The following is a 115,343-nucleotide window of genomic DNA, read 5'->3' on the forward strand; positions in this document are numbered from 1 at the left end:
CCGGTTAGCTACTAAGTATCTTAAAGAGAACGCTGAGTTCAAAGGAATCTGGCTGTCTGACTTCGAACCATCATCAAGATCTCCGGCAATGTTTAAGACACGTGAAGTGGTTGGATAAGTCTGTCGTAGTGGCAACAACGCTTTGTAATTCTTTTCCATGATGGACGGTTTGCCTTCACGATTTAACGTCGTCTTCTTGTCATAACCAAAGCCCAGTCCGCCATCAAAGTGACCAGCGATCGCCACATGATGTTCCAAAGTTGGTAGATTCTGGTTATCCGCATTCTGAAGCAGATAAAACATGATCGCTAAATTTCCCATCGAGTGACCAACCAGGTTCATTTTAGTAATGCCAAAGCGCTTTTGAACCGCCTTGATTGCTGATTCAGCAAACTCACCATCACGCCGGTAATTATCATTCTTGTTATCAGCAAAGTTAACTTCCACAATGGGGTTTCGCGACTTTTTCGTGATTTTCCCTTGAATTGTCGTCTTTCCCCGTCGATCAACGTTGGCCCGAATAATGGTATTCGTCGCGCCAGCCGACTTAGCTGCGTTCGCCATTTGACGTTCAGCTCGATAGCTACTTCCCCAACCATGGAAGAAAAACGTGGCAGTCCGATTATCCACGTATTTAGCTGCTTGCGCATGTCGTTGGTGCGCCTGAACCCCCAGCAAGGCGACCACGATGACTGCCATCACTGCCAGGATAAGTGAAAACTTCTTCGTTTTTACCATATAATCACCCACTTTTCTTACTTTTCATATGCTAATATTATAACCAAATCGACTCTTAATTGTGAAATACTCATTAAGTATCTTGAACCATTCGTTTTAATTATGGAAGGAGAATTTTCGTGATTATTAAAATCTCTGATGCCGCTAGCCAATGGTTAATTCAAGAGTTAAACCTTCAGTCAGGTGATGGCGTTAAGTTTTTTGCCGCTTCTGATAAAATCCCTGCCGAACACGGTCCCAAGCAGGGATTTGCCAAAGATAACCATCCTGATCGGCCCATTTATGAAATTAAAAAAGATGGGATTAACTACCACGTCAATTTTGATGACGATTGGTTCTTTTCGAATCTCGAAACTCACATCGATTATTCAGCCACAGATGGTCTGACCTTTAAATTTCAGGGTGGTCCAGATACCGTCGCTGGGGCCTCCATCAATTATGAAAAATACTTAATGTAAAATTTACGGTTGACTTTCTCATTATTTTCTAATATTATGGTCACAATTTAAATCCTAAATTTTTCCAGAAGAGTAATTGATGGTCTGATTGCCCAGCGAGCTGCGGTTGATGAAAAGCGGCCTATCAGCCTTAACGAAGATGGTCTGGTAATCGTGAACTGGCGAACTATTAGTCAGCTCCGGGTCCGCCCGTTAACGCGGCCGAGTCTCCAATTTGGGCACTCAGTAAGGAGGTTACTGTGAAGTAATCTTAAATTCGGGTGGTAACACGTGTTAACTAAACGTCCCGCAAATTGCAATTTGCAGTTTGCGGGATTTTTTTATTTGAAGGAGGAATTGACAATGACAGAATCATTAAAAGAATATCTCTTAAACCATTGGCAGGACTTTAGCGACCTCTTACGTTTTAAAACCATTGCAGCCCAAAATATTGGCATTCATGCTACCAGTGACTGGTTGGTTCAACAATTTCAGCAACTAGGGGCTGACCAGGTTGAAAAGTGGACTGACCAGGGCGGTAATCCCGTGGTCTTCGCGAATTTTCAAGGCAAGCACGATCAGACAGTGCTTTTCTATAACCACTACGATACGCAACCAGCAGAACCACTAGACCAATGGGATACTGATCCATTTGAGCCAACCGTTCACGATGGTACACTATTTGCCCGCGGGGTGGCTGATGACAAAGGTGAACTAATTTTTCGTTTAACCCTGCTAAAGTATTATCAAGAACACGGCGGTCTACCAGTGAACATTAAATTCTACGTTGAAGGTGAAGAAGAAATCGGTAGCAGTCACGTCATTAAGTACACTACCGCACACCAAAAAGAGCTCCAAGCGGACGCCGTCATTTGGGAAGGTGGCGCGAAAAATGCCGCAGGCCAGCTCGCAATTACTGGTGGTCTGAAGGGCATTGCCTGCGTCGAGCTTACTGTCACCACCGCAAATGCCGACCTGCACTCTTCCAAAGCCGCTTACGCCGAATCAGCACCGTGGCGCCTCACGAAAGCGTTAGCTAGCCTACGCGATGACTCGACCGGGGAAATCAAAATCGCCGGCATCTATGATGATGTCACAGCGCTGACCCCCAAAGAATCATCTTTCGTGGAAAAACTTAATTTTAACGCGGCTAAAACCGCTCAAGCCGAGGGCTTAAGTTGCCCATTGTTAACTAAGACTCCTAAACAAGCCCTAGCTAATGAACCCACCATCAATATCGAAGGGCTGACTGCCGGTTATCAAGAAGCGGGCGTTAAAACCGTCCTCCCGCGTTTAGCCACGGCAAAACTAGACTTTCGGCTTGCCCCTAGTCAAGAACCAACACGAATCCCCAAGTTGGTTCGTCAGCAATTAGTGAAGAATGGCTTTCCTGATGTCAAAGTTAAATACCTCGTTGGTCAACCAGGCTTTCGGAGTGATATTAAGCACCCATTTGTCCAACTCGTTAATAAAACTGCCAAGCAAGTTTATGGTAACAATGGCGTTGAATATGTTTTAAATAGCGCCGGGGCTGGCCCAGCATATGCGTTCGGTCGGCTATTAAAACTGCCAGTTCTGGGCTTTGGGATCGGTAATGCCAATTCACGGGCCCACGGTGCAAACGAAAACGTCAAGTTAAGCGATGCTGTCCAAGCGGTAACACTGCTTGACCAAGTTTTACAGCAACTTTAAAAGGGATGGGCACATTGCCTATCCCTTTTAAAATACTCCCAACGTTAATTTAGCATAGTCAGTCATCCGGTCTCTGGTCCAGCGTGGTGAAGTGATAAATTCAACATCCACGTTTGTAACTTCGGAAACACGCATAACAGCTTCTTTTATCCGTTTGGCTAGGACACCAGTCAACGGGCATCCCAAAATTTCCAAGGTTAATTCGACTAAACAAATCCCGTTGGCATCAAGATCAATCCTTTCAACAAATCCCATATTCACAATATCCATGCCTAGCTCCGGATCAACCACCGTCGCTAATTCAGCAATAATATCATTTTTAATAATTTCTGGCGTTCTTGTTGTCGTCATCGCTATGCATCCTTACCAAAAATTTTCGCCTTGATTGCTTGTCCAGTCGGTGTCCCGGCCAAGCCGCCAATCCCCGTTTCCCGTAAGGAAGCTGGTAACTGCTTGCCAACCTTATCCAAGGCCATGATACATTCATCTGCCGGAATTTTACTAATACAACCGGCTAATGCGAGGTCCGCAGCTACTAAGGCGTTCGCGGTTCCAATCGCATTCCGTTTGACACAAGGAATTTCGACGAGGCCCGCAATTGGATCACACACCAGACCCAGGAGGTTACTAATGGCAATTGAAAGGGCCTCCGCACTTTGCTGCGGAGTTCCGCCAGCCGCTTCCACCGCTGCAGCTGCCCCCATCGCTGAGGCACTACCAACTTCAGCTTGGCAACCACCAGTGGCCCCGGCAATTCCGGCATGGTTAGCAATGATTAAGCCTAAGCCACCAGCGGTAAATAAGAACCGGATCAATGCATTTTCATCTAGATTCAGTCGCTCCTGCAGTGCTTCAATCACCCCAGGAAGCGTCCCTGCTGAACCGGCCGTTGGGGTTGCACAAATTACCCCGAGCGAGGCATTGACTTCGCTCGTGGCCATCGCGGCTTGCACCGCCCCCATCATCGTGTCCCCCGCCAGTGATTGGTGGTGCTTACGATATTCACGAATTTTAACGGCCTCACCGCCAGTTAACCCGGTTGGCGAGTGAACACCGTCGCCAGTCTCACCTTTGGTAACGGCCTGACGCATGGTGTCTAAATTGTGCTTCATTTTGGCCCACACTTCTTCACGTGGAACCCCAGAACTTTCAACTTCCGCTTCGATAATTAAGTCAGCGAGCGGCTTATCACGATCGTTCGCGGCTTGAACGATTTCTTTAATACTATCAAACATCGTAGTTCCCCTATTTTAGACAAACGATTCCCTTAAACTTTTCCTTCAGTTCAGCGATTTGTTGCGGTTTCAAATATTTCAGCATATCGAATTCGTATAAATTACCATCGTGCACTAATTTGGTTTGTTGTTTTTTCAATTTAGCACTTTGGTCCAACATCTTCGCTAACAGATTAACGAGTCGCCGGTTCTTATCCCGATCAAGGTACAACACAATCGGTAATGGTCCCGTTGGATGAATTTCAACCCCTTGCACCTGAATCGACCGAATTTCAATTGCGCCACCACCAACGGAACAACCGCCCACCTGAGTATTATGTTTTCCACCATCGGACAGGTCCAAAATTGCTGTATTCGGATGGTGAATCGGGCTCGGTCCATCCTCTTCCACGAAGCGGATATCAATGCCTGCTTGTTTCGCTAACTCGGGCGCCAGTGGCACCCGAGCATCATCAGGCGGAAATCCCATAATCCCAGCCGCTAGGGCAAAATCAGTCCCATGTCCACGGTGGGTCTGGGCGAATGATTCATAATAATGAACCGTGACTTTCTTGGGTACTTCTTGAAAAATTGAGCGGGCGGCTTTACCAATGGCCACCGCGCCAGCAGTATGCGAACTAGAGGGCCCGACCATAATCGGTCCAATAATGTCAAATACGCTCCGGTAGTTGCCGCTCATGATTTGATTACTCCTTCAATGATTTAATACTTTAATTATAAAGCGTTTACGAACAAAAATGGACCATGATTTTAAATAATCATGATCCATTTATTTATTGAGTTACCAAATAGTCAAGAATCCGGAACATCACTTGTTGATTTTGGGCCGGCACCCCATGAGCAATAATCTCTGCCGGGGTCTGATGCAAATCATTATGGTCAAGTGCATATTCACCATCATTAACTACAATCTCTCGAACGTTATCCGCTAATGGTTCAAAGTGAAACTGCAGTCCCACCATGTTATCGAGCACAAAGCCCTGATTTTTGACTAAATCACTCGAGAACAACAGCTGGGCACCATTCGGGATGGAAAACATTTCCTGGTGCCAATGCAGCGCCGTTAACTTATCCGGAATATCTTTAATTACATCCGTTTGTCGGTAGACCGGCGCCCAACCTACTTCTTTGTGCGGAGCAGCACCCACTTTACCACCGAATGCCTTGGCAATTTGTTGGGCGCCAAAACACGCTCCGAAAATTGGCTTACGCTGACCATGCAGTTCACGAATCAAAGCCCGTTCTTGATGAATCCAATCGTCATTATCGTTAGGGCTCATCGGGCCACCCAAAATTACGAGCAAATCAGTTTCCGCTGCCGTTGGCAACTTATGAAACTGGGCCGGATGATAAATGTATAACTCATGGTCACGGGCGTGTGACCACTCTTTAATTGATCCAGGACCTTCATTCGGGGTGTGCTGCAGTACATTAATTCGCATAATTATCCTTTCCAGCAACGGCAAAGTTGAGTTAGGTTTCGCCTGCACAGACCTAAGATTGACGTTATTTTACTACAAATTCAGTAATTGTAAATAGTTAATGACTGTCAGCAATTCTGGTAAAATTACTGGAAACATCAACATTCGCTGTTGGATGACAACGGGGATCGCCATCACGACTTTGGTCAACTAAGGCCACCGGTTTGCCGTGGTGAAAAGCAAAGAAATAAGTAATCCGGTTAGGCAGTGGCGGTTCAGTTCCATCATAATTGTAAATTGCGACCACGTTGTAGTCATATGGTCCCTTGCCGGATGGTGCCCACCCAATTGAGCCACCATCTGGGGTAATTTCGCGTTTGAGATCATTCGGGTAGTTACCGCCAACCGACACATGCAGTTGATTGCTCCCATCATACTTTTGATAGGATTGGTGCATTGTTGGGGCCCACGAGCTAATAAAGGCTTCTAATTGCCGATCCTTTGTCCCATTCCATAATGCATCAGCTTGACGGTTACTCTGTTGTTTTTCGTCAGTAGTTTGATTGCTCGTTGAGGCCCCCGTAGCTGGTTCCGATGAGCTGCTTTCCGTCGCCGGATTCCGATGATTCGTCGGTGAACTTTGCTGACCACAGCCCACTAGCAAAATTACCATCCCCAAAATTGATAAACCGACACCAATTCTTTTCATTTATTCAAACTCCTCTTCAATTTTCTGTGTCTATTATTAACGATTTTATATAATTTGCCAAGGGTTATTTAGCCTTTAAAAACGTTAAGACCGTCGCATTCGACCATTTCTCGCAATAGCGGTAGCCCAGATTAAACTGCTTAACCTGTTCTAAGGTTGTTGCCTGTTGACGAGCTAAAAATCGGACCATATTACCACGGGCCATTTTTGCTAACGTAGCTTTTTGTTTGGGTCGACCATCAATGATTTCCACAAACCGACATGTGATAAATTGTCGATTTTCATCGGCGTAAGGCTGAATCGCCTTGCTGTATTCCTGTGAAGCCAAGTTCAGGACTAAGCGATCATTCTGATACAAATCGTTTGCTAACCGGTCGCCCCAAAACTGGTACAGGTTTTGGGTGCCGTTGACATGCGCCCGATCACCCATCCCAAGACGGTATTGAACAATCCCATCAAACGGGCGAAGCATTCCATAAAATCCTGACATAATCTTGAGGTGGTGTTGCACATATTTAAGTTCTTCATCAGAGAAGACATCCGGGGCCATATACTGATATTGCAATCCCGTAAAGGCGATGATTGCCGGCGTCAAACGATCCCGCAGGTTCATTTGGTGAACCCATTCATAATTTGGTCGTGCCAGTCGCTCACTGCAGTTCCACCATAACCGATGAATTTCCTGATACGAAAGTTGTCTTAAGTAATTAAGAATTTGGGCCGTTGCCTTTAAATACTGTGGTAATGCTGCCACCGGAAATGCATCTAAATCAGTTTGCATTCGACGGGCAGGTGAAATAATAATTTGCATTTTTCTCCTATTTCCGAACAATAAACGAATAATTAATTTTAAAAATTTGTGAAATAATTAATTATATTAAAAAACCATTGCATAATGTTTGCATATAAGCTATATTACGGGTGTTGGGGTAGGAACTTCTGGGTTACTGTCCACCGGAACGGAATGTGAACGGTGGAAGAAGGCGCAAGCTGCCTTGAAGTTCCGCATTCACCACTCGACTAATCGTCAATGTGTTCCCTAACAAATTAAAAATCAGGGAGGATGATTGACTATGTCAATTCTATCATTTTCAGGTCCTCGATGGACCACACGTTATTTAACCCTTGCTGCTATGTTAACGGCCCTTGAAGTCATCTTAGGTAAAATTTCAATTGGTGACCCCGCCGTGCTCAAGATCGGTCTGGGTTTTATCGCTACCGCACTGGTTGGTTACTGTCTTGGCCCATGGATGGGCGGAATGGTCATGATCGTTACTGACATCATCAGTAATACCGTCTTGAACACCGGAAATTTGTTTTTCCCCGGCTTTACGCTTTCTGCCTTTATCTCAGGTGTCATTGCCGGCATGTTCCTTTACAATCAGCAGTTGACCTGGCAACGGGTATTGATCTACGAATTTTGCCAAATCCTCATTACCAACGTTATTTTTACGACCCTTTGGATCTACATCATGAGTTTAAATGCTAATTCAACTGGACGGACTTTTACTGCGCTGCTAGCAATCCGTCTGCCCAAGGAGATCATTTCATGGCCCATTCAAAGTTTGATTATCTTGGTGGTCCTCCGCGCCTTCAGTCGAACGCGTCTGAATAAATTCTCGAAATAAATGAAAAGCTTGAAATTGAGTGGTTGACAACTCGATTTCAAGCTTTTTTATTACTTCTGCCAAAGAAAGTTATTAATTAATTTAAAGATCCGCTGATTTTCATGGAGGCTGCTATGGTTGTACTGCTTTCCATTGAACATTTGGATCCGGAAGGAAGCCGGTCGCTCTCCCAACATTGCCCGAATTGAACGGGTCGCGGCGTTAGGAACCCGACCATCAGAGCCATGTCCGGTGTTGCCGGCAATTACTAAAACGTGGGCGTGTGGATAAACCTGCTTGAGGTTATCCATGTGTTGGCGCATCTTTTCCACGTTGGACCGATCACGCGTCCAGCCGGAAAGGCCACCACCAGCAATGACCACTTGTTTTTGCAATTTTGGCATTCCGGATTGTGAACCATAATCATTCAAATAACTAAATGCGTCCATATTCCCCATTGAGTGGGCAACAAAGTTATACTTAGTCAGCTGATCACGCTTTTGTAAAGCCAGAATCACATTACGGATATATTTAGCTCCTTCTGCCATATCGGTTTGTTTATTATTGACTAAATTAACTTCCACAATTGGGTTCCGCTTACCGGCCAGTCGATCACCAGAAATTGTTACCTGGCCATCTTTGGCAACCGTCGCTCGGGCAACGGTCTTGGTTACTCCAGCTTGCTTGGCCGCTTTAACCATTGATTCTTCAGCATGGTAACTGCTCCCGTATCCATGAATAAAGATGGTGGGCGTCGTGGAATGAACCCACTGCTGGGTTGAGCGTTGTTTTGCTAATGCCAAACCGCTACTAACCACAACTACCATTGCAGCCACTAGCCACATTAATGACCAATTTTTCATTCAACAACCTCCTTATTAATGCGAATGTTGGAATTCTTGACGATTGGTGTGGAAGAACTGGGCAATCACTAATGCAAAGCATAAAATAGCAAAACATGTAATAAAGCCAACCTGGATCCCAACCGCTGAAGTACCAACATGATAGTACCGATCCGTCAGGTTTACCATTGCGACCACAAAGGCCATCCCAAAACTAGCCGCAATCTGCCGGGTCGTGTTAAACATGGCGACCCCATCCGGCAACTGGTCTTGTGGTAATAGTGCCAACGCCTCCGTCTGCAACGGAATTAACAGCATCACAATTCCAAATTGCCGAACAAATTGCCAAAAGGCCGCAAAAACCGCGCCACTGTGAACACCAATAAACGCCTGCATCGCAGTTCCAAAGAGATCCACTACCAGTCCATACGTAACCATCCAGCGAATTGGGTAGCGATCAAAGAGCTTCCCGCTAATTGGCGACAGTAAACCGGTTGATAGCGCCCCTGGTAAAATCACTAGTCCTGAAATAAATGCACTTTGGTGCATAACATTTTGGACCAGAAGCGGCAGTAAGATTGTATTGCCATACATTGTTGAAACCAAAAGGCAATTAACCATTACTGCTAACGTAAACTGAGTATGGCGAAAGATGCGCAGATTCACAAATGGATGCGTACTATGCCACTGGGAACCAATGAATAAGATTAATGATAATAAGCCAATAAACAGCGCTCCGGCCACCCCGAAGCTCAAGAATGGTTCACTGCCGAAATTAGAAAAGCTATTTAACAAGAACCATAAACTGATACTACACGTCACTAAGCCGGTGACATTAAATTGCGGATTTTCCTTTGTGGATAACTTCGGCATCTCCACCCATGACAAGATGAGCGTCACGATAATGAACGGCAAAATCAGGATGAATAGGTACCGCCAACTAAAGAAATCGAGGATCAATCCTGCGACCGAAGGCCCGATAATCGGTGAAAAATTAAATGCTAAGCCGACAATGCCCATAACGGCACCTTGGTGACCATCCGCAGCATACTTCATCGCCATCACATTGACGAGGGGCATCATAATCCCGGAACCAATGGCCTGGATCATCCGCCCGGCCACAATGATATTAAAGGTTGGTGCGGTTGCCCCAATGATTGTCCCAATTCCAAAAATGGCGGTAAAAATCAGGAAGAGGTTCCGATAACAATACTTCTTAATCAAGTAAGCACTGACCGGGATCATTAAAGCATTGACCAGCATATAGCCATTACTAACCCACTGCACCCTGGCAGATGATAAGCCAAACGTCCGCATCAACGTTGGCAGGGCAATGTTCATCATCGTGGAACACATAATTCCAAAGAAAGTGCCCAGGATCATGATTGATAATACAAATTTTTGTTTTCGACTCACAATTGACTCCTCTGAATTTGAATGCTTATTCAGCATACACGCGATCGGAGCAAAACACAATCAAAAACGGCAGAACCCTTGCAAAGTTCCACCGGTTAATAACTAATCACTGACTTTAATATAAGATTTAATAACCTTGCGATCCGCCATGGCTTGATAGGCATCATTGATCTGATCCAACGTAAAGGTCTTCGTAAAGACTTTCCCTGGATTAATCTTGCCATCCAAAACTGCCTTTAAAAGAACTTGTTTATCATATGTCGTCACTGAGGCGGGACCGCCAGCAATCGCGGTGTTGGTATAGAACGGCGCGGTCATATCCATTGCTGGGGTATGTGGCAAACCAACTCGGCCAACAACTGCCCCAGGACGAGCAACCTTTAAAGCGGTGTTCGTGGATTGCTCTGTTCCCACACATTCAAGGACGGCATCAGCACCGCTCCCGTGCGTAAGATCCATGATTGCTTTGATTGCCTCATCACCACGGGCCGCGACGTTATCCGTTGCGCCAAATTCAATTGCCAATTGGTGACGATCTTCATGTCGACTAGTTGAAATAATTCGACTGGCCCCCCGTAACTTAGCCGCAATAATGGCAGAAAGACCAACGGCACCATCACCCATGACGACTACCGTATCACCAGGTTTAACGTTGGCTACGCGGGCTGCGTGATAACCAGTGGCCATCACATCAGCTAAGGTCAAAAGCGACTTCAGCATTCCTTCACTGTAATCACTTGGTTGACCCGGAATTTTAACGAGTGCCCATTGACCATGTTGGAACCTGATGTATTCTGCTTGAGTACCTACAGAGAAATTATCATTATGGTCCTGACAAACACCATCGAAGCCCGCTAAACAAGCAGCGCAATGACCGCAGCCATGGGTAAACGGGGCAATCACAAAATCCCCCGGCTTGACTGTTGTAATATCACTGCCAACTGCCTCGACAATGCCCAGGGCTTCATGGCCAGAATTTTCCGAATTCGGTTCCACCGGATTAATTCCCCGAAAGTTCCATAAGTCTGATCCGCAAACGCATGCCCTGACGACCTTTAAAATCACATCATCAGGCTGCTGAATTCCCGGCTTTGGCGAATCAATAATCTTAACTTCGCCGGATTTAGCAAAAATGGCATTCTTCATCATTATGACTTCCCTTCACGATACAAAGTTTAACGCTACCACTTTTATTGTAATTCTTCTGCCGATCATTATGAAATACTAATTATTAATGATCATTAATAACTAAAATGTATCAAACGGCACTACCTATTGGCGAGATCGCCGCCCTTGGCAGTGATAATTAATTAGCGACAGGAGCAATGTTAAGAACGTTAAAGTCACTGTCATCATAAAGTCGAGACGTCCCCCAGCATACGTCCGCATGGCCATCGTTCCGGCTCCATGGTTTTGAAAAATTGCCATTAAAGACGCGAGAAAGACAACTCCAGTGGCTCCAGCAAATTGTTGAATCATGTTAAATAATGAACTGACGTCCGCCGCATTGTTGGCCGATACATTCACCGTGGCATTTGAAATCGTGTTTGAAAACGCAAAATTAAACCCCGACCGTAAGATGATAAAGAAAATCATCATCCAAAATGGTGTTAAGTAATCCTGACCCAGCCAAAATAGCAATCCGCCAATTACAAACAAAGTATTCCCCAAAAGCACCGGCAATTTAAAACCATACCGGTCAGCTAGATGACCCGCAAAAGGAGAAATCATCGCACCACAAATGGCTCCTGGTAGCAAGATCAGTCCCGAAATAAAGGCAGAAGCATGTAACGTATATTGTGCATAAACCGGAATCACTAGTGAAATCCCAATATTAATAAATTGTAAGTTGAAATAATTCCAGCCGTTCAGCGCGACTGCCAAGTGTTTAAAGATTCCGAGATCAACCAGCTCTGTCGGTCCTGTTGTATTGACTTTGATAAATCCAGCAAAGAGCAGTAGTGACAAACCTAGGAACAACCAAAATTTTCCGTCAAATCCAGTCTTGCCAATCATTGATAAGGCATAGATCCACACCACCATCGCGGACGCCAGCAACATAAAGCTAGTGGTACTAAATGGCTTAGTTTCAGTTAATTCAATATTTGTAATCAACCATTGACCCAGTAATAGAGAAACAATCGCAAGCGGCAAAATGAGCCAAAAAATCATCCGCCAAGACATACTCGTGGCTACCAAACCACCATACGTCGGTCCCAACGCCGGGGCAAAAGAAATCACCATCGCCGCAATTCCCGTCATTGAGCCCAACTTTTCTCGAGGAATTTTCGTAAAAATCAATTGGAACATCATTGGGGTCGAGAGTCCAGTCGCCGCCGCTTGAATAAACCGTCCCAACAACAAGATCGGAAAATTACCTGCCACCGCGCAAATCACGTCACCAATCATAAAAGCCGCGACCGCAATCAAGTGCAAATGCTTAATTAAAACCCGCTTCAGTAAAAAGGAAGTGGTCCCCATCACAATCGTCACCATCAATAAGTACCCAGCGGTAATCCATTGCGTCGTATCCAGTGAAATGCCAAAGACCCGCGATAATTCAGGATAGGTTACGTTAGTTGCCGTTTCCGTTAAAATTCCAATAAAACTTAGCAGTGCCACCGAAAAGATTGCACCATACGTTCGACCACTCACTCTGTCATTCTTCGCCAAATCATTTCCTCCTCAAAATAAAAAGCTACGGCAGTCTGCTCTGCCATAGCCATCATGTTTTCTTATATTTTACTTGAATCCCGTGGCAAAAAGCAAAGGGGGAAATTAATTAATTGCAGATAAATTTAGCTGACCGCTGGAATATAACACTGCCTGGCCAGCTAACTTAGTCACCGGACCGGCGTACGTACAGTATAAAATGCCGCTCCGTGGGGAAGCTTGATAAGCCACAAGTTGCTTTTTGCCTAAACGACGTGCCCAATATGGAATAATGTGGCAATGACCACTTCCGCAAACCGGATCTTCTGGAACCGCAAGCTTTGGAGCAAATGATCGCGATACACAATCATATTGCTGACCGGGGGCCGTCACATTTTGCAAAAGACCATCCAGCTGGGCCAGCTTAGCTTGATCGGGTTGCATGTTGATGATGGTTTGGGGATCATCAAAGACACACAGCAAATCCCGACCCAAGTAGGCCTTTTGAGGCGTGGCCCTAAATGCCGCCGTCATGGCAGCCGTTACTGGCACTGCTTTAAGATCGTAAGATGGAAATTCCATCTCATATTGATCGTCCTGCTTTGTCACCAGGAGTTTTCCGCTTTGCTGGGTCTGAAAAGTAATGGTGGTAGTCTCCAATGGGGCAGCTGTTTGGAAAATTACAAACGCCGTTGCCAAAGTCGCGTGCCCACACAAGTCGATTTCACCACCCGGGGTAAACCACCGCAGATCATAATGACTATCATCACGGCGAATCGAAAACGCCGTTTCAGAAAACCGATTCTCTTGTGCAATTTTCTTCATTAACGTTGCACTTGGCCATTCATTAACAAAACAAACCGCAGCTGGATTGCCTTTAAATAATTCATCGGTAAAGGCATCCACAATATACATTTTGATCATGGTTATTCCTCCTTAGCAGCGACACAGCGCCGGTAAATATTCATCATAAAAGGTCACTACCCGCCGTTGCGCTAATAGCCCAATCACGGTCCCAACGTGGACGGCATAGAGTGTCTGGTTGTGTAAAACACAAACTATGATAATGATCACTGGTAATAGCAAATTAAAGCCCATCGTAAAGCGGACACTGAAATGACGTTTTAAGGTCATCGATAGATCATCCTGCGGATGACAACAATTTGCTTGTTGATAGCTGGCCACCCCAGCAAAAGCAACTAATAATCCTGCCAGATCACACACCAGTCGCCAGCCAATGGCGAGCCGATCCACACCGAAAAATCGCCACCCATCCGCAAACCATTGCATCAAGAAGCTGTACGGAATTAAAAAAGCAAATTCCTTACCTAAACCGCCCCAATTCAGCCACCCGCTAATCGCCGCATTTAACACGATCACAACCAAGCCTTCCGTAAAAATCGTGGCCGTCATCGTCCAATGTAGAGCATGCATCATGTTCACAATGGAAGCCGGCCAAGGCATACTTCCCATGTTTGTAACAATCGTAAGTGATTGCCCAAAGGCATTTAGGATGATTGCTAATGCAACCGTCAATCCACGTCGCATTCTTCCTCCTTAACAAAAAACAATTTCCCGGGAAATACCCAGAAAATTGTGCGATCGATTAATCTGATTTTTTGGCATTATTTAATGACTTCATAATTGAAGGGTTCTTAGAATGACAGTCCTTCAACATTTGTAAGTCTTCGGCACTCAATTCAACAACATACTTACTCATCGTAATCCCTCGCTCTTCGTTTTAGATTAACTATTAATATACCACGATTAAGCGGAACTGCAATGTTGACCACGATCATTTTTTGATCATTCCGTGAGAAGCATCTAACCAGCTAATCAACAATTTAATACAGTCTAAGTTTAATCATTTGCTGAATGCTTACGTTTTGCTAGTCCTAACGTTGCCATTAGTGAAATAATCCCTAGGCCCAGCATAGCTTCCTGTTGATTAGTCCCCGTTTGCGGCAACTGCTTGGCTACTCGTTTAATGGTCGGCCGGTCCACTACCGACTTTTCGCTATCATCAACCGTCGATTGTCCTTGCACTATCGTCATAACAGGTACCGATTGCTGCTTAGCAGGAGTCTCAGTTTGATGATGAACCACCGGTTGTTTTGGCAGTGTAGGCTGTTGCACTGTGCCCGGTTCATCATGATGGGTTGGCTGCTTCGGTGCAGTTGGTTGAACATCAGCAGCATAGGTTACAATAATTTTTACATCCGGTGACGTATGGTTAATTTGTCCCTGCGTTTTGACTTGATTAGTAACTGCGTTCCAGACATTGGTACCTTGTTCATCAACTGCCGACACAACATGGTAACCATTGATGACTGGGTTCTTCACACTGCCAAAATTGCCATGATCAGCATGACCATTTGCAATCTGCCACCCAGTTACAATGTCTTGGCCAGTAACAAGGTCTCGATAACCGACACCATTAAAGGTCAAAGTCTGAATCAGCGGGTCTGCTAATGAGTGGCCAGCCTGAGTCTGGTAATGTATAGTTTCCGTCACTGTGCGTTGATGTTGTTCAGTTAACTGACCATGCCCATGAGTAAAGTGAATTGTAAAGCTCCGTGCACCTTGCCCAAAGTTGCCAAACCTGCTTTGCCAATTTGTCGTCGCGGAGTCAGCAATTGACCGGTTGTTCATTAATACCGTCATTATGGATTTCGCCGGCGTATCATCAGTAATTCCTTTCAGCACATAAGATTTAGCAGTGAGCTGATCCACAATGGACTGAACATTACCAAAGTTAATCGGTTGCCCATCACGACCTTGAACTGTGATCACCGGATGGATCGGAACACCCGTTTCATCATCAATAAAGTTTAAACTAGCGCTTTGTTGCTGAGCATAACGAACCGTAATTACTTCATCGGCCATCGTTGGAGCTGTCGTCATTGCTTGGACATTCTGGCCAGCAAGTTGGCCATGAAGATCACTTTGCACATTGATAATCTGGTAACCAGTAGGAACTGGAGAAGAAACCGCTGCAAAATTGCGACTCCCGTCCGTGACTTGCCATTGATAATCCCCTGTCGTATCAGCCACTTGATCATGGAGCGCCGTTCCAGTAAAGGTAACCGTCTGGATCACTTGTGGTGCTACTGAATGGTCACCTGCCAGGTACTTAATGGTTCGGGTGATCGTAACTAACTTCGTCCGTTTATCCGTGGCGTGCTTCAAATGAACGACAAATACGTTGTTCTGATTATCTGCTTGATATTGAGCATTGGTAGTAAAATTGTTGCTGACTAAGATATAATGTTGCTTTTCATAATTCTTTATTTTTTGTGCTGGATCAACGAAAAATTGAATTTTAGAGCCATAATTACCCTCGGTGGTGTCCGTGTTTAAAGTAATCCCACCAAGCGTATCGTCAACGTAACTAATCTTCGCCGTTTGTTTATTAACCTGATAGACAACATCATACTCTTCTTTCAGCTGACCGCCATTATGGAGGTCAGTCTGAGCAATATTTGGCACGTCAACTTGCGTCAGATTTGGAGTATAACCATCGATTTGTGGTGATGGAATTACCTTAAAACTCCCATCTGCTTGCCACTCGCCATTACCAGTCCGCTTGTACGTTACAGTTTTGGTATATTGCGGAGCCGCTGGGGTTTCATCTTCGAACCGATAATTGATGATTTCTGTCACATGAGCGGTTTGCTGGACCGGTTGATTCTTTTGAACGTAGATAATAAATTCGTGCGGTTGGCTCTTACCAGCAGTGCCAAAGCTAAATGATGCTAACTTAGTTGGATCAAAATTTTGGAGAACCGTTTCTCGGCCATTTTGGACACTCACTGCTTTGACAAAGTGATAGTTCGACAAGTTATTATAAATTGCTTGGCCATCTGAAAAATGAACATTGGAGCCGGTTGCCCCTTGATAGGTCACATCATCAGCTACTGACTGACCAGAATCAAGATCTTCAAAGTGTAAAGTATTGGTAACGAGGTCGGCTGCTGAACCGCCACCTTCAACCGCATTATTACCGTTATAACTAATTGCCGCATTCCAAGGGCCACCAAAAGTACTGGAAGTCTTCGCTGGTTGACCATTTTGATAGGTCACAAATTTAGTCAACGCAACCGGTAACGATTGGAGAACCTTCATTAAAGCCGTATTACTGGTTTTAGCTCCTTGGTACGTGTCAGTTGCAATTGATTTGGCAGCCGCCTGGTCCTGATCATATGAGGTAATTCCATCAGGCATCGTAAAATTATTGGCCGTGGCGGTAACCAGCGGTACTGAATTTGCAAAAATAATCCGTGGATTTCTCGTCGGATCGAGATTAGCTAATTGAACATGCCAGACAGCCGTTTTCTGATTAGGATTGTGTTGATCAGCAGTCACGGTTAATGTCACGGTTGCTTTGATCCGTGGTCGTTCACCCTTTTGACTAGTCATGGTGACATACGTATGACCATCACTAACGACGCTGTTAGTTAATGATTGTTGATTATTCGATGCCACTGCCTTTTCAATTGCTCGTGCTAAATCTTGGGCACTAGTAAAAGTAAAGTTAACTTGCCCGGTCGGATCTTTAGTCACCGTCGTGCTAATATCAAATTCATTTCCCAACTCTTTGATTGCCAATCCCGCTGTTTGAACATTATCCCAGTGAGTATTTACTGATACATCCCCCTGTTGGTTCCAAGTTCGGTTTGTCGAGTAAGTATTGCCTACCCCTAGAGAATTGATCCCAACACCAATGGGCTGTGCAGTATAAATATACTGACCATGCGCGATTAGCCCGCTTGCCATGGTTTGGCCGTTAATTGTTACGTCATCTGTCGGCATGTAATCAAATTGTGTATGGTCTTGAAGAGGATCTGTTGTTGAACGGTAGACATAGTCACTACTATTGATCGAAGCCTGCTGATTTTCGGCACCCCAACGTAAATTCAACGTGAATGTTGGATTGTTTAAAGTTCCTGCCTGATTATCAAAAACTAACCGATAGTAATCACCCATGTTATAAACGGTGCCAATATTAGCCACGCTAAACTGCTTAGCTAAGTTGTGATCATATAAGATGTATTTGGTTGTCCCGGTTTGACCATCACGGTACGGAATCCCCAAATGGAAATCAAGATAGTCCCCATTTTGTACCGTTCCAGTAATTTGAATCTTAGGCGTGATTTCCTCATAACCAGCTTGCCCAATTTGAGTCGCATCAGCCTTAGCAGCCTTCACACTGATAATCTTATAATTATTATTCGCTAAAGCTTGTGCACCTGGAATAATGGTATACGCCGGCTGTGAATTTTTATCATACCATTGGACATTATTAAAACTCGTTAAATCGCGAACGTAATGATATGTCGTACCATTTTTCAGGGTGATGGTTCCCATTCCGCCACCCGTACCATTATCACCATCAGCATGGAGGTACTCAGCCAACGGCATTAACAAGGGTGACCACTGACTATACAGATCGTTATAAGCGCCACCAGCGGTTGCCATTGGAGTAATTGTCGCTGCGATTTGTAATGGCTGACGGTAACTTGGGGTTTGCGCAAGGGTCAACATAAAACTCCGTTCACCATTTGGACCGACCATCCCCAAATCTTGTAACTGATATCCCAATGCAGCATCGGTTCGGTTGGGTGTTAAGCCGGTTGTATTAAAGCCGGCCGGGATCATAATTAAGTACTTAGTCGTACCTTGAAAATCTTGAGAGTTGGCAACATCGGTTCCACCATAACTTTGAATAATATAGTTAATTTGTGATTGATCGCCAACTCGATACTGGGCATCAGTGGCCTTGCCAGTCCACTGCTTGGTAGCATTATTCGGTTTCCAGTTGGTCATTCCTGAAAAGGTCGGCGTAGCAACTTCATCCGCTTGTTGGTCATCCGTAACTTGAGACGTGACATTTGGAGACGTAGTCGGCCGCAACGTCGTTTGTTGTGAATTCGTCGCTTGCGTAGCAGGACCGTTATTAATCAGCTGATCAGTTTCTGGAGCATGGCTGCTAGTGGTTGTTTTTAATACGGAGGTTGTTTGATTTGTTTGAAAATCAGTGGACGCATAAGCAGCACCAACCATAAAAGTCGTCCCTAATAATACCGAAGCGACCCCGATTGTCAATTTTCGTAAGCTAAAATGTTGCTGGTGTGGCGTATTTCTTTCACTCAATAAACGTAAGTTATTTTTCGAAAGCATCTGAAATTTCCTCCCTTGGAATGGACAATTACTTATTCAATGATAATTATAGTTCTATAAATTTAATTGTAAAGGAATCCTTACAAAATAAAAAAGCAGTTGGGCCTTTCCCAACCGCTTGCTTTAATTCTCGATCGTAACTTTGGTGCCTACTGGTAAGTGTTCCATCATCCATCGGGCATCTGACACCGACAGACGAACACAGCCGTGTGAACCCGTCGATTTTCCTAACTTTCGAGCTTCCTGGCGATCATATGAACCATCCGCCTTGGTCGGCACGCTATGGAATAAATACTCACCATTATTCAACCATGATACGTAATAATTAGCCCCCTCATTCAAACGCTGGTTGAAAAAGTTCATCCCTCGTGCTTGCTGAATATAAAACGTCCCCACCGGGGTATAGCTTACATTCTTACCCCGCTTTCCTTGACGATGATATTGACCGGCCGAGCTATACATAGTGTAAATCACATGCTGACCATCTCGTAAATAGGTACGATTTTTACGAATACTGACCAACACATTCAGATCTTTAACCTTGGCAAGATCAGGGTAAGGTTTCGTTTCTGATGACTTTCGCCAATCAATTGGGGTGCGCATGAATTGTTCAGTTGCATCCACCGGCCGTTTCTTGGCTGGCTGTCGCTTGCCAGGATTCGTGGTGAGGGGCTGATTAGTCATGTGTGAGCGATGGTTCAGTACTGGCCGAACGGCGCCCGCATAAATCACGAACAGACAAAAACAAATATAAATTACATTTTTCTTGTAGCTATTCATTCAATAAACATCTTTCTTAATAATTCTAAATATGTGATAATCGAAGTACGTTAATAATTTTATTGAAGATCGTCAAAATGTCAATTGGAGCTATCAAAGATGCGTGAAAACTTAAAAATTTTCTATCTGACTGCGTTTATTTTCTTTATTGTGACTGTCGTATTAGCTAACTTAAGTTAGGATTTAACTACATGAAAAATTATTTAATTCAAATTTGGGACTACATTGTTAACCACTACTGGTCAAAAGACCTTTTACGGGCTAATATCCTATTTTTAATCCTGGTGATTTTGTTCAACCTTTGCCACTTCAATCTGCACATCATCAGTTGGTCACTTGGCTGGCGAATGTTCCTGCTGCTCAACCTTTGTCTAGTTTTTAAAATCCTCCTCGACCGCTTAAAAATTTGAATAATGAAAAACGACTGTTAGTGTTCATCAACGAACATTAACAGTCGCCTTTTTATTTAGCATGTAATTAGAAATATACTAATCATGCTTTTTCTTTTTGTTAATTCCACTTAGACCAATAATACTTACCAAGCCAGCAAAGATGAAGCCAACGGTGGCCGTCGCTTCGTTATCCTGGTTACCAGTCTGTGGTAACCGCTTGGCACCGTTCTTGGTATGCTGAGCGAGCTGATTAGTAATTGAATGATCATTAGTAATCTGGTCAGCAGTGTCGTATCCAGTTGCTGAACCATTGCCATTGGTTCCAGGTTGGCCGTCATGTCCGCCATGCGTACCTGGTTGATCAGGAATCACTGGGTTCTTGGTGTAGGTAACCGTCAACGAACAATCTGGATCATCGCTCGTAACGTTCATTGCAGGAACCATTGCTGGATGAGCTGCGTAACCCGCAAACTCATGCGGGGTGAAGCCAGCAAATTCGTGACCGTCCACTGCCATCCATGGTCCTTCACTGCCAGCAATCAATTGACCTGTAACTAAGTCATATCTAGCCTTCCGCACAAACTCAACGGTTTGCTGCTTTTGTTCAGCTGGAATTTGGCCAAGTTGTTCTGGATTTAAGCCTTGGTAATTGATGGTTCTGGTAATGTCCTTAACCAAGTGATGTTCCTTAAACCAATCTGGGTTACTTGGTTCAGGGTTGGTTGTTGGATCCGTTGGGTTAACCCCTTGGATCTTATGAACCAGCTTAATGTACAAGAATTGTTCTAACTGCGTACCGAATTGGTAATGCTTCGGCAGCGTTTGCCCAGGTGCTAAATCATAATTAGCTGGAATGATTAAGCCAAGATCATCAATTGACGAACCAGCAACCCCGGTCTTGGTAATGACCGAACCCACTTGTTGATTGTCCGCATCAGTATCCTGGAACTCAATCTTCAGCGTCGCATCTAATTCAAACTGAGCCGTTGAAGAAATCTCCAAGTCGTAGTTTGGATTGGCATCCTTTAACTTTTGCAGCGAAGCTGGTGTTAACGTGATGTTATAAGTACCAGAATGGTTTGGTGTCTCCGTAAATTCATATTCTAAACCAGTTGGAACTGTAATCCCTGCCGGAACATTAACCTGATATTTATTCGGGTTAATCGTGGCCTTCGTGCTCTTTTCAAAACCAGTAATCGTGACGGCAGCTTTAGCTGGACTGATGACGTACTTAATTCGGCCACTTTCACTAATGCGATAGTTTGGATTGGCTGCTTGGAGCTTCTTCACCCCAGCTGGGGTTAATTGAATGTAGTAAGTCCCTACATTAATCGGCGCGCCATTGGCATCAACCCATTCATAATCACTAGCTGTTAAACCTGAAGTATTCAATTTATCACCAGCGACAAGCCCTTGATCATTCCAGCTTCCCTTAGCTGGATTAATGACTGCCGGATGGCCATCATAAATCTTGCCATCATTACCACTTAACGCTACTGTGGCCGCCTTTGGATTAATCGTAAACTGAGCCGTTCCGCTAAGGTCTTTGGCGACAATTGTGACATTACTTTGATTGTCTTGACCAGTGCCGGCTAAGTCATTCAAACGAGCTTGCAAGTGACTCAAAATCTTGTCCGTATTCAAGTTAATGGTGTAGGTGCCGGCCTTAGTTGGCGCACTACCATCAGCCCAGGTGTAATCACCATCTTGTAGAGTATACTTACCAAGCTCAATCGTCTCAATTAATTGTGGCTCTTGACCAGGTTCAGATGGTTGACTGTATACGGGTAGTGTTAAGTCAACAGTAATCTGGCCGTCTTTATTAACTTCGGCCGTCGTGACTTGTGAACCATCAAATTCTTTCTGGTTTTGACCAGTTAGTTTAGCCTGCCCAGTTGCTTGGTCAATTGTGTAAAGAGCAGTTGGTTCGTAGTCCCAGTCGTAATTATTACCGTTATTACCATCTAAGTCCTGAATCCGTTGCTTACCACTTGCGGATAAGACAACATCATAGGTACCAACATTCTTTGGATTAGTGCCATCCGCAAAGGCAAGATCACCTGGCTGCAATTCAAATGAGGCTGGTGTGCCGTCTGGTTTGTAAATGACTAAGTCACCTAAATTGTACTTGTTAGTTAGGCTTTGCGGTAATCTTGTTTTACCATCGTAAGTTGTTTCCCAACTACCATTGAGGCCGACGTGCGCATAACCTTTTTCAACTACTAACTTAGCATCACTCGTTACATTTTGAACAGTCTGTGGATATGCATAGTTACCACCCAAAGTCTTCTCAATGTTAGCCAAACCAGTTGCTGATAGAACAACCCTGTAATCGCCTACATTGCCTGGTGTGTCAACGTATTGTAAGTCACCAGCTTGAAGTTGATAGTAAATCATGTTAGTTGGATCTGATTCAGGAGCAATCGTAATCCCATAACCAGTTGGAACAGCCGTAATTGCGTCCCGCCATTCTCGTTCACCATAAGTTACAGTCGATTCACCAGTAACTGTAATCGTTACCGGCATTTGATTAACCCTAAAGTTGGCTCGAGCCGCCGATGCTTGCGACCAATTATAGTTAGTAGCACCAGTCAAAGCTTGGAGCTTTTGCAAGCCTTGAGCTGACAGCTTAACTTGGTAAGTCCCAACTCCATCAGGAGTCGTCACAAATTCAAGATCACCAGCACTTAACTTAACGCTAGTGTAAATTGGGGTCTTTTCATTGGTTTCAGTTGCCCCTTCTGGCTTAGTTGGTGCAGTGATGGAAAGCGTGTAGCCATTTTCACCACCGTAGTTAATTGTTGGCGTCTGATCAGCAACGTACTTCACATGTTCGGTACCGTTAATCTTCACTGTAACGTCGGCTGGGTTAATAACATAACTAGCCGGATCATGACTGGCTTCTACTACTTGTTCACCACTCGGTTGCCCAGTAACTGCGAATAACATCACCGCGTGCTCCAGGTTACCGGAGAAGTCATAGTCTGGGAATAACTGACGTAATTCATCCAGTAGGTGTTTGGAAACTTTAACTCGGTAATTACCAACCTCAGTTGGCAAACTGCCATCGGGATGACCGTCCACATAGAGGTCACCAACTTGCCACTTAAAGCCCTTGGTATTTGCTTGACCATTGACGTAGAGAACACCATTTTGCCAAGCAATCGTTGGCTTAGTATCCGTTGCCAGCCAATTACTAAAATTCAATGTATAGGCATTCGGATCCAATGGTAAGTAACTGCCATAAACGGTCGTTTGATTACCCGTTAAAGTCAGTTCAGCCTTGTGTTCATAGATGTAGTAATCACCATGATCTTGAGACTGACTAATCGTGTAGTTACCAGCCCCAGATAGCATCTTAATCTTTGCTAATGCAGCGGTAGTTAATCGAACTTTATATGGCGTCCCTTTAATTGCAGTACCATCATCGTTATAACCAGCATTTGCGTGAATAACTGAGTGCCCCTGTTCATCAACAACTTCGAAATCAGCTGGCGTCAAATCAAAGTGACCTAAACCAACTGGTTCATTCTCTGAATTACCCCAAACTAGTTTAATATCACCCTTATTAATCTGATCTTGAGTAATCTGTGCTGACTGATTATCGAAAACCTTTGAAGCACTACCAGTAACAGTAATGACTAATTCAGCCGGATTAATGATGTAGTTAATCTGACCAGTAATGGTGCTCTTCCCGTCCTTAACGAAGGTGTGGTTCGGGTTGGCATTCGCCAAAGCTGCTTCACCTCGCTGGTTCAGTTTCAAGTTGTAGTGACCAGCATTCGTTGGTGCGTCAATCCGATGTCCAGCCGCATCGTACCAATCGAAGTCCGCACTTGTAAAGTTCGGAATCGTTAAGCCGGTTGCATTGTTAAAGCCAAAGTTATTCTTCACCTCGGCATTGGTTGGATCGAAGGTAACTGGATGACCGTTATAAATTGACTTTTCGTCACCATGTAACTGAACATTGGAAACCGCGGCCTTTTGAATGGCAAAATCGGCCGTTCCTGCATCGTTAGCTGTTGAAGTCAAGACAACATTACCGTCACCAACAGCTTCATTAATTTGTGCTTGAATCTTATTAATTCCAGCCGCCGTCAATGTGATCTGATAGTTACCAACGTCTTTTGGTGCTTTACCATCAGTGGTATTCCAAGTGTAGTCACCGTCTTTTAATTCAAAGGTCTGTGGCAAATTAGCAATGCCAGCACCGTTGATTGTGACCTTAATCGTGGAACCATCAGTATACAGGTCATCCGTTGTTACAGCTGCACCGTTGTAAACCATGGAATTCTTACCACTCAGTGTCGTGGTTACCTGTGCCTGTTGAATCTGCAGGATACCGTGAGCAGTTTGATCAAGGCTAATCTCATAGTTATTACCAAGGGCTTGCTGAATCTTAGCCAAACCAGTATCAGTTAAGACAATCTGGTAACTACCAACCTTCTCCGCTGGACCACCTACGATTTGGAAATCGTTAGCATCAAGATGAACATTAGCAAGATTTGCTAAAGCACCGTCGTTATTACCAGTTGCCTTAGCAACTGAAACAGTAACACTATTAGTCCCAGCTGTATTGTAGACGACATCGTATGGCGAACCCTGGTAAGTTTCAGTTTGGGTACCGCTAACACTGACGACATTCTTCGAAGCCGTAATTGTAAATTTAGCATTACCTGAAATCGCGTTATTCGTAAATTTCACATTGCTTTGGCCATTTTGACCAGTACCAGCTAATGACTTGATGTAATTTTCAACATTTGTCACACCAGCATCAGTCAAAGTAATGGTGTACTCACCAGCATCGGTGGCATTACCACTGATCTTGTAATCATTTTGCTTCAGAGTGTAAGTTTGACCGTTCACACCTGGGAAGTTCAGGCTAACCTTAATCTCGCCATTACGATTTAGCTGTTCAATTGAGATAGCACTACCATCATAAACCTTGCTGCTAGAACCACTTAACGTTGCCGTTGCATTAGCTTGCGTAATCGTGTAAACACCTAAACCAGTATTCGTTAACTTCAGATTTGGATTAGCCGCCTGCAATTGAGCAAACGCGGCCTCCGTTAACTTCACGTAGTAAGTACCAACGTTCTTCGGCTTCTCAGTCAAAGGATGTCCTTGAGCGTCAACCCATTCATAAAGATTTCCAGTGAGGTCCGCCTGATTAAGCGTGACACCATTAGCAATAATTTGGAACTTGCTTGCGTCAATCTCATTCGTGGCTTGGGCATCATAAACCTTGGTGTAATTACCGGCAGTAATATTTGATAATTGAACGTCAGTTGATCGTGGCGTAATGGTGTAGTTAGCCGTCCCCGTGATCGTTGACTTACCATCTTGCGTCCAAACAATACTATTATTGCCAAATTGCTGTTTAATGCCGTTTGCTCCTTGGGTAGTTAAACGAACTTGGTACTTGGCAGCATCGGTTGGCATGGTCGTTGACCAATGAGTACCATCCTTGGAAAATTCAACATCTCCAGATTGGATCCTGTAAGTCCCAGCATTGGCAGTTGGACCGGTTACCGTTACATGAATCCCTTGATTCAAATCATTAAGGGTAATTTGGCGACCATTGTAAATGCTTGAACCGTTACCAGCTAATTGCGCGGTTGCCGTTGCTGCATAAGTAATGTTAATCGCTGTATCTTGGGAATCACTATTAACGGCTTCCGCCGGAATCTGTCCATTATTCAAGTCAATGGTAGTCGTGTGACCAGCGACCGTTTGCTGGGCCACAATTTGGTAGCCTTCATGGACTGGTACCGACCAAACTGGCCAGCTATCAGTACTCCAGCCACTACCATCAAACCCTGAGTAGACAACACCTGTATCGTCAGCATTGATCCTGACCTGGCGACTTAAGTTAGCGGTTTGGTTAATTGTCTGTGGCTCCTTACCAGGTTCATTCAGCGTAATCGTCCTGGTAATGGTCTTATTAACCATGCTCTTTGGAACGTAGTAAGTAGTTAATTCATTTCGTACATACCACTCGTCTGCTGTAGAGTTTGTAAAGACTGTATTTGGTTTGTAGTTTGGATTAGCAAACGTCACGGTTGTCATATTGTTGCCAATCCGCATGCTGACTGTTTCATAGTCATTGCCAGCATCAGGTGGTGTGATCCCCCAAGAAGTAGCATTGCCCTTTGGTAATGACCATAAGGAATTACCGGAAATGATATGGAAACCAGGGGTTGCCTTATCACCAGCTGATGGATCCCAACTCCAATCACCATAAGTAATCTTATTGGTATTAACATTTAAGGTTCCTGTACGACCATAGAAAATTTGTACTTGCGCATCAGGAGCAAAGACTTGACCATCACGATCACCACCAGCAATCTTAAAGTGCGCCGTAATCGTCCGTGGTTGGCTTTCAACAGGGATGTACAAAATAGTGTGGACCGGTTGAGCTTCATAAACTGAAGCATCGGTAGTATATGCTTGTGAAGCCTTAGTGGGATCAGTCTGCCCGCCATTCCAAGTTGGGTAAACGAACTGGTTGGCTGGTTGTCCTGACTTATCAGTTACAATCGCCGCAGTATAACCATCTAGAGTTGGTACGTCAGCAACTACAGCTCCCCATTCTTGTGGAAGTTTAGTCCAGTTACCTGAAACGACATGATAACCATGTTGACCACTATTGGTATCCCAAAGCCATGGACCATACGTAACTTCACCAGTTACTAAGTCCTTAGTAGCTTGGCGAACGTAGTAAACATCAAGCTTAGCAGAATCAAATGCCTGACCATCTGTCGTATAGGTACCATCAGCATTAACCTTGGCCTTAACGTAATTTACAACTGCTTGCCGAGTTTCATGGGTTTTCTTGTCGGTAGCTGTAACATCTTCAGTCTTATGCTTCAAATTAATGACAATGTTAGCACCGCATAATTTAGATTCAGTCGCAATGTTGGTTTCCCACTTGTAGTTAGGAATCCACCACCAAGCATTCGGATCACTAAAAGAAGCCCACCATGAAGCACCAATAGTAACGCCTTTAGGAACACCACTCACTGAAGTCGACTGATAATCTCCAACATTTACACCATTGGGAAGATGAAGTATAGATCTAGCATCAGTATAAAAACCATTAGCAGGATTCTTTAAATCAAGCGTACCAAGATTGGTATTAGACTCTTCATCATGGAAAGTAATCGAAAAGTGCAGAATCTCATGAATTGGCACCTTCACAGTAATCGGATTCTTAGAAAATGCAGCTAAAGTATATTGTGCCGATTTCGTAGGAATTGACGTTCCAGTAGCTGGTTCATAACCGTCTGGCAACTTCATATCAAAAGTGTAATTAGTTGCTTTCCCTGGAATAAACTCCTGTGAATAAGCTTTGCCAACTGGTGCATCGTCATGATATTGATCGACAAACTGGAAGGTAACCTTCTGGGCCACGTTAACAGTCGGCTTTAATTCATAGTAATAGCGGACTTTACCATCCTTATCCGTTTCAGCTGAAAGCCCAACAATGTCTTTGCCATTTGGTACATAAACCTTAATAATAGGGCTTTGCTGACCACTAACCAAACTACCATCAGCGTTGGTTTGTAAGCCTGATAAGTCGAAAGTTGGCGTGTAGCTCATCGCCTCATTGGTAATGGTGGAAGGTCGACCAGCTACGCCACTTTCCTGATAGCCGTTGTAATTAATTGGATCACCATTAGCGTCATTGGTTAAAATACCACCTTGGTTTTCGCCATTCGCAATGGTTCCTTCACTACCGTCATAATGATGACCATTTGTGAAGAAATTTTGGGGATCAGTTGTCGTTACCTTGGGAATCACGTTAAGGTAAACCTTAACCTTTTGATCAAGACCACTTGATGGATAATGAACGGTAATTTCACCTTCGGTATTTTTACCTAATTCGATTTTCTTGCCAGGTGTCCAATCAGCATCATGGTTTGCCCAGGTGGCCGGCAAATTCAGGATATCCTTTACACTAGGTATATGAGTGCCTTCCATGACGTTCACAATTCGTGAATCATTAATCGCCACCGCTACAGTGGTTGGACCCGTGGTAATATCTTTTTCCTTTTGTCCATTCGCATTTTTGAGTGGATACGTTGCCGTAATTTGTACCGTGTCATATGAACCGGCCTTCTTCCAGTCTGGTTCAGTCCCGTTAGCAAATTGGAAAGTTGTGCCATCAGGGAAGGCGCTCTTGTTAGTTACTAATTCGTCTGCAGTTAAAGATGTCCCATAATTAACCGTTTCACTCTTCGCTTTTACATTAGCCCGTGAAACCACTTTAATTGACACATCACTGCTTGAACCACTTGGCAAAGTAATCCTGATCTTACCAACTTTAGTTTCACCAGCGGTCTTAAAGGTCAGCGGGGTGACCGTTCCATTTTCGTTAACCCATTCAAACTTGGTCCCTTGTTGCCACTTATTGCCATCTGGCAACTCATATGGATCTTTAGTATAGTCTTGTTGCTTTTCTGTCGCGTTCTTAACTAAAGCAGCTAAAATATCGTCATTTGTAGAACTTTTGGGGCCATCAGTGACGTCCACTTCTGGATGAGCACTTGTTGGTACTGATGGCTGTAGCGGTGTAACATCTGTTGCCTTGGCACCAACCCAGATTGACTGCATTGTTCCGATTGCAAGTGATGAAAGTAACATGGTATTAGAATTATTTACCGCCTTCATCTGTTTTGCAATATTGTCAACGAAGTCTTTTGTAACAGGTATTTGATTGCTTAGCGAAGCACCATTAATATTTTCGTAATTACCAGCAGTATTAAAAATAAGTGGAGCGTTGCCATTATAGACGACATTAAAGGTCATACTAGCTTTACCACTCTGTATATTTGGCGCAGTAACATTGCCACTAGTGAATCCCGTTGGCGCTATTTCGGTTCCATCTGATAGGACCAAATGAACAGAATCTTTCATCGCGCCATCTTTAATTAAATTCTCAAGTTCTGTTTTATTCTTATTTCGATTAGGAAATTTCGTCCAGTCTCCTTTTGAATAATAGTACATTGGATCAACTTTTACTTGCGTAACATAGTTAACCTTTACTTGCTGGACGGGAGCATTCTTCAGCCCAGTTAAATTGATTGAGAAGCTTGATTCAGGTAAATTATGGATATTAACGATTCCAGTTGGCTGGGTCCAGCCAGTAACCTGAGTAATAATACCTAAGGCACAAGCCAAGTCATAATTTTGATAAAGATATTCTCCCCAAACTGTTGGATTAGCAGTAGGAATAAAGCCATTACTTGTTCCCAAATTTATATTGCCATTAGAATCTGGTAAAGCTTGTGAAAGCTGGGCATTAATCGTCATCTCGCCATCTGCATCAACCGGACTATCCTCACGTGGCTTCAAAGTTTTAACAACATATGGCACCTTAACCACGTACGGACTACCAATGACTTTATGAATTGGGTTATTATTGGCGTCAGTAAACATTGAATCATCAGTTACCTGCACCTCAGCCCACTTAATTCCAATTGAACTTGTGTCCAGTGGCTGAACTAGCTTCAAGTGAAGGCCAGTAGCATCCCCAGTAACACCTGCTGTTAATTGAAGAAGACTTTTAGTTGCATCATCAGAATTAGCAGCATCAAGAATTACGCGGCCATTCGCATCCGGTGTCGTCAGCGGATCGACTTGGTCGCCAACATTATTAACATAATAGTAATTAGCATTAAGCTGCGCCTGAGGTTCAGAATAGAAACTAACTTGGACATCTTTAGTCGTTCCGTTAGCATAAGTTACACGGACTGTCCCCGTAAGAACATCACTAGTGCCAGCGGTAGAATTAGCCTGCGTTGGCTTTGGAACTTCCCCAACCCACGAGAATTTAGCGCCGGCCTTGGCAAGAGCATCACCATTTTGCAATAATTGCCCTGCCATGTTGGTCAAGTCAGTCCCGGCAACTACTGCTGGTGAAGCTCCAGTTTCAGTTGACCATGGCACTGGTGCAATTTCTTCACTACTTTCAGCATGTGGCGTAACAGGCGTCTGCTGACGTTTTTCTGTCAACTTTGGCTGTTCAATTTGATGAGTTGGCTCAGCAGATTTACTTGGTGCATTAACAGCTTTCGATTGGTCTCCAGCAGTGGTCGCCGTCTTTGATAGCTCACCTTGATTTTCCACAGCGGTTTGATCAGCCGCACCCGAGGCATTGGTGTTCGGTTCATGTTGATTCAAGGTTACTTGGTGGGCCTGTTCACGATTATTAAGTGCCTCCTTTACGGATGGTACTTAAATTGCAGGTTGGTCATCTGCGGTATTATTCGTAGTATCAGCGTGGGCGCTGACGTTCATGACCGCAGTTGTCCCAAAAGCCAGTAAAGCAGTTGCACATGCCGTTACCCATTGCTTTTTAGCCTTATATAATTTAAAATCTTTCCGTTCAGGAATCATTCTGCGTTGTTGATTGTTCTTACCCAAATTAAACATCCTCTCTATCTCAGGATTAAGTCCCTTGTTTTTGCTAAAAGTTTAATTGGACTTAACTTTTAAAATAAGTTGTGATTGCGAAGTTACTAATGTTAATGATTGAGTGATTATGGTGCCCTTCATTTTTGTCACTGGCAAACTTACCGAAGCTTGATAACTCTGTTAGCTTTTACTTATACATATTCTATTGTATCATTATTTTGATAACACTTGGCATAGGTTGATAACTTCTTAAAATAGTCTTTATGTCAAGATGCAAAGTAAAGTTGCTTTCAAATAATACGATTAAATCGGGTGAATTTCCAGTATGCATAATCTAATTTTTCTTTCAAACCTGAATGACCATAACCTAGATCCTTACGTCCGGCTAAATGAAGCCCAGCTTTTCCACGCCCGAGAACCTCAACCCGGATTATTTATTGCCGAAAGTCCCAAGGTCATCGAACGAGCATTGCGGGCAGGCTACCAACCGGTCTCCCTTTTAGTAGAAAATGGCGTCCTGGAACGTGATTTAGCGGATCTGGATCACGAAATGGCTGCTCACCAAACCAGTGGCCTTCAGCAGACCCCTATCTATGTTATTAACCATGATTTAATCCGTCAATTACATGGTTATAATTTACTTCGTGGGGCGTTAGCGGTGGTAAACCGCATCAAGCGTCCAAGCCTCGCAACTTTTCTATCATCAATCCCTAGTCGTCACCCCCGGATTGCGGTTTTGGAAAATGTCGTCAATCCGACTAATATCGGGGCCATCTTTCGCTCGGCAGCTGCTCTTGGGATCGATGGGATCATCGTCACCAGTGATTCTGCGGATCCATTGTATCGCCGTGCTTCACGAGTAGCAATGGGGACGGTCTTTCAAGTCCCTTGGACCTATATTGATGCGCAGCTTTGGCAAACCGGAGGGATTCAATTGCTCCACCAGGCTGGTTACCAAACTGCCGCCATGGCGCTCCGTCACAACACCATCAACATTGATAATCCCCAGTTAGATCAAGTCGATAAATTAGCAATCATTCTAGGATCAGAAGGACCAGGTCTGCGACCCCAAACGATTGCGGAAAGTGACTTTACCATTAAAATTCCCATGACAACCGAAGTTGATTCTTTAAATGTTGCCGCAGCTTCGGCGTTAGCTTTCTGGGAATTAGGCAACCGTAACCATTAACTTCATTCCAAATAAAGCCGGATCATGAACCCATTAGATTCATGATCCGGCTTTTATGTAACTTCATTATTCGTTTAGAGTAAGAGATGTTTCTTTCATATTAATTATTGAGCTTTCTTTTTACCACTTTAGCAGACTTTTGTCAGACCAATAATTGCATCACCACTCATATGTTGATTACCATTGAATGCTATCCCTGATTTTTGTGCAGGAGTGATCTTCATACTACCTTCCATTTTAGAAGCAAGTACAATGTCATTACTACTAAATTTAAGAGTTGTTAAGGGACTGCTGAGACCTAAACGATGGCTTACCATTAAATTCTGCAATTAGATCGTTCATCAATTCCATGAACGCCAGCAAACCTAGAATAGCGATTAATAATTTTGCGCAAAAAATAAATTTAAATCATCAAATGACTATCAAACCTTACAATCATTCTTTATTTACCCTCGGATTCCGCTTATAATCGGTGTTCTTATGATTTCACTTTTTTACGTAATTTACAAATTATGCGTAAACAATTTGTACTATTCTACTGTAAGAATTAATGCTAAAATAACAAAAGTGCACTAGCTACCACTAATGCACAAGTCCAATTTAAGGAGCTGATCTCTTTTGGAGACGTTCTTTGTTGCGCTTGGCTGGTGGTGTATTGCAGTACACCAGAACAAGAGCGTTACCGTTAAGCTATCAGCCTAATTGTTGAATATAGTATATTCTCATTTACGGTTATATTATAGCATGGTTTGACGACCTTGGCGACCGCTTGGCTTTCGGGCCGAGCGGTTTTTCTGTTCAATATACTATAATTTCAGCAGGATTAGTTGAATGAGCTAGCTACTTAGACAACTTATCCAGGTGAATATAAATCAGATGATACGTAACCCCCATTTACGAAGGTGAGTAAGAGCTAAAAAATGATTAGATGAATAAGAACAGTCCAATTGACTACGGCTATTTGGACTTTAGCTCGTGTGCCTTTATTGTTCTAAAGTGCTTACTAATATAGTAAAAGAGACTAACCTCAAAGGGCTAATCTCTTTTCAAACCATAAAGTCTTTCAAATTCACGATCGAGCGTGGTGAACTGCAGCTCCCTGCTCTCTTTTTGTATGCTATGATACGAAAAAATTCAAATCAAAACTTTAAGTCGTTTTCTTGATGAAGTGACGACTTTTTATTTACTATTCGCTTTTTAGTCATTCCGCCAATGCTTAGCCAATCTAAGCATAGCTGGGTTGTACTTAACAGTTAATGTCACTTGCTTAGTAACGGTTGAACCATCTGGGAAGGTGATCAAAACATCTTCCGTGTAAGTTCCGGCATGTTGTGCATCAGCGTTGGCATAGTAATCTAAAATGCTGTTATACCGGTATTCCTGTTCCTAGCGCAAAAGTCGAATTATTCGTATTCAATCGTCGAAGGCGGCTTACTCGTGACATCGTAAAGGATTCGGTTAACGTGGTCGACTTCATTAACGATCCGCACGGAAATCTTTTGCAAGACATCCCATGGAATCTTCGCAAAGTCAGCCGTCATTCCATCAATGGAAGTCACTGCCCGAATGGCAACGGCATAGTCGTACGTCCGACCATCACCCATGACACCAACGGAACGAATTCCTGGTAACACTGTAAAGTATTGCCAGATCTTTTCGTCTAATCCAGCCTTTGCAATTTCTTCACGCAAAATGGCGTCGCTTTCGCGGACAATTGCTAATTTGGCAGGCGTAATTTCGCCAATGACCCGGATCCCTAACCCAGGACCAGGGAACGGTTGTCGCCAGACTAACTCGTGCGGAATCCCCAATTTTTCACCGAGGGCCCGCGTTTCGTCCTTAAATAAGCTCCGTAATGGTTCAATCAGCTTGAAACCGAGCTTCTTGGGTAAGCCTCCCACATTGTGGTGGGATTTAATGGTTTGTGCGGTGTCCGTTCCGGATTCAATCACGTCGGTATAAAGCGTCCCTTGGGCCAAGAATTCTGCATCATCCATCTTTTTGGCTTCTTCATTGAAGACTTCCACGAACTCTTTCCCGATAATCTTCCGCTTTTGTTCAGGATCAGTGACACCCTTTAATTTACCTAAGAATCGATCACTAGCATCGACTTTAATAATGTTGACTCCAAGGTCACGGTTCAAAGCATTCATTACTTGATCCGCTTCGTTCTTCCGCAAGAGACCGTGATCAACAAAGATACACGTTAATTGGTCACCGATCGCCTTATGGATCAAAACCGCTGTAACACTGGAGTCGACTCCACCAGATAACCCCAGAATGACTTTTTTATCGCCAACTTCTTCGCGAATTTTGTCGACTTGCATGTCAATAAAGTCATCCATTGACCAATTGGCCTTGGCACCACAAACATTAAAGGCAAAATTCTTCAAAATATCTAAGCCATACTCTGTGTTGCGGACTTCCGTATGGAATTGTAGACCATATAATTTCCGCTCATCATCTGCCATCGCTGCAATCGGGCAGTTCTTACTGGTAGCGGTCACTGCAAAACCATCAGGCACTTTGGTAACCCGATCGCCGTGACTCATCCAGACATATTGCTTCTCCGGCAAGCCTTTGAACATCACTGCTTGACTATCCGTCACTTTGATGTCGGCCCGACCATATTCAGAATCATCAGCTGATTCAACCTTGCCACCTAAATCATAGGCCATCAATTGCATTCCATAACAAATTCCTAAAATTGGAATCCCCAATTGATAAATCTCAGGATCAACTTTGAAAGCATCCTTTGCATACACGGAATTTGGTCCACCAGAGAAAATGATTCCCTTTGGATGCAATCTTTTGATTTCTGCAGCACTGACTTTATGTGACATTAACTCTGAGTAAATCCCAAAGTCCCGAATCCGACGGGTAATCAATTGGTTGTATTGACTACCAAAATCCAGTACCAAGATCTTGTCAAAAGCATCTAAATCGATGTTCGCCACTTCGCCCACTCCTTTATTTTGAATTCAAACTTAAAACTATTGTAAGGTGTTTACCTAAACGGGTCAATATAGTTCGTCACGGTTACTGTCAATTACCGAAGATTTTCTAAAATTCGTTATCGCTGACTGACCACCACTAAATTCTTGTTATAATGAATCCAATTTGATAAGGGAATGATTTGCATGAATATTTATCAGCAATATGAACCAACTTTGCACCAAGTAATGGACGATTTACTTGTCAGAATTGAACAATTAAATCAGACCGAACTTCAGCATCACCAACCGAAGCTCTATGAACATTTAATTAGTCGAATCAAAACACCATCCAGCATGGTAGAAAAATGCCAACGGAAAGGTTACCCGGTAACCACCAAAGCAGCCTTACGCCAATGCAAAGATGCCATTGGCATTCGAATTGTCTGCAATTTTATTGATGACATTGATCGGTGTCTAACCCGCTTGCATCAAGCTGATTGGTGCCAAATTGTCAACGAAAAGGACTACATTACGAACGCCAAACCGAATGGTTACCGTAGCTATCACGTCATTCTTGACGTCACGACTCCCTATCGCGATATTGACGGTCACCTTCCAGGCCATTACTTTGCTGAACTTCAGCTCCGGACCATTGCTATGGACTCGTGGGCGAGTCTGGAACACGAAATGAAATACAAACACCACATTCATAATTCGGAACGCATTGGTAAAGAACTCAAACGGTGTGCTGATCAGCTCGCCTCTTGCGATGTTCAAATGCAAACCATTCGACAATTGATTAACGAAAGTGATTAGGTGATAATGATGCAAATTTTACTAGCAGAAGATGAAGCACAGCTAGCGCGGGTCTTAATCATGGCCATGCAAAACGCTGGCTATACTGTGGATCATGCCCATAATGGTCAGGAAGCCGTTGACCTGGCCAAGGCGAATGCCTATGACGTAATTATTTTGGATATTATGATGCCGGTTAAAACCGGATTAGAAGCTTTGCAAGAGATTCGTCAAACTGGTGACCGCACCTACGTCATGATGCTGACCGCCATGGCCGAAGTGGACGATAAAGTCGCTGGCTTGGACGCAGGGGCCGATGATTATATGACGAAACCATTTTCACTTAAAGAACTCCTGGCCCGCTTACGGTCATTAGAGCGACGCAACGAGGGACTCGATCAAGACGTCCTTAAATTTGGTGACTTCACCGTCGATACGAATCAGCAAACCCTCACCAGTCATAATTCAATTAGTCTCTCCAGTAAGGAAGCACGTCTCTTGCAGTATTTAATTTTAAATGCTCATAAAAAGCTATCGGTTGATGACTTGCTTAATCATACCTGGGACGACGATGATGAAAGTGCTGATCATGAAGACGTGTGGTTTACCATTTCCTACCTGCGTCAAAAACTCCAATCAGTTGGTTCCCGAGTTAGCATTACTGGTGAAAAGGCCGGCCCCTTTACAATTATCGAGCCAAGCTAAAGGAGGGGTTTCATGATTCGCCATTTTCAAAGAAAATTTATTGTCGTTTCGACTTGTGCCCTCGTCCTCGTCTTAGTTACCATCATTGGCAGCATTACTTCAATTGCTTTCTACCGTTCACAAAACGAAGTCAACACCGTTCTAACAATGTTAATTCAAAATGACGGCCAGTTGCCAAGCAAAAATATTCAGCAACCAACTAATGGCTTCCTGGGCTCCCGCTTTTCCCGAGAGGGACTGTATCAGTATCGCTATTTTAGTGCTGAATTACCAACTAATCACGATCCGATCAAGATTAACAGTCAGCATATTTTAACGGTCTCTCCAAAAGCAATTCAGCAACTTGCCAAACAAGTAATTAAACGGTCAAGTAATCATGGCACCGTCCGTTATCAAGGCATTCGCTATGCCTACCAAATCAAGCGACGTTCTCAAGCCACCCAAGTGGTATTCCTCGACGAAACCCTATTAATGTCAGAAACGCGTGAAATTCTCCACGTTAGTATCATGCTTGGGTTAATTTGTCTCATCTTGTATACCGTGATTCTCATTGCTTTTTCCAAGCGCGCGATCAAGCCCATTATAGAAGCTGAACAACGGCAACGGGAATTCATCACGAATGCCGGACATGAATTAAAAACTCCCCTCACCGTGATTTCTGCTAACACCGAAATGCAAGAACTAACCACTGGTGAAGATGAATGGACTAAAAGCAATCAGGAACAAGTTACTAGATTAACTAAATTAATTAACAATTTAATCTCGCTAGCGCGCTTAGAAGAACAGCCAACGTTTGAAATTACCGCTCTCAACGCTAGTAAAATCGTCCAGCAGGTCGCGGAAAGTTTCAAGAGTGTGACGATGAAGGATGGACATCAACTACAAATTCACGTTCAATCTGGACTAATGATTCAAGGCGAAATGACCAGATTTGAAGAACTAATCAACATCTTGCTTGATAATGCCAATAAATATTGTGACCCCAATGGAACCATCAAATTACGCCTCCGTAAAAGCAAACGGGCCAAGGATGTCACCCTAACCGTTGCCAATTCCTATGCTCACGGTCAAAATATCAACTATCGAAAGTTTTTCGACCGTTTCTACCGCGCCGATACCGCTCACCATATCACTCAGCAAAGCGGTTTTGGGATTGGATTGTCAATGGCGCAGCGAATTGTAACTCTCTTTCACGGTAAGATCAAAGCGCAATATCAGAATGGCATGATTAGCTTTCAAATCACATTACGAAGCGCAAATTAAAAAATTGGCTGGCGATAACGCCAGCCTGTTTTAGTCTTCCCGTAAGTAAATCCGATCAATTTTATGATGATGGGTCTTATGCAAGATGATGTCCGCTCGATTACGCGTTGGTAAAATATAATCACGTAGATTAGGAAGGTCCACGTCATCCCATACTTGACGCGCCATTGCAAACGCCTCTTCATGGGGACGCTTTGTGTATGGATAATAATAGTTATCCGGATTTTGAAACGCCGTCGACAATAAAAGGCCAAATCGTTCTAAATACCATTGCTTCACTAGTTCAGCATCCGCATCAACGTAAATCGAGCAGTCAAAAAAGTCACTGACGTACAGTCGTTGCGTCGTCGGCAACTGCAGGACATTAATCCCCTCCACAATCAAAATATCCGGTTCCCGAATGATTTGAGGCCGATCCGGCATAATATCATACGTATTATGCGAATAGGTTGGAGCAACCACTTCATCCGCTCCCGCTTTCACGTCATTGAGAAAGGTTAACAACCGTTCCATATCGTACGATTCTGGAAAACCTTTGCGCGCCATTAACCCGCGCTTTTTTAATTCAGCATTGGAATATAAAAAACCATCCGTAGTAATCAACTCAACTCGCTGGTCAGGCATTAAACGGTTCAGCAAGATTTGCAGCAAACGCGCGGTCGTACTTTTACCAACCGCTACTGATCCAGCAATGCCGATAATATACGGAATCCGCCGTGACGGCTTCTTCAAAAACGTGAGCCGCTGCAACTGCATCTGAATATAATTTTGGTATTGGAGTTGTAATAATTTAATCAAAGGCAGGTAAACTTCCTGAACATCATTAATGGAAATTTGGTCGTTTAGTGACTTAATTGCATCCAAATTTTCCTGTGTGAGCATGACACGTTCGCTTGGAAAAAAGCTATGCCAAGTTTTCCGATCGAATTGATCATAATTGAGCCATTCATCCATGCTATTATTTCCTCGAATCATTAAATTAATAGGTCTATTTTACCATTAATCTGCTTTTTAAGGCGAGATTTGCTTTTTGGGCGGGTTTTCGTTAGAATGTGAGCAATTTAGGAGGGATATTGTGACACTTACTGCCCAAACCGTCAGTCGCCACTTGACTGACTACGAGCAAATCAAACAACTCTATCATGATGCTTTTCCAGTCGATGAACAAGTCAAATGGTCATGGCTCGTGCATAAAGCCAATTCTAAGCACGGTGAATTTTTAGCTTACTATGACCACAATCAGCTGGTTGGCTTTAGCTACTTAATTCACCATCAGCAACTCGACTTCCTGTTCTTTTTAGCGGTGGACCCGAAGCTTCACTCGCAAGGGTATGGTGGCCAAATTTTAGATTGGCTGAATGCTAAACGGCCAGCAATCCCACTGGTCTTGGATGCCGAACCGCTTAATGATGATGCCACAAACGCAGAGCAACGGCGACGGCGGTTAAAATTCTACCAAAAACACGGTTTCCAAGATAGTCATTATCAAGTGACCGAAGATGGTTTAACCTACACCATTTTAGCCAACCAGCCCTTCCAATTGAAAGATCTTGAAGCAGCCTATCGGTGGTTTTTCCGTCCATTTAACTATCGCCACCAACTAGCTTTTCATCAACTATAAACTAATTAACCCTCGTGATGATTGTCATCACGAGGGTTAATTGATTTATTGCGGAAATTTACGGTGCGAACTATTTTCTAGTTCAGGCGCATCGGTGGAGTAGTCATCCAGAGTGGCTTTCCCGCCATTTTGTGAACGAACACTATTTTTCCGTTTCTTATCGGTCTTTAACTTCTTCAAGGCCTTCTTCATGTTGTAAGAATATTCTTTCTTGTTGACTTTCTTAAAGCCAGGTAAATTGTAGAACCGGAGTAAATCACCGTTCATGACCTTATCAGACAATCCAAGATCCGTGGTAACCCACTTTTGAATTTTATCAACGGTGCTTTGCTGACGAGCAGATAAATGCTTAATCTGCTTACCACTCTTGGTATTGTAGTAATCGCCATTGTATTTCGTATACTTTGGCGTGACCCAATCACCATTCCGGAATGGCACAATCTGCTTATTTTGCTTAGAAAGCAGGTCTTGACCAAATTGGATATACTTATTTGAACTAATGCCAAGCAAGTCTTCCAAGGTTGGCAAAACATCAATTTCCCCGCCATAGGTGTGATTAATGCCCCCTTGTAAACCATCCATATTAATCATAAATGGTACCTTTTGGAACATTGCCAAGTCATAATTATTCACCGAACTCTTGCCAGAAAGCTTGGCAATCGCTGGCTGGTGATTATTGGAAATTCCGTAGTGGTCTCCATATAAAACCAAAACACTATTTTTCCGTAAACCGGTCTTATCAAGATAATTAAGCAGTTCACCAACTGACTGGTCTAAGTAGTGAGCCGTTTGAACATACGGATCAACCGTATCATCACCCGTCTTAAGAGCATCAATGGACTTGTTCTTCTTATCTAATAAGTATGGATAATGGTTTGTAACCGTAATTAATTTCGCATAGAACGGTTGTGGCAACTGATCTAGGTAGTTAACTGAATCCTTTAAGAAGATCTTATCCTTCATACCATACCCGATTTCACCATTCTTAGTCTTTGGATAATACTCTTTGCTGAAGAAATAATCATAACCAAAGGACTTATAAGCATTATCACGATTCCAAAAGCTCGGCACGTCACCGTGGAAAGAGGCGGTCGTATAGCCCAGTTTTTGATGGAGTAAGGCGGGTGCTGACTGAAACGTGTTAGTTGTTCCATCAGTAACCATTGCTGACCCTTCAGGCAGACCAAATAATGAATTTTCCAACATCATTTCAGCATCCGCCGTTTTTCCTTGACCAACCTGATGGAAGAAGTTGTCAAAGGATAGGGTATTATTAGCATGATAGAGCTTATTCAGGTTCGGGGTAACTTCTTGTCCGTTGACCTTATAATCAATTAAAAACTGCTGGAAACTTTCCAGGTGAATAATAATAATGTTTTTGCCCTTGGCCTTACCGTAATATTGCATATTCGGTGCCGCATAGTTTTTCTTAATCCACCGTTGAACGGGTGCCATGTCTTTTTGGTTAGCTTGGGCCTTAATTGCGCTATTATGCGTGGTTTTAACCCCATCATAAATCGTATATGCTTCCAGGCCCAGGTACTTTACGATGTAATTGTTATCGAACGTCCGCGTTAATAATTGACTGCGGTTGCCTTCTGCCATCCCCAGGTTGGCACCAAAAAGCGCCAAACCAATCACTGTAATGGTGGCCGCATAGCGGATTTTAAAATATCGCATATCCACACGAATCACGTGAAAAAGCAGGATCAAAACGATGACTAACACATCCAGGTAAACGCAAAAGTCACTTGGCCGCATAATACCCAGCAAACTTTTGCCGAGATTATTGGAAGTCGCTCCGCTCCCCTTAATGACGTTAAAGGTAATAAAGTCAGAAAACTCTCGATAATATAAAATGTTTGCAAATAGCCAGGTTGAAAGTAAAAAGTTAATGATGCTCATTAACCAATAGGAAAGTCGCCCCTTGAAATAAAGCGCAATGCCTAGAAAAACAATGGCTGTTGGCAGGGTGTTAAAAGCTAGTAAAAACTCTTGGACGCCACCCTTAACCCCGAGGTTAAACTTAGTCTGGTACGCCCAGTAACTTTTGACTGCAAATAACAGTACTGAAAATATAAAGAAGCCTAATTTAGTATTCAGGCCGCGTCTTATCTTTGCCAACGCAGTGTTCATTGATGCTCTTCCTCCATCATCTTTTTCAACATTTACCATCATACCCTAAAATGATGGATGCGCAACGCCCATTATTTGGTCTTTGCGAAAAGTTTAAGAATTATCATCGATTGTATATAAAGCTGGATTCACCCGTTTTAATAATGGTGTAAGATGCTGAACTGCCGTAATGGTCAACGCATGCATGGCACGTGAAGCGATTGTGTACAATAGCTGCCGTTCATCATCGGCCACGTACTTCTGGTCATTGGCGTCCCAAACAACGACCGCGTCAAACTCCAACCCCTTGGCGAGGTAGGATGGCACCACAATCACCCCATCAACCAGTCGTTGGTTTTCGGTTCGAATCAGCGTATTATCAACACCCTGCTCTTTAAGCGCGCTGGCAATTTGTTCACTGTCCGCCAGTGTTTTACCAATCACCGCGATTTTATCATGCGCAGTTTGGTACTTTTGCAAAGTCGTAATCACATCTTGAACCGCAGCATCACGATCCTTACTAATCATAACCTGTGGTAGTTCACCAGGACGGTCAAACGCTTCAATTGCTTCACCATCAAGTAAGATTTCCCGAGTAAAATCGGTAATTTGCTTGGTCGAACGGTACGACTTGGTCAGCTGGACCACTTTTGTTTTTTCAGGATCAAACATTGTCCCCAGTTCTTTTAGCAGATTTTTACTATTTTCGTGAGTGAAAATCGCCTGGTTCAGATCCCCTAATAATGTGAACTTTGCCCGTGGGAAAGTAAACTTTAAGTATGCTAGTTGAAAGGCATCGTAATCCTGTACTTCGTCTACAAAGACGTAACGAATTTCCCGTTCACCGCGTTTCCCCGTCAAAAGATCGTAGAGGTACAAATAGGCTGAAATGCCATTGGCACTAATTTGTCGGTTCTTTAAGGCAGTCACTTGCTGGTCGACATAATGCTGCCATTCTTCAGCCGTAATCTTAAACTTCGCTAGATCAATAATTTTAGGTGTCACCCTTAAGAGATGAATATATTGTGCGTTAATATTTAACCACCGGTTATGATCAATGGCCCGTTTGATGGGCTTGAAAGCATTAATCACAATCATCCGGGCTAGAAAACGATATTCTTCATTATCATTGGCAAAGGCTTGTGGATGCTGGGCATACAGGACGTTTAATTCTTCCTTACTCATACTTTGAATTTGTTCTTCTACCCATTTGGCGCGCATTTCAGAACTGATCCGCCGGTTAAGATACTTCGTTAGCTCTTCTTTCGTTCCATCTAAACGGTTGCCGAGGTTGTACGTATGATTAAAGGAATAGTAAATATCTTTAATTTTGTCTTTAGCCACAAAAACCTGCTTGCCAAACTTCAAATTGCGAAAGCGGAGATGGCAATCCGTCCCGAGTCGTTTGGCATAGCTGGTCACTGCCCGAAAGTAATCGAGACTACTCAGCAGTCGCACGACGCGGTCATTGACGTCATGGTCACTTTGTTCAAACCGTTCTTTCAAGGTGGCCACTTGCAAGCGTGGTACCCGCCGGTTCACATACTGATAGTAGGTCAATTGGACCATATTTTGTTCACCGAGTTCAGGTAAGACCTGATCAATATAATCATTAAAGAGTTGGTTGGGACTAAACAGGACTACCTGAGAAGCTGATAGATTGCCTCGGTAACGATATAACAACCAGGCAACCCGCTGCAGCACCGCGGCCGTCTTACCAGAACCGGCCGCTCCTTGAACAAATAGTAAGTCGTCTTTGGTATTTCTAATAATGGCATTTTGTGCCTTTTGAATCGTCGACACAATACTCTTCATCTTGGTACTGGAATGATTGCTCAAAGCGGACAGCAGCATTTGGTCGGTCACCGCTTCATCCGTATCATACAGGGTGACAATTGTCCCGTCTTCAATTTGAAATTGGCGTTTTAATTTGACATTGACCGTTTCCTGACCATCTGGCGTCGCATAAGAAACCCTCCCGAGTTCACCATCATAATAAATGGAAGAAATCGGTGCCCGCCAATCATAAACTAAAAAGTGATCCGGCTGATCAGAAAACGATGCTAAGCCAATGTAAATTGTTTCAGGGTGACTACCATTTGTTTCCTGAAAATCAATCCGCGCAAAATACGGTTTAGCTTCCAGTCGTTGCAAGGTTGATAAGTGATCGGCAGCATGCTGCCAGCTATTTTCCCGTTCATCGAGCATTTGCTGCTGGGTTCGTACTGACATAGCCGTGTCCATCATGCCTGAATATGTCGTTGTATTCATGTGGATTGTGTCAAACTGCTTACTTAGATTATGAATATCTTTTTTGGCTGTGGAAATATTTTTCGTCGCCTTCTTCTCAGCAAGCTTAATCTCCTGAATAACATGATCAAGATGGGCTTGTTCTTTTTTGATGATTTCTTCTGTCACAATCCGTACTCCCTTACGTATTTTTAATTTATCTATTATATCATTTTGTCAACTAATTCCACCGCTAAAAGCGTAAAAAAGTTATAAAGCACAACCTGTTTTGACCTTTCTTGACAAAAGAAGTTTACAATGGCATTAGAACGACTGTTTAAAGGAGGCCCCGCGCATGGAACAACTAATTTATGGCTTAACCCACCTTCCGGAAGTGATCATTCCAATCTTTAATGCTACTGGTGCATGGGGCTACCTGATTTTGTTTTTGATCACTTTTATGGAAACCGGGTTAGTTATTTTTCCGTGGTTACCAGGTGAATCTTTGATTTTTGTGGCCTCCTCATTAGCTGCCCTCAATACGAATTCCATTAAAATTAGCGTTCTGATTAGCGGCTTTTTCGTGGCCGCCTTCATTGGCGATATTGTGAATTACACCATTGGCACTCACCTGATTAAGTGGCCTTGGTTACGAAAAAAAGTGATGGGCCCTAATTGGCAACTAGCTCATGATTTTTTTGAACAGCATGGCATTATTGCGGTGATCTTCGGACGGTTTGTCCCATTGATTCGGACATTTGTCCCGCTCATCTCTGGCTCGGCCGGTTTTAAATTTTCCCATTTCATCGTGGCTAATTTTTGTGGCACCCTCCTCTGGGTCCTCATTGCTGCCCTCTCAGGCTATTACTTAGGAACGATTCCGTTTGTCAAAGCTCACTTTTCATTATTATTGTTGATCCTAATCATGATTCTAATGTTGCCGGCATTGATTTTAACGATTAACCGGCTGATCCGTCGACGACTAATTAAGAAAAATAATCTAATGAAATAACCATTCCGAACTATGGTAGAATATTAATAATATTACGGTTTAACAGGAGGCGCTTTATGGCAAATACGGTTTATTTCATCCGTCATGGCGAAACTTTCTTTAATAAGTATCGTCGGATGCAAGGGTGGTCAGACACCCCGCTCACAAACAAGGGGTGGGAAGACGCCGCTCAAGCAGGTCAAGCGCTTGCTCATCTCGACTTTGACTATTTGTTCAGCAGTGATTTAAAACGGGCTGTTGATACCGCTAAAACAATTTTACAAAATCATCCCACAAACAAAATTCAGAAACCCATCCAAGAACCCGCTTTTCGGGAAGAGTTCTTCGGCTACTTTGAAGGTGCCGACGATGATCAAAGTGCCATCATGGTTGGTGCACCGGAACAATTTATTAATTTTCGTGAAATCATTGCTAAGTACGGCCTGCCGAAAATGCAAGATTTGATTGCTGAGCGTGATCCTTTCCATGACGCCGAAAATCACGACCAGTTTTGGCAACGGCTTGACCCTGGCTTTGATCGGCTGCGGGCCTTACCAGATGGCAGTGTCAGCGTCGTTGTTTCTCATGGCATGACCATTTCAGCGATTGTTAATCGATTTGGCAATGGCGACTACTCTGCGGCGCCACTAAATGGTTCAATTACCAAATTGACGTTAACGAATAATTCCACCACTGTTGACTTTTACAACCAATTAAAAATTCCAGATAAGTAAGGGGGACTATACACATCCATGGATACCACCATACAAGCTGATGAAAAAGTGATTGTGACCGGATTAAATACCGGCCAAGAAGATTATGACTATTCCATGATTGAACTCAAAGAGCTTGCCCAAGCCAACCAAATGGATGTGGTTGACCGGATTGATCAAGTTCTTGATCGGCCCAACGCAGCCACCTATTTTGGTGCCGGTAAAATTGAAGAAATCAAAAATACTGCGGTCGCTGAACAAGTTACCACTGTCATTACGAATGATGAGTTGTCACCAAGTCAGCTCAGTAATTTAAACGATGAAGTGGGGGTCCGGGTCATCGATCGCACGGCTTTGATCTTAGAAATCTTCGCCAAGCGAGCCCAAACGAAAGAAGCTAAAATCCAGGTTCAAATTGCCCAACTGGAATATCGGCTCCCTAGATTGCACACCGCCGCTAACCAGCGATTAGACCAGCAAACTGGTGGTGGCGCCGGCTTTACCAACCGTGGTGCCGGGGAAACTAAAATCGAAATGGACCGGCGAGTGATCCAAAAACACATTAGCCACCTCCGTCACGAGTTAAAAGAAATCAATAAATCGGAAGCCACTAAACGGGCCCTGCGGGATAAGAGTGCTATTCCAACCGCCGCTTTGGTTGGTTACACTAACGCGGGTAAGTCAACCTTAATGAATAAGATGATTGAACGCTATGGGATTTCCCGGGAAAAGGAAGTGCTGGAAAAGGATATGCTTTTCGCCACCTTGGACACCAGTGTCCGACAATTAACGCTTCCGGATCAAAAACGGTTTATTTTAAGTGATACTGTCGGCTTTGTTTCGAAGCTGCCCACCCACTTGATTGAAGCCTTTAAGTCGACCCTGACCGAAGCTGCGAAGGCCGACTTATTAATCCAGGTCGTGGATTATTCCGATCCGCATCGTGACGAAATGATTAAAACTACGGAGAAGACCCTTCACCAGATTGGCATCGATAATCTGCCAATGATTTACGTCTTTAATAAAGCCGACAAAACTGATCTGGAATTCCCAACTATGGAGGGTGATGATCACCTGGTAATTTCCGCTAAGGATGAAAAATCATTGGATTTATTCATTAGAGCGATCAAGGATCATCTGTTTGACGATTACGTGGATGCTGAACTTCTGATTCCGTTCACTGATGGTCATGTCGTTTCATACCTCAACGAACACGCCAACATTACTAATACTGACTACCAAAATGATGGAACACTGTTGCAAGTGGAAATTAGTCCGCGTGACTTGCAACGCTTTAATCAGTATGTCGTTGAATAACAAAATGGGATTGCTGAAATATCAGCAATCCCATTTTTGAATTAGCTTACTAAATTAACGAACCATGTTCCGGGTTTTACCGCCTTTAACTAGCGTCACGGTATCATTCAGCGCAATTTCTACCATATTGCGGACTGATGTCTTCGTAAAGAAGGCAACGTGTGGCGTAACCACAACGTTTGGCATGGCTGCCAGCGTCTTGTAGTCGTCAGGAACTTGATCAGCACTGACTTGCTTGCCAAAGTAAGTTGTTTCATCTGCTAAAGTATCCAACCCGGCACCGGCAATTTCACCGTCTTGAAGTGCCTTAATCAAAGCTTGGGTATCAACTAAGCCACCCCGTGCCATATTAATCAAGTAGGCAGACTTCTTCATCTTCTTTAAGGCGTCTGCATTAATGATGTTCTTCGTACTTGGGAACAATGGTGTATGGAGACTAATAATGTCAGATTCACGAAGCACAGTCTCTAAATCAGTGTAATCTACAAAGGCTTCTTGTTCTGGGTCATAGAATGGATCATAAGCAATCACCTTCGCACCCAGGGCCTTATAAATTTGTGCAGTCGCACCGCCAATGTGTCCTAATCCAATAATACCGACCGTCAGATTAAAGATTTCGTTAGATACCAAATCTGGCGCCCAACTGAAATCATGATCGTTGGTCATCCGTTGGTTGAATAATCCAATCTTCCGATTGAGGTACATTGCCTGAGTGACCCCCATTTCGGCAATTGCCCGTGGGGAATAGATTGAAACCCGTGTAATGGCAATGTTGTTAGCCTTAGCAGCGTCTAAGTCCACCATGTCATAGCCAGCCGTCCGTAAACCAACTTGCTTGATCCCAAAACTAGCCAGTTGCTGATAGACTTTGCTACTACCCAGGGACTGGGTTTGTTGAGTAACGACACCATCATACCCCTTAGCTAGATCGACAGTTTCGTCATTAAGAATGTCAGCGACCATTTTAACCTCATGGCCCGTCTTCTTTTCCCAAGCTTCAACAAACGATTTTTCAATTGGCTTCGTGCCAAACATAATAATCTTCATAAATGTGTCCCCTTTCAGAAAAATACTAGCTCTACACCGTCTAGTATACACGATTTTAACGACAAAAAAACGAATCAGGTCGCAGTAACTGATTCGTTTAGTAAAGTCTTAAATCGCAGCTTATGCAAAGAACGCTTGCGCAAAATCTTGGTAATAGTGGATGGCATTGTAATAAGCATCCAGGGTCACGTATTCATTCGGCATGTGGGAGACATTTCCTCCGGGGCCAATAATGATACTAGTAAAGTCCTTCTTGGCCTGAGTAAATTCCTGACCATCATTAGCACCAGTGCTCCCAATCGGTTGTGGCGTAATCCCGAGTGATTGCTGGGCCACCTTTTGTGCCAACTTAATCAATGGAGCATCTGCATTCCCGCCCATCGGCTCTTCGGGGAAGGTGTACTTAATCTTTAAATTAACCCCAGGTTGTTGATTTAAGTCTGTAATAATTTTTTCGAGTTCATCATAAACCACCTGGTTAGGATATTCAGGAATGGTCCGAATATTACCACCGAGGGTGGCTGCTGAGGGGACGTTATTAATCTGTTCACCACCATTAATCAACGAAATCACGTGGGTTAGTTTGCCCAGGACTGGATCAGTATGATCAAACTTTGCCAGCGCCGCCTTCGCTTGGTGAGCAAATTCCAGCAAATTATCAATTGCGTTAATCCCCATTTCCGGACGTGAACTATGTGCCGCTTTGCCAACTGAAGTAACATGATAGTCAATTACCCCTTTGCAGGTATACGTAATGGCTTGCAAGTCATCCTGTGGCTCTGCAATAACCAAGCCATCAAGATCATCCGCATAGCCTTCCTTCGTCAGCTGACCAGCACCATAGTTACCTGTCTCTTCGCCGACGGTTGCTAATAGTTTGATGGTACCTGCTGGTTGCTGACCTTTTGCTAGCATCTCTAATAATGCCACTACCAATGCCGCAAGCCCGCTCTTCATATCACAAGCACCACGACCGTATAACTTGCCATCTTTAACCACCGGATTAAACGGATCCGTATCCCAGGCAGCTAAATCACCTGGATCAACGACATCCAGATGTCCTGAATAGCCCAGTACCTTACCGCCATTACCAATGGTGACCACGAGGTTATCACGACCAGGAGCATAGTTGACCTTTTCAATCTTGACACCATTGCCCACATATGGTGCAAACAAACTAGCAATGTAATCTGCTAATTCTGCCTCATTTTGATTGACGGTTTGAATACTAATGATCTTTTTTAAAATCGCTAATTGCTCTGTTTTAGTCATGATCAATCCCTCTTTACTTATTATTAGCTACTTGAATGTCTTGTGCTTGATGATAAAGCTTATTCAGCATGCCATTCTTTTTATCTTTACTGATCGTGGCATTTACTTTCTTCAGCAGTGCTTTATCATTCTTCCGAACAGCCACCCGGGTTGCGGATTCTTTCTTGTTGTACTTAAAACTAATATGGTTAGCAACCGCGTACTTATCAGGGTGTTCCTTGGCGTACGCTTCGGCCGTATCATCACCAGTGATTAATCCATCAATAGAACCATTTTGCAATTCTTGAGTTAAAGTATTGTTTGAACTTTCGGTAACTAGTTTAACACCCTTGAGCTTCTTACCAATCTTTTCTTGTTCAGAGGACTGTTGAGCTCCTAGCGTTGCTCCCTTCAGTGCAGCAATATTAGCATATTTATCTTTATTCTTCGGTGAAACTAAGAGGACCTGCCCGCCATCATGGTACCCTTCGGAAAAAGAAACTACTTTGGCCCGTTGCGGTGTATAAGCCATTCCGGCCATGACAAGATCAACTTTCTTGTTCTGTAACTCGTTAATTAATGATGGAAAGGCCATGTTAACAAACTTAACCTTCTTGACACCAATCTCTTTGGCAATTTGATGAGCTAATAACACATCGTAACCAACAATTTGCTGCTTGCCATTTTTCATAATTTGAAAATCATATGGTGCAAAATCTGCTGAAGTTCCGACTACCAATTCTTTTTTATCTTTAATCGCTTGAACACTGTTATCTTTTTTTGCGCCACAGCCCGCAAGGACCGTGCTCAAACCAATCATGACAGTTAACGCTGCTAATACTAACTTTTTAAAATGCTGACCTTTCATCTGAATCTTCCTCCTATTTATGCATTACATTGCGCTCAACTCAATCTCAATATTTATACGTCGTCGCATCGTTTATACCCCCATATACGTATTAATATTCAATTTATGCGTATATAATAACTTCACATTTGAATAAATGCAAGCATTTTTTGAAAAAATATTCAAATACTATTCAAGAAAACGTTTTATTTGTATTTCCTTTCCAGAGCCCATTAAAATTAAGCTAACATCGTGCGATTAGCAAAGGAGGGGTCATGATGAAACTTGTGTCATGGAATGTTGATAGCTTTCATGCAATTATGGAAAATGGTTTTTTGGGAGTAATGCAAGAATTAAACGCAGATATTTTTAGTATCCAAAACTTGCGTCTTTCCGCTGGAGAACGGCTCCAATCTCTTCCTCAGTACCATCAATATTGGAATTATGCTCAACAAGCTGGTAATGCCGGAACGGCGATTTTTGCTAAGCAAAAACCTCAAATGGTGATTAAAGGGCTCGGCCTTGCCCAATTTGATAATGAGGGGCGAACCATCACCTTAGAATATCCAGAATTCTTCTTTGTGAATGTTTATTCACCATTCAGCGGTCACCATCTAGTTAATTTAAAGCAGCGCCAACAATGGGACCAAATCTTCCAAGCCTTTATCAAAGCCCTTACTGCCACCAAACCCGTAATTATCGGTGGTGACTTTAATGTTGCTTACCAGCCATCTGACATCTTCGATCCCACCGTTAATCACCAATCTGCGAACTTCACTGATACGGAGCGACGTAACTTTGGCGATTTATTAACTGAAGGCTTAACCGATTCATTTCGGTACTGTCATCCCTACCAACCAGAAGCCTATACCCGCTGGCAATGTCCGGCTGACCGTCAAATCAACCACGGTACCCGAGTTGATTACTTTCTGATTTCTCATCGGTTACGCGCCAACGTTCAATACGCGCGAATTCTTGATCAAATTCATGGATCTAACCATTGCCCCATTGAATTAGGCTTGGCACCAAGCGCTAGTTAACCATCAAAAAAGACCTTCAATGTGCAAAACCACATTGAAGATCTTTTCATCAATCATAATTAAATTGTTTGGTCACGGTCTTGCAAATGCATCCCGTCATCATCTTTTTCTTCACCTAACAATTCTTGGTTATTATCTAATTCGGACTTACCCGCGAAATGATGATGTTGCAACCAAATCATTGCAACTAATAACAATAAGAAGAAGGCGATTGTAATGCCCAAAAGGACACTGTTGCAGAAGGCAACATAGTGTTCACCAAGGCCACCGCTGATGCCATCCCGCAATCCAAGGATGGAGTATGTCATTGGTAAGGCAAAGTGAATGACGTTGTAGAACTTCATGGTAACTTGCATTGGGAAGGTCCCACCAGAACCACCAAGTTGGAGCATTAATAGAACCATGGCGATGAAACGACCTGGATTATCAAAGGTCATTGATAGGAACATCACGACTGCCATCGACGCTAAGCCAAAGAGAATCAGCGTGCCAAAGAAGGATGGAACATGAATGACCGTTAAACCAAGGGCCATCATAATGCCACCTTCAGCAATTGCCATTAATGTAATAATCAGGCTTCCCAGCACAACTTTACTTGCCCACCAAGCAAGTGGTGAACGACCTTGAATGGCCACCCGACGAATTGGATAAACAAAATTGAAAATCAAGGCACCAACATACAAGGCCACTGACAATACGTATGGTGCTAAAGCGTGTCCGTAGTTTGGCACGTAGCTGTAGCTCTTGTGCTTAACCCGTGTTGGTTCAGCAAACATTTTGGCCGTCTTCTTGGTTGGCTTAATGCCGTTAACAGTCTTGGCACCCTTGCCAAGCGCTGAAGCTAATTGACCAGCACCGGCATTGAGCTTCGTTATCCCTTGTACAAGGGCTGGTGAATTGTTAACCAACTGTTGAGTCCCATTAGCTAACTGATTGACACCACCAACTAGAGTTGGGATCTGACCATTTAATTGACCGAGCGCACCAGCTAACTGACCAGCGCCGGCATTCAGCTTGCCAGAGTTAGCAGTTAATTGACCAGCCCCAGCGCCAGCTTGGGCAACGCCAGCCGTATATTGACTAACCCCGTTCGCTAGGGTTTTCGAACCAGCAGCTGCCGTGTCAACGCCGTTCGTGTATTGTTGGACACCGCCATTCAGAGTGTTGGCACCAGCAGCAATCTTGTTCGTAGCTCCCTTCAACTCATTCAAGGCACCAGGCATTTGCGTCAGCATTGGCTTATAACCATTTAACGTGTTTAATAAACTGTTAGCTTGATTAATGGTCGTATCGGCGTTATTGAGCAACGTGTTCATAGACGACAGTTGTCCTAGTTGCGCTTGCATTTCTTGCAGTGCAGAACCAAGGCTATTGAGCTTACCAAGCGCAGTGCCAACTCCTTTCAATGTTTGAGCGTTGCCACCTGCCGTGGCTGCTAAGCCACCTAACTTTTGCTTGATGGAGTTGTCACTGGTGGTTCGAGCAATTTCACCTAATTGTGCAGCAATTTGCGCGTCGCTTCGTGCAACGCTCCCCAACTGTTGGCCTGCCTGGCTGACCCCATTCAATGAGCCAGCAGCTGCTTCTAACTTACCAGCACTTTCTTGGACCCCGCTTAGGGCCGTCTTGGCCTGCGCTAAACCGCTTTGTAGTTGGGTCATGCTTTGTTGCAAGGCCTGAGCCTTATCCATTGCGCCCATCAAGTCATTAATCGGTAAGTTACCTAACTGACTATTAACAGTATTGTTTAATTGCGTCGTTCCGGCAGCTAATTGATCAGAACCATTCCGCAGGCTCTGCGAATTACCGCTTAGCGTATTCAAACCACTCGTTAATTGACCAGCACCTGAATTAAGTTGACCGGAATTAGCCATCAGCAAGTTTAAGCCACCTGCCAACTGGCCAACCCCACCGGTGTATTGAGCAATCCCGCTAGCTAGAGTAGCGCTCCCGTTAGCTAATTGCTGCGCCCCGGCGGCTAATGGAGCGACACCCATCCGTAAGGTTTGAACCCCATTATTAACTTGGGAGACTCCCGCAACATATTGGTTCACACCGCTCTGCAATGTCACCAAACCATTATCTAATTGATTAGCACCATCAGCAGCTTTAGTCATCCCCTTGCCAAGCACCTTCAGTTCCTTAAACATCGCCGTTGCGTAAGCGTTCGTGACATTTGCCCGCACTCGTTCGTTCAGCTTGCTCATGGCCACTTGGCTCATGACATAACCAATGTAATTTAATGAGTCATTGGTGGAATACTTCAAATTCATTGGCTTGGGATTCTTATCTAAGACCGTCGTCGCATTCTTAGAAAAGTTTTTTGGAATGGTAATTACCGTATAGTATTTACGATGCGACATTCCATACTTCGCCTCACTAGGCGATACAAAATTCCAATCAAGTTGTTTATTATGCTTTAGCTCCTTGACCATCTGGTCACCGACAGCCATCTCTTTACCCTGATAATCAACGGGAACATCCTTGTTGACAACCGCCACAGGTAAGTCCTGCGTGCTGCCGTACGGATCCCAAACTGATTTCAGAAAGAAAATACTATATAGAAACGGAATAAAGCAAATAACAATTGATGATAATAATAGCAGGTGGTTTCGCCGAATATGACGAAATTCTGCTTTAATCATTTCCCACATTGTTTTTCCCCCATTATGCTTTTGTTATCGATACAGTAGAGAATGGTAAAACAGATTGCTTAATAAAATCAACCACATCATTCACCGGAACGTCATAATTTTTCGATTGCCACCAGTAAAAGGCTCCCATCACTGCTCCGGCTAAGGCACAGGCTTGCAGCTCTGGATTATCAGAATGACGAACCGCTTGAATGACGTGTCCCTGACTTGTTTGATCTTCGCTCTGCTTAATTAGAACTTCACTAATAATCCTAAGCATCTCAGTATACAAAGTACTGTTAGCATTATCAGCAGCCAAATGCCGAAAAATTGCTTTATTATCATTTAAATAATTCACCGCTGCTTCAATAAAGGCATTTTCATCCGCCGTTCCATTGGATAATTGATCCAACCGGTTATTAATTAACTGTTCCAGTAAATCATATTTATCATGGAAATATCGATAAAAACTACTTCGATGTAATAAAGCTTCCCCGCAGATTTGATCAACCGTGATTTTTTCGAAAGGCTTCGTGCGCAGCAACGTTTCCAAAGCATTTTGAAAATCACGGACCGTCCGATTCATTTTCAACCGATTCCACCTCCTTATCTACTTTTCAAAGCAAAATTATAATTAGTTCCTCATTAAGACTGTATGGCTATTTTAACACTGATATTTCTATTTAAGACGTTTGCTGTTCTTTATTCCATTTGCCTTAGTATAACCAATCGACCATCAAATATGGTAAAATAACAAATGCAAGCGTTTGCATAAGGAGGCAATCAATCATGAACATTACAGAAGCAAACTTTGGTCAAGTCAATAACCATGACGTTACTAAATACACTGTCACCAATGATCATGGCGTCAAAATGAGTGTGCTTAACTTTGGTGGAATCTGGCAAGAATACTCGGTTCCAACCGTTAATGGACAACTCAACCTGCTCCTCGCTGCTAATTCGATGGCTGATTATTTAGATGCTGGATACAGCATTTGTCAATTAATTGGTCCGGTGGCGAACCGGATTGGTAAGGCTCGTTTTCAAATTGACGAGCAGCAGTATTCACTCCAAGCTAATGAAGGGGCTAACTCTCTCCATAGCGGTGACCACGGCTGGCAAAACCATTTCTGGCATGTTCAGACCGTCAGTTCAGCAACCAAGGGACAGGTCATCCTCAGTAATCATTACCGCCCTGAAGATGATGGAATGCCGGCAGACACCGATATTCACGTGATTTATACCCTTCATAGTGACGATAGCGTCACGATCGATCTGTTTGGCGAATCTGATGCGCCAACCTTGTTTAACCCAACTAACCACGCTTATTGGAACTTGGCCGATGCTGGCGTGGACACAATTGAAGGTCAAGAATTAACCATTAATTCCCGTTATCACTTAGCCGTGAATGATGAAAAGATTCCAACAGGGGCGCTGGTTGAAAATCTGGGTTCGGCTTACGACTTCAAAAATGGCCAGGTGCTCGGCCACGCCCTCAATGAAATGTTAAAGACCCCCGAACAGGGCTTTGATGATTTCTTTGTCGTCAGGCCAAGTACCACATTTGCTAATGACCCCATTGCGCAATTGAAGGATCCGCAATCCGGTCGAGAGCTAAAAATCTATTCTGATCGTAACGCCCTCGTAATTTTCTCAGCCAATGGCTTGCCAGCATCCGTCAAGTTAAATCGCCCCGGCAAATCCTGGGCAGCGTTAGCTCTAGAAGCACAGGCATTGCCTGATGCTCCCCACCATCCTGAATTTGGCGATATCACCTTACGACCGCTAGCGCCCGTCCATCACCAAATTCGTTACGAAATTAAATATTAAACCATTCAAAAAAGGGGTGAAGGAAGTTTTTTATTTATGACTTCCTTCACCCCCGCAAGCCCAAATAGGTCTTTAGCGTTCGGCTTTGCCAGGCGTTAGAGACCCCTATTTGTGTACTGTGCTGTTGGTACTTCATCTCAGTTATCGAGCTTATGCCTCCTTTTGCGTCATCCTAATAATGTTTGTCGACGCAGCTTCACAACATAGTTTAGGTTCACGATCCCCAGTAAGATGATGGCCAGCCAAATGGTTCGAATTCCCATCAGGTGTTGTAACATGGCTGAACAAATTGCCCCGCCAGCAAACGCTAAAACTAATAACAAGTAGTTCACCGCAGCGGTATATTGCTGATCATCAGCCCCAAAAAAGTAAGCACTCCATGCGACCACTGACTTTTTTAGATTGCCAGTGGTAAAAGTATTATTGTACCCCATCCCTTGAATTTTACTGAACGACCCGTTTTGCATTGCAAGGCCAAACGCAATGGTCGGCACAATATAATAATTAGGTATTGACCGCGGTAAAAAACCAACGACCCCGCAAATTAGTAAAATGGGAAACAAGCAAATCACTCGCCAGTATTGAGTTTTCAACCGAGCATGCAAAAAGCCGACCACGGCTAAGCCCAATGAGAATGCTAAAAAGGTGCTTAACCGATTTAACATCCCCAAAAAGTTATGGTCCGCCATCGCTGAGGCCAAGAAAATTACATTCCCCGTTTGACCTGCCGATAACGTATGGCCACGTTGAATATATGTATAAGCGTCTACGAAGCCACCGCTAAAGGTCAATGCCACAGCCAGGCTGCGGGCTTCCGCTGGTTTCCAATTCATTTATTATCCCCCATCCCCATTAAACATAAATAAGACTCCAGAGGCGGCGTTGCCGGACACTGGAGCCATTTTTTTGCTACGCTGTAAATCAATCATGTTACTTAGTCTTTGACTGTTGGTAATTGGCCATCGCTAAGAAATTATCAACATCCAAACTGGCTCGGCCAATTAACACCCCGTCAATATCTGGTTTAGCCATGATTTCTTGAATGTTTTTCGGGTTCACACTGCCCCCGTAAAGGATTCGAATCTTATCGGCAATCTCATAGGTATAGATATCCGCAATCATTCGGCGAATCTGCCGACACCCTTCTTCAGCTAACGCCGTGTTCGCGCGCTGGCCAACCCCCACGGCCCAGCTCGGTTCATAGGAAATAATAATATCTCTAATCTGATCTAAAGATACCCCATGCAAGACACTTTGCAGTTGTTTTAATACATAGTGAATCTCACCATTCATTTCCCGCTGCACCATGGTTTCATCTGTACAAACAATTGGGGTCAAGCCGGTCATGATCGCTGTTTCAACCTTTTGGTGAACGGCTTCGTTGGTTTCATTAAATAACCGTCGCCGTTCAATATGACCAAGCATCACGTGACTCACACCAGCTTGGCTGAGCCCACGCATACTGATTTCACCGGTAAACGGACCGGACAATTGCGGTGCACCGTTTTGTGCAATTATCCGCAAGCCCGAATTACCGGCTGCTGCTTGCATGCTATAAAGGGCAAATGCCTGCCCAGCAATGCCAACTTCTACTTTTTGCGGATCTGGCAAGTGATCCTTGATGGCTTTGACAAAGTCAACTGACTCCTGAACCGTTTTGTGCATCTTCCAGTTTGCAACGATAAATGGCTTTCGCATGATCTTTCCTCCGCTTGTTTCGTCATCATGTTGGGTCTATTTTACTATTTCGTTTCGCTAAACAAAACTAATTTGCTTCAACCTGATCAAAGAACTGATATAAATATTCGCGATACACAAAGGCCATAATGACGTTGCGCAACATTTGCTTTTGCTTCGTGTGCTCTTGACCAACGTGTTCGAGGGTTGTTTGCTGACCAAAAACGTAACGGGCCACGTTCCCCAACTCCTGGACAAAGTAATTATAAGCCACTTCCGTTTGATAGCTTGCTTGCTGAATTCGGATGGCTTTTCGTAAATTATTTTGTTCGAGAACATTTTTAGCCACCACAATAAATAATAATTGCGCCAGTTGATCGCGACTGTATTGCCGGTTTTGTGGACGGCTTATTAATCGATGTTTGACGTAGTTACTGACCATTGAATCGGTAATCGTGACGCTTTCAAACGGGGCAACACTTTGTTGTAAATACGTTACAACCTGTTTAAGATACAGTCCCATGGCCGGTAGTTCCTGATACATTGGCAAATCAAACCATTCTCTGGATTTTTGTAGAGTCATTCCGTATTCCTCCCAATGCATATTTTATCGACAGCAGCCACGGAGTGTCAATTAAATCCGACGATAAGTTTTTGGAAAACCGTTGACAAGGATATTAAAAACGAATATGCTTTAACAAAATCATTTGCGGAGGTAATTATAATGACCGCTAAAATTATTACAGACTCGGGAGCAAATTGCTTTGCACCAGTAATCGGTGGCATTCCCCATGCCAATGTTCCCTTGACCATCATGGTGAATGGACATGCATGGTTAGACAATGAGCAATTAGATCTTGCCAATTTTCTATTGGCGTTAAAAAACACCAAAACACCCACGTCAACCGCCTGCCCGAGTGTTGGCGAATGGTTAAAAGCCTTTGCTGGGGCCGACGAGATCTTCGTACTGACGATCACCAGTGCACTTTCCGGTAGTTATAATGCTGCTGTACAGGCGGCCGAATTGTTCATGAATGACCGTCCAGGTGTCCGTATTCACGTCTTCGATACTAAGTCGGCAGGCCCGCAAATTCGTTTATTAGCCTCCCAACTGGCGGTGACCATTAACCATGGCTACTCGTTCGATGAAATCATCGAGATTACGAATACCCAGATTCATCAAACTGACCTCTTATTTGCCCTCACTGAATTAAATAATTTAGCCAATAACGGACGAGTCAGCCCGGCGATTGCTAAATTAACACGGTTATTGCACCTCTCTATTTATGGCACCACGAGCACAACTGGCGAATTTCAAATGTTAGGTAAAATGCGTGGTGGTAAGCGCCTGTTGCCCAAGCTAGCGCAAGTTATGGAAAAACAAGGGTATGTTGGGGGGCGCGTGTTCATTGACCACGTCAATTGCCGCCCGCAAGCTGATCAGCTCGCTTCCACAATTGCTCAAGTCTTTCCCGGTGCCATCATTAACGTTTCCGCATGCGGGGCGCTTTGTTCTTACTACGCCGAAAATGGTGGTTTAATGATTGGCTTTGAAAAGTAATGGAGTTTCATTAAAATTGAATGAGAATTTTTAATAATTTACTTGCGTTTTATAATTTGCAGTGATATATTTACAACAATCAAAAAATACAAGTAACCAAATTAGTAGATTACCTACCTCAATGTTCAGAAAACTGGTGGTTGCTGCAAACCAGGCAGGGTAGGTAATCGAATTACCGCTTGTACGGATTCATTGGTACCGTTAGCAACCAATACAAGGTGGAAAGTTATTGCGCACTTTCTAGCTAGGTGGTACCGCGGTCAAACGTCCTGGTTGAGTCATTGTACTCAATCGGGACGTTTTTTATTTGGAGGGTTTAATTATGAAACAACATCGATATAGTCAGCACTCATTCTCTTTCTAATAATCTTTAATAATCTATTTCACGAATGAGGTGCTTATTATGAAAAAAATCAACTTTCAAGAATCAATCATTATTTTAATTGTGATGTTAGTCATTTTAGGAAGCGGCGTGATCGGGTTCGGCCTTTCGCCACAAGTTCCCGTCCTCACCGTCATCGGCTTACTATTAGCTTGGCTGTCCTTCCGGAAAACTTCCTGGAAAGAAATTACTGATGGCATTACCGAGGGAATTTCAACCGCCATTGTCCCGATTTTTATTTTCTTACTCATCGGGAGTCTGATTGCCGTTTGGATTCAAGCCGGGATTATTCCTTCATTGATGGTCCTTGGTTTCCATTTAATCAGTGCTAAATTCTTCGTCCCATCAGTCTTCATTGTCTGTTCCTTAGTTGGGCTCGCCATCGGGAGTGGCTTTACTACTGTCTCAACCGTTGGTCTAGCATTGTTTGGGATGGGCGCTACCTTGGGCATTAATCCAGCCCTAACGGCTGGAGCCATCATTTCTGGCGCCGTCTTCGGTGATAAAATGTCACCACTTTCCGACTCTACTAATCTTGCATCCGCGGTTGCCGGTTCTGACCTGTTCGCCCATATTCAAAATATGATGTGGACGACGATCCCAGCCTTCGTTGTTTCTCTCGTTGTCTTTACCATCTTAGGACTAACGAATAAGGGCACTTCCATGGCCACCATTGCAAAAACCTCATCCATTCTGACCGCAAACTTTAGCGTGTCATGGTGGGCAGCCTTACCAATCATTTTGATGTTCGTCTGCGCTTGGCGAAAAGTCCCAGCCATTCCGACCTTATTCTTAAACATCTTTGTTTCCATTGTGATGATTTTTATTGAAACGCCGCACTTTGCCATTAGTAAACTAGCCACCCTAATTGAATCCGGTTTTGTTGCTAAAACAGGGAATAAGGCTGTTGATGCACTGTTAAGTCGGGGCGGTATTGCTAGTATGATGGGCACCGTTTCTCTGATCGTCATGACATTAGCTCTTGGGGGAATTTTAATGCATGAAGGGATTATCGAAAGTGCAATGAAGCCATTGATTGAACGGCTTAAAAAGCCTGGTCGCCTGGTCACCACCACCATCTTTGCCGGCATTGGCGTCAACCTCTTTGTTGGTGAACAATACCTCTCAGTCATCCTGCCTGGAAATGCCTTCCGCAGGGCTTTCAAACAGATTGGCTTATCCCCGCTCGCCCTTAGTCGGGTTCTTGAAGACGGTGGGAGCGTGATTAATTACTTGATTCCATGGGGTGTCGCCGGTTCGTTCGTTGCTTCGACCTTAGGGGTTCCGGTTTTACACTTCCTGCCATTTACCCTCTTTAGTTTACTTTCTCCAGTGTTCTCCATTTTAAGTGGTTTCACTGGGCTCGGCTTAAAATGGGCCCCAGGCAAGCAACCCGTTACTAACCATCATCAAGCAGAAGAAAAGGCCACAGTTTTAGATTAATGCCTAACCGTATAACAATGTAACGTTGTCACAAATCAACAGGCATCAGCTAGTTGCTTATCAGAAAGCGGACTAGCTGATGCCTGTTTGAAATTTAATTAACTTGACGATCAATACTAAAATTACTCTTCGTAATTTCAATCCTAATTAGTGATAAAATCAATTTAACGAATCAAAAATTGAGGTGACCACCATGGATTACGAAGCATTAATTTCAAAAATTTACCAATGGGCCCATGAGCGCAAAATCGATCAAGCGGACCCTCGGGTTGAATTCATGAAAATTGCCGAGGAAGTCGGTGAGCTTTCGGCAGCTTACAATAAGCAAAATCATGCTCAACTCGTTGACAGTATTGGCGACTTGCAAATTGCCCTCTTAATTTTTTGTAAATTAGTTGGTGTCGACCACCAAGCAGCGTTAACTGAAGCTTATCAAACCATCGCCCAGCGGACTGGCAAGACCACTCCTGATGGCGTCTTTATTAAGCAAAGTGATCTTGAGAAAGAAAATTAAACTAGCGGCGTTCGCCAGTCATTGTGAATGATGATTGGGGAACGCCGTTTTCCGTTCTAAATAGTGTTTAATTCCATAGTTAGTTAACTTGTACGTTTGCAAATCACGCACAAAGTGCTGATAAATAACCGCACGTTGATCTACAGGAATGAGCTGCCAAGCTTGTACATCCCACTGACCACCATCCTTAACAATGTCTGCATAACTGCCACCACGCTGATAATCTTGTGGGAACTGCCAATATTGCTTAGCCTGCTGACGAATCGCACTATTGAACGGTTGCTGAACATCCAACCGCTGGTGAGTGCTTCGATAACGTGCTGGTACATGGTAAGTACCATACGGGATTCCATAATTAAATGATTCTGTATCCGCTACTGCCCGTAATTCCGTCAGTGAATAATGTGTTGGCTTGGCGTCAATTTGACCATCTGCTGTTGCTCGATAAACATTCCATTCAGAAACAAATTGTCCCGTTTCAATGTTCACTACCAACTCCACCATGCGGGCGTCATTATAACGACGGGCTGTGGAGTTCTTCATCAACTGAACCTTCATGTTCCGCGGATAAGTAAAGTGATCATGAAACCGGTTGTGATAATTCGCTCCGGTTTGATAATCAAGTGCCAAATGATGATCGTGACAATAAAGTAAAAGTTGCTCATAATCGTTCTGTGTATATATGCCCGTCGCTGATTGATAGTGGCGTAGATACTGGATCACCAGCCGATCTAAATAGCTGCGGAACAAATGCACTTTAGTCCCTAACTCATCGGTTTTGAGCCCTTGCTGAGTTGGATAAGCCCGCACCACTAACTCTCGTAAATAAGGGAAAAAGCAGCTGTGCGGCGCGAGCTGATTCACTAGTCGGTACCGTGTCCCCGTGATCTGTAGAAAGCGATCTGCATCAATCGTGGTCTGTAAATGCTGGTTTAACATCAACGCTAATTGTGCATGGGCTGACAAATGCGATTTTTGTAAAAAGCGAACGTAGGTTGGCGACCCAACTTGTCTTAATTTCTTCAGCAATTGTTGACTATTTTGACCATGCATCACTTGCCATAAGAAAACTGTTCCTGCAATGGGGCCCCATCCATCAGTCATGAGTTGTTGATAGGACTGTGCGATTTGCGGAACCTTAATCAAATACCGAATCAGCAACCGATTGATTGAATCAACCATTCGCTTGAGCAGTCTGGTCATTCAGCCACCTCCTATTTTGTATGGGAAGTTTGGACTAGCCAGTGCATATTTTGGTGGTTATGGTGGCGCCAAACACCCTCGACCACGAAACTAATCACCAGCAGGAAAATAACGGATAACCACGTTAAAAGTTCACCGTTCATAATGGTTTGGGCAAATAACAAAATAAACAAAGCAAAATTGAGCACAATTGCGCCAACTAAGACCCAGCGTTTAGCACCCGTTTGTTTTGCCAACCGCAGGTGGCCGGCGTTCACCATCGCATAAACCAGCAAGAAGGCTAAACTGGCCATTTGACCAACTGAAGCTAGCGGAAAAATCACGATAAAAATGCATACCAAAAATGAGGTAAAGAAGAGCCCCCACGTGCCGCCAATGCAAGTCATCGCACCAAACTTTGGTGGAATTTCATCAATTTTAGCAATTCGAATTGCTAAGTTTTCATCGCCGAACATCGTCGAATTGACGGCCGAAGCAGTAGCCACCAAAGCAGCTACACTAATTAAAACCATTCCGACCTTACCAAAGACAACCTTGCCGGTGGTGGCTAAGACGTGTCCTTGATTAGCCACTGCCCCGTGAATTCCCAAGGTGGTCAAGACGACTAAACTAGCGATGATATAAATAAACATTACAATCCCTAAAGAAATGAATAATGCAAGCGGTAATTGTTTGCGCGGATTTTTCATGTTACCAGCCGTATTCGTCACTACGCCAAAACCTTCGTAAGTAACATATAACAGTCCAGCCGCAGATAAAACGCCCAGTGGGCCATCACCGCTATGAATTACTGCCACTGTTGGCAGATGAGCCTGCATAAACCCAATAATAATAAAGCCAATTAATATGATTAATTCAAAACCAATAATCGCTGTTTGGGCGCGAGCCACCTGTTTGGAACCTAAGATATTCACAAAGACCACTAGTAGCACAATCACAATACTAATGCCTTTTCCCAGCCAACCAGAGCTATCTTTCCCCAAAAGTTGACAAGCATATTCAGCGAACCCAGTCGCATACAGGGCCATTGCGATAATCCAGCCTAAGTACTGGAATACATTCAAGCCACCAGCCAATAAACCATCGCCAAAACCTTTGACAAGGAATTGGGCAGCCCCACCCCGATCTGGATACTTCATCCCTAATTTGGAGTAGGAATAAACTGAGAAGGCCGCTACTAGCCCGCCAATTAAAAATGATAGTGGCAAATAAGCGCCAGCGGACTTCGTTGCTAAACCGAGTAACGTATATAAGCCGGCTCCCATCATTCCACCAACCCCAATGGCGGTCGCCCCCACGACGCCAATGGAACCATGCTGATTTGTTGTTTGTTTCATAATGAATGCCTCGATTTGCTTTGATTTATCAACTTAATTATATCGCTTTTTTAGTTTCGATGATTGAAGGGAGGATAACTCGCTTCGGGCGGATAAAAAAAGAGATTAGCGTTTTTTGTCAAATCGCTAATCTCTTCAGTGAGGTTATCAAATAATAATCTTATTTTTTAGTCATGGTCACGCTTTTTACCAGCAAGTCCTAACAATGCCGTGAAACCAGCTAATCCTAATCCAGCAATTGCGGCTGCATTACTCTGATTACCAGTTTGTGGCAAAGTGGTCTTACTATGGTTACCATTGGAAGTGCTTTGTTGAACATTTCCGTGGTCATTTAAGCCATTATTGCCTTGACCATTACCATTGCCACTGCCGTTGCCGTGATCTGGGTTGGTTGGCTTAGTTGGTTGATCACCACCACCTGGATGGTTTGGTTGGCCGCCATTATCCTTCGTGTAAGTGATCGTTACCTGAGCATCTGCAGTTTCAGCAGTTACATTTTCTGCAGCAACCTTAGCTTGTGATGGCGTATAGCCGGCAAAGGTTGGCGCATTAAATGCGTCCCACTTAGCAGTACCGTCTGGTGTGGCAACAAACTTACCATTTTCAACCTTACCTAATTGCCACTCGCCATAAGTTGGGGCAACGTTTGGATCAGTTGAAGTCGTCATCGTCCGACCGAACCATACCGTTTGCGTGGTTGTATTAGTTTCACCAGTTAATGGGTTCTTAACGTTAATGGTCCGCGTTGGGTGAGCAAACATCCCCTTGTACTTGTCACCAGGCTTGTTCGGGTTGATGGATGGATTCGTTGGATCCGTCGTCTTCGTGTAGGCAACCACAACATTAGCATTTGCCGTGTCAGCCGTTACAGGCTGTTGGTTAACTTGCGTTGCCTCATGACCATCAACCGTTGACTTGTAACCATCGACTTGATCAACTGGATATTCAGCCCAGGTTCCTGTTGAGGCACCAGTTGACTGCCAAGTATTATCATGCTTAGTGGCAACAGTCCATGGTGTCCAAGTGATGTGTCCATCCTGATCTTTGGTTCCGGCATTTTGACCTTCACCGCCACGAACAAAGTGAACAGTTTGCGTCTTAGTTTCAGTGGTACCATCCGTCTTGTAAATCGTGATCGTCCGCGTAACATCCTTGTTCATGTTCTTGTCATTTGGATCGTATTTCACTGGAGTAGAGTCCTTAGCCACATACTTAACATCGACAGTCTTGTTAGTATTTGGCTGAACATCGTTGACCGCTACAACTTTCTTATCGGTCGTCTTCGTCCCATCAATCAAGTATTCATAACCTTCTGGGGCATCAGCAATGCTAGTGTATGCTGCCCAAGTTCCAGTCTTGTCCTTTGTCAACTTATTAGTTGTGGTGTTGTAAACGTACCAATCGCCTTCTGAATCTGCAATGATCTTGCCAGTGTATTGATCCAGCACACCCGTCCGACCAAAGGTGATCTTTTGCTCTTCAGTGTGATCAATCGCTGAGTTATCAGTCTTGTAAACATTGATCGTCCGCGTTGAGGTCGTAAACAAGTCTTTGTAGTTAGGATTATCTGGCGTTACACCTGGTTGACCTGGGGTAACCGTATTCTTAACTAACTTAACAGTAATCGTATTATCGTCGGTTTGGTCGCCTGGGTAAACAAATCCTGGTGCAATCTTCCAACCAGCTGGAATGTTGCTATCAATATTGGTCTTCAAGATGTCAGCCTTAAGCCCTTGCTTCTTGTTGAATTCAAAGGTTAATTCATCTTTGCCATCCTTCGTCTTCAATGGCGTTGGTGCACTCGGGTTGGTATCGTCAACATACTGAACCTTGACTGTTGCATCATAGTTGGAATCATCATGTTGCTGCTTGCTTTGCTTCAATGGCACGATAAGTTCCGCCGGTTGTGCAGTAATGTTGTTTTCGGCAACTGGGTAAGTATAGTGATCATCAATACTGTAGTTAGCTGGAACATTATCATCAATTGCATTCTTCAATTGATCCGCACTTAAGCTAGAACCCTTAGCAATATCATTAATCGTAAAGCTGGCCACTTCTTGACCCTCGTATCGGTAAGAAATCTTCTGGTTGAAGCTCGTCTTTTGATCGTCAGGCTTGTCAGTATTTGGATTTGCAACCACGTTGATGGTAGCTGGAACATCCAGGTACGTCCCATCATTGAAACTGATCCGCACCGTCCCAGTGACACCATTCTTAACAGTTGCCGTTGATGGCATACCGTTTGGTGCCCAAGTCATGGCAAATTGACGTGAATGATCAGTACCTTCAACGTAAGCCAAAACTTTTGGTGCATTTGGATTAATGTTTTGACCATTCCAGCCAGCTTGACCAAGGTCAGTGACATTAATTAACTTCCGGAATTCATCCTGTGATAAGCCACTGATGTCTTGTCCTTGCTTAAAGGTTTCCGTATTACCAGTCGTAGCTCCGTAAATATTACCAAAGGCATTGCTCCAACTTGGATTTGCTAACAAGTCAGCAGCTTGTCCAGAAAGCGCAATTGTTACCCGCGTCTTCGAGTTACCAGGTAAGTTCTCGCCTTCACCGGTCCGTTGTTCACTATTTGGATCACCATATTGAGCTTGGGCTGTAGAAGTCCCAGTACCAGTTTGACTAAAGTTGGTAGTGTTAGTAATTGGTGTGAAACCATCCTTCCAGTTAGTCTTAACATCACTAGCAGAGAAGGATTGAACCGCATTTTGACCATTCATTAATTGAATTGGGTGTCCACTGCCATCAACAATGGCACCTTGGGCAACGTATTCGGTGCCCGCGGCATTTAACTTGTAGGTCACAGAACTAATTGTGTTCCAGTTAGCATCCTGATTCTTAAAGGTAATTTCTTCAACCGCAGGGGCTGTCACAGTTTCACTACCATCAGTGGTCTTGTGGGCAGTGTATTCCGCAATCGTGTATGAGGTCGTAGTGTTTTGACCATAAATAATCGTTTGATGATCGCCGTGATCAACTCCAGTAATTGCTACTGAAGCATTGACATTATCAGTAGTATGGTCGGCATAGGTAACCTTAACTGGAATTAAGTAATGACCAGCAGCTACTTTATCGTTGAAACTAATGGTCCCAGTATGAGAATCAATCGTAACCCCAGCTGGCGCAGTATAACCATCTTTGAACGCATACGTTTCACCAGATGGTTGACTTTCGTTCACATTGCCATCCTTAGCATATTGAACTTCATCAGTGGCAGCCGTACCTTGAGCAACGGTTAATGGCTTATAGCTTGGTTCATACTTCTCGGCATCTGTCCGAGTATCTGTATGCTGTGTCGTAACCGTCAAAGGAACTGTAACGTTTTCACTGTAAATAACCTTACCGTCAGCATTCTTATATTGAACAGTTACCGTTTCGTCAATTGGAGTAGTCGTGACGTTTGTAATATCATGACTGATCTTATCTGGATCAGCCCACTCAGCACCTGATGGAATTCCGGCACCCTTGCTATCCTTATCCAAGTTAGTGATGCCTTTAGTTGCATCTGGAGTGTCATTAAGCGTTGTTGTAACTCCAGTTGTCTCTGGTTTAGTATAAGTAACCTTGACGTTTACTGGAACATAGTCTTCTGAACCGTCCGCATACTTAACAAGTGCTAAACCGGTTGATTCACCCGGCTTGTTCACGTTCGGTGTTTGAGCCGTCCAAGTTACCGTAGTCCCCTCAGGTTTAGTTGCTGGTTGACCATCAGCAGTCTTACCCCAGTTAATGTTGACATCATTAATGTTTGGTAAGTTACCAAGCACCGCAGTCGCAGAACCATTGATCGGATTATTCTTGCTTGCGTCATCAGTCCCTTGATGGCTTGGATCAGTAACATTGACGACGGTTGGTACATAATCTACTGAGCCGTCTGGGTAAGTAACCTTCACAACTCCTGGATGGTTACCAACCGTGGAGACATCTGGCGTTTGTGACCAAGTATAAGTTGGCGTGCCACCAGTTGGTTGTCCACTTGGCCATTCTACCCCTTGACTAGGATCTGGGGTTTGCCCAACGGTCGTATCAATAGCTTTTCCACTTGGATCATTCTTGTCGGCATCAGTATCATTCTTATCAGCTGGCTTTGAAGTGTCACCAACAATCACATTTACTGGTACCAAATCAACTGAGTTATCTGGGTAAGTGACCTTCACGATTGCTGGAACCACACCAACTTTGGACGTATCTGGCGTGTTAACCCAGGTATACTTCGTCCCTGCTGGTAAAGCATCCTTGTTGCTGATTGCCTCCCCAGCCTTGTTGGTTAAGTCTTCATTTTGTGTAGCGTTAATGTCTTGACCATTAGGTGTGTTTTGATCAGCATCAGTTGCAGTTTGTTCAGTAACCTTCAGTGGAATCTTAACAAAGTCAACCGACCCATCTTGATAGGTTACCTTTGCCCATGCTGAAGTATCGCCAGTCGTCAGCTTACCGATTGGGTTAGTTGGAAATTCTTGAGCAGTACCGTCAGGTTTAACCATGGTCGTATTCCATTCCGTTTGGTCAGTACTCTTCAATCATTCAACTTTGTTGACCAATTGATTAAACTGGTCGTCAGACTTATTAATCTTGCCATCCGGGCCAATCAGGTCTTTAATCCCATTAATAGGCTGCAAATCATTCAGTGTCTGATCAGTCGTAGCATTAATGGTTTGAACTTCTGGCTGATACTTTTGATCATCTTTAATTTGACCATCACTATTTAACTCAGTTCCCATGGCAAGTCGTTGTGGCTTCCACCAACTAAAGTTATTTAAGAACTGGTTAAGGTATGGCGTTTGATATGAAACCCCTTCGCCGGCATTTGAAGCAAAGTTACCATTATCAAACTTAGCAGTTCCGTCACCGGCTTGGTTAGCAGCCATCGCAACTTGACCATTCGAGTTGTAGAATTGGTCGACGCCATCAGGCAAGCTGCCACCATGAGCATGCTGCCCTTGAGCGATAAATTGGTTAGCCTTGTCACCCCATGGGTTCTGGTTATGTTCAGATTCTAGATACCAAACATAATTTGGTGTTGTCGTGGTATTCCCTTGGAGCCATTGTTCAACTGGGGTCACGGCATTGTTTTTATTATGATTAATCCAAACATCATTAGAACTACCTTCAAGACGCAAGAGGTTCCCACTTTGCGCACCAGTCCGTTGTAAGTTGACATACTTTGGATTATCAATGTTGATAACGTTCGTACCGCTGGTTCCCCACATCGTGATTAAGCCAACTTTAGATCTATGATTAGCACTATCAACTAATGCACCTGTGTTTTGTGCTGAATCTGACAAGTTCAAGATAGCCCCATCTTTAACATCAATCGTAAAGGTTTTTCCTGATGATAATGTCGCATCACCATATGAAATTAATGGTTGATTGGATTGGGCGACACCTTCACGGGAAATTTTAATTGTTCCAGCGTCACGAATTCCCGCATAGTTATCACTTGCTTCAATACCACCCGCAATGACACCAAAGTGAGTCCCAGCTTGACTAATTACTAAGTCGCCAGCACCACCGTCAGTACAGTCTTGCTTAGTATTGATATTAATTACACCAGTCGACGTAACATCGACATATGATGCCAGAATAGCGGTTGAAGCGCCTTTACCCATGTTCATGTTCAAATTACCATTAACATGAACAACACTGGTTTTAGCATCATCAATATTGGCAGTCTTTGCCCAATTCAGGAAACGAATTCCCATTACGCTGTCGGAACCATTGATATTCAATGTAGCCCCATTGCTGATGGTAAAATTACCGGCATACTCAGGAGTAATATTAATAGCAAATGCCGCATGTTGCGTACCACCATTATTAGGGTTATTAAATTTAACATTAGTCGTCGTTGTTCCATCGATAACGTCAACCCGGTTCGCAAAAATCGCTGACTTGTTATTAGCGTTAATCGTACTATTAAGAGTGTTGTTACCCTTTAAGACAACATTTGTTGTATGTTCATTCCATAAGATAACTTGAGTGTCATTGGTTGTAGTAACTCCGTTAAAGGTTACCGTATCTTCTGCTGCATGCTTCCGACTAAGATCTTCTGTATATACAATTCCTTGTTTGCTGTGGGTACCATCACCTACACTGCGAATTGTCATATTCTTAAATTCAAGATTCCACTTAGCGTCATCTGAACTTTGAGTTGCATCTTTGAGATAGAGATATGACTTACCAAAGTCAATGGTATGACCGTTCCCGTTGATCACAACATGACGCGCAGCATTTTGGTGATCAATTGTCCACCAATTCTCAGTTCCAAGATTAATGTCACTGTTGATATTAATTGTACCAACGTTGGCATCATTTAAGCCGTTAATCAAGCCTTGTGCATCACTAGCAGTTGCAGTTTGACCAGTAGAATCAGCTACCGGTGTGGCTTCACTAGCATTCGCGTTAGCTGAATGAGTTGTCGCATTAGCAGATGGATTGGCTGCCTTTTCATCTTTCAGCGTTGCTGCTTGATTTGTTGAAGCATTCGTTGCATCGTTCTTTGGCAATGTCGTTGTTGCTTCATTTTTCTTCGATGTTGAAGCTGCTTGATCATCGCTGGTTGCCGTGGTGGTCGTTTCAGATGTTGCAGCTGGAACTTGCGTATCCGCCTTAGCAGCAGCATTTAATCCCATAAATGTAAAACCAATCAAAACGGAAGCAACCCCGACGGTTAACTTTTTAATCGTAAACCGTTGTCGTTTTGGCTCTTGCTTCCGAAATAACTCTTGATGATTATTACTTGATAACATAGTCGTAACCTCCATTACTTCAGTTGCTAGTATTATAAACACTTTTTCTATAAATGGTTATTTATTTTACTAAATATTTTTAAAACGCTATTAAATCAACGGATTCTACCCCCCAACAGTTTTAAATGATTTTTTAATCATATTAAATTCAAATTATATGTTTTTAATTTTTGACAAAATCATTGGTCCGTTGATAACGTATCATTCACTTTTGGTAGGACCTTTTTCTGATCAAAAGATAAGTGTTTTATCAACCAATTAATCACTAGAAAATATTATTTAATTGCACTGAATTCACAATTCTTTCACCCTTTTTCGGTATAATTAACCATGAAGCTTAATTAACTGCATCCATAGGAGGTTAACAATGAAAACATCAAGCTTAAAAAAGCAGCTCATCAATGGATTGGCAATCACAGTATTGACGACGAGTGCTTTAGGCGGGGTTGCTATCGCTGCAACTCCATCCGTTTCTGCCAGCACTAGTGCCATCCAAATTTCCGAAAAAACTGCCGTCAAGAAATTTCAAAAGACATTCAAAAACAGTAAAGTGGTTGAAGTCCAATTGGAGAAAAAAATGGGCGGCTACCGTTATGAAATTTCCGGTCGTGATGACCAGCAAGAACATGACTTAACGATTAATGCCAAGAGTGGCAAGATCATTAACAAGCATTCTGAACAACTGGATGACGATGATCAAGATACGGCCTTGGACCTCAGTAAGTTAATCACTCGTAAACAGGCCACCAAAATAGCCGAAAAGGCAGCTAAGTCGGGTAAAGCAACTAGTTGGGATTTAAGTTATGAAAATGGCACCCCGGTTTGGGAAATTGAAGTTAGCCACGGTCATCAACAACACGATGTCAAAATTAATGCTGATAACCAAAAAGTGATCAGCAACGAACAAGACGATTAAGCCATCAGCACAGTAGAAAAAGCTCGGAAAACCAAATTGGTTTCCCGAGCTTTTTTGACTCAATAATTATTAATTAATGATTTTTCTTACGGCGTCCGACCGATAACAACCCAACCATACTCAATAATGCGCTCAGCCCAATGCCGACTGTCGCTTGAGCAGCTTGATTACCAGTTTGTGGCAGCCGTTGTGATTGTGAACTAGCCGTGTTTTGACGATGGGCACCGCGATCATTATTAACCACGCCTGAGTGCTGCCCGCTTAGTTGACCATTCTTTGGTTGTGGTATAGCAGAGTAGTAAACGTCCACCGTAGTTGAAGTGGTCGTTTGCGTTACTGTTGCCGTCCGAATGAATGACTGACTCGGCGTATAGCCACTGATCGTTGGCACATCATAAACTGGCCAATTAGTCGTTGTCCACGGTCCATAAACTACTTGTCCAGTGACCTCATCGACCGTTGCCGTCCGCGTCAGATGAGCGTCCTGGTGGATTGTCTTGATAGATCCATCTGGCAAGTGCAAGTTGATCGTTCGGGTAATGGTTTGATTCAGATTATCATGATCAACGCCAGTTGGGTACTTCTTACCTGGATTATCCGGCAGCGGATCTTGTGTCGTCTTCGTTTGATCTGGTGTTACCACGATCTTGGCATGCTTAACATGAACAGTGATTAATTGGTTATCATCATCGTCATGATCAAACTGGTTCGGTACCTGGTTGCCACTGACCAGTACATATCCATGCTTCTGACAATCACGAATGATTTGGTCAAGCTTTTGGTGAGCTTCAGTTGGCACCCCATGATCAGACAATCCTTTGACTAAATGAACTGGCTGGTTACCACTGATCATTGTCCGCGTATTATCGTCAATAATCCGGTAGTCAATCGTCTGCTGATGAGGCGTGTAACTAATGTCCACAGTTTGATTATTCATCTTGTAGTTAACCGGTACCATTGAAAGATGCGTGACCGTTGGTGTGTACCCACTGAGTGAGGGTGTTTGATATGCCGCCCACTTATCAGTCGTCCCTTTCTTAATCGTCCACTCTCCGTGATCGACATGACCAGTAACTTCATCAACTATTGCTGTCCGTGTAAAGTGCACCGTCTGGGTCGTATTATCAGTAATCCCGTTCGGTCGGTGCAAACTAATCCAGCGAGTAACCGATTTGTTTAAGTCATCATGATCAACGCCCTTTGGGTATTTCTGACCAGGGTGATCCGGTAAGGTATCTTTTGGCGTCTTTGGCTTGTTTGGTTGAACCATAATCGTGGCGTGCTTCAAGGTAACCGTATAGGTAACGGTTGGCTTATCATCGTCACCATATTTTGGCGCCTCACCCGTTGGGTCAAAGCCGTTACCGTTATCGACCAGGACATAACCTTGTTGTTTCAAACTATTCAGAGTAGAAGCAGTCTTGTAATCAACTGTTTGACCAGCGGTTCCCGTTAAGACCTTTGAACCAGTGCCGGGAATCTCTGCACCATCATTATCTTGATCCACGTATTTAACCTCGACGGTTGGGTCCTTCGCATATTTAATCGCCCGGGTAATCTTGGCCGTAGTCGTTCCCTTGGTCAGCGTTACGGTGGCGCCGTCCGTTAAGCCTTGGTCTTGATTAGCGTCGTTATCAACTGTAATCGTCAATGGAGCCAGCTGTGGAGTAGTCGTGTGATAACCCGTCTCCGCTGGTGATGGAACCGCCTGGGTGGTTGCTGATTGCCAGTTAATGGTTGGGGTGTCATGGTTGGCAGAATCCACGATTTCGTTTCCTTGCTGGTCCTTCACTGGCGCATTGGTCAGCTTACCAGTGACTAAATCAATGTAGGCTGTTCCAATTAAGGTGACTTGTTGACGAGCGTTAGTTGGAACATGACCAGTAAAGATACTACCGTCGTTATTAACGTAGTTAACCTCTAAAGTAGCTGTCTTCTTCAAGTCGCTCAAACTTAACTTACTCTTGTCAGGCAACTTCTGATCTGTTCCCGTGACCCTTTGAACTTTGTGATACAAGTGTAAGAACACATTTTGGTCGGTTTGATCATCATGATCGTATTTAGCAGGTAATTTGTCGGCAACCACGACATAGCCTTGATCTTGATATTGCTTAACGATGGTTTGATAAGTCCGCTGAGTATCACTACTGATAGTCTGATCTGATACACCATTTTCTAATGCTGCTTTATCTTTGAGTGTCGTCCCAGTCGTTTCATCCTTAATGGTGTAGGTCAGTTTTTGCGGATCGGCTTTGTAAGTCACCACAACATCTTTAGCATTTTGGCCCTGTTGAGCCTTAACTGCTGGGACACTCAATTGATCTGCAGTATAACCATGAATCTCTGGTGAAGCCACGACTTCATATTTATGAACATCCTGTCCACTCGTTGTCCGACCACTTTGATTAATAGTTGACGAAGTTGCCATCCAATCGTTATTCGGTACTACTGCACCGGTAACCAGGTTCAGCTTCCCGGTCCGATTAAAGGTCACCGTTTCGGTAACCGGGTTGGATGCTTGCCCGCCATTACTATACTGGTAGGAAATCTGCCGTGTCGATTGTGACTGGTAATCCCTGGCATCAAAATTGGTCTTGGCTGGCCACTGATAAGGGCCGTCTTTGCCTACTGGCTGGTCCGCCGTGACCTTCGTGGTGGCGTTAACCGGAACCACGTGTTCAGCATAGTAAACCTTGACGGTTTGATCATCGTCATTTGCTCCCACCGTGATCCTGGCAATCGTTGGCATTGCGGTTCCTGATTCATCCGTGGCTGGTTCATAGCCATGACTGCGTAAATCAGGATTAGTGACTGAGGCCCAGTCTGGATCGCTTGCTTGCCAAGCTTGATCACCATTAGTCTGGTCAACCTTGTAAACTTTCACCTGCTGACCATTAGCACCCTGATATTCGGTGTAGTCACCAGAAGTATTATAACCAATCAGCTGATGTGTTACGGTATCCGTAACTGCTGTTCGAGTAAAGGAAACCGTTTGTGGATCATGCTTAACTAGCGTGTCCGGCAACTTTGCACCCGTCGTCTGGTCATAGTAAGCAATCGTCCGCGTCACCGTCTTGGGTTCACTCGATACCGTTGTCCCATGTAACAGATGAACCGTTACCGTCTGGTTATCTTGATCATCAGTATCAAACTTCGTTGGCACTAGGTAACTGTCCTTTAAGACATAACCTTGACCAAGATAACCATTCACAACCTGTTGCAAATCAGTCTTGGCACTGGCTGGAACGTCACTAGCAGAGTTACCACTAGCTAAGTTAGCGGACTTCAGTATATTCCCCGAGTTATTATCATCAACAATTTGATAATCAATGGTCTGCTTAATTGGGGTGTAGGTAACGGTATATTCAACATCTGATGATGCATTATTGACCGTAATGGACTTTATTTGTGAATTAGCGGCATCGTAGTTGGCCGTTGGCGATACTTTGAATGTATAGCCAGCTTTATCTGGAACCGTAACGGCTGGAAATTCATAACTGTCTGCCGACCCATTCCAAACAATGCGGCCAGTTTGTGGATCTTTGTACCCAGTGCCAGTGAAATCATGGCTGGATTCCGTATCATCATGGGCCTTGCTGCCATCCGCGTAAACATAGTGAATGGTTTCTTTAACGGTATGTTTAGCCGTAATCGGTGTCCCAATCACCGCTTTAAAGACTACTGCATCCTGATCGAAGTCATACTTGGCTGTCTGTCCAAAGGCCGCCGTGCCGTTAGCGTAATCGTTTAAATAGCTTTCATGTGAATTTTCAATCGTGGGATGAGCGTAGTCAATAACTAAATGTGCTGGCAATTGAGAGCGGTCCAATTCTGTTAAATCATGGTCTGATTGGAGGAAGTCAGATCGTTTCATCTGATCTTTTCCTTCCTGATATTGATGATTCTGATCTGTTAAGACGACATCGTGGCTTGTCCCCTGCGCGTCAGTGTAGCGAATGACCGTTTTAATCGTTGACTGACCATTAATCTTAATCTTTGCGGACACCGGACTTTGCATGTTAATAACAACGGGCTTTAGTCCCATCGAACCATCAGAATTAGTGCTCCAAGTATTACTGGTGACTTGCGTAACTTTATTCACGTCGTCATAAATATGTCGATCTTGGATTGGCATCACGGTACGATAGGTCGTATTGGCGGCAACATTGTCAGCCGTTACTAGAAGGGCTTTAACCTTGGACCAATCCGTAATTTGATCTGCCGTCTTAAATTGGGCTAATTGCGCATCCGTTAGATTCTTCAGATCATAATTCTGTGTGGCATAACGAATCGTAATGCCCGAAGCCGGTTGATTGGTAGACATATTAATCACCGTTGCTGGTCCGGTCAGGATGGAAGCAAAGTGACCAGTCGTCTGCCCATCATCAAGGTCAATTACTGACTTTACATTCGGCAGCGGAATGTTTTGACCATTGATGATCGAATTATAAACTTTCATCTGGTTACCGGTATGATCCGATTGACTTGTTTGCAGCGCTGGCGCCGGTTGATCAGTGGTTGACGTCATGGTGCCGACAGTGGCTCCCTTTGCCACAACAATATCCCAGTGACCATTTTCATCTATCAGCGTATTGGCAGCTGCCAAGTGGTCATTCTGAGCGATTGTCTTGAACAAAGATTTAAACGTGCCTTGATAGGTATCAACAGTTGCTCGTTGCTTAAGAAAATGAGTATTATTATTAGCAAATTGCTTTGAAGCAACTAGCATTGCCACCGGCTTCGTGGTGGTTTGCCAGTCCGGAACATTCGATAATCCCTTGACCGTGACGTCAAAACCATCATAAAGGTTGTTGTAATTTGACAAGTCCACCATGATCACCTGATGACCATCAATTACCTGTAATGAGACTGCCTTAGGATTAATTACCTGATGACCATCACCCGTCGTCACCTGAATGTTTTGTCCTAATTGTTGTCCATTAATTGAAACCACATTATCAGGCAAAACCAGATAAGCAACCGGCTTTTTCAGTTGTGGCTTGTAATTATTCCTGATATCCATCGATTGAATACTCAATCTGTCCAGCATTAACTGTTGATGGAGTTTTCCCGTTATTAGTATTTTGACTCACCACAATTTGTGCAGCACTCCCGCTGCTAGCTGGTTGCTTAGCAATTACTAGAAAGTGTGTCGAAGCGCCCACTAGTGGCTGAGCGAACGACGGTGACGTTACCGTCGTCATAAGGTTCATCTCATCGCCAATCTGAACTGTCTGACCATTAGTATATTTATCCGCAGTCGCATAGGTGAATTGACCAAAGTTGGCGGGCAAACCAAATGTTGCCCCACCATAAACATGGGCATAGTGAATATCTAACGATTTAAAGGCTGCATGACCTGAACCAAGCACAATCCCTTTGACTCCCATGTCATTTGAATAACCACTAAATAAGTTAAACATGGTGCTAGCTTTCATCTTCGACTGCCAATCATGCGGTGTTAGGACAACCTGGGTGCCATCTGTTAAAACTGCCGTAATCCGATCAGCACCTTCTAAACTACCTTCGTTATTAACCTGCAAACGATAAATGTTGACACCGTCTGGGAAATCAATATGGACGTTCACATCCGCAATCGTGTCATTCGAATTGTTCTGGAGCGGTACCATAATATCTCGAGTACCATCCGCTCCTTCATAGTGTTGCCCATTAATCGTTTGCGTAGTACTACTGTTCAATTGATAAGGGCCAAAGGTATAGTTAGCCCCATGTTGGTAGATGACCGCGTTGTTTTTAAGCAAAGCTATGTCACCATGTTCATTATGATCTGGCTGTTCGACCGTCATTTGGAAGTTAGCATCGTTACTACCATTCACGTCAACTTTGGAATTTAATGTTTTAATTTGACTCTTAATATTTAACGTTGTCGGCAGACCAATCGCATTCCCCACCGTAACTGTCTTTCGACCATTAGCAAAGCGACTGTCGTCAACATTAACGGTAAAGTTAAATAAGAAATTAAAAACGTACGCATCAGTAGAATAGGCCGATTCACTTGGCAATTGATCCGCATTTAACTTCACCTGATTAATATTAAGGACGCCATTATTTTCAGTCGCCTTGGCAGTGCCTAATACTTTGCCATAATCATCAATTACCGTTACCTGCGAAGAACTTAATTGCATTTCCTCTGGCAACGGCATTTGAACGTTAATGTCATGGAAAGAACGAGCAACGTCAAAATACTTTAAGTGTTGGTCCGTTCTTGATGAACCATAGGAAATCCCAATTTTACCTTGGTAATGGCCATGGTTATTAACCGGATACTGAAAATCGCCATGATACAAATGAAAGCTGGCATCAATGTTTGTCAACGAATCCTCTTCACTGGCAAAGGTCAGTTGCTTTGCTGAACCAGCATTTTTAGCCAATGAAATCTGCCCACTGATTAATGCATACGGCGACCATTCCTGCTTATAAAATTTATCAACTGGTTGTGCATCACGAAGAACAATATCCTGAGCAATGGTTCCTGAGTTAATAAATTTATCTTTGATTATCCACCAACCATCCGGCTGCCCCGCTTCAATCTGGAGCGTGACCGTTGTCGTACCGAAGGCTGGCGCTAATTTGGCAACGTCTGATTCACTGCTTAAAAACGATTGCGGAATGCGAATCGTATAAGTATCACCAGCTTGAAAACTATGGGATTTAAAAGTTAGCTTAGCTGTCGGATTACTGGAATTAACAATATTATGGTCGATGGTTAGCGTCGATCCATCATCTAAAGTCACTGACTGCTGATTCCCACTAACTAAGCTCGTTTGCTTAGAATTAGTTTGCACCTGAACTGATGGTGCCGTATCAGCTGCTGGTTTTGTTGCCGAATTTTGCTGAGCCAGGTTTTGCACCTTCGCTTCTGTTTGGTGCTTAACTGCTGTGTTCGATGTCGAAAGTGTTACGGCTTGGCGATGGCTAGCTTCACTCTCTGGCACATTTTGATCAACTTCATCTTGTTGGGGCGTAGCAGTCACATCGGCATGAACCGGTGTAGAATTAGCTGCTCCCCAATATAGGGTGGTTCCTAAAAGAACCGAAGCCACACCAATACTGAGCTTACGGATTCCATAATGCGGAATCCGCCGTGCATTTTGTTTCAATCGATTCTGCAAATTATTCTTTGCAACCATTCAACATATCCCCCTTTATTTACTAATGAATAGTATAGCTCGTTTTTGTATTATAAGTTCATATATAGACAATATTATTGAGCTATAATACTATTTATATGCATTTATTAAGACATTTATATAGGATAACGTTAATTAATTAAAAAATAACGCTTCTCATTCAGTTTTCTGAATGCAGAAGCGCTATTTATTATGACTAAATTTAGTGATTTTTTCGTTGTTGATCGCCCAGTAGACCAATCATCATTAATAAGGCACTTAAACCTAAGCCTAATGTTGACTGGGCATTATGATTACCAGTTTGTGGTAATTTTTGCTGTTCCTGCTGAGCGCCGACATTTTTTTGAGCAAGGTTGCTATGATCGGATTTGGTAATGGTTGAACTGGTCCCGTTTTGACTAAGCATCGCCTGTGGCAGTTCGTGGTAATAGACATCAACCGTAACTGGAGCAGTCTTCTCAGTCACTGCTATCGCTGATATTACAGCTTGACTAGCTGTGTAGCCACTAATTGTCGGCACTAGATATTCTGACCAATCAGCGGTCGTCCAAGAACTGTAAACAACTTGACCATCTACTTCATCGACCGTTGCTGTCCGCGTGAGATGGGCATCCTGATGGATTGTCTTGATAGATCCATCTGGCAAGTGCAAATTGATCGTCCGGGTAATGGTTCGGTTAAGATCATCATGATCAACACCACTTGGATATTTCTTGCCTGGATTATCTGGCAGTGGATCATTATTTGTCTTAGGATCCGTTGGTTGCACCGTCGTGGTAGTGTGTTCAATCAGAACCTTAACGGTTGGAATCCCTTCTGGCGTTACCGTTTCTTCCGTTGGGATCTCTTGGTCTGGAATCATCTTCCAACCAGCAGGAACCTTTGGCTTGATTTGAACAGTTTCATCAGTCTTGCCGGTCAGTGGCGTTGTTGTAACCTCATGACCACGACCGTCCACATAGGAAACCTTCCCAGTTTGTTGATCTGGTTCATAAGTAACGTCAACCTCACTGTCGTGATCACCATTCTTAACTGATACAGCAGGCACGTGTTTTTGACTTGGTGTGTAGCCAGCAACCGTTGGTACATCCACTTTCGACATCGTTCCTGTTGACCAAGGCGTGTAAGTGACTTTACCAGTCACTTCATCAACCGTTGCCGTCCGCGTTAAGTTGACGGTTTGGACCGTCTGATGATCTCCAGTATGTGGATCATGAATGATGATCGTCCGCGTAATCGTCTGATTCAAATCATCATGATCAACACCACTTGGATATTTCTTGCCTGGATTATCCGGCAGTGGATCATTGGTCGTCTTTGGTTGATCTGGAGTTACTTCAACTTGCTTGTGATGGATTTTCACTACCACATCGTCATGACCATCTGGACCAAAGGCAATTTCCGCTGGCACTTCTTGACCTTGGTCCAGCTCCCAACCATCCGGAACTTTCATCTGGTAATCTGCGCCCCGTTTTTTAGTTTCATCAGTCTTTCCGTCGACGATAACGGCATTACCGACGGGAGTACCCTGGTCGTCTTGGAAGCTCAACTTCGTTGAATGAGGATTGGGGGTATAAGAAATCTCTATTTTCGTGTCATTGTAGTCAACAGTGACCGGTTCAGCGTCAACGTCTTGCCGACTTGGCGTATAGCCAGCAACGTTTGGCGTAGTAAACTTCGGCATTGTCCCCGTTGACCAATCAGTATAAGTGGTCTTACCTGTGACTTCATCAACGGTGGCCGTCCGCGTTAGATGAATGGTTTGAACCGTCTGATGATCTCCAGTATGTGGATCATGAACGATGATCGTCCGGGTAACCATATGATTCAAACTATCATGATCAACTCCACCTGGATAATTCTTACCCGGATTATCCGGCAATGGATCATTGGTCGTCTTTGGTTGATCTGAAGTTACATCAACCTTCTTGTGGTGAATTTTCACCACCACATCGGCATGTCCATCGGGGCCAAAAGCAATTTCTCCTGGAATCGTTTGACCTTGATCAAGCTCCCAGCCATCCGGAACTTCCATCTGGTAATCGGTATCAAGATGCTTGGTTTCATCAGTTTTACCATTAACGGTGACTGAACTACCTACCGGAGTGCCTTGATCATCTTGGAAGCTCAACTTCGTTGAATGAGGATTCGGGGTATAAGAAATCTCCATTTTCGGGTCATTGTAGTCAACAGTGACCGGTTCAGCGTCAACGTCTTGCCGACTTGGTGTGTATCCGGCGACACTTGGCGTATTAAATTTTGGCATTGTCCCCGTTGACCAATCAGTATAAGTGGTCTTACCTGTGACTTCATCAACGGTGGCCTTCCGCGTTAAGTTGACGGTTTGGACCGTCTGATGATCTCCAGTATGTGGATCATGAACGATGATCGTTCGGGTAACCGTATGATTCAAACTATCATGATCCACCCCATCTGGATAATCCTTACCCGGATTATCCGGCAATGGATCCTTCGTTGTCTTTGGATTGTCAGGCGTAACCGTGGTCGTCTTGTGTTGAACATAAACAATCACGTCAGGTATCCCACTCGCTGTTGCTTGAACCGTTCCTGGAATATTCTGACCTGGTACTTTTGCGTAACCAGTCGGGATTCTCAAGTTAACGACCACGTCACTTCCCGTGGTTCCCTGCAGTAGCGTCTGGCCAACCGTTGCATTATGGTTATCCTGATCCTCGTAGATAATGTGACCAGTTTGATTATCTGGAAGGTAGTTAACATCTACCGTACTATTCTGATCACCAAAATTAACCGTGGCACTTGGCACACTTCCATTGGTTAAATTAGTGTGATAGCCTTCCACGGTTGGCACTGTGAATGCAGGGTACGTTTGACTAGCTACATTATTCCAGACTGTATTCCCAGTAACCAAGTCCGTGGTCCCGGTTTGGGTAAAATCAACCCGTTGCTCATTATTTGATGGTGTTTGACTACCCGCACCGTGATATCTAATCGTCCGCGTAACCCCCGTTGAACGTGAGCTGGGCTGTGTTTGATGAACCAGGTGAATCGTTAACGTTTCATCGTGATCAACAAAAGTATAATTATTTGGCAGCTGACCCGTTACCAACCGATAATTGTGGGGAACAGATAGGCTGAGCGGTAACGAATGTCCTGGTAATTCTGGATCAGTCGTGTATGTTGTAACCTTTTTTTGACCCTCATCATCGTCAACAAAATTAACCGTCAACGTGTGCTTTTTAATTGGCTGGTAAGTAATATTAACCTGAATATCAGATTCGTAGCACTGGCGAATTTGTGCAGGTACCACTTTCGCCTTAATCTTTTCCCCACCATTAATGGAATAATAAGAGTCATAGCCCCCGTACTGATGAATTTGTTTTTCAGCAAATTCTGCCGGTGGTAGAACTTTAGCAATCTGTTGATCAGTCAGCGTCCCCGGAGTCGTTTCTAATACCACTTGGTTGTTACTATTTAAAAACAGAACTTTCCCATTGAGATAAGCCGTATTGTACATCGGCGATTTCAGTGCATTACCATTTTCATCATTTAGCGTCCCAAAAAAGGCCGTCCCAGACGTTGTAATGACCTGTTCACCACTGTGAACCGTATTGCTAGCGCCTTCAAAAGTAAACGGTGAATACGTCTGCTTATATTGATCATGAGAAGTGCCATTATTAGGAGTATTGATCGTAAACTGCTCTTGAATGGTCTTGTTATTATATTTATTAGTAATGCTTTCGGTCACTCGGCTAATTTGACTATCGCCGTCATCAGCAGGGTTAGTGGCTTTCATCGTTGACAACGATCGTGCTGGCAAAACACTAGCTGGATGTTGCGTAGTGTTTAAACTTTGTTGGGGTGTTGTATTTACCTGCACAGCATTAGTCGTTGCGGCGTTTTTATTCGCCTTTTCTTGCTGTGGACTAGCAGCGATTGACTGATTTTGCTTTGCGGACTCTGCAAAGGCATTTTCCGTCACTGCCGCATGTGCCTCAACAGTTACCCCCCCTAAATATAAAGTGGTACCGAGTAAAACAGATGCCACGCCGACACTCAATTTGCGTAAACCATAATGCGGACGACGGGTTGACTGCTGCTCTGCTTTCTTTTGCAGATTAGACCGTGAAACCATTCTTGATACTCCTCCAAATATTATTAAACAAAGGTTATTAACGTTTTTATTATAAATGATTTCATTGAAATAGTTAATTTAAATTTGTAACAAACTATCAAGTAACAAAAAACGAGAGTGTCATAATCACATCACACTCTCGGTTGCTTTATCTTAAAATATCAATCAGGTTTTTATTCGCCGCTTGTCGCGCGGGAAGAATCCCAAAAATTAACCCGACCGCAGCGGAAGTCCCAAAGGCGAGTACAAAGGCTTGCAGCGAAACATGGGCATGAATATGAATGCCCGCACCGCCAATGGCGTTCGATAGCAACGGTGCTAAGAGGTGGGCTAATCCAGCCCCACCGAGGAAGCCTAGCAGGCCCCCGGTGAGTGTTAAAATGACTGCTTCCACCAGGAATTGCATCATGATATTGAATGGCGTTGCCCCAACTGCCAACCGAATTCCAATCTCTTGCGTTCGTTCCGAAACCGAGATGTACATCATGTTCATCACCCCAATGCCGGCAATAAAGAGTGAAATCGCCGCAATCAAGCTAATAAAGGTGGTAATGATCTTCATTTGTGATGAGAACTGCTTCAGAGCTTTTTCCATATCAACGTATTGATAGCTCCCTTGATTACGGGCGGGGCCATTCTTTTGCAGATACTTGGCAACTTTTCGCGAAATCCGACTAGCGTTGACGCCTTGATTAAAGGTCAGCTTTAAAGTGTTCCCCTGTGTGGCACCTTCACCATGATAATACAGGGCGTTGGACACTAAAAAGTCAGCACCGTATGGATTTTGTTCCCCAGCACCAGTATATTGGCCTTGCGCCTGATAAACCCCCACCACCTTGTAAGTGACATCATTAATCGTGACGGTCGTTCCCAAGGCATTTTGCGCCGTCCCAAACTGCTTTTTGGCCACTTTACTGCTCATTAAGGCCGTTGTTTGTCCGGTCGTTAACATATTCTTAGTCAAGTTGCGACCAGCAATCAGGTGAACCTGTTTCGTGGGCTTTTTAAGCAAACTAACGCTCGTGCTTTTGGTCACATCTCCAACCTGCGCAGAGGTTGATAAATTATCCGTTTCCCGTTCAATTTGGATCTTCGTGATTTCACCACTAAACTGTGTCTTTAAATCATCAACTTCATTTTGGGTAAAGGCATAAGAATTATATTCCGCCCGATTCGGGTTAAAGCCAATCTCGGTCGTTTGTTGCCCCTGTTTGGCGTTGTTGCCAAATTTATCATACATCGTTTGAGTAATTCCATCCCCAATCCCCAAGATCGCAATCACGGCCGCAATCCCAATCATAATCCCGATGATAGTCAAGAAACTCCGTTTTCGGTTACTTTTTAAGGATTGGATGGCTGATTTAAGGAGTTCAATGAGTTGCATCTGATTCACCACCCTTGCTATCACTGACCACGCGGCCATCAATGATTTTAATAATCCGATCACATTGGGCCGCCACATGGGGATCATGGGTCACCATAATGATCGTCGTCTTCTCGTGTCGATTCAAGTGTTTAAATAAATCCATTATTTCCTGGCTAGTTGCCGTATCTAAGGCGCCCGTCGGCTCATCAGCAATTAGAAAGTGGGGATGGGTCGCAATCGCGCGAGCAATGGAAACCCGCTGCTGTTGTCCACCAGACATATTCTTTGGTAGCTGCTTTTCGTAACCAGCCAAGCCAACTTGCTTCAACACTTCACTAACCCGAGAACTAATTTCTTGCCGACGTTTTCCAGCGTAAAGCAACGGCAGAGCCACATTATCCGCCACTGTCGATTCCCGCAGGAGTTTAAAATTTTGAAAAACAAATCCCACATTTTCATTCCGCAAACTGGAAAATTGACGTCGCGTATAGTCATGTATGGGTTCGCCTTGATAAAAATAAGTCCCGTCAAAATCATCATCAAGAAAGCCAATAATATTAATTAGGGTCGACTTTCCTGAACCTGATTCGCCGACAATCGCCACCAGTTCACCTTGATCAATGGTGAGGTTGATATCGTGGAGAACATGAAATTGCTGATCCCCCTGCCCATAATATTTATTGATATTTTTTAACGTAATCATTATTCGTCAACCTTTGCATGATTTTTTAACTTGTGATTAGGATTAATCACAATCCGTTCACCAGCATCTACTCCGTCGGTGATCACATAAGAACTATTCACGGCATGGCCACTCACTTTAGTCTTACGGACCCGGCCATCACTATCAACCACAAATACTTGACCGTGTTGCACGGCTCGTTTAGGAATCAGCACGCCGTCTTGCTTAACGCTCGCCTTGGCAGTCTGTCCAGCCATAAATTCATTGGCGTTAACGTTGGCCGTCACCTTATAACGGGTATTATTACCTGAATTTTTTGTTGGAATCGTCGCCAGATAGCTAACTTCCGTATCGGCCACCCGCCTGGTGGCTAACGCTTGCACTCGCAAGTTAGTGCTCTGGTGTAACTTGCTGTAGTCATATTCAGAAACTTGTCCCGTAAACTGGAGATTATCCGAGTACAGGGTTACCACCGGCTGATTTTGTTTGGACTGATCTATTGATACATAGCCAGAGTAAGGAGCCGTCACCGTCTGGTTGACCTTTTTGGTAACTTGGTTAAGTGATTGTGGATTGGACTCCCCATCTGTAGCGACTCCCTGGCCACTACTCATTTGATTTTGTAATTCATTCACATTTTCTTGCAAGTTATCATTATGCATGGTCAAGATCGCTTGTCCCTGGGTGACATGGTCACCATCTTTGACACTCAAACTCTGGAGCTTCCCATCCGGAATCGTTAACGTCTGCGTCTTTACTGGTTCAATCTTTCCCGTCAGATTAAAACTCGGTTGCGAAGTTACTTTCATCGTGGTGTATTTTGGCTTGGCTGCTTCACGTTGCGCCCGAAAGTGTTGGATCCCAACCACCAGTAAAACTACTAGTAGGACGAGACCACTACCCATTGCCCAACGGCGTCGCCGCGTGGCAAATAATTTGCGTAAACGCTGATGATGCGAGGTTCTTCGTGATTTCATAGTTTAACTCCTCCAATACCATGTTAGTTACTTATGTGATTAAGTATATAAGTAGCTGACCAGAAAGGCAAGCATAAATTTTGAAAAATTTTACCAACAGTAAAACCCACCTTGGCGAACTTGCAGTTCGTCAAGATGGGTTTCTTAATTTGATTATTTATTTTCGCGTCGTTTCTTTGGAATCAACAAACCCAGACTGGTCAGAAGACTCGTCATCCCAAGAGCAATCAAACCATGTCGAGTTTGACTACCAGTTTGTGGTAATTGGCGTGACTTTTGATTAGCCGCCCAAGTCCTCGACCCATTCTCCTTTATTGGAACCTGATGAGTTGCTGTCGGCACAGCATGTCCGTTTTCTGGAACTGTGGATGAAGAAGGCTGATCAAGGCCTGATTGTTCAGGATGATATTGATGTCCTGGATCGGTTGGCTGATGACCTTCCTCATGATGATCAGGCGTCGATACAAGATAATAAACAACGAGTTCATGAGTATCACCGTCCGTGTACTTAACAGTTGCCACATCGACCTGATCTCGATCTGCAGTATAGCCGGCCACTTTCGGCGTCAATACGGCTGAATACTGCTGATCCCGTGGAACTGCATTCCAATGTGTAATCCCAGTGGATAAATCCTTAGTTCCCGTTTGCTTAAAGGTCACAGTTTGAACCTGATCACTCGGCGTCTGATCACCAGCGCCTTCATAATGAATTGTCCGGGTAACCTTGTACTCACGCTCAGTTGGCACTAGCTTATGTGTCACATAAATCGTTACTAACTGCGGTTGACCAGCCTTAAAGGTTAAGCCCGCTAACGTATCTGACTTCTTCAATTGCTGAGCAGATGAATCATGTGGCACCACCGTATACTTATTTTGCAATCCATCCATAATTGCTTGGTAACGATCTTGAATCGTCAATGGCTTAGTCACATTATTTGGATCCATAAGGGTCGACGCTACTTCTTCATCGGTACCACCGATGCCCAGCTGCGTCGGTTCAGTAATCGTCTTTTCAACATTACCGTGTTGGTCTTCCAACTTCACTTGGTAATTAATCGTATGTGCTTTCTTTAAGAAGACGTAGTAATTCTGCACCGCACCAGATAACTCACCATTGTAAACCATCCCGGCATCATTACCATCATATGACCGGTTAGAAGCATCACTAGAGTATGGATCAAACTTCTGCGGGCCACGCGTTTGCCGGTCCCGTTGGACGACTACATATCCCTCACGAGCCAGCTTTTGAATCACTTGGTCATCATAGGCAGTGTTGTCATAACTTTGATCCACTTTCGTGATGTTAATCGTATGCGGTTCACTATTACTATCAAGTTCCAGTTCATTTCCTTGCGAATATGCATAATAACGATTTGTCGTTGGCGCCAATTGAACACCAGTCTGATTTTCAAAGTCAGTTTTATCAGTGGCCTGCATTGGTTCCACGCCATCAACATCCATATAATGAATTTTGACCTTGACGGCATTATCAGTTGCCATTGGGTAAGCTGCATAACTAAGCTTCAACACTTGCGGATGCGGGTCTTGTCCTTGACTAAATTGCGTATCATCGAAGGTCCAAGTCTCATCACCTGGAATGGTAATCGACAACTGATTTGAATTAGGGTCAACACCAACCTTTGCATTTGGTAAGCCATCGACTGAAATCACGTATGGACTTGTTTGCTCAGTCGCACCATCAGCCACCAAACTAAAGGTGTTGCCGTTGCTGCTTTCACCACTAACTAGATAGTTCAGAATCTGCAATAGTTTATCGTCACCAAGGTAGTAACCAGCCGCACTTTGCGGATCGTAGGCCGCCGTTAATCTAGCTTTCAGGGTCACGGTATGTACATGGCCTTGATTATCCGTCATTTGATAAGTGGCTTGATTAATATAGTAGCCGGCCCGTTGGTAAACCTTCAAACCACTTAGATACGACGCCATCGGGTTGGACTGATCAACGCTTGGGTGGTGAGGAATTGGTTGTCCCTGATCATCTGTATCAGCAGTCCCTGTTTGATAAGAAACGTTGACATCCAACCCATTATAAGTCTCACTAGCGGTGCCATGTTTCAGTTTCATGGTAGCATCGCCCGTATTACCGGTCAGTTTAAAATAATCAGTCTGTGACTGGTCGGCTTGTGCAGTCGTCTTAGGTAGCGCAAACGGTGCCGTTACCGAGTTATTCGCATAAGGATCATTATCACTAATGATGTAGAAATGTTGTTGACGCTGTTCAATTGGTGAATAAACGACGAAGAAGTTTTGCGTATAGCCAGCGATCCCTAATTGATCAGCTTGCGTTCCATCTGAATTATGATCGAATTCTGAGTTAGCTTGCAAGGCTGCCTGTAAACTATCGTATTTAACAATCGCTTGATTTTGAACCCCGCGATCTAACTGGGCTTTTGTAACATTTTGCATCACCGCATTTGGATCTTTAACCTGAGACAAACCCGTTAAGTCACTCATGGATTCCTCAGCATAGTAAACATGGTAAGTGTAGCCTGGCCGTTGTAAGTTTTGATCCGTCACCTGATCAAAGTTAATCTGCGTTTTCGCGGCTCCAACCGCCGACTTTAACAGCTGGTTGTTTTGACCAAGCGCTGAGCCAACCAACACGAGATTGGCATGTTGAGCACCGTACACCACTTGAATGTTCTGCACAAGGCTAATCGTGTTATCAGGTACTTGAGCTCCTTGATCCACCTTGACATGCGAATCGTAAACTAATGGATAATTAATATTAATCTGGATTCCTTGCTTGGCAGTTAAAGCATTGAATTTTTGGATAATCTCCGCCAAGTTGGAAGGATAAATCGGTGTCAAAGTACGAATCGTTTTACCATCAGCACCTCGATTCGTATCAGTCCCGGCATTGATACTTTGCAAACTATTAGCCTGAATCTGTTCTGGGATTGTTACCTTATTCAGGGTTAACTTTTGAAATTCTGAACTATAGTCGGTAACATCAACATGACCCGTTAACGGATTACATTGTACCGTGACCGTCACTGGATCCACGGTTTCCTGGTCTTTTGGCTGTAGCTCTTTCCCGGTGTCACCATTAATAAAGGTGACCGTCCGCTTAAGAGTAATCTTTTTCGTAACGGTTACCTTCTTAACCAAGTTGTAAACAACCGTATCGCCATCAAAGTCATAAGCGACCACTTTGCCAAACTGGGCCGTACCATTCGGTAACCCATATGGATATTGCGCATGACTATTTTCAATTCGTGGACCAGCTTCAACATCTAAAACATAGCCATCAGGGATCGCATCCATAATTGCTTTCGGAATCTTAGGTGTTCCAAATTTCTTCTGGGTCGCATAATTATCAAAGTCACTGTTCTTTGTCGCAGCCATAAAGTCGGTCTGTTTCATGGTGTCACGACCGTCTTGGTAAGTGTGGGCAGCAGCTGGCACCTGGATGTCCGGCTGGCTATTATCGCTGAAGTGTAACTTAAAGTTAACCTTTGAACGTCCACCAATTGTGATGGAAGCTGAATTTTTCCCGGCTGGCGTAATCACACTCTGTTTCAGATTATCAGCCCAGGTAGTCATAGATGCATACGCCGTTTTATTCAGATCGGCCACCAAGTCATGATCAGCACCATTTAAGTTCAAACTATAGATGCTATTAGCTGCTACCTGTGGTAATTCTGCCAAGACGGTTTTAATCTTGGACCAGTCAGATACCTGATCTGCCGCCACAAAATGCGTCCGTAATTGTGGATCATCCTTGGCGGTAGCAAGGTTGATATTGTCAGTTGAATAATACAGTTTGGCACCTGCAATCTGCTGGCCAGTTTGCGCGTTGACCACTTGAGCCGGCTGATGCTGATTTAGAGTGAAATTGAATTCCGACTGGCCGTCATCCGTCCCTGGAACATGGGCCACCATCGTGACGTTGGTCAACGTCACATCTTGGGAATTTACCACCACGTTGGCAAACGTCATGTTTTGACTGCCCTTATCTTCAGAATATCCCTTGGTGGTAAGCGCCATGTCCTTATTTCCTTGTGACTGGGTGGTCGGATAAATGCCAAGCGCTGCGAGAATTTGCCATGAAGATTGCATTAGTCGATAAGTATTCGGCTGATTCTCCACATACGCCAGTTCGTCACCAGTCGACCTACTACTACTCGAGATTGCTTCGCCGTCAGGCAACACTACATAAACGCGGTATTCACTACGTAGATTACCGGAAGTGATTAATTCCGAGTTGTTCAGCGGAATCGTCAATGAAACGTTCTGGTCACGAGTAAACGTCCCACTGATTTTAATCACTTCGTGACCATTAACATGCTGTGCCCTGATTTGTGCATCATCCGGCAATCCCGTTGTGTTGGCTAAATCAGCAGTAGCATTGGTTGGCATGACCACATAAAAGCTAAGCTTTTCCTGTTCATGGGTGAGATCGTCAACCCGAATCTCCATTTCACCACTGTGCTGGGTGCCACCTTGCTTATCATTTTGGTAAGCATTCGCACTCACGCTATTGTAATGCTTCTTTGGTACCGTTGGTTTCTTGGCGACAATCTTTTGGTTACCAGTGAAGTCGGCTACCGCATGGTTGTATGCTATTTGCAGTTCAGTATGTAAATTATTACCGACCTTGACCAGGGAGCCATCACGATACTTCGCCGCTAAGACTCCATCCAAATCAAATGTCTTTTGGTCATAAGCCAATAACTGGTCAAAAGTCAGTTCAACCTTTTTAATCAAACGACCATTTGTTGCATAAATATCATTACTTTTATAATTGGTCTTAGTTTCTTCAGAACCATCAGTATAAATCAATCGGTAGTTAAAGCTCCCTAAATCGTTCCATGAGTGCACCTTGCTAATTTTCATCCCATCAGGAACGGTAATAGTAGCCGTGACATTCTTCAAATCAAAACCTGTTTGGTTACCAAAAGAAACGGTGTTCAAATCGTGAACATCGGTATCTTCCTTGGGGGTAACTGGCTTACTGTAATCTTGATTACCATCATCTGTATACTCATAACGATCGGGCTGGACTTGCCCCGTTAGCATATCACCAATCGGCGTTTTATCTGGTCCATGATCGGCGCCTAAGATTTCAACCGTGACTGGATCAATGCTGACTGTATTGCGTTGCTGCTTAGTAGCATCCGTATTTTCAACTAGTTGTGGCTTGGCCGTGGTCTTAACCGTAGTATTGCCCCGTGGGGTGTCCATCTTAAATTGACCCACTAAGGCCACGTTTTCATAGCCAGTACTAGTTAATTGAGCTGGCGCTAATTCGGGCAGTTCAATGACAATTTGAGTCCCTTGCTGACTAATTTGAGCATGAAACTTACTTAACCATTTTTGGTTAGCTTGCTTGGTCGCATCAGCATTGAGCACAAAATGTTCCGGCATTGGCACCGTAATTGTGGTCCCGTGATTAAACTTCTGGTCAATGGCAAACCGCAGTAGCCATTGATAATCAGTATTCGTCAAGATTGGTCCTTGAACCCGGTGACCTTGCATCGTATAAAGATTACCGCTCCGACCATAATTTTCCCAGGATAAATTAGCATCGGTTGATACCCGCTGTTTGAAATCAAGCTGCTTAATCAGTTGATCATTTTTATATAAATCAATATGCCGGTTAAAGATCCCCGTTGAATGGACGGTTTGGTTATTAAAATTCGTTCCCGTACTTAAACCAATGACTTGATAAGCCGGCGCATCTTTCGTAAAGCGGTCTACAATGACCCACGCTTTGTTAGCAGCGTCATATTCACCATGCACATGATCCACAGTAGCAAAGTTACCACTAAAGTTCCCTGCTTCGACTTTATAAGTCCCACTGGCATCTAAGCCATCACCGGTCTCGGGAATCACAATTTTATAGACATCACCTGCTTTGGCTTCATTCGTATTAAACTTCACCAGTAAGGGATCACCGGAATTAATTTGTTGCTGATCTGCTGTGAAAGTGGTTTGCTTTTTTACTTCAGTAGTGCTTTTGTTGGCTGCTAGTTGGTTTGGATTGGTAGCAGTGGTCTTTACATCCGCAACCTGTAAACGATTGTCCTTAGATGGTTGTGCAAAATTTTGCTGATTAGCCGAATTTTTTAGTGTGACTTGCTGCTTAACTTGCTGACCACCAGTAGACACCTTGGCAGCGGCTGCTTGATCCACTGTCGGCTTAGCAACTGTATCGGCCTGAGCAGTTGCTGAATTACTGACAAAATAAAAAGTGCTTCCTAATAAAACCGAAACGGTCCCAATTGATAGTTTCCGTAAACTAAAACGCTGTTTTTGGTTAGCACTATCCAAATTACGATTACGTCTCATGAATAGAATCTCCTATATAAATCTTTTGATAAATAATTACTCACACTCTTTAATTTTAACATAAGGTTGCTAGCAAATAATCCCCAAGAATAGGGCAATAATGACTGAATGTTTCTTTAATAAAAAACTAGTACCGTCAGTCACACTGACGATACTAGTCTCCTAATTATTCATCCAACCGAAGTTAGGAAAATAACTTTTCAGTTGTTAATTATTTTTCATTTTTACGGTGCTGACTACCTAGCAAACCAATCATCCCAAAGATCGCACTCAGGCCAAGGCCTAATGCTGCTTGAGCAGGATGGTTACCAGTTTGTGGTAATCGCTGCTTGGACTGGTGGTTAGTAATACCGTTCATTGCAGTGGTACTCAATTGACGATCACCATTTGCGGTTCCTGCTTGGTCACTAGCAGTTATTACCTTGTGGTAGACAACGGTTACTGTCTGATCTGGCGTATCAAAGCTGACCGTCATCCCAGGGATCAATGCCACGCTTGGTACATAGCCATTAATGGTTGGTGGTACCAGTGAGGAGAATTGTTGATTGGTTGGTGTCCATGGTTGCCAGCTAATCTGGTTAGTTACCCGATCCTTGGTTCCAGTTCGTTGGAACGTCACCGTCTGGTAACCATCCGGTTGAGCTGGCGTACCATCATCATATCGATAGTGGATCACCCGGGTTACCGTGGTCGTTTCACTAACCGGTTCTGTACCATGCTTGAAGTGGACCTCGTATGACTGGTCAGTATTGTCATCCGTATCATAGATGATTTCCTTACCTTTCGTACTATCTGAGACAAAATCATATCCTGAGTCTTTATAGCTCTGAATTGTCTTTTCAGTCGTGTAACCAGAATGCCCGTTGGAATAACCATTAAGCGTCTTCGTCGCTAATGTCTGGCCAGTCGTATCATCAATGTACTTTACGATTGCCCGTTGTGCGTCTGGCGTGTAGGTAACCTTCTCAGTAATGTCCTTCGTATCATGTTCGACCGGCGTCTTAGCTACTTGCTTTCGATCCGGCGTATACCCCGTTTCGGTTGGTGACGGGACTGCTGGGAACGTTTGCGATAGACTCCAAGTATCGTTCAGGACTTCTCCGGTAACCTTATCAATAACTTTCGTTTCTTCAAAGGTCCGACTGTCGTGATGTGGCTTAATGCCGTTTGTAACTGGGGTCCCATCCGAGTTCACGTACGTTATTGTCTGGTTAACCACATGCGTTAAGCCATCCTTATCCGTACCTTTCGGATATTTAGCGCCCTTTGGATCCTTATTGATTGGCTGGCCCGGTTTCCCTGGCTTTTCTGGGTTCACCGTGATCTTACCGTGTTTGAAGTGAACTTCATATGACTGGTCAGTCTTATCATCATGGTCAAAGACGACATGTTTGCCACTAGTTGTGTCTGAGACAAAGTCATAACCCAAGTTCTGGTAGCGGGTAATGGTGTCCTTAGTCTGGTAGCCCGAATCTTCGTCTGAGAAACCAGTTAGGTCCTTGGTTTCTAATGTCTGATGATCCGTATCATCAATATACGTGACCGTCGCCTTTTGAGCATCCGGCGTGTAGTAAACCGTCCGTTCAACCGGTTTCTTCGAATCATCATTTGGTGTTACCGTGACATCCTTGATACTCGTGTGATCCGGTGTATAACCTTGGACTGGTGGCGTATCAACCGGATCAAAGGTCTTGGACTTTGCATCCCAGGTTCCCGGAATGATGTTGCCAGTGACGTTATCCTTTTGGTTACCAGTTTGGGTAAAGGTAATCTTGGCTGGCGATTGATCCGCATGAGCCTGCTTACCAGTCGGTTGGCCCTTGGAATTCTTGTACTGATAGTGGACAACCTCTTTGAAGGACTTCTTGACATCCGGTGCCGGAGTCAAGTGGTGCTTGAAGTGGACCTCGTATGACTGATTAACCTTGTCATCATGGTCAAAGACAACGTTCTGACCATGCGTACCGTCTGAAACCAGATCGTAGCCCGAGTTTTGATAGTGTGTAATCCGCTCTTGGGTCTTGTATCCGGAATCTTCATCTGAGACACCAGTTAAGTCTTTCGCTTCTAGATGTTTACCGCCATCAGTATCATCAATATACGTTACTGTCGCCTTTTGAGCATCCGGCGTATAGTAAACCGTCCGTTCAACTGGTATCTTTGGGTCAGCATTTGGCGTTACTGAAACGTTCTGGATACTAGTTTGATCTGGTGTATAACCTTTGATTGGTATCGTATTAACCGGATCGAAGGTCTTGGACTTCGCATCCCAGTCGCCTGTCGTGGTTTGACCAGTAACCTCATCACGGGTCGTGGTTTGGGTAAACGTTACTTGTTTTGGCGATTGATCATTGCCAGCCTTGCGATCGGTATGGTGACCTTGAGCATCGTTGTACTTATAATGGATAATTTCCTGATAGTTACGCTCCACTGGGGTCTTAGTCAAATGATGTTGCAAGTGAATTACAAACTGTTGACTTGGTGCTGTCGTGTCATCATTTTCTGGCTGATTATCAAACTTACCAAATACATTCGTCCAGTCTTGCGGTTCACCAGTCTGGATAACTTGTGTGGCCGTCTTGCCCGTTACCTTCACGACGTCGTACCCTTGACTCTTCACCAGGTTCAGATCATTTTGTAAATCATCAAATGTAATCTGATCATTGTGCTTACCACGAGTAAATAACGGTGTTGGTAATCCACTATTATTGTGATCAGTATCATCAGCGAAGCTGACTTGGGCCCGTTCATCCTCATCTCTGGCAATCAAGTCATAGATGACCACGTCACCATCCATGTAATACTTGACCGTCTTGCCCGACGTTAAATCACTAATTGATAACTGTTTATTTGGCGCACCATTCGCATAGCTGCCATGAGTTGAGTTCTCAGTGGCCTGCGGCTTGCTAGGATCTAGTAAACGGTACTCGCTGAGGTTAACACTCACATACCACCGATAACCTTCTGAATTAATCAGGTCCGTTGCCACCTGATTAATTTGGCCTAGGTTTAAATGATCTTGATTATCGGTATACGTCACGGCACCTTGCAGTGGCGCCTCCGTCGTTGGATGATATGAACTTGGGTCTAGAATGTGTTGTACCCCATCTATATCTTTATAACGGTACTTGATATGAATCGTTGACGTTCCTTGGACTTTGACCGCCGCTGATGATCCCATATTACTGCCTTGCGGAGCATTATACATTGGAATTGGGATTTCATCACACCAGGTCTGACCAGTCAAAACCCCTGTATTTCCGGCATCAGTAGCTAGCGTTGGATCGATCCCTTCCAGGACAACTTGGTACCCAGCGTTGGCGAGTTTATTAAATTTCACTGCCACGGACTTAATCTGAGTCCAATCCGTAACTTGACTAGCTGGCCTATAACTAGCCAGGTTCGTCTTTTGATTATTGTCATTACCTAGTTGGGTTGAATACAGAATGGTGGCACCACCAACCGTTTGACCAGTTAATGAATTGATAACTCGAACCCCATTCGGATTCAAATGGAAACCAAAGTGCTTATTGGCCCCATCGGTCTGTGGCAAATTAGTAATGATCACAACATTGGTCATTTGAGAAATCTTATTGGTTGGTTCACTAACCACGTAGTGGCTAAAGACCATGTCAGCACCTTGTTTATCATCTGATGTCCCTTGTGATGTCAAAGATTGATCCTGATTACCTTGGGCTAACTCACCATTTTGTTGCTTGGCTGCGGTTTCAATTTTGACTGGTTTAGTAATAAACGCCCGGGTTTTACCGTTGACCGCACCATCCAGCATCGCCATTTGGAACGGTGTAGCCTCAGTTCCCTTAGCATATGTAGAAATTTTATCATTGACAACCAGGTTGTCCGCTGAAATAAACCAAGTCCCCGTGTCTGAAGATGCTGGCACACCAGTCTTTAACTGGAAAGGAATATTAAATATAAGATCATACGGTCTCATCTTGGTGCCCGCACCATTGTATTCAACAATCGTCTTGCCGTTACGCTGATACATTGTAACTTTACCTGCCCTAATCGTATCGGCCTCCCTTTGAAATGCATTAAACACACTCATTGGGTCAACCGTTTGTGGTAGTACTAAGTATACCCGCGGGTTAGTCAAATCATACAAAACCGTATTCCAGTCTGAATATTGAAACTCGATATAGCCATCGTTATCATTCTCAATTCCTGCGGGATTAGCTTTGTCTCGATAAAAGGTATTTTGCTCTAAAATATTTTGAAAAGCGTATTGCCCGCTAGCTTGGCCCACCAGTTCCTGGGTATTAGACCAGGACATCTGACTCGGATCATGACCAACTGCTAAACCAATTCCGGCCGTCAGCTTATCGTTAATGGTCATCCCGTTAGCAACCGTCCCACTAGGTGATAGGAAGATAAGTTCACCGGTATTAAAGTCACCAACCCATTGAATACTCTGGAGTTGCTTTTGATCATCTAAATAATAGATCCCGCTTTGGCCATTTACCGTGGCGCTCGATCCATCATAGTATTTCACTACCAAAGCTGGTGATGGTGTTTGACCAATCACCCTTTGAAACTCTAATTGAACTTTGTTCACCGCGTATCCGCGAGAAAAGTTGGCTTGAAAGTGCACATTGTGGTAATTCTGAACATCAACGTTCTCAACCTCGATGGTATTCAAATCACCATTCCAGCCTTGCACTGGCAACGTATTAGCATCATAAGTCCCGGTACTATCTGGATTTGCATTATCAACTTTCCCCGTGAACGCTTGTCCAACTGGAGTCGTTGTCGAATTACCTAAAATTGTGTCGCTCCATGCCGGTACGGTTAAGACTTGCTGTTGGCCACCATAAAAATGGAAATCCCCGTTGGAAGCGGCCGCTTGGACCGTCTGGTCTTGCCCAGGAGCTGCCATTACATATTTACCAATAATTTGAATGCCAGCCGCTCCCTTATCAGCAGTTGTAATCCCCGTCAAAATAATCGGGGAACCGGCTGCTTGCTGAGTAATATTACCGCAGGCCAATCCTCGTTGTGCAAAGTAGTTCTTCATCGCCGCCAGGTTAGCTTGAAAATGCGCTGGGACATTGAGTGTTAAGTCAAAGGTGCCAAAATGCTGATTGGTTAATTGTTCTGCAGAAGGTAAGTTAGCATAAGAATTAGTAACTGGTAGCCAATACTCAACGTCTTGGTTGACCATTACTTGGCCATGAACCTGGCCATCCGGTAATTGCCTTGTCACATTACCAACGGTAATTTTTGGTGAGATATTTTCAAAGACGGTTAAACTGCTATCATCCTTGCCATTCTTTTGCACAATGATCTTTTTGGCTAAGTTGCCGAGCTCATGAATTTGATCCACAGGTGCTAGGCTAATGTCGATACTTTGGACAATTCCAGCTGCCGTCTGGCTATTGGTCGTAAAAGCATCAGTTACGACATAGGAGCCATCGTTTTGTCGATCCACCTTCACAGTAAAGCCTGGGCCGCCTTGAGCCGTCACTGCTGTCCCATGGCCACTCCAGAGATCTGCCTTCGGAATCAGAATTCGATATTGATCACCATTGTGATAATTAGCCACATTAAACGTTAATTCAAGGGTGGATTGGGCTGGACTAATCGTCACATTTCCGCTAGTCGGGATGAGTTGCGCATTCCGATCCGTGCTTACTAATGATTGTTGTAGGGTCCGTTGTTGGTTGTGATTGGTTTGAGCTGAGCCGTTCACTTGGTTAGCTTGGTCCGCCGCCTTTATCGTCGCTTCAGGTTTGAGCGTCGTGGTGGTTGTCGAGTGGTCAGCTTGATTATTTGGAATAATCGTTGGCCGCTCATTAGTGGCGGTTGTTTTAGTTGTTACATTTGTCGTTGTGGTACCTGCTGGAACCGTGGCCGCATGAACTGCAGTATTCAACCCAAAATAAAAGGTCGTACTTAACAAAACTGAAGCAACCCCGACGGTTAATCGTCGCAGACCATAATGAGGACGCTGTTTGGCTTGTTGCTTGAGTAAATACTGTCGATTATTTTTCGAAACCATTACAAAACCTCCCAATTATCAAAATCTATGAATACGGTTTCATTATAATCGGCTTAATATAATTTGTTAAATATTACAGTATTTTGTAATCATATCACTTTATACTTACTATTAATAAGAAATTTATTATACGTAATTAATTGTATTTGTAAAATATAATATCAACCTAAACAATCACCTTATTGCTGAAAATGTTAAATTACATCGGCAAAATACAAATAATAGTTGACTTCAGTGCAACAAAAAGGCCTGTCATTTTTACATGACAGGCCTTTTACTTTATTCAGGCACTTTGATCATGGCTCCATAATTGATCGAAGCCACGGCATTATTAATTGATGTCTGCATCTGTTTAAGTTGTTCTTGATGAAACTTTTGCTGTTGAAACATTTGTTTACTTTGGTTAGCAATCATCGTCGCCATTTGGGCTTCCTGGGCGACCGCATGACGCTGCATTCGATTGGAAAAGCGCTTAATTTCTTTATTAACTGCTTTAATCCTGCGCGCTGGTTCTGGATCATCGTTTGCTGATTATTCAACATTGCAGTTTGATTTAAGGTCTGACTATGGAATTCTGCCATTTGCTTATTTTTATAATCCTCTTCGGAAAGCAAACGCGCGCAATCTTTCCAGTCAGATGCTTGCCCGGTTTGTAAATAATATAGTGCCCGATTAACTGATTGATTATCCTGATACATCTTGGGAAGAAGTTGGTAATTAGAAAAGTCAAGTGCCATAAATTCTTGCAAATAATTTTGAATTTGTTCATTGACCTCTTCAATCAGTACTTTGACTTCAGGCCTTGTTAAAAACTGATTAAAGTTTTCAAGATAGAGTTCTTTAGCCTTGGCCATGACCATTTCGTTTAATTGAGTTTCGTAATAATCACAATTCTCTCGTAACTTTTTAACCGTTTCACTGTCAACGTTACTCCGAAAAGATTTAACACCCTCCCATACAACGTAACAACAAGCAAAAAAAATTAATGTGCGGAACGAGAAAATCCCGACATAACTAATCGTTGCAAATGCCCAAAGACCGATCAAACCAGCAATAATTATTGCCCAGAAGGCCGTACCCGGATTTTGAAACTTATGAGAATTTTCTTCTACTAGTCGTTTCTTCGCCGGCTTTACAAAATTGTCGACTTTCTCGCCAAATATCTGTTGTAATTTGGCCTGGGCGTTTTCTACAAGAACATTACTTTCTAAAACTGTATATAGATATGCATACCGATTAAAATCAGTATCTAATTTTTGAAGTATTTTAGTTAACCGATCCCGGTCCATATCAAAGACTTCCGCCTTGTCTATTTCCTCCTGTCAGATGTGGATAAATCACATAAAAAGGTCTGCGGTAAGCAGACCTTGATTCTTTATTAAACTAAAACTTTTTATAAGTTAAACCGCTTCAGTCTAACCTGTCAAGCCCGTTTACAACTTCATCAGTACGGACCATTGAAGTAGCCCTAGCTATAATACTCTCACTAATTGGCCTTTAATTATTTATCTTCAATGTAAGAATTAAATATCATCCAACTTCCGATCAGCTCCTCCAGTGTGTTTAATCCTTCGTCGCCATCGAAAAGTGCATCCCAACTCAACTAACCAAAGGGCCATCGCACAACTAAGAGTTAGCATCATGGTTAGCAATGTTCCCCACACAATTGGAACAACTTGTTCACCCTGTAAGCCCTCAAATAATAGCTGACCAAGGCCACCAGCATTAATAGTCGCAGCGATTGTCGCCATTGCCATCGTTGATGCTAAAGCTATTTGCAATCCACTAAAAATCGCAGGTAAAGCCAGTGGTAATTGAATTTTCCAAAAGACTTGCCGATTTGTCATTCCCATCCCAATCGCAACTTCTACCAGTTGCGGATCGACACCCTGAATGCCGGTAATAAAGGACCGTAATAAAACGTATTCAGCATAAAGAGTTAATACAATAATGGCAGTCCGCATTCCTAAACCTGATAACGGTAGTAACAAAGCAAAAAAGGCAAAACTTGGAATCGAGTATAACAAGGAAAAGAAATAGGTTAAACCATTCAGCCAACGTTGGTGACGCAGAAATAGTAAAATAATGAACACTGCAATTATGAGGGCTAAACCCAGCGATGAAAGGACCATGATTAGGTGTTGTTGCATCTCTTCTATCATAGTTGGCGCATTAGCACTCCAATACTCACCCATTCTGTCGCCCCCAAAGTTGCTGATTTTGCCGCACGGTCCCCAGCAGTTTTTTGACAAAGTCAGTTGCCGGATGGTGAACAACTTCATCGGGGCTGGCAAACTGTTCAATCCGTCCTTGACGCATGATCATTACCCGTTGGCCTAAAAACAAAGCTTCATTAATATCATGAGTAACAAACATGAATGTTTTGTCCGTCAAAGATTCATGAATTCGCTTAATTTCCCTTTGAAGTTCTTCACGAGTTAAAGCATCTAAAGCACCAAACGGCTCATCAAATAACACATATGCTGGATTGGCCGCCAATGCCCGTGCGACTCCAACTCGTTGCTGCTGTCCACCCGAAAGTTGAGCAGGATAACGTTGAGCATACTTATCCGGATCCAACTGCACTAACCTTAATAATTCGTCAACGCGTTGGTTAATCTTATCCGGCTGCCATTGGAGTAACTTCGGTGTAACTGCAATATTTTGCGCCACTGTCATGTGAGGAAACAAACCAATTTGCTGAACTACATATCCCATGTGACGACGTAATTTTACTAAATCCAGCTGCTCGATATTTTGCCCATTAATGAAGATTTCACCAGCAGTTGGTTTCCATAGGCCATTAATCATTTTGAGCGTCGTCGTTTTTCCTGAACCAGACGTTCCCAAAATTGTAATAAACTCCCCCTTTTGGATTTGAAAACTTAAATCAGGAAGGACCAGATTAGTACCAAAACGTTTTTTTACATGGCTAAATTGAATGGTTACTTCTGTCATATCGTTGCACCTTCCTAATTAAAAAATCGAAGCCTAACATGGCTATTAAAGAAAGACTAGCCACACTTAAAGCGCCAATGACGACGTAGGTCATGTTATATAAACCGAGGCCTGTAAAAATTAACGTCCCGAGTCCTCCAGCACCAATATAGGTGGCTAGAGTTGCACTGGCAATAATTTCTACAAGAGCCAACTTAATACCGTTTAAAATATAGGGAAGTGCAAACGGAATTTCAATTTGCCGCCGTAATTGTCGTTGATCCATTCCTAAAGCCCTTCCTACTTCTTCGTAAAGCGATCCTACTTCATTAAATCCTAAAATAGTGTTAATTAATAATGGCGGTAGCGCCAAAGCCACCAGCGCAATTAGCGCGGGAATAAATCCAGTTCCAATGAAAGGAATCAATAAAAATAATAAAGCTAAACTTGGAATGATCCGTAAAACCTGCGTAAAAGCTACACAAAAATGGGCCACCAGTTTGCTTCGCGAGCCAAGGTAGCCAAGCGGTAAAGCAATCACTAACGAAATGACTAGGGCAACGCTCGTTAAACTTAGGTGTTGACCAACATATTGCCAGTATTGCCCACTATTTGATTGAAAATATTGAATGATCTGGTCTAACAAATAATCACTCCTGACTTGAAAAGCGAAGAGACTGAGTTAATTCCCAGCCTCCACTATTTCTTATTTCATATTGTCATTATACCAATTCTTGGCAACGGTCTTATAATTTTGCCCATCAACATTTACCTTTTTATTTAAAGCAGTTAATTGGCTGGTTGTCAGCTTGGCATCAACCTTGTTCAGCGTCTTTTCCATCTTCGGATGACTCTTCGCAGCCTTTTGGTTCACTACTGGCACTAGGTTATATGGTGGCCAAATGTCCTTATTATCCTTGATCAAGGTAAAATTACTTGTTGCCAATTGTCCATCAGTAGTTGAAACGGGAGCTGCTTGGGCCTTGCCTTCTTCCATAATCTTATAGAGTAGGTTAACATCATAATCTTTAATTGACTTAAAATTAAACTTTCCGTAGACCTTATTCATTTCTGGTAAAGCATCCGCTCGTTTTTCAAACTCGCCTTGCGAAGCAAAGCGAATTTTGTGAGCTTTCGTTTGTAATTGACTAAGATTAGTAATGTGATACTTTTTAGCAACCTTCGTCGGCATCGCAATTCCTTGGCGGTTGTCACCTGGAGCGTATTTAAAAATCGTTAAGCCGTCTTTTTTAATTCCTTGGCGGGCAATGATAGCCATTTGACTAGCGCTCTTGCCAGTCCCTTTCTTCTTTAAGTAGGCCTCAACAATGGTTCCAGTGTAATCAGGATACACATCAACCTGGCCCTTTTGCGCTGCTTTAAAAATAACATTATTAGCAATATTCGGCTTACGCGTTACCTTATACCCCGCCTGTTCAAGGGCCAAAGCATAAATCTCGCTAACGGTTTTACTTTCCGAAACGTTTTTTGAACCGACAATAATTGGTTTGGTGCTAGCGGCAGTCGCTCCAGCTGGCATCATAACTCCTAACAAGATGGTTACTACGCTCAGAAGTACCACCCAATTAAATTTTTTGATTTTCATTGGCTTCTCCTTTTTGTAACTTTATTAGTTTCAATTAACAATTTCAAACTACCATTTAATTATTGATGTGTCAAATTAAACTGTTGACCATTTGTAACTTTTGCTGTTACAATAATTAGTAAAGGAATGATAAGATGAAAATTTCAACAAGATTTAGCGATAGTATCCACATTCTAGCGTTTATTGACATTTACCGCGGGATTATCCCACTAACGAGTAAAAACATCGCTAGTAGTATTGAAACTTCTCCTGTCGTTGTTCGGCGCTTGATGAGTGCCCTTAATAAGGCGAGGTTAATTAATACGGTTCACGGAGCCGCCGATCCTGAATTAGCCAAGTCACCTCAGGAGATTTCATTATATGATGTTTTTCTAGCAATCGAAGGGGATGCCCCGCTCTTTACGATTGATGAGCAGACTAATCCGCAATGTATCGTTGGGGGGAATATTCAAGCGACCTTAAACGAATACTACCAGCAAGCTGAAACGGCCGCTAAGGCGAAACTCGCCGCAACCTCTCTACAAGATATCATTGACACCATTCGCGTGAAACAAGCACGCAAAGACGCATTAAAACGAAAGAAGGAGTAATGATGAAGTATATTATTACTGGTGCGACTGGTCATCTCGGTCAACACGTTGTTCAAGAATTAAGTAAATTAATTGCTCCCCCAAATATCCGGGTCGGTGTCCATAATCCCGCTAAAGCCAAGCAATTTATGGCGGCTGGTTATGAGACTGCTCCAATTGACTACAATGATGTTGACTCAATGATTAAAGCATTTCAAGGAATCGACGTGGTAATCTATATTCCAAGCATTACCTACCAAGTTAAGGACCGGATAGATGAATTTGAAAATTCATTAGCCGCAATTAAGCAAGCAGGTGTCCACAATATCGTCGACGTCAGCTTCATTGCTGATCAACCCAATAATCCCTTCCAAATGGCTGGCTACTACGCTTACTTACCAGCACGGCTGGCCAGTTCAGACTTAAACTACGCGGTTGTCAAAAATTCACTCTATGCGGATCCACTCATTCCTTATCTGCCAGAATTAATTGAGCGCCACAATGTCATTTACCCCGTGGGCGATCAGGCAATGAGCTTTATCTCACGTCAAGATAGTGCCGAAGCAATCGCCAACGTGGCCATTAAACCTTATCTCCGCGATCAGGGACAAAATTACTTACTGACGATGGCCCAAAATTACTCGATGATCGAACTTAGCTACATTATGACGAGGGTAACTGGTAAACAAATTGGTTATTCACCAGTCAGTGTTGACCGTTTCGCTGAGATTTATCAAGCAGAAGGTGACGGTCAAGAACTAGCGTCAATGTACCAAGCTGCTGCGATGGGCCTGATGGATACCGTCACAAATGACTTCGCCCATATCACAGGTCACCAACCACAGGATATGGCAACTTTTCTCGCTAAAAATTATTGATGATCAAGCTCCGGCAATACTACAACCTTGCCGGGCTTTTTTTGTTGTTCCAAATAACGATGAGCTTCCACAATTTGTGACAACGGAAAAACCTTAACTGGACTAACATCAATCTGCTTTTCTTCAATGAGCTTAAATAGCTGGTTAAGGTACTTACTATATAATTGATAGCTCGCAAAGGAAGTCATATAGCAATCATTAGGAATTGCGGTGACTGGGTCAAAATTATCAAGAGTCCAGACCCCACCCATATCGCCGGTGACACTAACAATCCCGCCAGTAGTGAGGTGCTGTAATGAGTCAACTGCTGACGCCGCCCCAACCAAGTCAAAGATCCGGTCAAAGTGCTGATCAGTTGCCAGTTTATTATGATGGTCACAGACAAATCCATCAAAGCCTAACGCTAATACTTCTTGTCGATTTTCCTCATGCCGTGAAGTCCCAAAGACTAGCAAGTTTGGTTGCATGGCCTTAACTAATTTTAATGCTGCAATGCCGACGCCACTAGTGCCACCCCGAACTAAAAGAGTTTTTGCATGGGCTAGTTTTAACTGGAGCATCCCCCGATAGGCGGTATTATACGTTTCCGGCACGGCCGCTAAGTCCGCCCAATCAAGCTTTGTCTCAACTGGTTCGATTTGCTTATTAGGTAGCAACACGTATTCAGCATACGAGCCGTCAAAGTCGCGCCCCATTTCACCATTCATTGAAATAACTTTCTGTCCAACTGGTAACCGTGCCGGTTCAGTTGACTTAGCGACTACTCCAACGCATTCGATCCCCAAAATACGGGGGAATTTAACTGATGGTGATTTTCCTTGACGGGTAAAGACCTCTGAATGAGTGATTCCAAAGCCCATCACCTTAACTAATGACCATCCTGACTTAACATCCGGCGTTGGTACATCGGTATACTTTAGTGATTCTGCCTCCCCTGGCTGATAAATAACTGCTGCCTTCATAGCTAATCCCTCCTGAATAAAAAAGCTATGGTAATCCCTTGCCATAGCCCAAAATATCATCCAATTACTTTTATTGTGGTGATGAAAACATTCCGAATTGGTGACCACCATTATCTTCGAGACGTACAAAGGTTAGACCAGTCTTATCCGTTACTGGTCCCCAAATTACCTTGCCACCAGCCTCTTCTGCCTTCTTGATCATTGCTGGAACATCATTAACTAAGATATAAAAGGTTGAATATTCAGGAATTTTGCCGTCAGTGCCAAGCACTCCACCGGTGGGATATTTTTGACCTGGTTCAAGAATATTATGGTACTCATTTTCCATATCATTATAGTCAAGGAACTTCCAACCAAAGAGCTTACCGTAAAATTCTTGCGTTTCTTTTGGCTGATCGGAACCAATTTCAAACCAACCGACATTATTTAATTGCATCATAATAATTCTCCCTTCCTTTTGCCATAGTACGTTATTAATGATATTATTTTGAATAATCCCCGTACATAACTTAAAAAAGGTTTTCCATACCAAAAGCCTTATAAAAAAAAGGAATGTGACGACATGATGAAAATTGATGCAATTGATAATCAAATTCTCCATATTTTAAGTGAAAACAGCCGCATCAAGCTTAAAGAACTGGCTGATTTGATTCATCTTTCAGCGCCAGCTACCAAGCAACGAATCCTAAATCTGCAAGATAGTGGGGTAATCGCTCGCTATACAATTGATATTAATCATTTTAAATTAGGGTATACACTCCATGTTTTCCTTCACTTTGCACTAAAAACCCCCGATCGAACTTCATTTATTAAAATTATGGAAAAATGGCAAGGACACTTCATTCAGCAGTGTCAAAGTATGGGTGACACTTGTTTTATTGTTGAAGGACGTTTTCGCTCCCAAGATGAGCTTTGGCATTTTCTTGAAGATATTACTCCAGTTGCTAGTTATAAAGTCTTTAATATCTTAAAGGGAAGCAATCAGAATGTTGACTTCACTGCTTGGTATCAAGAAAATTCCCGTAATGCCTGAGTTCCCACTTTAAAAACGAAAAAATCTTGGGTATGACGGCCTAACTATCCGGCCAAAACAAATCATTTAAGGTTTTATCCAGTGCTTGGCATATCTTAATACAGAGATCCACTGATGGATTATAATTGCCCTTTTCAATCGCAGAAATTGTCTGGCGAGAAACGCCCACTTGATTAGCTAACTCTTGCTGAGACCAATCCTTGCCTGCGCGGGCCGCCTTCATCTTTAAATTCTTCATAGTAATTAATCTCGCTTGTGTTGGTCACGATAATAACAATAAACCATTAAACCACCAACTGACATGAAGTAAATGGCCAGTATCAACAAGCCAAAGTCTGGGTCCCACGATTGTAAATTAAGCGACGTCGTTGCTAAATCAGTAATGGATTGAATTCCATACAGAACCCCTAACAAGAGGAAGACCCAACTCAACCGTTTAATTTTTTTCTGATTCATGGCGAAATATGCTGAATTCCACAAAGCATAAACACTAAAGACCCATAAACCGATAAACATCGACGTTAGCAATAACAATGGTGGTGATAACGGAATTTTTCTGGTTACTAATAAAAGTAACGCATCTGCCAACATCATTGCCCAAAAGCCGTATTTAAATCCTTGACCGCGAATTAATTCTTGACGTTCATCAAAATGGCCCTTTTTGCCAAATTTGAGTAACAGAAACATGAATACCAAAAAGGCCACAATAAAAATCATTAAAAAGTCATCCATTTTGAGTCATCTCCTTCTGATTGCTTATATCATAATATCTTTTTTACTTTTTGTAAAGTTTATTTTACATTTTTCTATAATCATTAGAACTAGCTTCTTATCATTAATCCTGGTCACCGCTTGTTTTTAGTGTCCTTTAACCTAATTGTTAAATCGCTAGCAAGGATTTTTAACGATTTAAAATAAAAAAGAGCGCTTATAAGGCGTTCTTTCTAATAGATTTATGATATAGTTTGAAAAGGTATTTTATCAGCTAGTTCATTAATTTCAGGCGGAGGTCACTTTTGTTCTATCAAATCATTTTTGTAATCTTATTATGTGGTGAAATTATTTTGACAACTCGTTCTGACGTCCGCTTATACTATCATTTATTTTACAAGCATGATTACCTAGAATGGTCTGCAGAAAAAGGTAACGATAGCCAAGATTTACGATCATTAATGGGCGCTCAACGATTTAGATTAATCTATACAATTGCCTTTGGATTTGTTATTTTCTGCATCATCTTAGTGCGCTTCGCTTTATTTTGGTTGTCAAAATCATTTGAATTACCAATGTTAACTCACGTCGCCGCCACTTCACTACTATTGACAATTCTGGGAAATTTCATGATCCTTTTTATCTACCCCATCCCCGGAGTAACAAATGTTAAATTAGAAACCCCAAAAATTATATTAGACGTTATAGTTACCGTTGCTAACTATTGTTGTCTACTATATATGGCCATTCAGATGATAAAGTGGTATTTTTAAAAACATCCGCACTAATTAAAAAGACAGAAGAGCATCACTCTTCTGTCTTTATTCTTAATTCAAGGAGTAAATGGACGAGGCAAACATAAACAATCCCTCTTAAATGCAGGCAAACTAGGTCCACACGACTTATCCACGCTTCTTGTTAACACCGACTAAGCCAAGCATCCCTAACAGACTTGCCACACCAAAGCCCATTAAAGCTGACTAGAGGTGCTGTTTTGTAGTAGCTGAGGTATTGGTACGACACCATTCGGCTCTAAAACGTGTTAAAGTTTTGTGCAGAAACTTTGTTCAAATAGCGTCATGACTGAGTTTCAGCGCACCCATATTTCTCCATCATTAAGTCTCAGAACACTGTTCTAGATTAGATTCCAAAATAAAAAAGGAGTGCTGTTAGGCACCCCAACCATCGGTACTTTATTGCAGACCACGGTGACCAAACCGTTTGTGCTTAGGTACTTCATCTTTATCGTATTTACATTATATCATAAACGAGTATTATGGTAAAATAATTGCTGTGCTTCAAGCGGGTTTGACCGACCCAATTGCACAGGAAGGAGGTAACTCCTACTGATGAAGGTATTCTTCATCTTTATCGTAATAGTGCCTAACAAGCACTTAAAAAGGTCAATTAAAAAGGCTATTAAGCGTTTGATTGATTTCCTGTTGAAATAATGTTCATTCAGGTTTGACACCGGCGGGAGATGGTTATTTCAGCGGCAATTTCGATCGTCGCTGTTTTATTTTATACCTATTTCTCATTATCAGTGCAAATTGAAGATTATCGGTGCAAAATCTGCCAATTTTGCACCGATAACTCATTTATTGCACCGCAAAGTAGTTTAATTTTATTATCACATGGACAAGTAATGATCCATTAAACTACTATAACCAGTGTTAAACGTCTTCACATAGTACCGCATATAGAGACTGCCAACGAATTACCCAAACGATTGCAAGCCTAACTGTCATCGCCCAGCCTAGCTAGCCTTGTTCCGCAAGTGGTTCTTAGCGTGTAGCAACTCAATGGTAGATTACCATTATTAACCCCCATTCGACGGCAAATTTCTTTTAACATGTCATTCATCGAACGTTGAGTAACCGAGTAACCTAGCCTGGCCAACCGATAATCAGATAAGTTAAGAAACAACTTACCTGTTTAACATTAAACGATTTAGGAATGGTGACGACCGTTGCTTTTCTTGAATCCTTGCTTTAACAGTATCCATCTTGCCACCGCCTTTGATAGTTTGTAATTCATATCATATGTAATTATTAAAGTAACTACTTTTGTAAATTAATGGCGATATGGCTAGCTCATAATCATGAATATCAGCGACAAGTCTCAATCAAAATGTTAAAGCATCTCCCAAGAACAACGCAAAAATATAGGCGTCTGTAGTTCCTAGTTTGGCTTTACATACTAATGATTGTTCCGATTAAACCAGCGATCGCTCAAGGCTTCAAAGATTTGGTAATTTAAGCCATTACCCAATCCAAAAGTATGATCAGCATATGGAATGGCAACGATTTTAGCCTTTAATTTCAGATTCTTTATTTTATTTAAGAAAGGCTTATTACCTTCGGGAACTACAAGATGATCACTGCCACCGTAGACCATTAAAATTGGCGGCGTGTTTTTATTAATGACTTGTGCGGAATTATTGGTTGCATAACGGTGTGGATATTGTGATGGTGAGCCATTCCAATGAGTTAATGCCATGTCCCGCAACATTGGTCTAAGTGTCGGATCTGTGTGGTTCCATAAGTATTGTGGATTAACTGCCGGAATCATTGCACTGATTGCTTTGACGTGTGGAATAGCAGTTTTATATTTGCTAGCAAATGTACCATCATTGGCTTTGGTTGCTACATTGATTGCTAAATTACCACCGGCAGATTGACCAGTAATAAATAATTGTTTTGGATTACCACCATATTGTTTAGCGTGTTTATTAATCCAAATTAGCGATTTAGCAATAAATGTTTCTTGTTGATTCCAAAGATGTTGGTTCTTTGTGGATAATGGGTACTCAATACTAATTGTTGTGTATCCATGATCACTTAAATATTTACAATACGGAGCATCCTCATAGCGGTTTCCAGAAATCCAGCCACCGCCATGAATATTAAGGACCACCGGGTGAAGCTTATTATTATCTTTGGGTTGCCAAATAGATAAACCATAATTCCTACCGTTAAATTTGCCATAGGAATTAATTTTCACATTTTCTTTAGGCGTCGACATATCTATTTTTGCAGTTTGAAGAATGTTGATTGGAAGATCGTCCTTTTTCACTAAGTATGCCTGCCGACCAACAATTATACCAGAACTACAAACGCTAACGATCGCCATTACCACCACTACCATTCGCGGTTTTGACCGCTTAGTAAACCATCCTAGAAGATCAATAATCAGAATGACTATGGCAATAACCAAAACGGCTACGCTAATCCCAGAAGTAATAAAAGTAACAATCGAAAGAATTGGAATCCGGGTTAATGAAAAAACACCATTAATTGTTAAGAGCAGAGTGACAACTGCCAGAATCACCGTTAATATTTTGGAGGTGATAATTCTATGCGCTAAATTTGTATTATCTTTTTTCAAAACATTCGCTCCTCAATAGAATTTTCAGAAATTATAGCATTATGCTATAATTTCAGACAATATTCTGGATGCTAAGAGAAACAAATGCTTAAAATTATGTCTTTAAGGGGACTCGAAATGGTTAAAAAAGTAAAAGCAACGTTATTCTTAAAATTATGTTTAGCAGATGCTTATGTTGAACTCTTAAAGAAAAAGTATGCTGACCAAATTACAATTAATCAAATTACTAATAAAGCATCAGTTAGTCGCTCAACTTATTATCGACACTTTACTAGCAAAGATGACCTTTTGAAATTTAAATTACTGACAATCATTGGTAGAAAAAGAGCTGATCTTTCAGCTAATTTGAGTAATGTCGAGTTGATTCGATATTTTTTTAATCTGATGGCTGATAATCATGAGTTATTAAAAATTTTGGTAAAGAATAATAAATTCCAAATCCTAGTCGATATAATCCTACCACCCTTAGCCAACTTAAGCATCAAAGAACAATACCAACGCCAAAAATATGGCTATGCTTTTATCGGAATGTTAAAATTATGGATTATTTGCGATTTCAAAGAAGATGCTGATAAATTAGCAGATCTATATTTATCTACGTGGCAAAGCTAGTTAACTTTTAGGACTAAATTAAAAATAAAGCCGCCATAATGTTCCAACGAGGTTCTAAATGTACTACCATCCTTTTTAATTAGCATACTCATTAAATCTAGCTTATTAATAAGCGCGTCTTCAAATTAATTTTTAGCACCACGTTGATACAAAGTGCCATAAAGATGCATATAATTACTTTTGTTTAAATTTAATCCTAGTTGCTCTCTTAGTCTTCACAAAAATTATATTCTTAACCAACTTCTCCTATAAGTAGTCAGCTACTAGATTTATGTCCTTAAAGCACCTAGATAATCTGATCGCTTCGCCAGATCTCGGTTTTCAATATTGGTTATCTTTCATAGACATAACTCCTTACTAAATAAAAAAGCGAGCTGATATTCAGCTCACTTTTTTATTGGTTTCGTTTCCGTGCTGGGTAACGCACGAGGCCTAACAAAACATTTACCAACCTCCACCCGTGTTAAGAAACGTGTTAAAGTAGCACCATTTAAACAACGAAAAAAGCCTGTAGCACCAACGATCATCGCTGGTATTACAGGCTTTTGTGTTCTTTGTAGTGCTCACTAAAGTCGCTGTTTTAGAGTAGTTCAACCCTTGGTATAAAAGGATTTCATCCTAAACGTGTTAAGGTTTTGTGTTAAAAGCATGGTCAGAAACTTTGTTCAAATAGCGTCATTATGGGATTCCTACAGAATAACTACCCCATAAGCAACTATACTCAGCTATCTAAATTGGTCGCTATCTGACCTACTCTCTGACAGCTATATCCAGCTATCTAACTTGCTTGCTATTCTGCTTACTCTCTAGTAGCTATATCCAGCTATCTAACTTGCTTGCTATTCTGCTTACTCTCTAGTAGCTATATCCAGCTATCTAATTTACTTACTATTCAGTTTACTCTCTAATAGCTATATCCAGCTATCTAATTTACTTACTATTCAGTTTACTCTCTAATAGCTATATCCAGCTATCTAACTTGCCTACTATTCTGCTTACTCTCTAGTAGCTATATTCAGCTATCTAACCTGCTTACTATTCTGCTTACTCTAGTAGCTATATCCAGCTATCTGACTTGCTTGCTATTTGGCTTACTCTCTAGCAGCTATATCCAGCCATCTAATTCATTAACTGTTAAACATTATTTCTGTGTTTTCAATGTATAGTAAGTATTGGGTGAAGTTGGCGAATCCGCATGTCTTTCTAAAAGCTCTAGTTTTGTCAGATCACTTAATGCTTTCCGAGCGGTTGATGGATGTAACTTAGAATTAGAACTAATAAATTCTTTAGGTCGTAGTTCTTTATGTTCATAAGCATAAATCAAAGCTGCTCTTTCAGGATAAGTTAGCTTAGTAAAATCATAGTTAGTAATTTTGCTTATTTCTTCTTTCAACAAAAGAAGAGCTGATAAACAGCCCTTCTTCTATATTGGTTTCGTTTCCGTGCTGAATCACGCGCGGGGTCTAATGTAGATTACCTCTATCAATACTAAATTAGTTCAGGTTCTAGCAACCCAAGTGTCTATTCACTTCAAAAATCTCAGTTAAACAGTGCCAATTCACTGACCTATTCGGTAATTTAATTATACTATACTGAAAAATAGATTTGGAATTCTTCTATTTGTCTTTTAGAAAATCCAATATCTCCTTATCTTCAAGTAAACTTTGTTCCAAAACCTCTAAAAAATTATCATGGTAGTCTTTAACTTCTTTTGTCATTTTAGATTACCTCTGTTATTTTAAAAATTTATCGGTGCAAAATTAGCCGATTTTGCACCGATAAATTATTTATTGCACTGATTTAATCGTTCACAACATATCGACTTGCACGGCCCTTACCCAATAATCTGATTTTATCTTGTTTTCGCAAAACAGCTAGTGCATGCTTGATGGTGCTTTCACCATACTGGGGAATCAAATCCATTAATTCACGTCTTGATAGCGGCTTCAAACTATTATTAAGTTTGCTCAATACTAACGTTTCTGGGCTTCTTTCAGTATCATTAGTAAAATCAATCCGCGAGTTTAATTCACGATATGCCTGCAAAACAATACTTAAAAAGTAATCAACATATGGGCCATAATCATTTTTATTATCAATCCATGCCGTTCCTGAACTTTCTAATAATGTCCGGTAATATTGTGCCTTAGTTTTTTCAATTAACCGTTCCAGACTAATATATTTACCAACTTCAAAGCCTAACTGATGTAGTTCAAGCAACATAAGAAGCCGAGACATCCTACCATTGCCATCTCTAAAGGGGTGAATTGAAACAAAGTCCAACATAAATGCTGCGGCCAAGATTAATGGCGGAAAAGTGTTATCTTCAATCGCATTATTGTACGCATCACATAGATTCTGAATCAGTTCAGGAGTTATATAAGCCGGTGGTGGAGTAAAACGCGTTTCTTTGTGTCCATCAGCAAAGGTAGTCACGATGGAGTTATCAATATTCTTGAATTCACCACCCCAAGTGCTTTCAGTAAAATCAAATAATTGCTTATGTAGAGCTAAAATATTATTAGGAGTAATTTTAATATACTCATAGTTCTCATGAATAGTTGCTAAAACATCACGGTAACCAGAAATTTCTTCCTCACTCCGGTTTTCTGGAGCGGTCTTTTGACTCATTAATTTTTTAAGCCGGGCATCACTAGTTGCAATTCCTTCAATTCGGTTTGATGAATCTGTACTTTCGATTTTAGCAACCGCCAATAGCTTATCCATAATATCCTTAGACTTTAAAGATACATGGGCTGTTTTACCCTTTAGCTCATAGATTTGATTGAGCTTTTCGACCATCTTAGTAGTTAACTGTAGATCATTTAATGTTTGGTAATCAAAAACTTTCAATTATTTCATCTCCCTTCATTAGCATTTCTCTTTAGTATTTTATACCAATTATCAGCGCAATTTAAAGATTATCGGTGCAAAATCAGCTAATTTTGCACCGATAACTCATTTATTGCACCGAAATTCCACTATGACCAAAAAAGAATGCTAATCAGTCATTCCTACTATTGATATGATTCCAGTAACCAGCTAAAAACATATGTACATCGTCATTTTGAATTCGATAGTCCTACTTTATCTTTTTCCCACTTAAACTATAGTTGATACCTCCTAGGAGACAATCATTCTACTTATTATAGTACCAACCTAGCTTTTTTCCGTACTTCATCAAACACATCCATTGGCAGCATTTCAACAAACTGCCATTTACGGTGGTTAAAGTCAAATGATTTAATCTGTTCAACATACACAGTTCCATCAATTTGAGTTCGTCCATCTAATTGGACATGAAGTGGGTAATCTTCTCCATTAAAAGCCCCATGTGAAATCGGCACTACCCAAGCAAATGGTGAAGTCTGGGCTAACATATTATTGCTAACCACTACTGCTGGTCGACGCTTTTGAATTTCTGCGCCAACTGAAGGGTCAAAATCAATATAGATGATACTACCACTTTGTAGATAATCTACCATAATTCTTCTCCTTCAGGTTTTGTATTTTGCCAATCTTTTAAGTCATCTGGCATTTGGTATTTACCATGCCAATCCTTAAATAACTCTTCAATGGTTGACGGTACCTTTTTAGCTGGCGTTAAAATTAGAGTACCGCCTTTCCCCTTAGCAAAACGATATTCTGTTCCTGGTTTAACATTAAATGATTTGGGAATGGTTACAACCGTTGCGTTCCCTTGGATTCTTGCTTTAACAGTATCCATCTTGCCACCGCCTTTATTAGTTTGTAACCATTATTATACCATATGTAATCATTAAAGTAATTACTTTTAGCAATTGTTAAAATAACTAAAAAGAGCGCTGATTAGGCGCTCCAGCTACCGGTACGATTTCAGTAACGAACTGAAACCATTTTGCATGCCGGTGTTATTCATTTGATAGTTACATTATACAATGTTCTCTTTTATGATTCATTCCAATAAAAAAGGAGTGCGTTTAGGCACCCCCAACCATCGGTACTTTATTACAGACCACGGCGACCAAACCGTTTGTGTTTAAGTACTTCACCTTATTCGTAAATCAATTATCCATTGTTTGAATTTAACTGTTTTAACCAATATTCATAACAATCAACATACCATTGTATATACGAACGGTGATTTTCTTTATAGAATTGTTTATTCTTTTTCATAGCATAACCAATCATTGCTGCATTATTGTCAATTGGCATTGGTTGGCGAGCAATCTTATTATTTATTAACTTAATCTTTGATGGATTAACTAACCGATAATCATGAGTGTCCGCAACTATATATCCCTTATCATATCCATTTACGCGGGCATTAAATTTAATGAGGTCGCCTTCTTTCAGTTCCCCTAATTTAAGAAAGCTTTTAGTATAGTTGAACCACAAATGGTCAGTTACTAATTCATCATTCTCAACTAGTTTAACATTCGCTAACATCAACGTTGCCCGAAAAGTTCTAAAGCTATTCTTATATCCGAGTCGTACAAATTCACCAATAAATTCATGGCGTTTTTGACTGCCTAATTCTTTTAATTTTTCTCGCATTTCTTTCATCCTTTTCCATTCTTCACATCATTATCAGTGCAATTTAAAGATTATCGGTGCAAAATTAGCTAATTTTGCACCGATAAATTGTTTATTGCACTGAAAAATATCTATTCATTACTTACATCGACAGATAACGATCCATCAATCCACTATAACCAGTATTAAAGGTCTTCACATAATACCGCATATAGACAGCTAACGAGTTGCCTAACCGATTGCAGGCATAACTGTAATCGCCCAGTCTTGCTAACCTGGTTCCACATGTGGTTCTTAGGGTATAGCAACTCAATGGCAGTTCCCCATTATTAACCCCAATTCTTCGGCAAAGTTCTTTTAACATGTCATTCATTGAACGTTGGGTGACTGGATAGCCTAGTCTGGCTAACCGGTAGTCAGTCAGATTAAGGAATAATAAGTCACTAGTAGTTTGCAGACCTTTTTCTTTTATAAACTCTTCCTGTTTTTTCTTAAAAACTTGCAACTGATCATAAAGCTGCTGAGTTATTGGTGGAGTGAGACGACTTTCACCTTTGCGGCGGGCTTTAAGGTGACCGTTTAGCCCCTTAGTCAATTCAGAATAAGAATCGTTAATTCGAAATACCCAGTGACCTTCATCTTGGGTGAGATTAGCCAGCTTCAATGCTTGAATCTC

The 115,343-nt window shown here is 42.9% G+C and carries 78 protein-coding genes and 1 riboswitch (2 of these 79 cut by a window edge); of the genes, 21 read left to right on the forward strand and 57 right to left on the reverse strand.

Annotated features, from left to right (window positions below; genetic code table 11):
• Nucleotides 1-738 carry the 5' portion of an alpha/beta hydrolase gene (locus Q0C76_RS02580; protein ID WP_295729354.1) on the reverse strand. 123 nt of this gene lie to the left of the window's left edge, so only the first 738 of its 861 coding nucleotides appear in the window; its start codon is at nucleotides 736-738; its stop codon lies off the left edge, out of view.
• Nucleotides 739-857: 119 nt separating this feature from the next.
• Between Q0C76_RS02580 and Q0C76_RS02585 the strand changes: the two genes are divergently transcribed.
• Both Q0C76_RS02585 and Q0C76_RS02590 read left to right on the forward strand, forming a co-directional pair.
• Nucleotides 858-1,196 carry a HesB/YadR/YfhF family protein gene (locus Q0C76_RS02585; RefSeq protein ID WP_295729356.1) on the forward strand — a complete coding sequence of 113 codons (339 nt, stop codon included), beginning with the start codon at nucleotides 858-860 and terminating at the stop codon, nucleotides 1,194-1,196.
• A gap of 342 nt (nucleotides 1,197-1,538) precedes the next feature.
• Nucleotides 1,539-2,867 (forward strand): M20/M25/M40 family metallo-hydrolase, encoded by a 1,329-nt coding sequence (locus Q0C76_RS02590; protein ID WP_295729358.1) that lies wholly within the window; start codon nucleotides 1,539-1,541, stop codon nucleotides 2,865-2,867.
• Nucleotides 2,868-2,894: 27 nt separating this feature from the next.
• Here Q0C76_RS02590 and Q0C76_RS02595 read toward each other — a convergent pair whose 3' ends face one another.
• The 6 genes from Q0C76_RS02595 to yaaA all read right to left on the reverse strand — a co-directional run bounded on the left by Q0C76_RS02595 (nucleotide 2,895) and on the right by yaaA (nucleotide 7,043).
• The gene (locus Q0C76_RS02595; RefSeq protein WP_295729360.1) at nucleotides 2,895-3,218 is read right to left on the reverse strand and encodes a metal-sulfur cluster assembly factor; all 324 of its coding nucleotides are present in this window, start codon (nucleotides 3,216-3,218) and stop codon (nucleotides 2,895-2,897) included.
• Between the two features lie 2 nt (nucleotides 3,219-3,220).
• Nucleotides 3,221-4,102 carry an L-serine ammonia-lyase, iron-sulfur-dependent, subunit alpha gene (sdaAA, locus tag Q0C76_RS02600; RefSeq protein WP_295729362.1) on the reverse strand — a complete coding sequence of 294 codons (882 nt, stop codon included), beginning with the start codon at nucleotides 4,100-4,102 and terminating at the stop codon, nucleotides 3,221-3,223.
• A 10-nt stretch (nucleotides 4,103-4,112) separates the two neighbouring features.
• The gene (gene sdaAB / locus Q0C76_RS02605) at nucleotides 4,113-4,781 is read right to left on the reverse strand and encodes an L-serine ammonia-lyase, iron-sulfur-dependent subunit beta (RefSeq protein ID WP_295729364.1); all 669 of its coding nucleotides are present in this window, start codon (nucleotides 4,779-4,781) and stop codon (nucleotides 4,113-4,115) included.
• A gap of 94 nt (nucleotides 4,782-4,875) precedes the next feature.
• Nucleotides 4,876-5,544 carry a type 1 glutamine amidotransferase gene (locus Q0C76_RS02610; RefSeq protein WP_295729366.1) on the reverse strand — a complete coding sequence of 223 codons (669 nt, stop codon included), beginning with the start codon at nucleotides 5,542-5,544 and terminating at the stop codon, nucleotides 4,876-4,878.
• Between the two features lie 97 nt (nucleotides 5,545-5,641).
• Nucleotides 5,642-6,232 carry a DUF4767 domain-containing protein gene (locus Q0C76_RS02615; RefSeq protein WP_295729368.1) on the reverse strand — a complete coding sequence of 197 codons (591 nt, stop codon included), beginning with the start codon at nucleotides 6,230-6,232 and terminating at the stop codon, nucleotides 5,642-5,644.
• A gap of 64 nt (nucleotides 6,233-6,296) precedes the next feature.
• Nucleotides 6,297-7,043, reverse strand: a complete 747-nt coding sequence (gene yaaA / locus Q0C76_RS02620) for a peroxide stress protein YaaA (protein ID WP_295729371.1) — start codon at nucleotides 7,041-7,043, stop codon at nucleotides 6,297-6,299.
• A gap of 112 nt (nucleotides 7,044-7,155) precedes the next feature.
• Nucleotides 7,156-7,249: riboswitch (THF riboswitch) on the forward strand.
• A gap of 56 nt (nucleotides 7,250-7,305) precedes the next feature.
• Here yaaA and Q0C76_RS02625 point away from each other — a divergent pair.
• Nucleotides 7,306-7,860, forward strand: coding sequence for a folate family ECF transporter S component (locus tag Q0C76_RS02625; RefSeq protein WP_295729372.1), 555 nt, complete (start codon nucleotides 7,306-7,308; stop codon nucleotides 7,858-7,860).
• A 50-nt stretch (nucleotides 7,861-7,910) separates the two neighbouring features.
• On the opposite strand, the gene Q0C76_RS02630 is transcribed toward Q0C76_RS02625, so the two are convergent.
• The 10 genes from Q0C76_RS02630 to Q0C76_RS02675 form a co-directional block, all read right to left on the reverse strand.
• A complete protein-coding gene (locus Q0C76_RS02630; protein ID WP_295729373.1) occupies nucleotides 7,911-8,702 on the reverse strand; it encodes an alpha/beta hydrolase in 792 nt (263 codons plus the stop codon).
• A 15-nt stretch (nucleotides 8,703-8,717) separates the two neighbouring features.
• Entirely contained in the window at nucleotides 8,718-10,097 is a 1,380-nt protein-coding gene (locus Q0C76_RS02635) for a DHA2 family efflux MFS transporter permease subunit (RefSeq protein ID WP_295729375.1), read from the reverse strand.
• Nucleotides 10,098-10,199: 102 nt separating this feature from the next.
• Nucleotides 10,200-11,243 carry a zinc-binding dehydrogenase gene (locus Q0C76_RS02640; RefSeq protein WP_295729552.1) on the reverse strand — a complete coding sequence of 348 codons (1,044 nt, stop codon included), beginning with the start codon at nucleotides 11,241-11,243 and terminating at the stop codon, nucleotides 10,200-10,202.
• Between the two features lie 126 nt (nucleotides 11,244-11,369).
• Nucleotides 11,370-12,770: an MFS transporter gene (locus Q0C76_RS02645; protein ID WP_295729378.1), complete on the reverse strand. Its 1,401-nt coding sequence runs from the start codon at nucleotides 12,768-12,770 to the stop codon at nucleotides 11,370-11,372.
• Nucleotides 12,771-12,875: 105 nt separating this feature from the next.
• Nucleotides 12,876-13,673 carry a PhzF family phenazine biosynthesis protein gene (locus Q0C76_RS02650; RefSeq protein ID WP_295729381.1) on the reverse strand — a complete coding sequence of 266 codons (798 nt, stop codon included), beginning with the start codon at nucleotides 13,671-13,673 and terminating at the stop codon, nucleotides 12,876-12,878.
• Nucleotides 13,674-13,685: 12 nt separating this feature from the next.
• Nucleotides 13,686-14,297 (reverse strand): sugar permease, encoded by a 612-nt coding sequence (locus tag Q0C76_RS02655; RefSeq protein WP_295729384.1) that lies wholly within the window; start codon nucleotides 14,295-14,297, stop codon nucleotides 13,686-13,688.
• 312 nt (nucleotides 14,298-14,609) lie between these two features.
• Nucleotides 14,610-18,929 carry a mucin-binding protein gene (locus Q0C76_RS02660; RefSeq protein ID WP_295729386.1) on the reverse strand — a complete coding sequence of 1,440 codons (4,320 nt, stop codon included), beginning with the start codon at nucleotides 18,927-18,929 and terminating at the stop codon, nucleotides 14,610-14,612.
• A gap of 123 nt (nucleotides 18,930-19,052) precedes the next feature.
• Nucleotides 19,053-19,709, reverse strand: a complete 657-nt coding sequence (locus tag Q0C76_RS02665) for a L,D-transpeptidase (protein ID WP_295729389.1) — start codon at nucleotides 19,707-19,709, stop codon at nucleotides 19,053-19,055.
• A 488-nt stretch (nucleotides 19,710-20,197) separates the two neighbouring features.
• Nucleotides 20,198-30,286, reverse strand: coding sequence for an MBG domain-containing protein (locus tag Q0C76_RS02670; RefSeq protein WP_295729392.1), 10,089 nt, complete (start codon nucleotides 30,284-30,286; stop codon nucleotides 20,198-20,200).
• A 54-nt stretch (nucleotides 30,287-30,340) separates the two neighbouring features.
• The gene (locus Q0C76_RS02675) at nucleotides 30,341-30,529 is read right to left on the reverse strand and encodes a KxYKxGKxW signal peptide domain-containing protein (protein ID WP_295729394.1); all 189 of its coding nucleotides are present in this window, start codon (nucleotides 30,527-30,529) and stop codon (nucleotides 30,341-30,343) included.
• Nucleotides 30,530-30,845: 316 nt separating this feature from the next.
• On the opposite strand from Q0C76_RS02675, the gene Q0C76_RS02680 reads away from it, so the two are divergent.
• Nucleotides 30,846-31,709, forward strand: a complete 864-nt coding sequence (locus tag Q0C76_RS02680) for an RNA methyltransferase (RefSeq protein ID WP_295729396.1) — start codon at nucleotides 30,846-30,848, stop codon at nucleotides 31,707-31,709.
• Nucleotides 31,710-33,112: 1,403 nt separating this feature from the next.
• Here Q0C76_RS02680 and guaA read toward each other — a convergent pair.
• Nucleotides 33,113-34,666, reverse strand: a complete 1,554-nt coding sequence (guaA, locus tag Q0C76_RS02685; RefSeq protein ID WP_295729399.1) for a glutamine-hydrolyzing GMP synthase — start codon at nucleotides 34,664-34,666, stop codon at nucleotides 33,113-33,115.
• A 183-nt stretch (nucleotides 34,667-34,849) separates the two neighbouring features.
• Here guaA and Q0C76_RS02690 point away from each other — a divergent pair, with 183 nt between their 5' ends.
• From Q0C76_RS02690 to Q0C76_RS02700, 3 genes are read left to right on the forward strand one after another with little or no spacing between them, the layout of a single operon-like run.
• The gene (locus Q0C76_RS02690; protein WP_295729402.1) at nucleotides 34,850-35,461 is read left to right on the forward strand and encodes a GTP pyrophosphokinase family protein; all 612 of its coding nucleotides are present in this window, start codon (nucleotides 34,850-34,852) and stop codon (nucleotides 35,459-35,461) included.
• Between the two features lie 9 nt (nucleotides 35,462-35,470).
• Nucleotides 35,471-36,145 carry a response regulator transcription factor gene (locus Q0C76_RS02695; RefSeq protein ID WP_295729404.1) on the forward strand — a complete coding sequence of 225 codons (675 nt, stop codon included), beginning with the start codon at nucleotides 35,471-35,473 and terminating at the stop codon, nucleotides 36,143-36,145.
• Between the two features lie 12 nt (nucleotides 36,146-36,157).
• The gene (locus Q0C76_RS02700) at nucleotides 36,158-37,408 is read left to right on the forward strand and encodes a HAMP domain-containing sensor histidine kinase (protein ID WP_295729407.1); all 1,251 of its coding nucleotides are present in this window, start codon (nucleotides 36,158-36,160) and stop codon (nucleotides 37,406-37,408) included.
• A 30-nt stretch (nucleotides 37,409-37,438) separates the two neighbouring features.
• Here Q0C76_RS02700 and coaA read toward each other — a convergent pair whose 3' ends face one another.
• Nucleotides 37,439-38,362, reverse strand: coding sequence for a type I pantothenate kinase (gene coaA / locus Q0C76_RS02705; RefSeq protein WP_295729409.1), 924 nt, complete (start codon nucleotides 38,360-38,362; stop codon nucleotides 37,439-37,441).
• Nucleotides 38,363-38,483: 121 nt separating this feature from the next.
• Between coaA and Q0C76_RS02710 the strand changes: the two genes are divergently transcribed.
• Nucleotides 38,484-39,029: a GNAT family N-acetyltransferase gene (locus Q0C76_RS02710; protein WP_295729411.1), complete on the forward strand. Its 546-nt coding sequence runs from the start codon at nucleotides 38,484-38,486 to the stop codon at nucleotides 39,027-39,029.
• Nucleotides 39,030-39,074: 45 nt separating this feature from the next.
• Here Q0C76_RS02710 and Q0C76_RS02715 read toward each other — a convergent pair whose 3' ends face one another.
• The gene (locus Q0C76_RS02715; RefSeq protein WP_295729414.1) at nucleotides 39,075-41,165 is read right to left on the reverse strand and encodes an LTA synthase family protein; all 2,091 of its coding nucleotides are present in this window, start codon (nucleotides 41,163-41,165) and stop codon (nucleotides 39,075-39,077) included.
• A 93-nt stretch (nucleotides 41,166-41,258) separates the two neighbouring features.
• Complete coding sequence (gene helD, locus Q0C76_RS02720; protein WP_295729417.1) at nucleotides 41,259-43,562, reverse strand: RNA polymerase recycling motor HelD; 2,304 nt, start codon at nucleotides 43,560-43,562, stop codon at nucleotides 41,259-41,261.
• 166 nt (nucleotides 43,563-43,728) lie between these two features.
• Between helD and Q0C76_RS02725 the strand changes: the two genes are divergently transcribed.
• The 3 genes from Q0C76_RS02725 to hflX are packed head-to-tail and all read left to right on the forward strand — an operon-like array spanning nucleotide 43,729 to nucleotide 46,394.
• Nucleotides 43,729-44,385 (forward strand): VTT domain-containing protein, encoded by a 657-nt coding sequence (locus Q0C76_RS02725; protein WP_295729419.1) that lies wholly within the window; start codon nucleotides 43,729-43,731, stop codon nucleotides 44,383-44,385.
• 56 nt (nucleotides 44,386-44,441) lie between these two features.
• Nucleotides 44,442-45,098: a histidine phosphatase family protein gene (locus Q0C76_RS02730; RefSeq protein ID WP_295729422.1), complete on the forward strand. Its 657-nt coding sequence runs from the start codon at nucleotides 44,442-44,444 to the stop codon at nucleotides 45,096-45,098.
• A gap of 18 nt (nucleotides 45,099-45,116) precedes the next feature.
• On the forward strand, nucleotides 45,117-46,394 hold the full coding sequence (hflX, locus tag Q0C76_RS02735) for a GTPase HflX (RefSeq protein ID WP_295729425.1): 1,278 nt from the start codon (nucleotides 45,117-45,119) through the stop codon (nucleotides 46,392-46,394).
• 54 nt (nucleotides 46,395-46,448) lie between these two features.
• Here hflX and Q0C76_RS02740 read toward each other — a convergent pair whose 3' ends face one another.
• The 3 genes from Q0C76_RS02740 to Q0C76_RS02750 form a co-directional block, all read right to left on the reverse strand.
• On the reverse strand, nucleotides 46,449-47,441 hold the full coding sequence (locus Q0C76_RS02740) for a D-2-hydroxyacid dehydrogenase (protein WP_295729428.1): 993 nt from the start codon (nucleotides 47,439-47,441) through the stop codon (nucleotides 46,449-46,451).
• 120 nt (nucleotides 47,442-47,561) lie between these two features.
• Complete coding sequence (locus tag Q0C76_RS02745) at nucleotides 47,562-48,713, reverse strand: ArgE/DapE family deacylase (protein ID WP_295729431.1); 1,152 nt, start codon at nucleotides 48,711-48,713, stop codon at nucleotides 47,562-47,564.
• 13 nt (nucleotides 48,714-48,726) lie between these two features.
• Nucleotides 48,727-49,560 carry a transporter substrate-binding domain-containing protein gene (locus Q0C76_RS02750; protein ID WP_295729433.1) on the reverse strand — a complete coding sequence of 278 codons (834 nt, stop codon included), beginning with the start codon at nucleotides 49,558-49,560 and terminating at the stop codon, nucleotides 48,727-48,729.
• Nucleotides 49,561-49,817: 257 nt separating this feature from the next.
• On the opposite strand from Q0C76_RS02750, the gene Q0C76_RS02755 reads away from it, so the two are divergent.
• On the forward strand, nucleotides 49,818-50,579 hold the full coding sequence (locus tag Q0C76_RS02755) for an exodeoxyribonuclease III (RefSeq protein WP_295729436.1): 762 nt from the start codon (nucleotides 49,818-49,820) through the stop codon (nucleotides 50,577-50,579).
• Between the two features lie 59 nt (nucleotides 50,580-50,638).
• Here the strand turns inward: Q0C76_RS02755 and Q0C76_RS02760 are convergent, their stop codons facing one another.
• Both Q0C76_RS02760 and Q0C76_RS02765 read right to left on the reverse strand, forming a co-directional pair.
• Nucleotides 50,639-53,233: a YhgE/Pip family protein gene (locus Q0C76_RS02760; RefSeq protein WP_295729439.1), complete on the reverse strand. Its 2,595-nt coding sequence runs from the start codon at nucleotides 53,231-53,233 to the stop codon at nucleotides 50,639-50,641.
• Between the two features lie 13 nt (nucleotides 53,234-53,246).
• Complete coding sequence (locus Q0C76_RS02765) at nucleotides 53,247-53,798, reverse strand: TetR/AcrR family transcriptional regulator (protein WP_295729553.1); 552 nt, start codon at nucleotides 53,796-53,798, stop codon at nucleotides 53,247-53,249.
• A 203-nt stretch (nucleotides 53,799-54,001) separates the two neighbouring features.
• Here Q0C76_RS02765 and Q0C76_RS02770 point away from each other — a divergent pair, with 203 nt between their 5' ends.
• Nucleotides 54,002-55,042, forward strand: a complete 1,041-nt coding sequence (locus Q0C76_RS02770; RefSeq protein ID WP_295729441.1) for an aldose epimerase family protein — start codon at nucleotides 54,002-54,004, stop codon at nucleotides 55,040-55,042.
• Between the two features lie 167 nt (nucleotides 55,043-55,209).
• On the opposite strand, the gene Q0C76_RS02775 is transcribed toward Q0C76_RS02770, so the two are convergent.
• The 3 genes from Q0C76_RS02775 to Q0C76_RS02785 all read right to left on the reverse strand — a co-directional run bounded on the left by Q0C76_RS02775 (nucleotide 55,210) and on the right by Q0C76_RS02785 (nucleotide 57,302).
• Nucleotides 55,210-55,875 carry a YoaK family protein gene (locus tag Q0C76_RS02775; RefSeq protein WP_295729444.1) on the reverse strand — a complete coding sequence of 222 codons (666 nt, stop codon included), beginning with the start codon at nucleotides 55,873-55,875 and terminating at the stop codon, nucleotides 55,210-55,212.
• Nucleotides 55,876-55,972: 97 nt separating this feature from the next.
• Complete coding sequence (gene tpiA / locus Q0C76_RS02780; RefSeq protein ID WP_295729447.1) at nucleotides 55,973-56,740, reverse strand: triose-phosphate isomerase; 768 nt, start codon at nucleotides 56,738-56,740, stop codon at nucleotides 55,973-55,975.
• A 67-nt stretch (nucleotides 56,741-56,807) separates the two neighbouring features.
• On the reverse strand, nucleotides 56,808-57,302 hold the full coding sequence (locus Q0C76_RS02785; protein ID WP_295729450.1) for a DUF1836 domain-containing protein: 495 nt from the start codon (nucleotides 57,300-57,302) through the stop codon (nucleotides 56,808-56,810).
• A 141-nt stretch (nucleotides 57,303-57,443) separates the two neighbouring features.
• On the opposite strand from Q0C76_RS02785, the gene Q0C76_RS02790 reads away from it, so the two are divergent.
• The 3 genes from Q0C76_RS02790 (at nucleotide 57,444) to Q0C76_RS02800 (ending at nucleotide 60,619) form a co-directional block, all read left to right on the forward strand.
• On the forward strand, nucleotides 57,444-58,280 hold the full coding sequence (locus tag Q0C76_RS02790; RefSeq protein ID WP_295729453.1) for a DegV family protein: 837 nt from the start codon (nucleotides 57,444-57,446) through the stop codon (nucleotides 58,278-58,280).
• 400 nt (nucleotides 58,281-58,680) lie between these two features.
• Entirely contained in the window at nucleotides 58,681-60,105 is a 1,425-nt protein-coding gene (gene nhaC, locus Q0C76_RS02795) for a Na+/H+ antiporter NhaC (protein WP_295729556.1), read from the forward strand.
• Between the two features lie 193 nt (nucleotides 60,106-60,298).
• Nucleotides 60,299-60,619, forward strand: a complete 321-nt coding sequence (locus Q0C76_RS02800) for a MazG-like family protein (protein WP_295729455.1) — start codon at nucleotides 60,299-60,301, stop codon at nucleotides 60,617-60,619.
• Nucleotides 60,620-60,637: 18 nt separating this feature from the next.
• Here the strand turns inward: Q0C76_RS02800 and Q0C76_RS02805 are convergent, their stop codons facing one another.
• The 4 genes from Q0C76_RS02805 to Q0C76_RS02820 form a co-directional block, all read right to left on the reverse strand.
• Nucleotides 60,638-61,822 carry a DUF3114 domain-containing protein gene (locus Q0C76_RS02805; protein ID WP_367268461.1) on the reverse strand — a complete coding sequence of 395 codons (1,185 nt, stop codon included), beginning with the start codon at nucleotides 61,820-61,822 and terminating at the stop codon, nucleotides 60,638-60,640.
• An 11-nt stretch (nucleotides 61,823-61,833) separates the two neighbouring features.
• Entirely contained in the window at nucleotides 61,834-63,159 is a 1,326-nt protein-coding gene (locus tag Q0C76_RS02810; protein WP_295729457.1) for an APC family permease, read from the reverse strand.
• A gap of 167 nt (nucleotides 63,160-63,326) precedes the next feature.
• Complete coding sequence (locus Q0C76_RS02815) at nucleotides 63,327-67,691, reverse strand: Rib/alpha-like domain-containing protein (RefSeq protein WP_295729458.1); 4,365 nt, start codon at nucleotides 67,689-67,691, stop codon at nucleotides 63,327-63,329.
• Nucleotides 67,692-69,917: a pectate lyase-like adhesive domain-containing protein gene (locus tag Q0C76_RS02820; RefSeq protein ID WP_295729459.1), complete on the reverse strand. Its 2,226-nt coding sequence runs from the start codon at nucleotides 69,915-69,917 to the stop codon at nucleotides 67,692-67,694.
• Between the two features lie 367 nt (nucleotides 69,918-70,284).
• Between Q0C76_RS02820 and Q0C76_RS02825 the strand changes: the two genes are divergently transcribed.
• Nucleotides 70,285-70,833 (forward strand): PepSY domain-containing protein, encoded by a 549-nt coding sequence (locus Q0C76_RS02825; protein ID WP_295729460.1) that lies wholly within the window; start codon nucleotides 70,285-70,287, stop codon nucleotides 70,831-70,833.
• A gap of 73 nt (nucleotides 70,834-70,906) precedes the next feature.
• On the opposite strand, the gene Q0C76_RS02830 is transcribed toward Q0C76_RS02825, so the two are convergent.
• The 14 genes from Q0C76_RS02830 to Q0C76_RS02895 form a co-directional block, all read right to left on the reverse strand.
• Nucleotides 70,907-75,856: a mucin-binding protein gene (locus Q0C76_RS02830; RefSeq protein WP_295729461.1), complete on the reverse strand. Its 4,950-nt coding sequence runs from the start codon at nucleotides 75,854-75,856 to the stop codon at nucleotides 70,907-70,909.
• The gene (locus Q0C76_RS02835) at nucleotides 75,840-77,984 is read right to left on the reverse strand and encodes a YSIRK-type signal peptide-containing protein (RefSeq protein ID WP_295729462.1); all 2,145 of its coding nucleotides are present in this window, start codon (nucleotides 77,982-77,984) and stop codon (nucleotides 75,840-75,842) included. The genes Q0C76_RS02830 and Q0C76_RS02835 overlap by 17 nt, the downstream gene beginning before the upstream one ends.
• Before the next feature lie 202 nt (nucleotides 77,985-78,186).
• A complete protein-coding gene (locus Q0C76_RS02840) occupies nucleotides 78,187-82,098 on the reverse strand; it encodes a mucin-binding protein (protein WP_295729463.1) in 3,912 nt (1,303 codons plus the stop codon).
• A gap of 148 nt (nucleotides 82,099-82,246) precedes the next feature.
• Nucleotides 82,247-83,482 carry an ABC transporter permease gene (locus Q0C76_RS02845; RefSeq protein WP_295729464.1) on the reverse strand — a complete coding sequence of 412 codons (1,236 nt, stop codon included), beginning with the start codon at nucleotides 83,480-83,482 and terminating at the stop codon, nucleotides 82,247-82,249.
• On the reverse strand, nucleotides 83,469-84,167 hold the full coding sequence (locus tag Q0C76_RS02850; RefSeq protein WP_295729465.1) for an ABC transporter ATP-binding protein: 699 nt from the start codon (nucleotides 84,165-84,167) through the stop codon (nucleotides 83,469-83,471). The genes Q0C76_RS02845 and Q0C76_RS02850 overlap by 14 nt, the downstream gene beginning before the upstream one ends.
• Entirely contained in the window at nucleotides 84,167-85,123 is a 957-nt protein-coding gene (locus Q0C76_RS02855; protein ID WP_295729466.1) for an efflux RND transporter periplasmic adaptor subunit, read from the reverse strand. Before Q0C76_RS02855 ends, Q0C76_RS02850 begins: the two co-directional genes overlap by 1 nt.
• A 153-nt stretch (nucleotides 85,124-85,276) precedes the next feature.
• Nucleotides 85,277-91,438, reverse strand: a complete 6,162-nt coding sequence (locus Q0C76_RS02860; protein WP_295729467.1) for a mucin-binding protein — start codon at nucleotides 91,436-91,438, stop codon at nucleotides 85,277-85,279.
• Between the two features lie 211 nt (nucleotides 91,439-91,649).
• Nucleotides 91,650-97,457: a mucin-binding protein gene (locus tag Q0C76_RS02865; RefSeq protein ID WP_295729469.1), complete on the reverse strand. Its 5,808-nt coding sequence runs from the start codon at nucleotides 97,455-97,457 to the stop codon at nucleotides 91,650-91,652.
• A 279-nt stretch (nucleotides 97,458-97,736) separates the two neighbouring features.
• Nucleotides 97,737-97,880 carry a hypothetical protein gene (locus Q0C76_RS02870; protein ID WP_295729470.1) on the reverse strand — a complete coding sequence of 48 codons (144 nt, stop codon included), beginning with the start codon at nucleotides 97,878-97,880 and terminating at the stop codon, nucleotides 97,737-97,739.
• Nucleotides 97,868-98,746, reverse strand: a complete 879-nt coding sequence (locus tag Q0C76_RS02875; RefSeq protein WP_295729471.1) for a hypothetical protein — start codon at nucleotides 98,744-98,746, stop codon at nucleotides 97,868-97,870. Before Q0C76_RS02875 ends, Q0C76_RS02870 begins: the two co-directional genes overlap by 13 nt.
• A 234-nt stretch (nucleotides 98,747-98,980) precedes the next feature.
• Entirely contained in the window at nucleotides 98,981-99,652 is a 672-nt protein-coding gene (locus Q0C76_RS02880; protein WP_295729472.1) for an ABC transporter permease, read from the reverse strand.
• Nucleotides 99,645-100,415: an ABC transporter ATP-binding protein gene (locus tag Q0C76_RS02885; RefSeq protein WP_295729474.1), complete on the reverse strand. Its 771-nt coding sequence runs from the start codon at nucleotides 100,413-100,415 to the stop codon at nucleotides 99,645-99,647. Before Q0C76_RS02885 ends, Q0C76_RS02880 begins: the two co-directional genes overlap by 8 nt.
• Nucleotides 100,390-101,040: an ABC transporter permease gene (locus tag Q0C76_RS02890; protein ID WP_295729475.1), complete on the reverse strand. Its 651-nt coding sequence runs from the start codon at nucleotides 101,038-101,040 to the stop codon at nucleotides 100,390-100,392. Before Q0C76_RS02890 ends, Q0C76_RS02885 begins: the two co-directional genes overlap by 26 nt.
• 60 nt (nucleotides 101,041-101,100) lie before the next feature.
• Nucleotides 101,101-102,000, reverse strand: a complete 900-nt coding sequence (locus Q0C76_RS02895; protein WP_295729477.1) for a glycine betaine ABC transporter substrate-binding protein — start codon at nucleotides 101,998-102,000, stop codon at nucleotides 101,101-101,103.
• A 134-nt stretch (nucleotides 102,001-102,134) separates the two neighbouring features.
• Here Q0C76_RS02895 and Q0C76_RS02900 point away from each other — a divergent pair, with 134 nt between their 5' ends.
• Together Q0C76_RS02900 and Q0C76_RS02905 are read left to right on the forward strand one after the other, a co-directional pair.
• The gene (locus Q0C76_RS02900; protein ID WP_295729479.1) at nucleotides 102,135-102,590 is read left to right on the forward strand and encodes an Rrf2 family transcriptional regulator; all 456 of its coding nucleotides are present in this window, start codon (nucleotides 102,135-102,137) and stop codon (nucleotides 102,588-102,590) included.
• A gap of 2 nt (nucleotides 102,591-102,592) precedes the next feature.
• Entirely contained in the window at nucleotides 102,593-103,447 is an 855-nt protein-coding gene (locus Q0C76_RS02905; protein WP_295729562.1) for an SDR family oxidoreductase, read from the forward strand.
• Here Q0C76_RS02905 and Q0C76_RS02910 read toward each other — a convergent pair.
• Together Q0C76_RS02910 and Q0C76_RS02915 are read right to left on the reverse strand one after the other, a co-directional pair.
• A complete protein-coding gene (locus tag Q0C76_RS02910) occupies nucleotides 103,441-104,409 on the reverse strand; it encodes a zinc-binding dehydrogenase (RefSeq protein WP_295729481.1) in 969 nt (322 codons plus the stop codon). The genes Q0C76_RS02905 and Q0C76_RS02910 overlap by 7 nt on opposite strands.
• Nucleotides 104,410-104,479: 70 nt before the next feature.
• Nucleotides 104,480-104,848 (reverse strand): VOC family protein, encoded by a 369-nt coding sequence (locus tag Q0C76_RS02915; RefSeq protein WP_295729484.1) that lies wholly within the window; start codon nucleotides 104,846-104,848, stop codon nucleotides 104,480-104,482.
• A gap of 123 nt (nucleotides 104,849-104,971) precedes the next feature.
• Here Q0C76_RS02915 and Q0C76_RS02920 point away from each other — a divergent pair, with 123 nt between their 5' ends.
• A complete protein-coding gene (locus Q0C76_RS02920; RefSeq protein WP_295729486.1) occupies nucleotides 104,972-105,442 on the forward strand; it encodes an Lrp/AsnC family transcriptional regulator in 471 nt (156 codons plus the stop codon).
• Between the two features lie 40 nt (nucleotides 105,443-105,482).
• Here the strand turns inward: Q0C76_RS02920 and Q0C76_RS02925 are convergent, their stop codons facing one another.
• From Q0C76_RS02925 to Q0C76_RS02935, 3 genes are all read right to left on the reverse strand, one after another.
• Nucleotides 105,483-105,680, reverse strand: a complete 198-nt coding sequence (locus Q0C76_RS02925) for a helix-turn-helix transcriptional regulator (RefSeq protein ID WP_295729488.1) — start codon at nucleotides 105,678-105,680, stop codon at nucleotides 105,483-105,485.
• A 5-nt stretch (nucleotides 105,681-105,685) separates the two neighbouring features.
• The gene (locus tag Q0C76_RS02930) at nucleotides 105,686-106,174 is read right to left on the reverse strand and encodes a hypothetical protein (protein ID WP_295729491.1); all 489 of its coding nucleotides are present in this window, start codon (nucleotides 106,172-106,174) and stop codon (nucleotides 105,686-105,688) included.
• A gap of 2,178 nt (nucleotides 106,175-108,352) precedes the next feature.
• Nucleotides 108,353-109,540, reverse strand: a complete 1,188-nt coding sequence (locus Q0C76_RS02935) for an alpha/beta hydrolase (protein ID WP_295729494.1) — start codon at nucleotides 109,538-109,540, stop codon at nucleotides 108,353-108,355.
• Between the two features lie 117 nt (nucleotides 109,541-109,657).
• On the opposite strand from Q0C76_RS02935, the gene Q0C76_RS02940 reads away from it, so the two are divergent.
• A complete protein-coding gene (locus tag Q0C76_RS02940; protein ID WP_295729496.1) occupies nucleotides 109,658-110,152 on the forward strand; it encodes a TetR/AcrR family transcriptional regulator in 495 nt (164 codons plus the stop codon).
• A gap of 1,800 nt (nucleotides 110,153-111,952) precedes the next feature.
• Here the strand turns inward: Q0C76_RS02940 and Q0C76_RS02945 are convergent.
• From Q0C76_RS02945 to Q0C76_RS02965, 5 genes are all read right to left on the reverse strand, one after another.
• On the reverse strand, nucleotides 111,953-113,005 hold the full coding sequence (locus tag Q0C76_RS02945; protein ID WP_295729498.1) for a Fic family protein: 1,053 nt from the start codon (nucleotides 113,003-113,005) through the stop codon (nucleotides 111,953-111,955).
• Between the two features lie 293 nt (nucleotides 113,006-113,298).
• Nucleotides 113,299-113,637 carry a type II toxin-antitoxin system PemK/MazF family toxin gene (locus tag Q0C76_RS02950; protein ID WP_295729500.1) on the reverse strand — a complete coding sequence of 113 codons (339 nt, stop codon included), beginning with the start codon at nucleotides 113,635-113,637 and terminating at the stop codon, nucleotides 113,299-113,301.
• Complete coding sequence (locus tag Q0C76_RS02955; protein ID WP_295729503.1) at nucleotides 113,631-113,879, reverse strand: type II toxin-antitoxin system PemI/MazE family antitoxin; 249 nt, start codon at nucleotides 113,877-113,879, stop codon at nucleotides 113,631-113,633. The genes Q0C76_RS02950 and Q0C76_RS02955 overlap by 7 nt, the downstream gene beginning before the upstream one ends.
• 320 nt (nucleotides 113,880-114,199) lie before the next feature.
• Nucleotides 114,200-114,688, reverse strand: coding sequence for a hypothetical protein (locus tag Q0C76_RS02960; RefSeq protein WP_295729506.1), 489 nt, complete (start codon nucleotides 114,686-114,688; stop codon nucleotides 114,200-114,202).
• A gap of 121 nt (nucleotides 114,689-114,809) precedes the next feature.
• On the reverse strand, nucleotides 114,810-115,343 hold the 3' portion of the coding sequence (locus Q0C76_RS02965; protein WP_295729508.1) for a site-specific integrase. The gene runs 675 nt beyond the window's last position; 534 of the gene's 1,209 nt are visible here — the last part of the coding sequence; its start codon lies beyond the right edge, outside the window — the gene reads right to left on this strand; it ends in the stop codon at nucleotides 114,810-114,812.

The sequence above is a fragment of the uncultured Limosilactobacillus sp. genome (assembly GCF_934202705.1).
Taxonomy (GTDB): domain Bacteria; phylum Bacillota; class Bacilli; order Lactobacillales; family Lactobacillaceae; genus Limosilactobacillus.

Bases quoted from the DNA above. Each gene is read 5' to 3' on its own strand.
- Q0C76_RS02590 (WP_295729358.1), top strand. From the start codon at position 1,539: ATGACAGAATCATTAAAAGAATATCTCTTAAACCATTGGCAGGACTTT.
- Q0C76_RS02595 (WP_295729360.1), bottom strand. From the start codon at position 3,218: ATGACGACAACAAGAACGCCAGAAATTATTAAAAATGATATTATTGCT.
- sdaAA (WP_295729362.1), bottom strand. From the start codon at position 4,102: ATGTTTGATAGTATTAAAGAAATCGTTCAAGCCGCGAACGATCGTGAT.
- sdaAB (WP_295729364.1), bottom strand. From the start codon at position 4,781: ATGAGCGGCAACTACCGGAGCGTATTTGACATTATTGGACCGATTATG.
- Q0C76_RS02610 (WP_295729366.1), bottom strand. From the start codon at position 5,544: ATGCGAATTAATGTACTGCAGCACACCCCGAATGAAGGTCCTGGATCA.
- Q0C76_RS02615 (WP_295729368.1), bottom strand. From the start codon at position 6,232: ATGAAAAGAATTGGTGTCGGTTTATCAATTTTGGGGATGGTAATTTTG.
- yaaA (WP_295729371.1), bottom strand. From the start codon at position 7,043: ATGCAAATTATTATTTCACCTGCCCGTCGAATGCAAACTGATTTAGAT.
- Q0C76_RS02625 (WP_295729372.1), top strand. From the start codon at position 7,306: ATGTCAATTCTATCATTTTCAGGTCCTCGATGGACCACACGTTATTTA.
- Q0C76_RS02630 (WP_295729373.1), bottom strand. From the start codon at position 8,702: ATGAAAAATTGGTCATTAATGTGGCTAGTGGCTGCAATGGTAGTTGTG.
- Q0C76_RS02640 (WP_295729552.1), bottom strand. From the start codon at position 11,243: ATGAAGAATGCCATTTTTGCTAAATCCGGCGAAGTTAAGATTATTGAT.
- Q0C76_RS02650 (WP_295729381.1), bottom strand. From the start codon at position 13,673: ATGATCAAAATGTATATTGTGGATGCCTTTACCGATGAATTATTTAAA.
- Q0C76_RS02655 (WP_295729384.1), bottom strand. From the start codon at position 14,297: ATGCGACGTGGATTGACGGTTGCATTAGCAATCATCCTAAATGCCTTT.
- Q0C76_RS02660 (WP_295729386.1), bottom strand. From the start codon at position 18,929: ATGCTTTCGAAAAATAACTTACGTTTATTGAGTGAAAGAAATACGCCA.
- Q0C76_RS02665 (WP_295729389.1), bottom strand. From the start codon at position 19,709: ATGAATAGCTACAAGAAAAATGTAATTTATATTTGTTTTTGTCTGTTC.
- Q0C76_RS02680 (WP_295729396.1), top strand. From the start codon at position 30,846: ATGCATAATCTAATTTTTCTTTCAAACCTGAATGACCATAACCTAGAT.
- Q0C76_RS02690 (WP_295729402.1), top strand. From the start codon at position 34,850: ATGAATATTTATCAGCAATATGAACCAACTTTGCACCAAGTAATGGAC.
- Q0C76_RS02695 (WP_295729404.1), top strand. From the start codon at position 35,471: ATGCAAATTTTACTAGCAGAAGATGAAGCACAGCTAGCGCGGGTCTTA.
- Q0C76_RS02700 (WP_295729407.1), top strand. From the start codon at position 36,158: ATGATTCGCCATTTTCAAAGAAAATTTATTGTCGTTTCGACTTGTGCC.
- coaA (WP_295729409.1), bottom strand. From the start codon at position 38,362: ATGGATGAATGGCTCAATTATGATCAATTCGATCGGAAAACTTGGCAT.
- Q0C76_RS02715 (WP_295729414.1), bottom strand. From the start codon at position 41,165: ATGAACACTGCGTTGGCAAAGATAAGACGCGGCCTGAATACTAAATTA.
- Q0C76_RS02725 (WP_295729419.1), top strand. From the start codon at position 43,729: ATGGAACAACTAATTTATGGCTTAACCCACCTTCCGGAAGTGATCATT.
- Q0C76_RS02730 (WP_295729422.1), top strand. From the start codon at position 44,442: ATGGCAAATACGGTTTATTTCATCCGTCATGGCGAAACTTTCTTTAAT.
- hflX (WP_295729425.1), top strand. From the start codon at position 45,117: ATGGATACCACCATACAAGCTGATGAAAAAGTGATTGTGACCGGATTA.
- Q0C76_RS02740 (WP_295729428.1), bottom strand. From the start codon at position 47,441: ATGAAGATTATTATGTTTGGCACGAAGCCAATTGAAAAATCGTTTGTT.
- Q0C76_RS02745 (WP_295729431.1), bottom strand. From the start codon at position 48,713: ATGACTAAAACAGAGCAATTAGCGATTTTAAAAAAGATCATTAGTATT.
- Q0C76_RS02750 (WP_295729433.1), bottom strand. From the start codon at position 49,560: ATGAAAGGTCAGCATTTTAAAAAGTTAGTATTAGCAGCGTTAACTGTC.
- Q0C76_RS02755 (WP_295729436.1), top strand. From the start codon at position 49,818: ATGAAACTTGTGTCATGGAATGTTGATAGCTTTCATGCAATTATGGAA.
- Q0C76_RS02760 (WP_295729439.1), bottom strand. From the start codon at position 53,233: ATGTGGGAAATGATTAAAGCAGAATTTCGTCATATTCGGCGAAACCAC.
- Q0C76_RS02765 (WP_295729553.1), bottom strand. From the start codon at position 53,798: ATGAATCGGACGGTCCGTGATTTTCAAAATGCTTTGGAAACGTTGCTG.
- Q0C76_RS02770 (WP_295729441.1), top strand. From the start codon at position 54,002: ATGAACATTACAGAAGCAAACTTTGGTCAAGTCAATAACCATGACGTT.
- Q0C76_RS02775 (WP_295729444.1), bottom strand. From the start codon at position 55,875: ATGAATTGGAAACCAGCGGAAGCCCGCAGCCTGGCTGTGGCATTGACC.
- tpiA (WP_295729447.1), bottom strand. From the start codon at position 56,740: ATGCGAAAGCCATTTATCGTTGCAAACTGGAAGATGCACAAAACGGTT.
- Q0C76_RS02785 (WP_295729450.1), bottom strand. From the start codon at position 57,302: ATGACTCTACAAAAATCCAGAGAATGGTTTGATTTGCCAATGTATCAG.
- Q0C76_RS02790 (WP_295729453.1), top strand. From the start codon at position 57,444: ATGACCGCTAAAATTATTACAGACTCGGGAGCAAATTGCTTTGCACCA.
- Q0C76_RS02800 (WP_295729455.1), top strand. From the start codon at position 60,299: ATGGATTACGAAGCATTAATTTCAAAAATTTACCAATGGGCCCATGAG.
- Q0C76_RS02805 (WP_367268461.1), bottom strand. From the start codon at position 61,822: ATGACCAGACTGCTCAAGCGAATGGTTGATTCAATCAATCGGTTGCTG.
- Q0C76_RS02810 (WP_295729457.1), bottom strand. From the start codon at position 63,159: ATGAAACAAACAACAAATCAGCATGGTTCCATTGGCGTCGTGGGGGCG.
- Q0C76_RS02820 (WP_295729459.1), bottom strand. From the start codon at position 69,917: ATGTTATCAAGTAATAATCATCAAGAGTTATTTCGGAAGCAAGAGCCA.
- Q0C76_RS02825 (WP_295729460.1), top strand. From the start codon at position 70,285: ATGAAAACATCAAGCTTAAAAAAGCAGCTCATCAATGGATTGGCAATC.
- Q0C76_RS02830 (WP_295729461.1), bottom strand. From the start codon at position 75,856: ATGGATATCAGGAATAATTACAAGCCACAACTGAAAAAGCCGGTTGCT.
- Q0C76_RS02835 (WP_295729462.1), bottom strand. From the start codon at position 77,984: ATGGTTGCAAAGAATAATTTGCAGAATCGATTGAAACAAAATGCACGG.
- Q0C76_RS02840 (WP_295729463.1), bottom strand. From the start codon at position 82,098: ATGGTTTCACGGTCTAATCTGCAAAAGAAAGCAGAGCAGCAGTCAACC.
- Q0C76_RS02845 (WP_295729464.1), bottom strand. From the start codon at position 83,482: ATGCAACTCATTGAACTCCTTAAATCAGCCATCCAATCCTTAAAAAGT.
- Q0C76_RS02850 (WP_295729465.1), bottom strand. From the start codon at position 84,167: ATGATTACGTTAAAAAATATCAATAAATATTATGGGCAGGGGGATCAG.
- Q0C76_RS02855 (WP_295729466.1), bottom strand. From the start codon at position 85,123: ATGAAATCACGAAGAACCTCGCATCATCAGCGTTTACGCAAATTATTT.
- Q0C76_RS02860 (WP_295729467.1), bottom strand. From the start codon at position 91,438: ATGAGACGTAATCGTAATTTGGATAGTGCTAACCAAAAACAGCGTTTT.
- Q0C76_RS02865 (WP_295729469.1), bottom strand. From the start codon at position 97,457: ATGGTTTCGAAAAATAATCGACAGTATTTACTCAAGCAACAAGCCAAA.
- Q0C76_RS02870 (WP_295729470.1), bottom strand. From the start codon at position 97,880: ATGGCGACGATGATTGCTAACCAAAGTAAACAAATGTTTCAACAGCAA.
- Q0C76_RS02875 (WP_295729471.1), bottom strand. From the start codon at position 98,746: ATGGACCGGGATCGGTTAACTAAAATACTTCAAAAATTAGATACTGAT.
- Q0C76_RS02880 (WP_295729472.1), bottom strand. From the start codon at position 99,652: ATGGGTGAGTATTGGAGTGCTAATGCGCCAACTATGATAGAAGAGATG.
- Q0C76_RS02885 (WP_295729474.1), bottom strand. From the start codon at position 100,415: ATGACAGAAGTAACCATTCAATTTAGCCATGTAAAAAAACGTTTTGGT.
- Q0C76_RS02895 (WP_295729477.1), bottom strand. From the start codon at position 102,000: ATGAAAATCAAAAAATTTAATTGGGTGGTACTTCTGAGCGTAGTAACC.
- Q0C76_RS02900 (WP_295729479.1), top strand. From the start codon at position 102,135: ATGAAAATTTCAACAAGATTTAGCGATAGTATCCACATTCTAGCGTTT.
- Q0C76_RS02905 (WP_295729562.1), top strand. From the start codon at position 102,593: ATGAAGTATATTATTACTGGTGCGACTGGTCATCTCGGTCAACACGTT.
- Q0C76_RS02910 (WP_295729481.1), bottom strand. From the start codon at position 104,409: ATGAAGGCAGCAGTTATTTATCAGCCAGGGGAGGCAGAATCACTAAAG.
- Q0C76_RS02915 (WP_295729484.1), bottom strand. From the start codon at position 104,848: ATGATGCAATTAAATAATGTCGGTTGGTTTGAAATTGGTTCCGATCAG.
- Q0C76_RS02920 (WP_295729486.1), top strand. From the start codon at position 104,972: ATGATGAAAATTGATGCAATTGATAATCAAATTCTCCATATTTTAAGT.
- Q0C76_RS02925 (WP_295729488.1), bottom strand. From the start codon at position 105,680: ATGAAGAATTTAAAGATGAAGGCGGCCCGCGCAGGCAAGGATTGGTCT.
- Q0C76_RS02930 (WP_295729491.1), bottom strand. From the start codon at position 106,174: ATGGATGACTTTTTAATGATTTTTATTGTGGCCTTTTTGGTATTCATG.
- Q0C76_RS02940 (WP_295729496.1), top strand. From the start codon at position 109,658: ATGGTTAAAAAAGTAAAAGCAACGTTATTCTTAAAATTATGTTTAGCA.
- Q0C76_RS02950 (WP_295729500.1), bottom strand. From the start codon at position 113,637: ATGGTAGATTATCTACAAAGTGGTAGTATCATCTATATTGATTTTGAC.
- Q0C76_RS02955 (WP_295729503.1), bottom strand. From the start codon at position 113,879: ATGGATACTGTTAAAGCAAGAATCCAAGGGAACGCAACGGTTGTAACC.
- Q0C76_RS02960 (WP_295729506.1), bottom strand. From the start codon at position 114,688: ATGCGAGAAAAATTAAAAGAATTAGGCAGTCAAAAACGCCATGAATTT.